Below are 101,869 nucleotides of genomic sequence, written 5' to 3' on the forward strand. Positions count from 1 at the left end.
ATCAGCTCGGTCAAGTGATTCGTCATGACGATCCCGGTGGCAGTGTTCTGTTCTCGCAGTTTGCGATCACCGGGCAGTGCAGTGAAAACATCCGTCACTTCACGCTTGAGCCGGTTGCCGCGGATTGGCCAGAGGCTCTCGCCGATCGACAGAAGTTGCTCGAACCTCAAGGGGCAACCACACAATGGCGCTATGCCCCGCTGGGACCTGTGCTCGAACAGTTCGATGCCGGTGGCAATCGGCAGGCCTTCGCACTGACTCTCCACGGCCAGTTACGCGCAGTTGAAATACGGCTCAAACTTCAGACTCAGAACCATTCGGTCGTCAGTGATATTCGCTACGACGCTTACGGACAAGTCACTCATGAACTGGCAGGCAACGGCGTGCTGACTACGCTGAGCTACCGTCCCGAAGACGGCCGCCTGCTCACGCGCCATGCTCAGGACAATCTAGGCAATGTGCTGCAGCATCTGATCTACGCCTACGACCCGATGGGCAATGTAACGAGTATCGAAGACCAGGCATTGCCCGTGCGCTGGTTCGCCAACCAGCGCATCGAGCCGGTCAGTCGTTACCGCTATGACAGTCTTTATCAGTTGTCCCATGCCACTGGCTGGGAGGCCGGCGTTGGCGGTGGCGGGCCGACCGCTGTCGCCAATTACAGCCAGCGCTATCATTACGACGCCGGCGGCAATTTGCGCGGGCTGACTCACGTCGGCCAACAGAGTCCAGGTCATCAACTGCAGGCCGCACGCTTTAGCAATCGGTGTTTGCCGTGGCACGACGGTAAGCCGCCCTCTGAAGCAGAGATCGCTGCAGCTTTCGATTCGCGGGGTAATTTGTTGTTGCTGGATCAGGGGCGCCGGTTGCAGTGGAATCTGCGTTGCCAGCTGGACTCGGTCGTGGTCGTCTCACGCCGATCAGATGCCGATGATCGTGAAAGCTATCTCTATGACGGCGCCGGTCAGCGGGTATGCAAGACGCGTTCGTCACGGGCCTCTGCACGCAGTCTTCTTGCACAGGTGCGTTATCTGCCAGCGCTGGAATTACGCACCGATACCGGCACCGGTGAGAGCCTGCAGGTGATCATCGTGCGGACCGGACTCAATATCGTACGCGTCCTGCATTGGCAGAGCCCGTCGCCGACCGGCGTCAATTATCTCTACCGATACAGTTTCAATGATCATCTGGGCTCAATCAGTCTTGAGCTGGACGCGGATGCGCAGTTGATCAGCCGCGAGCATTTTTATCCATTCGGTGCAACGGCGTGGGCCGAAGAACCCGACGTCAGCTACAAGACCGCGCGGTATTCGGCAAAAGAACGTGACGCCACGGGACTTTACTATTACGGGTTTCGCTATTACGTGCCGTGGCTGCAACGCTGGCTGAACAGCGATCCTGGTGGAGCGATCGACGGCCATAATCGCTATCGCGCGCTGCGCAACAACCCAATGACTTACAGGGACAGCGACGGGCGCAAGCCCGACAAGCCCGACAAGCGTGCTGGCGACCGGGTGTATCACGATCTTGCCGACAAGAAACTGGTCAATCCCACGCAAGCCGCCGGCATGCAGCCCGTGCGCCGTTACTTCGAGAATGACCCAAATCCCGACGTCCAGGCCTACCGCCGCGAAATACCGGTAGCGCTGGCAGAGCTGGGAGCCCGGGACAACTCCGTGCTCAACACACATCAGGCGCACGTTATCGCTGCCGCCCGGACGAACACGGCGTCGCCCTCCGGTGCTGTTCTTTATCACTCCGGCGAGCTGGTTTCATCAGCGATGAACAGAGTTGTGGGAGAGGAGGCTACCAGTCGGGTAATGGGTCCTTTGTCTGTCGCGTTCAACAGCCCCGTCGAAGATCCCAACGTATTGGCTGCAAGACGGGGAGCTGTAGCCACGGGCTTCAAGATCGGTGGGAAATTATTGATGCACGCCTCCAGTCCTGCCGTACAGCTGGTTGGAGCAGCGAGTATTGCCCTGGGCAACGTGATGGATATTTCAGAAGCGCAAACGCGTATTCAACACAGAGTTTTGACTACCCCCGTCCATGCGCCGTTGTCACCGCCTTCGAGTACACCCACATTAGGCTTTCAGTCGTTGAACCCAGCATCGTCTGCACGGCATCAAGCACGGCTTGCAGAACACGGTGAAACACCGAGCCCATGGGCGCAACAACTGCTGGTTGCCGGTTTTACAGCGCCGTTGCAGGGTGTTCATGCGATTGATGGCGCAACCGCCGAAGACAAGTGGATGAACAGACCTCGCCGAAACTCTGGCTTCGGCTAAACGAAAAAAGCCCCCGCCCAGCCCGCTGCGGATAGGGAACGCAACGGGCTGGACGAGGGCTTCTTGTTTCCGCAGGCGATTACTGCGCGATGGTTTTCACCGACACGCCGCGTTCGATCGGGGTGGAGCGGCCGTAGATATCTTCGAAACGCTCGATATCGTCTTCACCCAGGTACGAACCCGACTGCACTTCGATGATTTCCAGCGGGATCTTGCCCGGGTTGCGCAGGCGGTGCACCGAGGCGATCGGGATGTAGGTCGACTGGTTTTCGGTGAGCAGGAACACGTTCTCGTCGCAGGTCACTTCGGCGGTGCCGCTGACCACGATCCAGTGTTCGGCGCGGTGGTGGTGCATCTGCAGCGACAGGCACGCGCCCGGCTTGACCGAGATGTGCTTGACCTGGAAACGCCCGCCCATGTCCACCGAGTCGTACGAGCCCCACGGACGATAAACCTCGCAGTGGTTCTGGGTTTCGCTGCGGCCCTGGGCGTTGAGGGTGTTGACCATCTGCTTGACGCCCTGGACCTTGTCCTTGTGGGCAATCATCATCGCGTCCTTGGTTTCGACCACGACGATGTTTTCCAGACCGATCACCGAGACCAGTTTGCCGTTGCCGTGGATCATGCAGTTCTTGCTGTCCTGGATGACCACATCGCCTTTGCTGACGTTGCCGTTGGCGTCTTTCTCGTTGACTTCCCACAGCGACGACCAGCAGCCGACATCGCTCCAGCCAGCGGTCAGCGGCACCACGCAGGCGCGCTGGGTTTTTTCCATCACCGAGTAGTCGATGGAGTTGTCCGGGCAGCAGGCGAAGGTGGCTTCGTCGAAAGTGATGGTGTCGGCGTCCTGCTGGCTGCGCTCAAGGGTCAGCAGGCAGGTGTCGTAGATGTCCGGATCGTGCTTTTTCAGTTCTTCGAGGAAGCGGCTGGCGCGGAACAGGAACATGCCGCTGTTCCAGTAGTAACCGCCGGATTCGACGTACTCGGTGGCGCGCTTCACATCCGGTTTTTCGACGAAGTGCGAGACGCGGCTGACGCCTTCGGGCAGCAGCGAATCAGCAGTGGATTTGATGTAGCCGTAGCCGGTTTCCGGTTTGGTCGCCGGTACGCCGAACAGGACCATCTCGCCGTTCTCGGCAGCGACAGTCGCCAGGGCCAGCGCACGTTGCAGGGCTTTCTGGTCTTCCAGCACGTGGTCGGCCGGCAGCACCAGCATCAGTTCGTCACGACCTTCATTGACCAGCATCATCGCGGTCAATGCTACGGCCGGCGAAGTGTTGCGGCCGAACGGTTCCATCAGGATGCGCTGGCATTCCAGATTGCGCGCGGCCAGTTGCTCGTTGACGATGAAACGGTGCTCTTTGTTGCAGACCACGATTGGCGTGTCCATGCCTTCGAACACCAGACGCTCGAGGGTTTGCTGGAACAGCGTGTGTTCGCCGGTCAGGGCGAGGAATTGCTTGGGGAATTGCTTGCGCGAAAGAGGCCACAGACGCGAACCGCTACCACCTGACAAGATCACCGGAATCATAGTGTTTACTCCATAAAATCAATTTGGTTAGAGCCCTGTGGGAGCGAGCCTGCTCGCGATGGCGATGGCTCGGTCGACATTGATGTTGCATGTCAGACCGTATTCGCGAGCAGGCTCGCTCCCACAAGGGGTACTGCGTCAGTTCACAAAAGGATTAGCGAGTCGACACCGGGCGTTTCACCCAGACTGGCGACAGGTTGCTGCCGTTGCCGGTGACGTACAGCACGGCTGCCTCACCACGCTCCAGGGCGACCGGTTTCACGTCGCCGACTTTCTTGTCGCCTTCGTACAGTGCCAGGCTGACTTTCACCGGGTTGATTTCACGTTCGCCACGGCCCTTGGCTGCCACGTTCGGCACCACTTCGGTCTTGCCGTCGGCGGTTTTCAGGGTCAGCGATTTGTCGCTGAGGTTCTGTACACGCACCAGGGATTTCTGCTTGTTCTTGAATGGCGGCTCTTCGATCAGTTGTGGCGCGCCGGAAGCGTTGTTGACCAGGGTGTAGTAGTGGTCACCAGCGAGTTTGACCGGCAGGGTCTGGCTGCCAACCTTGGCGCTGTAATCGCCGCCCGGCATGAAGCTGAAGTCGCTGCTGGCCAGTGGCGCGATGTCGCTCAGGTTGGTGCTGCCGACAGTCGCGCTGACTTCAGCGTTGCTGGCGTTGTAGACACGCACGAAGGTCGAGCCTTTCGGAGCGGTCGGGCCGTACAGCGCGGCGTCGCCGCCGGCGAAGGCTGGGACGGAAAGTACGCTGAGGCCAGCAACCAGTGCGAAGCTTTTAGCGAGACGACGAGGAGTAGTAGTGAAAGTCATGGTGTACCTCTCTTTCAGTTTTGCGCCCGATCGGGCGTCTCGGATTTAGTGTTGATGGCTACGTTTTGTTGGCGGGCGCCGGCTTGTTTGAGCTCTGCGACCCACTGCGGGTCGGCGTCGCCGATTTCGTTGTTCACAGGCAGATATCGTTCAGGAAACTCCCAGATCAGCACTTGTGGCGGGCTGTTCTTGAAGTCATCGCTTTTCAGGTAGCTGAGCATCGGCAGAATCGGGCCATGGCCGTCTTCGGCGTAGTTGACGACGTCGCTGTGCAGCGCTTGTTTGAGCGCACCGACGAAGTTCCAGTTGGGGTTGGCGCTGTAGCTGGTGCCGATCAGCGCGACCGGTACTTCGCTGTTGGCGAACAGGGCGTCGTCACCGGCAGGCTGTTCGGCGGCAACGGTGTTGCGTTTGAGCAGTGGCTCAGGCGCCGGCATCATGTTTTCGAACAGCGGATCGAGCGGCAGGAACAGACGCAGATCGCCCTTGTGTGTGACCTTCTCTGCTGGCGTGGTAACGAAACGCTGTGGCTCGCCGCTCAGCGGGAATTTCTCGGCAATGGTTTTCGCCAGCGTATTGGCTGCGATCTCGGCGCCTTCCGGCGTCCAGTGGGTGTCGGTGCGCAGGAACACTTGCTCACCGTTCTGCTTGGCCTGTTGCAGCGGGCCGAGCAGGTCAGGGGCGAGGATCTTGTCGGCCGCGACACGGGCGTGGAAATCCTGGTACAGATTCTGGTGAATGCTCGAAGGCTTCACTTCACCCAGATGCTCCGGGTACAGACGCACCTTGGCTGGAACGATCGCCATCACCAGTTTCACGCCTTTCTCTTTCAGGGTCTGGCGCACGCCTTCGACCAGCGCGTAGTTGCCTTGCAGGTTCTGCTGTTCGTTGACGATCGGGTTGAATTCCTCATCGCTGTACAACCACTGGTCGCGGCCGAGCACGACGCCCGGACGACCTTCGTTGAACAGTTTGAAATCCAGCGCGGCCCAGAGGTTGGTGCCCAGACGCTTGATCGGGAATTCATCGTCGTAGTGGGTTTCCACCGCCTTGGTCCAGCGGCCATTGAGCACCGTCGCGTCGGCGTTGGTACTGAAGCCGAAGAAGCTGCGAATCGACCACAGACCGAGGACCAACAGCGTCACCAGGAACAGGGCGATGTAGAAGATGCGTAATGAGCGGGTCATGTCAGATCCCTCAGAACTGGAAGTAAAGGAACGGCGAGAAGCTTTGCGCCGAGAGTTTGAGAATCGAGGCGATGAACAGCAGCAGGATCAGTCCGCGCATCACATAGCGCGACCAGTCGGCGGTCCAGTAGGCCGGTTGCACCTGGGCTTCGACGCCAACGGTGTAGCCAGGTTCGTGGATGCTCGCCGGATTTTCCCAGGCGCTGCCTTGATCATTCCCGGCGTCGCCGTGGCAGGGCCATCGGCCTCGACGTTGACTTCAGGTTTGGTCTTGGCTGGCGGCTGATTGGTGTACAGATCACGCAGGCCGAAGAACGCCAGGGTCACGTAAGCCACCACCAGGGTTGCCACTTGCAGACCGGTGAGGCTGGCCTGATTGAGTTCCGACAGCGACCAGTCGCCGAAGCTGAACATTGCTCCGTACATGCGCCCGGCAACGTGCAGGTTCTCGGCACGGAAGATCACCCAGCCCATTACTACCAGCAGGAAAGTCAGTGCCCAGCGGATCGGGTTGAGGCTGCGCGGCGAAGTATTGAGGCCGAGCATTTTTTCGATCGCCAGCCACATGCCGTGCCAGGCGCCCCAGATGATGTAAGTGATGTTCGCACCGTGCCACAGACCACCCAGAAGCATGGTCAGGAACAGGTTGCGATAGGTCATCAGCGTGCCTTTACGGTTACCGCCGAGGGTGATGTACAGGTAGTCACGCAGCCAGGTCGACAGGCTGATGTGCCAGCGGCGCCAGAACTCGGTGATCGACTGGCTGATGTACGGCTGCTTGAAGTTTTCCATGAAGCGGAAACCCATCATCAAGCCCAGACCGATGGCCATGTCGCTGTAACCGGAGAAGTCGAAGTACAGCTGCGCGGTGTACGCCAGCGCACCGAGCCAGGCATCACCCGTGGTCGGGTTCTGCAGGGCGAAGCAATGGTCGGCGACCACGGCGAGGGTGTCGGCAATAAAGACTTTCTTGATGAAACCCTGCATGAACCGCGTGCAGCCCTCGGAGAATTTGTCGAGGGTGTGCGTGCGGTTGTTGAACTGGTCGGCGAGGTCGCGGAAACGCAGAACCGGGCCGGCAATCAGGTGCGGGAAGATCGCCACGAATGCTGCGAAGTCGATCAGGTTGCGCGTCGCCGGAGTGTCGCCACGGTACACGTCGATGATGTAGCTGATCGATTCGAAGATGTAGAACGAAATACCGATCGGCAGCAGCACGTGGGTCAGGATGAACGGTTCGAGACCGAACGAAGTCATGATTTCGTTGATGCTGTCGACCCCGAAGTTGGCGTACTTGAAGTAGCCAAGGATGCACAGGTCGACGGCCACACCGAGCAGCAGCCAGCGCTGCGCCGGTTTGGTTCTGACGCCGGCGGCACCGACCTTGAGGCCGATCCAGTAGTTCCACAGCGTGACCGCTGCGAACAGCGCGAGGAAGTCCACCCGCCACCAGGCGTAGAACACATAGCTGGCGATCAGCAGCAGCAGGTTGCGATAGCGTTGCCCGCTCAGGTAGTACAAGCCGAGAAAGATCGGCAAGAACAGAAACAGGAACACGTTGGATGAAAATACCATCCCGATCTCTCCATGTTTGAACCAACAGTCAAGGGCCAAAGCCCCCCCAAACCCCCCGTGGTAGTGGAGGGGTGACACAGTGTTTGCTTGAGGTCTGGGCTGGCCGTCAAACCGCGCCCCCTCACCCCCCGCCCTCTCCCGGAGGGAGAGGGAGCCTGATCTCCATGGTTTTCAAAAATGGAGATCGACTCGGTATTTCATTTCGGCGTAACTCGCACAGCCACCTCGGTCAGTCCCCTCTCCCTCCGGGAGAGGGTTAGGGTGAGGGGCTTTTAGCCCTTTTCATGCGACGGGTCGTAGACCTTGGTCAGGTCGCCGCCAAGACGGAAAGTCTTGAACGGTTGCATGTCGCGCTTCTTCTCGATCACATCCGGCGCGCAGGTGTAGAGCGTGCAGAACGGTTCGAGCCAGGCGAATTTCATGTCCTCTTTCAGGTCGGTCATGTCCTGCTTTTTGCCGTTCTTTTCTTCGAACTCGTCAGGGTCCTTCACGCCGGCCAACACGCGGTCACCCAGACGCTTCAGTGCGCCGTTGTTCTCCTGACGCAGATCGACACCGTTGACCTGGGCGAAACTGGCGATCATCGCCAACGGTGGCAGGGCGTAGTTGTGATAGGCGAGGGCGCGTTGCTGGCGCTTGAGTTCGTTAGGCAGGAAGCCATCGGCATCGACTTGATTGACGCCAACCTTGTATTCCTTCACCGCCCAGTCGAACAGGTCGCGGCGGTTGGTGGCGACGGCGGTGGCCATCACCGACCAGGCGGCCCAGTACGAGTGGTTGTTGGTTTTTTCCAGCGGCAGGTTGTCCCAGTCGCTGACCACCTGATCGGCCATTTTGCTGAACCAGGCTTCGATCAACTGCGCTTCCTGCTGATGCTGAGCCAGTGGGTGCGAGTCGGAGAACTTCAGGCGAATGTACGACGAGGCCATGCTGCCCAGCGCCCATTTGCGCATCGACTTGCCGGTGTGGTTGAAGTCTTTGGACATCAACGCATCGGCCTTGGCCCACGCGGTGAGCCAGTTGAGCGTGCATTCGAGCTGCTCCGGGCGACCGTCGCGCATGAACTGCATGACGCGCTTGGCGGTGCCGCGCTCCAGCGTAGTGATGTCTTTGGTGGTGTCGCGAAAGGCTTTTTCCGACTGCACGTTCAGCGTCGCGCGGGCCTTGTCCGAACCTTCGTATTTGCTGCGAAATTGCAGCGGACCGGTGTATGGCGCCGGCATCGCGTCGCAGCCGTCGCTCTTGTCGCCGGTCTTGAATTTATCCACCGGGGCGAAGTAGCCCTGCGGTGGACGCAATGGCGCGGCGGCCTGAGTTGCCCCGGCGAACATCGCCAGGCTCAGGAGTGTCGGTGCCAACAGATTTTTCAGTTTCGGATTTCGCATAGCAGACCTCATTGCCCGAGCTGCGCGGTCTGTTGACCGACGCCCGGGAATACGTTGCGTTTGCAGATTTTCGCTTCGACTTTTTGTGGCGCGGCGCCAGGTCCGGCTTCAGGACCCTGGACTTCGACTGCCAGCAGGTTTTGCGAGGCCCAGTCTTCGTCCGTGCGCAGCTCAAAGGCGAAACGACCGTCGGTGTCGGAGGTTTCCGGTTTCTCGATCTTGATGTCCTCGTGGCGACCGTTCATGTACCAGAGGGTGGCTTGCAGGGTTTTCACCGAGGTGTCGGCGAAGCGGATATCAACCTGATGGTTGGAGTTCTGCAGGTTCAGGTTCTTGCTGTTGACCAGCAGTTCTTGCTTGCTGCCCGGCTTCAGCGTGGCGCTGGCGGACATCTGCGCGTCCTTGCCTTCGCAACCGTTGTCGAGCAGCGCCATCATCTGGCGATAGATGGTTTCCTGGTCGAGGCGATACAGCGGCGAGAATTCCCAGATGAGAATCTTCGGCGGGGTCTTCTGGAATTCTTCGCTGCCCAGGTATTGCAGCATCGAACCTTCGAAACCGCCGCCGGGGAAGGCCACGTTGAGGATGTCGGCGCCGATGGCTTCTTCGAGGAAACCGGCGAAGTTGTAGTTCTTGCCGCTGTGCGATGTACCGACCAGAGTGATCTGCGGATTGCCGGAATCGCCGAACAGATCGCCGTCACCGGCCTCGCCTTTCGGCTCGGTGGTGAACTGGTCCATGTACTGGATCGCGTAGCTGGTGCCGCACAGTTGCCCGGCCATGTTGTGCAGGGTGCCGGTCTTGCCCATGCGCCCGGAGCGCTTGGTCTCGAATTCACGCTTGGGAATGTCGGCGAAGGCCGGGATCTGCTTGACCTTTTCGGCGACGATTTTTGCCGTGCGCTGGGCACCGTAAGGTGTCCAGTGCTGGTCGCCACGGAAGTAGAAATCGTGGGCGGGCAGGGTGTCCGGCAGCGATTCGTTGGTCAGTGGCGACAGGTCAGGCACCACGTAGCCCATCTTGGCGAAACGGCCGAGCATGGTCTTGTAGTTGCCCAGCGCTTTCTCGTAATCGAACGCGGCTTTTTCCTGCGGGTTGAGCTTGTTGCGGTTCACCAGACCACGGGTCGGCTGGTAAACGATCACCAACTCGACGCCTTTACTCTTGAACGCATCGTGCAACTGTTGCAGGCGCTTGTAGCCGGCCGGCGTGGTGTTGAACTCGGTACGCAGGTCTTCCTGGGTACGGAACAGCCAGTCGCCCTGGGCCTGTACCAGGGTGGTGAAGTTCTGCTGATAACGCGTGGTGTAGTTCTTCGCGTCATGGGCCGCCGGGCACAGGTTGCAGCACGGTTCGGCGGTGAACTTCGGTGGCGTGACGCTTGCGCCGTCAGCGTCGGCGCGGGCGTTGCCGGCAGCGAGAATGCCGAGGGTCAGGGCCGAGAGGCTGAGCAGTTTGATCATGTGTGGGTGCATAAAAATTATCCTCAGTCCTGCAATTCGGTCTGGCGTTCGACAGGGTCGATCAGCACGGCTTTCTGCTGGCGCACCAACAGATCGAGAATTTCATCCTGGCGCTCGCCGAGAATGCCGTTGAAGCTGATGCCGCTGGACTTGGTCGGCGCCAGCATCGACACGCGATACAGCTCGACACTCAGCGGCGAGTCGATCGACAGCGGGCCGCTGCCATTGGCCGCCAGCTCGCCGCCGACGACGATCAGCGAGACCTGCGCGTCGAACGGGTCGAGCTTGATGTCACGGTCGGTGTCGGTCAGGTCCTTGATGTGGCCGTAGATACCGGTCAGGCCGTTGGTCATGGCGACGTTTTCGTAGAGGCGGATGTTCACGCTGTTACGAATACGAATGCCGTGACGGGTATTGCTGATGACCTTGTTGCCCCACAGCAGGTTGTCGGCGGACTCGTAGAGCGTGATGCCGTCGGTGTGGTTCTTGTAGATCTCGTTGTAGGCAATGATGTTGTTGACGCTGTTACGGTCGATCACCAGGCCCGACAATTTGTTGTCGAAACTCTTGTTGTTGAAGATGAAGCTGTCGTTGACCTCACGGGAAATGATGATCCCGTGCTTCTTCTTCGTGCCGTGAACGGTGTTCTCGGCAATGATCAGACGGTGCGAGCGGTCATGCGGGTCGATGCCGTAGACGATGTTGTCTTTGTAGGTGTTGCCCTTGACCACAAAGTCGCTGGTTTCGTAGCAGTAGAAGCCGTACCACATGTCCGAGAACTCGGAGCCGACGATCCAGCCGGTCGGTTCCGGGCGCTTGAGGACCTTGGCCATGTTCGGCGTGTACTGGGAAATACTCACCCCGTACGACTTACTGTTGGCGTAACCGAAACTGGCCATCTTGCTGTTGACGATGTAGGTCTCGGTGCCGCCCCAGGCGAGCAGGAACGGACGGAATTCCTTCGGCGAACGGAAGGTTGCCGGGCCGTTGTCCTTCTCGCGCCAGCCGGTGACTTTGGTGTCACGCACGAACAGTTTGCCGTCATTGACCAGGAACGAACCGGCCTCTTGGGACAGGCGCAGTTCCTGGGTCTGACCATCGATTTCGAGGATGCCTTTCTCGCCGACCACGATCGGCAATTTGGCCAGGTACACGCCCGGGGACGTCTCGCTGAAATACTGCTTGGGCAGTTTTTTCGCCAGATCCTTGAGGTTCATGTAGCCGTCGTCGATGAAGATCGCCTGCGGAATGCCGTGCTGACGCACGACCCATTCGGCCATCTTGTTATCGCCGCCGATGAAGTCCTTCAGGGCGTTTTCCTGCATCATCCGGCGCACACTGATCTTGCCCGGTTTGCTGCGCACGATCTTCGCGGCAGCGGCTTCGGCGGTGAAGCCGGACAGGTCGGGCAGTGTCGGCTTGGCCAGTTTCAGTGCGTCGGTCGGCGCGCTGCTGACGGTGTAGGTCTTGGCCTGTTGCAGTTCCTTGGCCACGGTCGCAGGTTTCGCCGGTTCAACATTGGCGAAGGCGCCGGCGCTGGCCAGCAGCATCGCGCCGGCCAGCAGGCTGAGTGAGCCTGTTCTGGTGCTGATCATGTCGGGCACTCCCTTGGCGGTTTGCATCAGAAGCGCCAGATCACGTCAATGAATGCGCGGTGCATGTAGGAATCAACCTGGCTGCCGTAGGCATCGCCCGGTTTGAACACACCGCCACGGAAACGCACCAGTGCCGAAGGCTCGTCGATCGACTGGCTCAACGCCGCCGGCAACAGGCCTTGCTTGAAGTACTTGGTGACGACCAGGTCCATTTCCTGACCCAGGTCCTTGTTGCCATCTTCAAGCGGCAGCGAGGTACTGGAGAGGATCGCGCCGGTGACGTCGTCGGTGTTGTTTTCCACCGCATTGATGCCGTTGCTGCCGACCGGCTTGTTGCCGTCGACACGCCAGAACTTGTGGTAGATCAGGCTGGCGTCGTACTCGTCGTTGACCATCCACGAGCCGAACAGGGTGGCGGTCTGCATGTTGTTCATTTCGCCACGGAAGGCTTCGCCGAAACGGTGCACGCGCGAGCGGGTACCGGTGTAGTTGGAGCGGTTGCTCTCCAGACCGTTCTGTTCGTAATCGGCACTGGCGCGGGCGTAGGCACCGCCGACTTGCCACTGCGGATCGAGGCGCAGACGCACGCCGACGTCGGCTGCCCAGCCGCTGATGTCATCGCTGCGCTTGGCTTGTGTCGGGCGCGTGCCGTCGGCGTTCAGCGCGTTGACCGTGTCGCGGTCGCCGCTCATGCCGGTGATGCTGCCCCAGTAGTTGACGGTGTTGGTGTTGCGCCAGTTGTAGGCGTCGCTGTCAGCGGTCAGGCCGATCCAGCTGATGTCGCCGTTCTCGGTCTTGTCCAGCGAGTCGCGCGGGACGCCCGGCTCGGCGTAATCGAGTTTGCCGTCATCGTGAGTGTGGTGGCCGCGAATGCCGACCCACTGGCCCGGTGTCCACTGGTAAGCAGCGTCGGCGTAGGCGTGCAGGCGATCCTTGTCTTTCGGCGCCAGCTCTTTCAAGTCGGTGCGGTATTCGCTGAAACGCTCGGCAACACCGGCATTGGCCCGCAGCAGGGTGGTGTCGAAGGTCCAGTTCAGCGCTTCGATGTTGGTGTCACGCCATTGGCCGTCGTCATTGCGCAGACGCTGACGACCGAACTTGAGCATCTCGCCCGGGTACGGGGTGAGGCCGCTGTAGCCGACCCAGAACTCGCGCATCGCCAGGTAGTTCTTCTTGGTTTTGCGATCACTGTTGTCGGTGGCTTGTTCACCGTCCGATTGTTGCAGGGTGTCGGTCTCGATGATGTCGGTCGAGGTCACTGCCTGACCCATCGCGTAGGCGCTCCACGCGCCGCTTTCGCCGTAGATCCAGGGACGCAGGTCGAGGCCCACGCCATTGACGTCACCGCCGCCGGCAGTGCCGAGGTCACGGTCGTCTTCGGACTGGCCGGTGAGTTTCACTTCCAGACCGAAATTCTTGGTTTCAGTCATCGCAGCCAGTGTCGGGCAAGACCAGAGCAGCGCGAAGGTGAGGCCAATACCGGCCTTCACGAATGGGTTCAGCTTCATAGTTTTTCCTCGCCGTCTTCTTCTTGCAGGGCGTGCAGTTGCAGCGTGTTCGAGTTCAGGGCGCCACGGCTGGCCTGTTCCTGTTGCAACAGGCGGCGGGCTTCGGGCAGGCGCTCGGGCGGCAATTGCGCCTCGAGTGTCGCTGCCAGTTCATCGGCTTGCGGGGTGTTCTGCGCCTTGGCCAGTTGGCTGAATACGTAGGCGTTCAGCGGGTCGGGCTTGGTACCCTTGCCTTGGGAAAACAACTGGGCGATGGCGAAGTCGGCACTGTTCTGGCCGTTGCGCGCAGCGGTCAGCAGGTGGTCCAGAGCCTTCTGCGGATAGACCTTGCCCAGGTAGCCACGACGGTAGATCTGGCCGAGGTAGTAGTCGGCGGCGACTTCGCGGCCAACGGCTTTCTGGAAGTGTTCCTCGGCGACTTTCGCATCGGCCGGGACCATTTTGCCTTCGTAGTAGACCTTGCCCAGCAGCAGTTCGGCGCGCGGCTGGTCGGCGGCGCGACCGTTGTCCAGGTACTTCATCATCTGGTCGACGTCGCCCAGTTCGGGGAAGTCGTAAAGCAGTTGGGCGAGGGTGACCCACGATGCCGGGTAGCCCGGAGCGATCGGCTCGAGCAGCGCCTGCGCGGTTTTTTCGTCAGTCTTGCCCAGGGTCGAATCGGCCAGCACGCGGGCTACGGAGTCGACACGCTGCGCGGTGACGGTGCCACGGCTGTAACCGGCCTGCATCTGCTTGATCAGCTCGGCCTGTTGGTCCGCCTGGCCACGTTTCTGGTAAACGGTGGCCAGTTCGACGTAGCAGATGTCAGTGGTGTTGAGCGCGGCCTTGCAGATCTTTTCCACGTCATCCAGATGCTGGTCGTAAGTGCCCTGGGTGCGATACAGCAGCACCTGCGCCAGGCCCGCTTCCGGGTAGCCCGACTTGCGCCACTGATCGATCTGCTGCTGCGCGTTGATGTTGGGGAAGCTGTGCGGGTATTGCAGGTACAGCATCGCCAGCGGGATCAACGTGTTGCCTTCGCCATTGGCGGCGGCTTTTTTCAGCAGGGTTTCGGCTTCGTGGTGCTCGGCTTCGGTGGAGCCCGGCTTGGCCACCAGCAAACGACCGAGACGTGCCTGGGCACGCGGCGACACGCTGGCCGCTGCGCGGTAAGTCGCCTCGGCCTGTTTCATCTGCGCCGGGTCACGGCTGTCGACCTGGATATCGGCCAGGCCGACTTGCGCCTCGCTATAACCCAGATCGGCCAGTTGCTGGTAATTCTGCGCAGCGGTGGCGGTGTCGCCACGCTTGAGCGCTTCGTTGGCCAGACGCTGATCGGGCAGCCCGGCGCAACCGGCCATAGAAACTGCCAGTGCCAGCGAGCACACCATCAATCCCATGTGGGAGCGAGCCTGCTCGCGAAGCAGTCGACTCGGTACTTCAGACAAACCGCGCTGGCCCTTTCGCGAGCAGGCTCGCTCCCACAGGGTCGGCGGTGTGTTCAAGTTATGCGTAGTCACAGGCATGTCCTCGACTTAAAGACCGGCAGCCATGGCTTTGTCGATCAGCCAGTTCAGGTTCGGGCCACGGTCGCTGTTCACTTCCACCGGGCGGCCGGCGAGGCTGCTGTCGAGCGGCTCGTCAGGCTGGATCTGCACGCGGATGTCGGAGGACAGGTCGGCGCTCTTCAGGCTCGTGCTGCTGACGATCTTGCCGGTGCGGGTCTTGTCTTCGCCGGCGATCTGGAAGCTCACCGGGGTGCCCGGGCGCACGTCGCCGAACTGGCGATAGGAGAAGCGTGCTTCAACATTGGCCTGGGTGTTGCGCGGCACCAACTGGAAGATCACGTCGCCCTTGCTCGCGTACTGACCGTCAGCCACCAGTTGCTGGGCCACGGTGCAGTCGCACGGCGAAGTCAGGGTGCCGGTCATTTGCTTGCCGAACAGTTCTTCAACCTTGGCCGGGGCCAGTTGGTCTTCGGCCAGATGGCCCTTGAGCACGTCGAGCATGCTGGTGCTGAAGGTCGCCAGCGGTGCGCCTTTGGCGGCAACGCCGTCGGACTTGACCAGACTCTGCACGGTGCCGTCACGCGGCATGGTGATGTTCATCCCCGGCACGCTGACCAGACCGGCCTGGGCGTGGCTGACGAAGTACATGCCGTACACCGACTTGAAGATGAAACCGGCAGCGACCAGACCAACAGCGAAAATACCGGCGCTGAAGGTCACGGCTTTCAGGCGGCCGAACGGGGTCATGCCGGTGTCGTTGGTCTTGTTCTTGCGCGCCTTGGTGAAGTTGTCGCGCTGCAGGGTCGCCAGCACTTCGCCGATGCTGACGATGTCGCCGGCCAGGTGCGAAGTGATCAGGTGGCGCAGGGTGGAAATGTCCTGCGGCTCGAGGTTCTGGAACTGGCAGCCGGCGCGGCCGGTGGCGCGGTCAAAGGAACGCACCTGCAGTTCAACGTCCATGGCCAGGCCGAGGTTGTCGATGACAAATTGCAGACGCGCCTTGTACACCTCGCCGATGGTCAGCGGCATCTGCCCGGCGTTGAACGCCAGACCGCCAGCCGACAGATCGAGGACCCGCGCTTCGAGCGGAGTCCGGTCAGGGCCGAAGAAACGCAGCTTGGCCGGGATTTTCACGCGAGCGTGCTGGCGCTGGGCTTCGGATTCATGCACTACGTTGACGTTGACGGCGGTATTCATAGGGGCGATTTCCTTGTTAATTCAATAGGAGCGGGTCAGACCATCATCAGCAGCACGGCGACAAAAATGCTGCCGGCGGAGAAGGTCATGGTCCGAGACGACCAGGTGTTGAACCAACGTTGAAAGCTGGCGAGATCACGGGTCAGGGATGTGGGCTGGCGAGTCCAGGATTGTTGGTCGAGGCGGAAGAACACGTAGATCTTCACCAGGGCGCCAACGATCTGGTTGTAATACAGAATCGCCGGGTAAGCAGGGCCGATGCGGTGACCGGAACACGACAGCAACAGCGTCAGGATCAGGCGGGTGATACCGATCCACAGCAGGTACACGAGGATGAACGCGGTGCCGTACTTGAAGCTGGCGATCAGTGCGACGGTCAGGCCGAGCAGCGAAGTCCACATCGACACGCGCTGGTCGAACAGCACCACCGAGGTGAACGCGCCGAGGCGGCGGATACCCAGACCCAGTGCACGCGAGTTCTGGCGCAGGTTGTTGCCGTACCAGCGGAACATCAGCTTGCGGCTGGCCTTGATGAAGCTCTTTTCCGGCGGATGTTCAACGGTGTTGATCGCGGCGTCCGGCACGTAGAAGGTGTCGTAACCCAGGCGCATCAGGCTGAACCAGCTCGACTTGTCGTCACCGGTCAGGAACTTGAAGCGGCCCAGACGCCAGTGTTGCAGCGAGTCGCTTTCAACGTCGGCGATGAATTCCGGATTGGTCACCACGGAGGCTTTGAATACCGACATCCGACCGGTCATGGTCAGTACGCGCTTGGACAGGGCCATCGAGCACATGTTGATGTGGCGCTGGGCGAAACGCAGCTTGTGCCATTCGCTCATGATGTAACCGCCGCGCACTTCGCAGAACTCGTTGGTGGTCAGGCCGCCGACATTGCCGAACAGCTGGAACCACGGCACGGTCTTGCGCACGACGCCTTCGCCGAGCACGGTGTCGCCGTCGATCACGGCCACCACGGCACGGTCGTCCGGCAGGTGACGGGAGATCGCACGGAAACCGAAGGCCAGACCATCGCGCTTGCCGGTGCCGGGAATGCGCACGAAGTCGAGCTTGACCCGCTCCGGCGGATTCATCCGTGCCCACAGCGCCTTGACCAGCAGCTCGTCGGACATTTCCACGATCGAGCAGACAATGGTGGTCGGCAGTTCGCAGTCGATGGCTTCGCGGATCACCGAGCTGTAGACCTGCGCGGTTGTCAGCGCGTCAATACGAAAGCTGGTGACCATCAGAAACACATGCGACGGATCGGCCGCTTTACCCAGCTTGCGTACTTTGCGACGCAGGTGCGGGTAAACGATGTAGAGAAAAATCATGCCGCGCACAAAGTGCGTTGCACCCATCGAGTAGCGCCAGATACCCACGGCGCCAATCAGGAAAATGAAGTCCTTCGACTCGGAGTCGAATGTGGACGTGGGCAGCATCAAGGCCAGGCCCATCAGCAGACTGAGATAAAAAAGCCAGCCGGCTGATTGCAGAAAAAAATGTTTGAGCTTGGTCATAACCGTCATCCGAAGGTGATGGAGGCTTCAAGCCGCAAGCGTGTTGCTTTTGCTTGCGGCTTGAAGCTTGAGGCTTGCCTTACCAGCAAATGCCTTCGGTGCGGCTACCGGCGCTGGTGGCCTTGGACATGAAGCCCACCAGGTCGATGACTTGCTTGCCCTGCGGCGCTTCCTGGGCCAGCGAACGGAATTTCTCGTCGCGGTTGCCGAGGATGATCACGTCGGAGTTGTCGATCACCGAGTCGAAGTCGGAGTTGAGCAGGGACGATACGTGCGGAATCTTCGATTCGATGTAGTCCTTGTTCGCACCGTGGACACGGGCGTATTCGACGTTGCTGTCGTAGATGCTCAGGTCGTAACCCTTGCCGATCAGCATTTCCGCCAGTTCGACCAGCGGGCTTTCGCGCAGGTCGTCGGTGCCGGCCTTGAAGCTCAGACCGAGCAGGGCGACTTTGCGTTTTTCATGGCTTTCAACGATGTCGAAAGCGTTCTGCACTTGCGATTCGTTACTGCGCATCAGCGAGTTGAGCAGCGGTGCTTCGACGTCCAGGGAACCGGCGCGGTAGGTCAGCGCACGTACGTCTTTGGGCAGGCACGAGCCGCCGAAGGCGAAGCCCGGACGCATGTAGTACTGGGACAGGTTCAGAGTCTTGTCCTGGCAGACCACTTCCATCACTTCACGACCATCGACGCCGACGGCTTTGGCGATGTTACCGATCTCGTTGGCGAAGGTCACTTTGGTCGCGTGCCAGACGTTGCAGGTGTACTTGATCATCTCGGCAACGGCGATGTCCTTGCGGATGATCGGTGCGTCGAGTTCTTCGTACAGCGATTGCAGAACGTCGCCCGAGGCGGTATCGAACTCGCCGATAACGGTCATCGGTGGCTGATCGTAGTCAGCGATGGCGGTGGATTCGCGGAGGAATTCCGGGTTGACCGCAACGCCGAAATCGACGCCGGCTTTCTTGCCCGAGCAGTCTTCCAGAATCGGGATGACCACGTTGGCCACGGTGCCTGGCAGCACGGTGCTGCGCACGACGATGGTGTGGCGGGTGGTTTTTTCACGCAGGACAAAACCGATCTCGCGGCACACGGCCTCGATGTAGTTCAGTTCCAGGTCGCCGTTCTTTTTGCTTGGCGTGCCGACGCAGATCATCGACAGGTCGGTATCACGAATCGCCTCGGCGAAGTTGGTCGTGCCGCGCAGACGACCGGTCTGGATACCCTGTTGCAACAGTTCACCCAGGCCCGGTTCAACGATCGGCGATTTGCCGGCGTTAATCATGTCGATCTTGTCTTTGGCAACATCGACGCCAACTACGTCATGGCCCCGTGCAGACAGGCAACCGGCACATACTGCGCCAACGTAACCCAAACCAAATATGCTGATGCGCATCGCAATTACCTCTGTATATATCAGGCCTTAGAAGGCCGGAGTTAATGGTGTTCAGCGGTCACTAGTGCACTCGGAAGTGCGGCTTACAGGCGCCACAATGCCGTGTGCAGGCATACAAAGTTCCGAGTGTCTAATAAGTGCACTCAAGATGTGCGCAACTAGGCCTTGTTGTTATGACTTGCCCTGTTATGCAGCCGATCTTCCGTGCGGGAAGACTCTAGTGCAGTCGTGTAGCCTGCTCGACGTCCGGTAGGGGGCCGGTAAATCAAGCAGTTAGGTGCTCAGGCGAGCACGTTTATAGGGGCGCGGCCTTGGCCTTTGTAGGGGATATTAATGGTGCGTATCTCCTGTCCTTCGATTGTTTTGAGACTAGTTAGTCACTCAGGCAAGTTGCTGTGACAACTTGGTTACATGGCTATCAGCTCTGCGTAAGTTATCTCGTACAAACTCGGCGAGAATCGTTACCGGTGGTATGAGCAACGCATTTGGACATAGTTCCAGCCCGCTCATCGTGCTAGCCGAAATTTTTTGAAATATTGATGAAGATGGCACTGGGTGCAAACTGATAGCACTAACGATTTCGCCCTTTAGTTATCGGGGCGAAACCGGGGTCGATATTTTTGTGCCACTACGGGTAAAAAATTTAAGTGCCACTACTGAAAAAAAACTTCAGTGTCGAGTGAAACTAAAATTAGAAAAGAGTGTGTGGTTTTATTGGCGCCATGAATTTGGCGATATGCAGCGGGGGAATTTTGACTTCGGGCGGACTGCACGACTCTGGAGGAAAAGAGTCGTGCAAAGGGCATGCTTTATTCCGGGGCGTGGTCGCGCAAAAACACCAGATTGTCAGGTTTCGATTGTTCGGCGCTGTAGCGATAACCCTGTACATCGAATTGCTTGAGCTGAGCCGGGTCGTTGATGCGTTCCTGGATCACAAAACGGCTCATCAGGCCGCGCGCTTTCTTCGCGTAGAAACTGATGATCTTGTACTGGCCGTTCTTCTGATCCTTGAACTCGGTGTTGATGATCCGCGCATTCAGGGCGCTGCGCTTGACCGCAGAAAAGTATTCGTTGGATGCAAGATTGAGCAGTACGTCATCGCCCTGATCGGCCAGCGCTTCATTCAGCCACTCGCTGATGCGCGTACCCCAGAACGCATACAGATCCTTGCCACGGCCGTTGGCCAGTTTGGTGCCCATTTCCAGGCGATAGGGTTGCATCAGGTCCAGCGGCCGCAGCAGGCCATAAAGGCCGGAGAGCATGCGCAAGTGCTTTTGCGCGTAGTCGAATTGCGCCTCGCTGAAGGACTGCGCATCCAGACCGGTGTACACATCACCCTTGAAGGCGAGCAGGGCCTGCTTGGCGTTTTCCGGGGTGAAGTTGGGGGTCCAACTGCCGAAACGCGCGGCGTTGAGGCCACCGATTTTGTCGGACACGTGCATCAACTCGCTGATCTGCGCCGGACTCAGCTCGCGCAACTGCTGGATCAATTCCTGGGAATGGTCGAGGTACTGCGGCTGGGTAAAGCGCTGGGTCGCCGGCGGTGTTTCGTAGTCGAGGGTCTTGGCGGGGGAAATCACCATCAGCATGAAGTCGTCTCCTTTAATCGTGGGGGCGATTCTAGGGGGTTGTCCTTGTTGACTCCAGCTATGGGGGTTATAGGTCGGTGCAAGTGCCGGGATTTGCGACGGTTGGTGGATTTTACCCTCACCCCAGCCCTCTCCCAGTGTATGTACCGGACACATGGTGGACAGGTGTTCGGAGACATGGTGGACACTTTTTAATAGGCACATTGCTCATCATCAAGGAAATGACCTGTGTCCTGGCAAGAGGCATCCACCATGCAACTTCGTACAGAGTTTGTGCATTTGGCTCGGCAAGAAGGGGTGAATATTCGGCAGCTTTGCCGTCGATTCAATATCAGCCCAAGTACTGCCTACAAATGGCTCAACAGGTTTGAAACCTCGGGTGCAGAGGGCTTGCACGATCAGTCCCGGCGACCAAAAACATCCCCCAAACGTTGTGCTGATGAGGTTGAGCAGCAAATTTTGACCATGAGTCAGCAATACGAGGCTTGGGGCGCCCGCAAGCTCAAGCGCGTGCTGGAAGATGAAGGCGCTGTGATGCCCTCCGTCAGCACGGTGCATGCGGTTTTGCAGCGTCATTCGCGTGTTGATCCAAAGGCTGCCGAGATCAAACCATTTATCCGCTTTGAGCACGAGGCGCCTAACGATCTATGGCAGATCGACTTCAAGGGACATTTCAGTCTGAGCCACGGACGTTGTCATCCATTCACAGCCCTGGATGATCACTCACGCTTTTCGCTGTGCATTGCCGCATGTGCCAATGAACAGCGCCAAACGGTACAGGACCATCTAATCCGGTCGTTTCGACGCTACGGCCTGCCGTTGCGCATGACGATGGACAACGGCTCGCCATGGGGCGATCAGACAGGCGTTTACACCGCGCTGGAAGTCTGGCTGATGAGCCAGGGCATCAAGGTCGGCCACTCCCGGCCTTATCACCCGCAGACTCAGGGAAAACTGGAGCGCTTCCACCGCAGCCTGAAAAATGAAGTCCTGCAAGGCCGGTTTTTCACCGATCTCGACGACGCACAACGGGCGTTTGATACCTGGCGCGACATCTACAACCAGAAACGCCCTCATCAGGCGCTGGGCATGGCGGTGCCGGCGACTCGTTACAGTGGCAGCCCACGGGAATATCAGGAGCAACCGGCGGAGCCGGAGTACAACGACGCAGATGTGGTCAGGAAGGTACAGGTGGGAGGCGAAATCTTCTGGAGGAATCGGGAATACAAGATCGGAAAGGCTTTTTATGGCAGGTGCATAGCGATCAGGGAGACGACGGAGGACGGCATCCACGATGTCTACTGGAGTAGACATCGTGTCGCTCGAATCGACTTGAACTTGCAGATCGTGACGGCAGGTAAGAAGATCTAAAACCGTCCACCATGTCTCCGAACATGTGTCCACCATGTCCCCGGTACATACACTCTGGGAGAGGGCTGGGGTGAGGGTGACGACCTTGAGTCTTGCACATCAGCTATAGTGCCGCGCGGGTTTTGTTATGGAGACATCCCTTTGCGCATTGTTCTTTTATTCACCGCGTGGCTGCTGAGCTTCGGCGCCATGGCGGCGCCCGGCGATGCGGCAACGCTGGATCGCACGACCTGGCCGGAGCAGCTCAGCAACCCGACCCTGTTCGACGTCGCGTCGCGGGCGGAAATCCTCATGTTCGCTCGCGGCCTGCTCGGCACCGAGTCCATCGACGAGGCGGCACTGGCCCAGCGCCTGGGCCTGCGCACGGTCAATATCGATGCGGTCAATCAGCTGCGCCAGCGCCTCTGGCAGCGCTTGCTCGCCAACTACAACCACGCCCAGCAAAGCTGCGATCAGGACGCCTCGTTCTGCTTCCTCGTCGATGACCTGCCGACCCTGCGCGAGCAGGCGGCCAAGTTCGTCGTCAGCGACGACAGCTATTACACCAAGTGGGCCGAGCCGAGCCGGATCTTCCATTTGCAGTACCTCGACGAGCTGATGCGCAAGGCCGCGCTGTCACCGCAAACCAGTAACGAATTCGATCGTTTCGGCGACTACGAGCGCAACGGCGACGACATGCACGACCGGCTGTTTCTGCTGACGTTCGACAGCGCCGCCAACGTGCAACCGGACAACACCGACTGGCTGACCGAGTACCTGCGAAAATCGAATCTGAGCGGGACATTCTTTGTACTGGGCAAGGATATTCAGGCGCGACTCGCAGGGCGTTCGGTCAGCAGTCTGCAGGCGAGTTTTTCCCGGCAGTGCGTTGGCGTGCAGGGCTGGGAGTTCCGCTCTCACAGCCATTGGCAGGACTGGCAGGATTCGGTGCGGCGCAGCGCCGATCTGGTGAAGAACAAACTGCCGGAAAACTACGTGCCGCTGTTCCGTCCGCCGGATGGTCAGCGCCGCAGTGACGCACAAGGTTTCTTCAACAGCCAGGGCCTGCAAGTGGCGCTGTGGGACATCGATGCCCAGGACGGTGCCGGCAAACTCAAAGGCCCGGCGAGCGCGCAGCGGGTGCTGACCCTGATGCTGCTGTGGCGGCACGGGGTGATCAATTTCAACATGAAACAGGATGCGGTGAAGACGTCCCTGCCGTGGCTGATCACCCAGACTGCGCAGAGCGGCATCGGCTGGGAAGACTGTCAGGACGCGTTTCGTTGAGAAATGAGAAAAAGCCCGTAAACATTGGACTTGGGGTGATTTTCAGGAGGAATTCGATGCAGGCGGACTTCCGACTTTAGCGGGGTACGGGGAGTCCGCCAAGGGCTTTTCGTCACTCTGCAAAATAAACTTAAAAAAACCGTCAAAGTGCTTTTTTATGTCATCGGTTTTGGAGTATTACGAAGACAGACCGCCGAAACCTGCGACACAGGTGGCGTCTTCCCAGACTCCTATTGTGTGCAGTTCATCCAGGCCCTCGTGGATGAATTCGGCAGTCACCTCGAGGCGCAGCACTGTCACGGTATTGCGTCGAATGGCTCCCACAAAGGTGACCGAGTATGGATGATCACGGACGCAGCCCTTCCTCCAACCAGCCAATCCTGTATGTACTCGATACCAACGTATTGATTCACGATCCAAATGCCCTGCTGAATTTCGAAGAACACCACGTCGCCATCCCGATGACCGTGCTGGAAGAGCTGGACAAGCTCAAGAGCGGCCATCACAGCGTGGCCGCTGAATGCCGTCAGGCGATCCGCCTGATCGACAAGACCCTGGGCGATGCGTCCCCCGAGGACGTCGAACTGGGCGTGCCGATCCAGCGCGGCAAGGGCGGGCCAAAGGGCTTGCTGTCAATTCTGATGAGCAAGCAGGCCGAGTCGAACCTGATTCTGCCCGAGCACCTGAACGACAACAAAATCATCAACCAACTGATTGATCTGCATACCCGCGATCCGCAGAAACCGGTGGTGCTGGTCACCAAAGACATCAACATGCGCCTGAAGGCGCGCGCCTGTGGCATCGACGCCGAGGACTACAGCACCGACCAATTGGTCGATGACGTGTCCCTGCTGCCCAACGGCTACCACAACATGACCGGCTCCTTCTGGGACCGCGTGAGCAAGGTCGAAACCCGTCAGGACCACGGCCGCACCTGGCATCAGGTACAACTGATCGACAACCTGCCGGCCGTGCACATCAACGAGTTCATCATCGACGAACAGGGCTTTGTCGGCTGGATCAAGGAAATCCAGGAAGACCGCCTGCTGATCCTCGACCTGCACCAGGAACCGCTGTTGCATCAGGAGGCGTGGGGCCTGAAGCCGCGCGACATCTATCAGAGTCTGGCGCTGTACGCGTTGCTTGACCCGGACATTCATCTGGTCAACCTGTCCGGCGCCGCCGGTTCCGGTAAAACCATTCTGGCGCTGGCCGCTGCGATCGAGCAGACCATGGTCAGCAAACGTTATCGCCGCATCATCGCCACCCGCAGCGTGCAGGGTCTGGACCAGGAAATCGGCTTCCTGCCCGGCACCGAAGCGGAAAAAATGGAGCCTTGGCTGGGCGCCATCACCGACAACCTCGAAGCCTTGCACATGGATGACGAAAACACCCATGGCAGCGTCGACTACATCCTCAGCAAAGTGCCGTTGCAGTTCAAATCGCTCAACTATATTCGTGGTCGCAGCTTCCAGCAGAGCCTGATCCTGATCGACGAATGCCAGAACCTCACGCCGCACCAGATGAAAACCATCATCACCCGTGCCGGCGCCGGTTCCAAAGTGGTGTGCCTGGGCAACCTGGCGCAGATCGACACCCCATACCTGTCCGCGACCAGCTCCGGGCTGACCTACCTGACCGAACGCTTCAAGGATTTCCCCAACGGTGTGCACATCACCCTGCAAGGGGTGCCTCGCTCGATCCTGGCCGAATACGCCGAATCGCATTTGTAACCCTTCACCCAGAACCGGGTGGCCCTTAAAGCCGCCCGGTTTTTTTATGGATAAATGCATATCTCCTGTGGGAGCGAGCCTGCTCGCGAATGCGGTGTATCAGTCGACATCTATAGTGAATCTGAATCCGCTTTCGCGAGCAGGCTCGCTCCCACAGGGGGCAACGGTGATTTCATAATCAGTGATGCGGATATCTGACCCACAGGTTTACAATCCACGCTCCTGATCAGGAGTAATCCCGTGCTGACTCATCTCGATTCCCAAGGTCGCGCCAACATGGTCGACGTCACTGAAAAAGACGTGACGTTCCGTGAAGCGACCGCTCAAGCGCTGGTGCGCATGCTCCCCGCAACCTTGCAGATGATCGTCAGCGGCGGTCATCCCAAGGGTGATGTGTTCGCCGTGGCGCGCATTGCCGGAATTCAGGCGGCGAAGAAGACCAGCGATCTGATTCCCCTGTGCCACCCGCTGATGCTCACCGGCGTCAAAGTCGAACTCAGCGCCGAAGGCGATGACAGCGTGCGTATCGTCGCCCGCTGCAAGCTGTCCGGGCAGACCGGCGTCGAGATGGAAGCGCTGACCGCCGCCAGCGTCGCCGCCCTGACCATTTACGACATGTGCAAAGCCGTCGACCGGGGCATGACCATCGAAAGCGTGCGTCTGCTGGAGAAAGTCGGCGGCAAGAGCGGCCACTTCCAGGCGGAGCAGCCATGAAACTGACCGTGAAATTTTTTGCCCGCTACCGTGAAGCGCTGGGCGTGGATTCGGTTGCGGTTGAAGGCGATTTCGCCACCGTCGATGACGTTCGCGCACTGTTGGCGCAACGTGATGGCGCCGAAGTGCTGAGCGAGCAGAACCTGATGTGCGCACGCAACGAAGACCTCTGCCAGCTCGACGAGCCAGTAGTTGATGGCGACGAAGTGGCGTTTTTTCCCACCGTCACCGGAGGCTGAACATGACGATTCGCGTGCAGGCCAAGCCGTTTGATCCGGGCGCTGAAGTCAATGCGATGCACGCGGCCAATGTCGGCGTTGGCGCAGTGGTGAGTTTTGTCGGTTATGTGCGCGACTTCAACGACGGGCTCGACGTGGCCGGGATGTTCCTCGAACACTATCCGGGCATGACCGAAAAGGCTCTGGGCAAGATCACTGTCGAAGCCGAGCAGCGCTGGCCGCTGTTGAAACTGGAAGTGCTGCACCGCATCGGCGCGCTGGAGCCGGGCGAACCGATCGTCTTCGTCGGCGCCGCCAGCGCCCACCGCCAGGCCGCGTTCGATGCCTGCGCCTTCGTCATGGACTACCTGAAAACCCGCGCGCCGTTCTGGAAAAAAGAAAACACCAGTGACGGCCCGCGTTGGGTCGAAGGGCGTGACAGTGATCATGCGGCTGCGGATCGCTGGAAGAAGTAGTTTCTGTAGCGCCCTCCGGTCAGTCTTCGCGAGCAGGCTCGCTCCCACAATTGGAAAGCGTTCCCCTGTGGGAGCGAGCCTGCTCGCGAAGGCGTCATCTGTGACACCGAAAATCCTTCCCTCTCTACCCGATTGACGATTTGTACCTGAGAGTCCAGTATGGATTTCCAAGTACAAAAAAGCTTCTGTCTTGCAGCTATCAGCTTGCCGCTTGTAGCTGCTCTTCTTCGCCAAACCAACAACAACCCGCGAGAGAACGAACATGAAGAAACTTCCCCTCATCACCGGTCTGGCTCTCAGTCTGCTGGCTTGCTCCAGCGTCTTCGCCGCCGAGAAAACCCTGCGTATAGGCATCGAAGCGGCCTATCCGCCATTCGCGTCGAAAACCGACAAAGGTGAAATCGTCGGCTTCGACTACGACATCGGCAATGCCCTGTGTGCGCAGATGAAGGTCAAGTGCGTGTGGGTTGAAGGTGAGTTCGACGGGCTGATTCCTTCGCTGAAAGTGAAGAAGATCGACATGGCGCTGTCGTCGATGACCATCAACGAAGATCGCAAGAAGTCGGTGGATTTCAGCCACAAGTACTATTTCACTTCTTCGCGTCTGGTCATGAAGGAAGGCGCTACGGTCGATGATCAGTACGCCAGCCTCAAAGGCAAGAACGTCGGCGTGCAGCGCGCGACCACCACTGATCGTTACGCCACCGAGGTGTTCGAACCCAAGGGCATCAACGTCAAGCGCTACAGCAACAACGAAGAAATCTACATGGACCTGGCGGCGGGGCGCCTCGATGCGATTTTCGCCGACACCATCCCGCTCAATGACTTTCTGTCGATGCCGCGTGGCAAGGGTTATGAGTTTGTCGGGCCGGAGCTGAAGGATCCGAAGTACGTCGGCGAGGGTGCCGGGATTGCCGTGCGCAAGGGCAACGGTGAACTGGTCAGCCAGTTGAACAGCGCCATCGACGGGATTCGCGCGAATGGCGAGTATCAGAAGATTTCCGAGAAGTATTTCAAGTCCGATATCTACGGCGATTGATCAAGCGCTTTCGCGAGCAGGCTCGCTCCCACAGGGGTAACGCATTCCAAATGTGGGAGCGAGCCTGCTCGCGAAGAGGCCAGCGCTAGCGATGCAAATCTTCAGCCCTTCAATTCCTTCAAATGTTTGTACACCGTCGCCCGCCCCATGTTCAGCACATTGGCCACGTAGTTCGAGGCGCTCTTGCCCTTGAACGCGCCCTCGGCGTGCAGCGCCAGCACCAGTTCGCGTTTGTGATCGCGGGTCAGCAGGTTCAGGCTCAACTGCCGCTCGCGCAACCAGGCGTGGAGGAAGGTGTTGATGCGTTCCTGCCAGTCATCACGGAACAGCGAGTCCGGCTGCGGAATCAGCTTGCTCGGCGAGAGAAACAGGTCCAGCGCCGCTTTGGCGTTCTCGAACAGGGAAATATTCAGATTGATGCACAGCACCGCCAGCGGCCGACTTTCGCTGTCACGCAGCACGGTGCTCAGGCTGCGAATTTTCTGACCGTCCCAGTTGAGCTTTTCGTACGGGCCGATGTTCCTGTCGCTGACATCCTCGCTGAGCATGTCTTCCAGTGACGAGTCGTCGCCGATCTCGCGCTTGGACAGGTTGTTGGCGATGTAGTCGACCTTCTGCGTGCGCAGGTCGTGCAGCACCACCTCGGCGTGGGGGAAGAACAGCGTGGCAATGGCGTCGGCGATGGCGCGGAAGTTATCCAGCGCCGGGTCGAATTCGGGGGCAGTCATGACAGTGGAGCTCCAGGCAGCGTCAGCGCCCCTTGTGCCGGGGCGCTGCGAGTGTGCCGCAATCTTTTCGACGAGTCGATGCGATCAAACCAGTCGGGCCGGGGAGAGCATGGCGCTGTCCAGACCGAATTGATGCAGGTGCTCGGGGAATGGCTCGCCGCGCACCAGCGCCGCACTGGCCTGGCCCATCGCCGGCGACGTCTGAATGCCGTAGCCGCCCTGCGCGGCGACCCAGAACAGCCCTGGCACCTGCGGATCAAAGCCGCTGAGCAAATCACCGTCGGCAACGAAACTGCGCAGACCGGCCCAGGTGCGGGTCGGACGGCGGATGGTCAGCGTGGTGGCCTCTTCGATCTGATAAATGCCCATGGCGATGTCGAGTTCTTCCGGCTGCACATCGTGCGGTTCGACCGGATCGGCGTTGGCCGGCGAGCCGAGGAACATGCCGGCGTCGGGCTTCATGTAGAAGGATTCGTCGAGGCTGACCAGCATTGGCCAATGATGAGTGTCAACGCCTTCCGGGCCGGCAAAGATAAATGCGGCGCGGCGTTTCGCTTGCAGACCCAGCGGCTGCGCACCGGCCAGGGCAGCGATCTTGTCGGCCCAGGCACCGGCGGCATTGATAAGCACCGGTGCGGTGAATGTCTCGCCGTTGGTCTGCACGATCCACAGGCCATCGGCATCGCGGCTCAAGCCGAGCACTTCGCAATCGGTGCGCACTTCGCCGTGGTTGCGCCGGATGCCGCGCAGGTAGCCTTGATGCAGCGCGTCGGTGTCGATGTCGCAGGCCGATGGATCGTAGATCGCGCCGTGGACTTTTTCCCGGCGCAGGATCGGCAGACGCGCGCAGGCTTCGTCGGCGCTGAGCAGTTGCATCTGCGGCACGGTGGCTTTGGCGCTGAGGTATTGGTTGTTCAGTTCGGCGGGATCACCGATGAAGTCGACGGTCATTTCGCCGCGCGGGGTCAGCAGCGGGTGCTCGCAAAAGCCGCTCGGAGGACTGTCGAAAAACGCGCGGCTCGCCTGAGTCAGTGCGCGGACCTGTGCGGTGCCGTAGGCGGCGGTGTACAGCGCGGCGGAGCGACCGGTGGAGTGATAGCCGGGATGGGTTTCACGCTCAAGCACGATCACTTTGCCGTGCGGCGCCAGCCAGAACCCGGTGGAAGCGCCGGCAATCCCGCCGCCGATGATGATGAAATCTGCGTGGTTCATGTAGGTCTCCAGTGGGTACGCAATATCAAGGCGTTCGCTAGTCCCTTGTGGGAGCGAGCCTGCTCGCGAAAGCGGTGTATTGTCGACATCTTCGCTGAATGTCAGACCGCATTCGCGAGCAGGCTCGCTCCCACAGGGGATTTTTGGCGTTAGTGGGTTAAGTGATAAACCGCATTGGCGAGGGCAATGTCTTCCAGGCCCAAGCCGATTGAACGGAAGAACACGTGACGGTCGTAACCCGGGCGCTGCACTTTTTCGCTGAGCAAGTCGGCGAGGTCGCCGACAATCGAATCCTTGCTCCAGCCATGCTGTTCGGCGGCAATCAGCATCTCACCTGCCGAACCCGGCGTGGTCAGACGATAGTCGCAGAACACCTGCATGTCGTTGAGGCTTTGCGGCGGTACTTCATGGGCGCGCGGGGCGTTGGTGCTGATCGAGGTGATCAGCGCCGGTTTGCTTAACGTTGCAGGATCAATCACCGGCCCGGCCGACGAGGTGCAGAGCATGATCACATCCGCATCGGCGGTGACGGTCTCAAGGCTGTCGGCAATCTTCACTGACGGCACAATGCACTTCAACTCGGCCTGTGTTTGCGCATCTTCCAGCAGCGATGGCGAATACAGGCTGATGCTCTGCCAGTCGCGCAGCGCTTTGGCGTAGTGCAGATGCGCTTGAGCAACCTTCCCGCTGCCGATGATCGCCAGTCGCTGGGCATTCAAAGGGGCGAGGGCGTCGACCGCCACGGCCGTGGTCGCGGCGGTGCGCGCGATGGTCAGTTCGCCGGCATCGCAGAGCAGCAGCGGCTGACCGGTCTTCGTCGACATCAGCAGGGTCCACGCCGTCACCAGCGCACCCTGCTCACGGACGATGTACGGCGAAGTCTTCACTCCGTACACGCCGTCCTCGGCCAGTACACCCAAGTAGTTGATGAAGTCGCCGGCACCCTGCGGAAACTCGACCCATTGCTGCGCCGGCTGCACGGCGTTCCCGGCCGCCAGATCGCGGAACAGCTTGTGCAGGATCTGCGGCACATCGATACGCGCCAATAGCTCATGGGCCTGGGCTTGATCGATCACATAGGGCGTACTGGACATTTCGCGCTCCGAAACTAAACTTATTTTTCCATTATGGACTTTTAGTTCTGGCGAGCAACCATCGGGCATAAAAAAAGCGCAGTCCGTTTCTGGCTGCGCTTTTTCATATGGCGGGGCTTACTGTGGACGCTTGCGCTCAACCGCACGCAGTAGATGCGTCGGCGGGGTTTCACAGCTGATCTTGCGACCAAGCTTTTCTTCGATCGACGGCAACTGGTAGGAGTCGTCCTCGCCGGCAAAGCTGATCGACACGCCATCGGCGCCGGCACGACCGGTACGGCCAATGCGGTGCACGTAGTCGTCCGGGACTTCCGGCAGCGTGAAGTTGATCACGTGGCTGATGCCGTCGATGTGGATGCCGCGACCGGCGACATCGGTGGCCACCAGCACGCGGATCTTGCCTTCGCGAAAACCTTCCAGAGTCTTGATGCGCTTGTGCTGCGGCACATCACCGGAGAGTTGCGCGGCGTTGATGCCGTCACGCACCAGACGCTCTTCGATGCGGCGTACTTCGTCCTTGCGGTTGGCAAACACGATGACTCGCTCCCAACCGTTATCGTTGACCAGGTTGTAGAGCAGCTTGTATTTGTCGGCAGCGGCCACGGCGTAGATGTGCTGCTCGACGTTCTCGTTGGCGACGTTGGTGATTTCGATTTCGACAATCGCCGGGTCGGTGGTCCATTGCTTGGCCAGATTCATCACGTCTTCGGTGAAGGTCGCGGAGAACAGCAGGGTCTGGCGCTCGGACTTCGGCGGGGTCTGGCGAATGATCTGCCGTACCTGCGGGATGAAACCCATGTCGAGCATGCGGTCAGCTTCGTCCAGGACCATCACTTCGACCATGTCCAGGTGCACATCGCCGCGCTGGTTGAAGTCGAGCAAGCGGCCCGGCGTGGCGACGAGGATGTCGCAATGCCGCGCTTCGAGGTGCTTGAGCTGTTTGTCGAAGTCCATGCCGCCGACGAACGTCATGACGTTGAGGCCGGTGTACTTGGTCAGGTCAGCGGCGTCCTTGGCGATCTGCACCACCAGTTCGCGGGTCGGCGCGATGATCAGCGCACGCGGCTCGCCCATATAGCGCTCTTTCGGCGGCGGCGTCTGCAGCAACTGGGTGATGATCGAGATCAGGAACGCGGCGGTCTTGCCGGTGCCGGTCTGCGCGCGGCCAATGGCGTCTTTGCCGGCGAGGGTGAAGCCCAGCACCTGCGCCTGGATCGGCGTGCAGTACGGAAAGCCCAGGTCCTGGATGGCGTGCATCAGTTCCGGGGCAAGCTTGAAATCGTGAAAGCGGGTTTTGCCTTCCTGTGGCTCGACGACGAAGTCTTCGAGTTTCCATGGAATGACCGGTGCCTTGGGCTTCGGTTCGCGACGCGGTCTGGCCGGTTTCGGCGCTTCGCCGGGTGCAGGCTCTACGGCCATTGGCGCGGCCGCAGCGGGTTTTTCTTCGGGCTTCGGTGCGGCTGCGGGAGCGGGGCGGTCGGCCTGCGGGGCATCGGCGCGATGACCGGGGGCGTGCGACGGCGCACTGGGAACTGGCGCGAGCTGCTCAGCCTCGCTTTTACCGAACATTTTCTTGAGTGCTTTGAGCACGGTCATCTCATCAATTGGTTAAGGAATGTACGCCGGCCAGTGTAATGCAAGAATCGGGCGCGGCGTAGTAGGAGGGATCAATGGGCAGGGATTGGTCGACAATCAGCGCAGTCGTTCGCTCAACCAGACACCAATGTCGCGAATCTCTTCAGGTAACACTTCGTGCTCCATTGGGTATTCCTGCCATGTCACGGTGACACCATGCTTCTTCAAATGCTCGTAAGCACTGCGGCCCATCGAGTTCTGCACCACGTTATCGAACTGGCCGTGCAGCGAGAGCACCGAAATGCGCTGCTGGCTGGCGGATAACTCCATTTCGTCGCTGAATGTCGGTGCGTAAGTCGACAACGCCAGCACGCCACCCAACGGCCCCTGCCATTTCAGAAATGCGGTGTGCAGCACCACTGCGCCGCCCTGGGAAAAACCGGCGAGAAAAATCCGCGAGGCGTCTATTCCGCTGGCGCGCTCGTTTTCGATCAGTTCGATGATCCGCTCTGCCGAGGCTTCCAGCTGGTCACGGTCGATCGCTCTGGCCGGGCTCATGGCCTTGATGTCGTACCAGCTGGGCATGGCATATCCGCCATTTATCGTCACTGGACACGTCGGCGCCTGCGGCAGCACAAAGCGCGTGCTCAGCAGGCTTTCCTGCAACGCCTCGGCCACCGGCAGGAAGTCGTAACGGTCGGCGCCGAGGCCGTGCAGCCAGATCACGCAGGCGTCTGCGGGCTTAACAGGCTGAAGAATCAAGGGCTCGGTCATGTCTGCTCCAAAAATGTGCGGGCGCTCTCATTGAGTGCGTCATTGAAGTGCGCGCCCGGTTGATCCGTTAACAAGATGTCGCAAGGTTACAAGTTTAGCTATTGACGTGTCGCGCAATCACTTTCGCAAGCGGTGTGGTACGGCGTTTGCTATGGAGGTTTGCGTACGAAGCGTCCTACGCGTGGCGGTAACACTATCAGTGTCAGTCGCGTGATGGGATAGCAACGAATCCGGTGATGGATGTTCGCCAATGGCCGCTACGGGCTTAGCGAACGTGAAAGGGCTACAGCCCGTTCGGCCGATTGGTGAGAAGTGAGTGATCCATGATGTGGATTTTCTCCTACTAGACTCATAGCGAAGGTCTTACGTCGGTTGACCCCAAAAAAAGCCAACACGGGTCAACAACGCCTCAAAAGGGTGCGACTGGACTCAAGCTCCGACACAACAAGAGCAAAACTGGAGGTTTGAATGAAGATGTTGAAATCCACTCTGGCGGTCGTGACTGCTGCAGCAGTACTCGGCGTCAGCGGGTTCGCTCAGGCGGGTGCAACCCTGGATGCGGTACAGAAAAAAGGTTTCGTGCAGTGTGGCGTGAGCGACGGTCTGCCGGGCTTCTCGGTACCGGATGCGACCGGCAAGATTCTCGGCATCGACGCCGACGTCTGCCGCGCTGTGGCCGCAGCCGTTTTCGGCGACGCCAACAAGGTCAAGTTCAGCCAGTTGAACGCCAAGGAGCGCTTCACCGCGCTGCAGTCCGGCGAGATCGACATCCTGTCGCGCAACACCACCATGACCAGCTCCCGTGACGCGGGCATGGGCCTGAAATTCCCGGGCTTCATCACCTACTACGACGGCATCGGCTTCCTGGTAAACAACAAGCTGGGCGTGAAAAGTGCCAAAGAGCTCGACGGCGCTACCATCTGCATCCAGGCCGGTACCACCACCGAGCTGAACGTTTCCGACTACTTCCGTGGCAACGGTCTGAAATACACCCCGATCACCTTCGACACCTCCGATGAAAGCGCCAAGTCGCTGGAATCCGGTCGTTGCGACGTGCTGACCTCCGACAAGTCCCAGCTGTTCGCCCAGCGCAGCAAGCTGGCCTCGCCGAAGGACTACGTGGTTCTGCCGGAAACCATTTCCAAAGAACCACTGGGTCCGGTCGTACGTAACGGCGACGACGAGTGGCTGGCCATCGTGCGTTGGGTCGGCTACGCGCTGCTCAATGCCGAAGAAGCCGGCATCACTTCGAAGAACGTCGAAGCTGAAGCCAAGTCCACCAAGAACCCGGACGTGGCCCGTATGCTCGGTGCTGACGGCGAATACGGCAAAGACCTGAAACTGCCGAAAGACTGGGTTGTGCAGATCGTCAAGCAGGTCGGCAACTACGGCGAAATCTTCGAGAAAAACCTCGGCAAGAGCACTCCGCTGGAAATCGACCGTGGCCTGAACGCCCTGTGGAACAACGGCGGCATTCAGTACGCACCACCAGTGCGCTAATGGTTCTATCGCCCGGCGGGCCAACCGCCGGGTGATGTTCTTGTTCCATTTCTTCCGGGGCACTTCATGCAAAATTCTATCGGCGCACCAAAGCAGAGGCTCAGCCTCAGCGATCCACGAGTGCGTGCGTGGCTATTCCAGATCATCACCGTTGTGGCGGTGATCTCGCTTGGCTGGTACCTGTTCGACAACACGCAAACAAACCTTCAGCACCGGGGTATCACTTCCGGTTTCAGCTTTCTGGAGCGCAGTGCCGGGTTCGGCATCGCTCAAACCCTGATCGACTACACCGAAGCGGACAGTTATGCGCGGGTGTTTGTCATCGGCCTGCTCAACACCCTGTTGGTGACATTTATCGGCGTGATCCTGGCGACGATCCTCGGTTTCATCGTCGGCGTGGCGCGGCTGTCGCAGAACTGGATCATCGCCAAACTGGCGACGGTGTATGTGGAAGTGTTCCGCAACATTCCGCCACTGCTGCAGATCCTGTTCTGGTACTTCGCGGTGTTCCTGACCATGCCGGGGCCGCGCAACAGCCACAACTTCGGCGACACTTTCTTCGTCAGCAGCCGTGGCCTGAACATGCCGGCCGCACTCGCCGCTGACGGCTTCTGGGCGTTCGTGATCAGCATCGTGCTGGCCATCGTCGGCATCGTGCTGATGTGCCGCTGGGCCAACAAGCGTTTCGAAGAAACCGGCGTACCGTTCCACAAGTTCTGGACCGGCCTGGCGATTGCGCTGGTGATCCCGACCTTGTGCGCGTTGATCTTCGGCGCTCCGCTGCACTGGGAAATGCCCGAGCTCAAGGGCTTCAACTTTGTCGGTGGCTGGGTGCTGATCCCGGAACTGCTGGCGTTGACCCTCGCACTCACCGTGTACACCGCAGCGTTCATCGCCGAGATCGTGCGTTCCGGGATCAAGTCGGTCAGCCACGGTCAGACCGAAGCGGCGCGTTCCCTCGGCCTGCGCAACGGCCCGACCCTGCGCAAGGTGATCATCCCGCAAGCCCTGCGCGTGATCATTCCGCCGCTGACCAGCCAATACCTGAACCTTGCGAAGAACTCCTCGCTGGCAGCCGGTATCGGTTACCCGGAAATGGTTTCGCTGTTCGCGGGCACGGTGCTCAATCAGACCGGGCAGGCCATCGAAGTGATTGCCATCACCATGAGCGTGTACCTGGCGATCAGTATCAGCATTTCCCTGCTGATGAACTGGTACAACAAGCGCATTGCGCTGATCGAGCGGTAAGGAAAAGCGCATGAGTACTCATACTTTCAAACCCGACATGCCTCCACCGAACAGCAGCATCGGCGTGGTGGCGTGGATGCGCGCGAACATGTTCTCCAGCTGGCTCAACACCCTGCTGACGCTGTTTGCGTTCTACCTGATCTACCTGGTCGTGCCACCGATTCTCAGCTGGGCGATCGTCGACGCCAACTGGGTCGGCACCACGCGCGCCGACTGCACCAAGGAAGGCGCCTGCTGGGTGTTCATTCAGCAGCGTTTCGGCCAGTTCATGTACGGCTACTACCCGACCGAGCTGCGCTGGCGCGTTGATCTGACCGTGTGGCTGGCGGTCATTGGCGCAGCACCGCTGTTCATCTCGCGCGTGCCGCGTAAAGCGGTGTACGGCCTGAGCTTCCTGGTGCTGTACCCGATCATTGCCTTCACTTTGCTGCATGGCGGTTTCGGAATGACCACCGTGCCGACCAGCCAGTGGGGCGGCCTGATGCTGACCCTGGTGATCGCCACCGTCGGCATCGCCGGGGCGTTGCCGCTGGGTATCGTGCTGGCGCTGGGACGACGTTCCAACATGCCGGCGATTCGTGTGGTCTGCGTGACCTTCATCGAGTTCTGGCGCGGCGTGCCGTTGATCACGGTGCTGTTCATGTCCTCGGTAATGCTGCCGCTGTTCCTGCCTGAAGGCATGAACTTCGACAAGCTGCTGCGGGCGCTGATCGGCGTGATCCTGTTTCAGTCGGCGTACGTCGCCGAGGTGGTGCGTGGCGGTCTGCAAGCGATTCCCAAAGGTCAGTACGAAGCGGCTGCGGCGATGGGCCTCGGTTACTGGCGTTCGATGGGCCTGGTGATTCTGCCGCAAGCCCTGAAGCTGGTGATCCCGGGCATCGTCAACACGTTCATTGCGCTGTTCAAGGACACCAGCCTGGTGATCATCATCGGTCTGTTTGACCTGCTCAACAGCGTCAAGCAAGCCGCCGCCGACCCGAAATGGCTGGGCATGGCCACCGAAGGCTACGTGTTCGCCGCCCTGGTGTTCTGGATTTTCTGTTTTGGTATGTCGCGCTATTCCATGCATCTGGAACGCAAGCTCGACACTGGCCACAAGCGTTAGGAGTTCTCTGTAAATGAGCGAAGCAATCAAAAAGCCTGTGGGTCCGGAAGGCATCATCCAGATGCAGGGCGTGAACAAGTGGTACGGCCAGTTTCACGTGCTGAAAGACATCAACCTCAATGTCAAACAAGGCGAGCGTATCGTCCTGTGCGGCCCGTCGGGTTCCGGCAAATCGACGACGATTCGTTGCCTCAATCGTCTGGAAGAACACCAGCAGGGCCGCATCGTCGTCGACGGCGTGGAACTGACCAACGACCTCAAGCAGATCGAAGCGATCCGCCGCGAAGTCGGCATGGTGTTCCAGCACTTCAACCTGTTCCCGCACCTGACCATTTTGCAGAACTGCACCCTGGCGCCGATGTGGGTGCGCAAGATGCCCAAGCGCAAGGCCGAAGAAATCGCCATGCATTACCTGGAGCGCGTACGCATTCCGGAGCAGGCGCACAAATATCCGGGGCAGCTTTCCGGCGGTCAGCAACAGCGTGTGGCGATCGCCCGCGCCTTGTGCATGAAGCCGAAAATCATGCTGTTCGACGAGCCGACTTCAGCGCTTGACCCGGAGATGGTGAAAGAGGTTCTGGACACCATGATCGGTCTGGCCGAAGACGGCATGACCATGCTCTGCGTGACCCACGAAATGGGCTTCGCCCGCACCGTGGCCAACCGCGTGATCTTCATGGACAAGGGCGAAATCGTTGAGCAGGCCGCGCCGAACGACTTCTTCGACAATCCGCAGAATGATCGGACCAAGTTGTTCTTGAGTCAGATTTTGCATTGATGTCCGTCAGGCACTGAAACAAACCCGGACTCAGTTCCGGGTTTGTTTTATCTGGGCTCATCTGGCCAGAACAGGTTCCCGCTCCGGGTAACGAGTTTCCAGAAGTTGTTTGAGACCGTCGTCTGCGTGAAGTGCCTGAATTTCCTCTAGCAGATCGGGATGACGATCCAGAAGCCGCATCAGTGTGAACAACGGCTGCGGCGGAGCCAGTTCGCCGCGTTCATATCGTGAAAACGCATTATGCCCACCTCCTGACAGCCACTTCACCGCACTTCTTTGAGTGAGATGGAGCTTTCGGCGAATACGCTTCATTTCGGTACCGATCAGCCGAAGTACGTCTTCGAGTAATTGATCGCCGGCATCTACGTAGCGCTCGGCACTGTCGGTACCACTGTCAAAAATGATTTCGCCACAGACCCTGCACTCCCAGCCGGCGAGAAGGTGTACGGGCCGCGAAAACTGTTTGTAATTGACGTCGAGACTGCGATCTTGAAAGTGGTGCATTGCGTGTTCGGTGCCGCAACTCAGGCATTGCCTCTTGCTCATGTGTTTTTCTCCTTGAAGGAGATCACCGGAGAACCACCGCTCGTGCAGTAGGTCACTTTGATGTAGATCTCCCGATTTCGAAACGATACGTGATAGACGTCGTGCCAGTTACGATGGTTGGAATAAGAGGTCATGGATTTGTAGAGCATCCGCCGCTCAAGCGTTGCCACAACCTGCATCATCACTTTCCATGACATGCCCATGTCCCGGCCTGTCTCAAGTGCATAACGTGTAAAGGCTTCTTTGCCTCGTCTAATTACTTCGGCCTTCACGACTGCCAAGTCGTAATGGGGTGTGTTCTTTTCCATAAGAAGCCAAAACCCTGTCCCTGAAATTACCCTTAAAGGGTAATTTTGACCAATTGAAAATGCCGCTCCATGTGTCTCCGATTGACCCTAGGTGGTTGCCGTCCTACATGGGTCTGACTAACATGTCGGAAAATTCATCCTATGATTGGATGAAAAGGCGAGGCACATGTCAGATATTTCCCCTTTGATCAAGCGATCCCTGGTCGATCAGGCTTTGGATCAACTGCGTCAGCGCATCAACAACGGTGCGTGGCAAGTCGGCGAGCGTCTGCCGACCGAGCCTGAGCTGTGCGCCGAGCTGGGCATCAGCCGCAACACCGTGCGCGAAGCCATGCGTGTTCTGGCATTTTCCGGTCTGATCGAAATTCGCCAAGGCGACGGCAGTTATTTGCGCGCCGTGGTCGATCCGCTGGATACGCTGAAGGCGTTGTCCCGCTGTTCCCTGGAGCAGGCTCGGGAGACCCGACACATCCTTGAAGTCGAGGCCATCGGCCTGGCGGCGTTGCGTCGTACCGATGACGATCTGGCGGCCCTGCGCGAAGCGCTCGGCACCAGCGGCAGCCACTACCATGGTGATCTCGACACTTACATCGCCTGCGATCTGGTGTTCCATCGCCGACTGGTCGACGCCGCGCACAACCCGACCCTCAGCGAGCTGTATCGATATTTCTCCAGCATCGTCGGCGCGCAATTGCGCCAGACCTTGAATATCTCCCCGCGCCGTCAGGAAGTGTTCGATCTGCACATCGACTTGCTCGATGCGGTCGAGCAACGCGACCCGGAACGGGCCAAAGCCTTGTCGAGGCAGTTGATCAATGAACCTTGAAACCGAGAAATCCATGCCCCGCAGTGAGTTATCCACAGCGTCGAAACGCACCCCCGAACTTGAAGAGCTGCTGATCGATGCCGAGGCTGATGACGAGCAGGTCCAGCAAAGCCACCCATTGGTAAAACGCCCGTGGCTGTTGCTGCTCGGCTTGATTCTGGTGGCGCTGAACCTGCGCCCGGCGTTGTCGAGCATGGCGCCGTTGCTCAGCGAGGTCTCCAGCAGTCTCGGACTGTCTGCGGCGCAGGCGGGATTGCTGACCACGTTGCCGGTGCTGTGCCTTGGCCTGTTTGCGCCGCTGGCGCCGATTCTGGCGCGGCGTTTCGGTGCCGAGCGCGTGGTGCTGGGAATTCTGCTGACGCTGGCCGGCGGGATTATCCTGCGCAGTAATTTCGGCGAGATCGGCCTGTTCGCCGGCAGCGTGCTTGGCGGCGCCAGCATCGGCATTGTCGGCGTGCTGTTACCGGGCATTGTCAAACGCGATTTCGCCAAACATGCCGGGACCATGACCGGCGTCTACACCATGGCGCTGTGCCTGGGCGCAGCGATGGCGGCGGGTTCGACCGTGCCGCTGAGTGAACACTTCGGCAACAGCTGGGCGATGGGCCTGGGGTTCTGGGTGATTCCGGCATTGGTGGCCGCGGTATTCTGGCTGCCACAAGTCGGCTCCAAACATGGCGCACACAACGTCGCCTATCGCGTGCGCGGGTTGCTGCGTGATCCGCTGGCCTGGCAGGTGACCTTGTACATGGGCCTGCAATCGTCGCTGGCCTACATCGTATTTGGCTGGTTGCCGTCAATCCTCATCGGGCGCGGGCTGACACCGACTCAGGCCGGATTGGTGCTGTCCGGTTCGGTGATCATTCAACTGGCCAGTTCGCTGGCCGCGCCGTGGCTGGCGACCCGGGGCAAGGATCAGCGCCTGGCGATTGTCGTGGTCATGGCGCTGACCCTGGCCGGCCTGTTCGGCTGCCTGTACGCACCGATCGAAGGTCTGTGGGGCTGGGCGATTCTGCTCGGACTGGGGCAGGGCGGCACGTTCAGTCTGGCCCTGACCCTGATCGTGCTGCGCTCGCGTGATTCCCATGTCGCGGCGAACCTGTCGAGCATGTCCCAGGGGTTTGGCTACACGCTGGCGTCCATGGGGCCGTTTGCCGTGGGCGTGGTGCATGACTGGACCGGCGGCTGGAATGCCCTGGGCTGGATCTTCGGCGTTATCGGCGCTGGTGCGATCCTGGCCGGGCTGGGTGCCGGGCGGGCGTTGTATGTGCAGGTGCAAAGCGAAAAGATCTGAATGCACTGGTTGCAAATGTGGGAGCGAGCCTGCTCGCGAAAGCGGTGTTTCGGTCAACATGGATGTTGAATGTTGAATTGCCTTCGCAAGCAGGGTCGCTCCCACAAAGGTTTTGCGTATTGCCGATAGTGTTTCTGCGCGCGGCAGATTATGGTGCTGGCAATCTGTACCTATTTCTTTGGAGATTGCCTTGAGCGAAGCCCATAGCGCCCTGATCACCCGCTTCTACCAAGCCTTTCAGCGCCTTGACGCAGAAGCCATGGCCGCCTGCTACACCGATGATGTGGTCTTCAGCGATCCGGCCTTCGGCGAGTTGCGCGGGCGCGATGCCGGCGACATGTGGCGCATGCTGACTACCCGCGCCAGGGATTTTTCCCTGACTTTTGACAATGTCCGCGCCGACGAGCGCACCGGCGGCGCGCATTGGGTGGCGACTTACCTGTTCAGTCAGACCGGCAACGTCGTGGTCAACGACATCCAGGCGCGCTTCGTCTTCCGGGACGGCAAGATCTGTGAGCACCACGACCACTTCGATCTGTGGCGCTGGTCGCGGCAGGCGTTGGGTTTCAAAGGCCTGCTGCTGGGCTGGACGCCGCTGGTGCGCAACGCGGTACGTGCCCAGGCGCGCAAGGGACTGAAGGCATTTCAGGCCGGGCGCTGATAAGATCGCCGCCTGTTTTCCTACACGTTCAGATCCCGAAGTGACCAGCCTTAGCGAAAAATCCGTCGATGCTGCCGAACCAGTGAGTAAATCCTGGTTCGTCTACCTCGTGCGTGCCGCCAATGGCTCGTTGTATTGCGGAATCAGCGACGACCCCGTACGCCGTTTCGCCAAGCACCAGAGCGGCAAGGGAGCGCGGTTCTTTCTTTCCAGCCCGGCGATGGCGTTGGTCTACACCGAACTGTGCCGTGACAAAAGCGATGCCCTGCGACAGGAACGGCTGATCAAGAAACTCAAGAAGAGCGCCAAGGAATGCCTGGTCGCGTCTTATCAATCTGACTGATTGGTTCCCATCAGGCAGATCGGTAGGCCTGTCAGGCAATGCGCGCTAAGCTGCGGATTCACTTTTCCAGCGGCGGAGCCGAGCATGTCCGAGTTGATTCTGCACCATTACCCGACCTCTCCATTTGCCGAGAAGGCGCGCCTGCTGCTGGGCTTCAAAGGCCTGTCCTGGCGTTCGGTGCATATTTCCCCGGTGATGCCCAAGCCGGATCTGACGGCGTTGACCGGTGGCTACCGCAAGACCCCAGTGTTGCAGATCGGTGCTGACATTTATTGCGACACCGCACTGATCGCTCGACGCCTGGAACAGGAAAAAGCCCTGCCGGCGTTCTTTCCCGAAGGCCAGGAAATGACCAGCGCCAGTTTCGCGGCGTGGGCCGATTCGGTGGTGTTCCAGCACGCGGTGAGCCTGGTGTTCCAGCCAGAATCGGTAGCCGTGCGTTTCGGCAAATTGCCGCCGGAAGCGATCAAGGCCTTCCTGGCCGACCGCGCCGGGTTGTTCAGCGGTGGCAGCGCCACGCGTCTGTCCGCCGAGCAGGCCAAACATCAGTGGCCGACGATTATGGCGCGGCTGGAGCAACAGTTGCAGCGCGAGCAGGGCGACTTCCTCTTCGGCGAGCCATCGATTGCCGACTTCGCCCTGGCGCATCCGCTGTGGTTCCTCAAGGCGACCCACGTCACGGCGCCGCTGGTGGATGAATATCCGGCGGTTGCGGCGTGGCTGGGTCGGGTGCTGGGGTTCGGCCATGGCGCAGCGAGCGAGATGTCCTCTGCCGAGGCATTGGAGGTCGCGCGTAACGCGACGCCAGCGGCATTGCCGGATGAGCGGTTCGTTGATCCGAACGGCTTCAAGACGGGACAGCAAGTGGCAATTGCCGCTGTCGATTACGGCGTTGATCCGGTGGCAGGCGAGTTGTTGTTTGCTGGCAGTGAAGAGCTGATCATTCGCCGTGAAGACGAACGTGGCGGCGTGGTGCATGTGCACTTTCCGCGTTTTGGTTTCCGTATCGAAGCGCGCTGATTTATCAAGCAGCTGCAAAACCTGTGGGAGCGAGCCTGCTCGCGAAGACGATGGATCATTCAACATGGTTGTTGGCTGATGCAGCGCTTTCGCGAGCAGGCTCGCTCCCACATTGGTTATTTCAGGGCTGCAAGGATTTCGTCCGGATCGAACCCGCGAATCAACGTGCCGTTCACATCGATCAGCGGAATCCCGCGTCCACCCAATGCTTCATACGCCTTGCGCGCATCAGCATCTTTCTCGATATCGAACTCCTTGAACGGTATGCCCTTGCTGTCGAGAAAGCGTTTGGTCTGTTTGCAGTAGCCGCACCAGTCGGTGGCATAAAGCACGACATTGGCTTGCGCCCGGGTTTGCTGCGAGACCATCTGCGAGGGATTGAACACTCGCTCGATCTTGCCCCAGTTCTGATAAACCACGACCACCAGCAGCACCAGGGCGACTTTTTTCAGCACATTGCCGAGCATCAGTTACGCCGCTTCAGCTGGTCGGTCAGCGAAGTCGGCAGGCCTTTGATGATCAGGGTGCCGTTCTCTTCGTCGTACTCGATCTTCGACCCCAGCAGATGCGCTTCGAAGCTGATCGACAGGCCTTCGGCACGGCCGGTGAAGCGGCGGAATTGGTTGAGGGTACGTTTGTCCGCCGGGATCTCCGGCGACAGGCCGTAGTCCTTGTTGCGAATGTGATCGTAGAAGGCCTTCGGGCGTTCTTCGTCGATCAGTTCCGACAGCTCCTCAAGTCCCATCGGTTCGCCGAGCTTGGCCTGGCTGCTGGCGTAGTCGACCAGAGTCTTGGTTTTCTCGCGGGCCGAGTCTTCCGGCAGGTCTTCGCTCTCGACAAAGTCACTGAAGGCTTTGAGCAGGGTGCGGGTCTCGCCGGGGCCGTCGACGCCTTCCTGGCAGCCGATGAAGTCGCGGAAATATTCCGAGACCTTCTTGCCATTCTTGCCCTTGATGAACGAAATGTACTGTTTGGACTGCTTGTTGTTCTGCCACTCGGAAACGTTGATCCGCGCTGCCAGATGCAACTGGCCAAGGTCGAGATGGCGCGAAGGCGTTACGTCGAGCTCGTCGGTCACCGCCACGCCTTCGCTGTGGTGCAGCAGGGCGATCGCCAGGTAGTCAGTCATGCCTTGCTGATAGTGGGCGAACAGCACGTGGCCGCCCACCGACAGGTTGGATTCTTCCATCAGCTTCTGCAGATGCTCGACCGCCACTTTACTGAACGCGGTGAAGTCAAGGCCGCCGTCCATGTACTCCTTCAACCAGCCGCTGAACGGGAATGCGCCGGATTCCGGATGGAACAGGCCCCAGGCTTTGCCCTGTTTGGCGTTGTAGCTTTCGTTGAGGTCGGCGAGCATGTTTTCGATGGCGGCGGACTCGGCCAGTTCAGAGTCACGGGCGTGCAGAACTGCGGGCGTGCCGTCGGGTTTTTTGTCGATCAGGTGGACGATGCAATGACGGATCGGCATGGGCTTCTCGGCTGTTGGAAGGGAGGAGGGCAGGCTCCCCCGAAAAAGCGCTCAGTGTACCGCAACCACTGGTTTTGGCGCGGGTTGCAGGGCAAAACCGGGGCGCGCACCCGGCCTTAAGCGGTTTTTTACCGATTTAGCGCAATAAAGCTGACCAAATGGGTAGCTAGAGGCGGATATTTCCTTGTCGCTGTGCTAGTTTTGCCCGGTCTTACGCGAAGTCACTGCGTTAAGCGTGCATTCAGCATTTGTCAGGTCGAACCAAACCCTGATTTCGGCATCTATAACCCGACTCGTCGTGGTTATCGCCGAGGGTGCCAGATCCAGAAGATCGGGCTCGATGGCTGACACTGCACTCTGCAATCCATATGAATTTGATAGGGAAGGAACACTACATGGCTCTTACTAAAGACCAACTGATCGCCGACATCGCTGAAGCTATCGACGCGCCGAAAACCACCGCGCGTAACGCTCTGGACCAACTGGGCCAAATCGTTGCCGATCAGCTGGAAAACGGCGGCGAAATCACCTTGCCAGGCATCGGCAAGCTGAAAGTGACCGAGCGTCCTGCCCGCACCGGCCGTAACCCTTCGACTGGCGCTGCCATCGAAATCCCTGCAAAGAAAGTGATCAAGCTGGTTGTGGCCAAAGGCCTGACCGACGCTGTGAACAAGTAAGACGCAGCGATAAAAAAACCGTGCTTCGGAGTGATCCGGGGCACGGTTTTTTTGTGTCTGTGATTTAGCGACTGAATCGCAGTGCCAATGTGGGAGCGAGCCTGCTCGCGAAAGCGGTAGGTCAGTCGATATTGAAGCTGACTGACACGCCGCCTTCGCGAGCAGGCTCGCTCCCACAGGGGATCTGCTGTGTGTTAGCGAACCCAGCGCTCGCGTCGCCAGATCTGCTGCTCGGACTTGGTCTGGAAGGTCCAGGCAACAAAGCGGCTCTGCTTCTGGCCCTGCGACATCTCCACGACCTGGCTCTCCAGCACGCCAGCCTTCTTCAGTGCGGTCTCGATGGCCGGCAGGTTCGAGGCCTTCGATACCAGGGTGCTGAACCACAACACTTTGTGCTGGAAGTTCGCACTTTCGGCAATCAACTGCGTCACGAAGCGCGCTTCACCGCCTTCACACCACAGCTCCGCCGATTGCCCGCCGAAGTTCAGCACCGGCAGCTTGCGTTTCGGGTCGGCCTTGCCCAAGGCGCGCCACTTGCGCTCGCTGCCCTTGGTCGCTTCTTCCATCGAAGCGTGGAACGGCGGGTTGCACATGGTCAGGTCGAAACGCTCGCCCGGCTCCAGCAAGCCAATGAGGATGTGCTTGCGGTTTTCCTGCTGGCGCAGCTGGATCACTTTGCTCAGATCATTGGACTGCACGATGGCTCGCGCCGCCGCCACGGCTGTCGGGTCGATCTCCGAGCCGAGGAAGTGCCAGCGATATTCGCTGTTGCCGATCAGCGGATACACGCAGTTGGCGCCCATGCCGATATCCAGCACATTGACGATCGCGCCGCGCGGGACCTTGCCGTCGTTCATGCTCGCCAGCAGGTCGGCGAGAAAGTGCACATAGTCGGCACGCCCCGGAACCGGAGGGCAAAGATAGTCCGCCGGGATGTCCCAATGCTGGATGCCGTAGAACGCCTTGAGCAGCGCCCGATTGAACACACGTACCGCGTCGGGGCTGGCGAAGTCGATGCTTTCCTTGCCGTACGGGTTGGTGATCACGTACTTGGCCAGTTCCGGCGTGGTCTTGATCAGTGCCGGAAAGTCGTAACGACCCTGATGGCGATTGCGCGGATGCAGGCTGGCCTTCTCGCGCGGCTCGACGGCTTTGCTCGGGGACGCGGCGTCAGGCTTCTTGCGCGCAGGTTTGGGTGTGCGGGGGGCAGTCATGGGCGTGGTCGATTCGGGTATGGCTGAAAGTGGCGGGCATTGTCCCACATCTGAAGGCAACACCGTTCAAACTGTGGGAGCGAGCCTGCTCGCGAAGGCGGTTTCACATCCGGCAGATTTGTCGGCTGACACAGCGCTTTCGCGAGCAGGCTCGCTCCCACAGGGGACTCAAGGTTTTTCAGGAATAAAAAAGGGAGGCCACTTGGGCCTCCCTTTTTCAGTGCGATTTGCCGTTACAGGCTGGCAATCCGCGCATGCTGCTCGGCCAGCTTGCCCAGGGCTTGTTCGGCCTCGGCCAGTTTGGCGCGTTCCTTCTCGATGACTTCGGCCGGGGCCTTGTCGACGAATCCTGCGTTGGAAAGCTTGCCGCCAACCCGCTGGACTTCGCCCTGCAGACGCAGGATTTCCTTGTCCAGACGCGCCAGTTCGGCGCCCTTGTCGATCAGACCGGCCATCGGCACCAGCACTTCCATTTCGCCGACCAGTGCGGTGGCGGACAGCGGTGCTTCTTCGCCAGCGGCGAGTACGGTGATCGATTCCAGGCGCGCCAGCTTCTTCAGCAGCGCTTCGTTCTCGGTCAGGCGGCGCTGGTCTTCAGCGCTGACGTTCTTCAGGTAGATCGGCAGTGGCTTGCCCGGGCCGATGTTCATCTCGCCACGAATGTTGCGCGTGCCGAGCATCAGTTCCTTGAGCCATTCGATGTCGTTTTCCGCCGCCGGATCGATGCGCTCCTCGTTGGCCACCGGCCAAGGCTGCAGCATGATCGTTTTGCCCTGAATACCGGCCAGCGGCGCGATACGCTGCCAGATTTCTTCAGTGATAAACGGCATGAACGGATGCGCCAGACGCAGCGCCACTTCCAGCACGCGCACCAGCGTACGGCGAGTGCCGCGCTGACGTTCGACCGGCGCGTTCTCGTCCCACAGCACAGGCTTGGACAGTTCCAGATACCAGTCGCAGTACTGGTTCCAGATGAACTCGTACAGCGCTTGCGCGGCGAGGTCGAAACGGAACTGATCCAGTTGGCGGGTCACTTCGGCTTCGGTGCGTTGCAGCTGCGAGATGATCCAGCGATCAGCCAGCGACAGCTCGTAGGCTTCGCCGTTCTGGCCGCAGTCTTCGCCCTTGTCCAGAACGTAACGCGCGGCGTTCCAGATCTTGTTGCAGAAGTTGCGATAGCCTTCGACGCGACCCATGTCGAACTTGATGTCGCGACCGGTCGAGGCCAGCGAGCAGAACGTGAAGCGCAGGGCGTCGGTGCCGTAGCTTTCGATGCCGTTGGCGAACTCTTCGCGGGTGGCTTTCTCGATCTTCTTCGCCAGTTTCGGTTGCATCAGGCCCGAGGTGCGCTTCTGCACCAGGGTTTCCAGGTCGATGCCGTCGATGATGTCCAGCGGGTCAAGGACGTTGCCCTTGGACTTGGACATCTTCTGGCCTTGGCCGTCGCGCACCAGACCGTGTACGTAAACGGTCTTGAACGGAACCTGCGGCGTGCCGTCTTCGTTCTTCATCAGGTGCATGGTCATCATGATCATCCGGGCAACCCAGAAGAAGATGATGTCGAAACCGGTGACCAGCACGTCGGTGGAGTGGAATTTCTTCAGGAACTCGGTCTGCTCAGGCCAGCCCAGGGTCGAGAAGGTCCACAGGCCGGAACTGAACCAGGTGTCGAGTACGTCGTTGTCCTGTTGCAGCGCAACGTCCGGGCCGAGGTTGTGCTTGGCACGGACTTCGGCTTCGTCGCGACCGACGTAGACCTTGCCCGACTCGTCGTACCAGGCCGGAATCCGGTGGCCCCACCACAGCTGACGGCTGATGCACCAGTCCTGGATGTCGCGCATCCACGAGAAGTACATGTTTTCGTACTGCTTGGGCACGAACTGGATGCGACCGTCTTCAACGGCAGCAATCGCCGGCTCGGCCAGCGGCTTGGTCGATACGTACCACTGGTCGGTCAGCCACGGCTCGATGACCGTGCCGGAGCGATCGCCTTTCGGCGTTTTCAGATTGTGATCGTTGACACTCACCAGCAGGCCGGCGGCGTCGAACGCGGCAACGATCTGCTTGCGCGCTTCGAAACGTTCCAGGCCAGCGAACTCGGCCGGAATCTTGCCGTCGATGCTCTCGTTCAGCGTGCCGTCGAGGTTGAACACCTGAGCGGCAGGCAGCACGTTGGCGTTCTTGTCGAAGATGTTCAGCAGCGGCAGGTTGTGGCGCTTGCCGACTTCGTAGTCGTTGAAATCGTGGGCCGGGGTGATTTTCACGCAGCCGGTGCCGAATTCAGGGTCGCAATAATCGTCGGCGATGATCGGGATGCGGCGGCCAACCAGTGGCAGCTCGACGAATTTGCCGATCAGCGCTTTGTAGCGTTCGTCGTTCGGGTTAACCGCGACGGCGGAGTCACCGAGCATGGTTTCCGGACGGGTGGTGGCGACGATCAGGAAGTCATCGCCCTCGGCGGTTTTTACACCATCGGCCAATGGGTATTTCAGGTTCCACAGGAAGCCTTTCTCTTCGTGGTTTTCCACTTCGAGGTCGGAAATCGCCGTGTGCAGTTTGGTGTCCCAGTTGACCAGACGCTTGCCGCGGTAGATCAGGCCGTCTTCATGCAGGCGCACGAAAGCTTCCTTGACCGCTTCCGAGAGGCCGTCGTCCATGGTGAAGCGCTCGCGGCTCCAGTCGACGGACGAGCCGAGGCGACGGATCTGCCGGCTGATGTTGCCGCCGGACTGATCTTTCCATTCCCAGACTTTTTCGAGAAATTTTTCCCGGCCCAGATCGTGACGATTCTGGCCCTGGGCTTCGAGCTGACGCTCCACCAGCATCTGCGTGGCGATACCGGCATGGTCGGTGCCCGGTTGCCACAGGGTGTCGCGACCCTGCATGCGGCGGAAACGGATCAAGGCGTCCATGATCGCGTTGTTGAAACCGTGACCCATGTGCAGGCTGCCGGTGACGTTCGGCGGCGGGATCATGATGGTGTAGGACTCGCCCGCGCCTTGCGGGGCGAAGTAGTTCTCGGACTCCCAGGTCTTGTACCAGGAAGTTTCAATGGCGTGCGGCTGGTAGGTCTTATCCATGCGCGGCGGGACCCTATTGGCATTTATTCAGGAAAAGCCGGGAAGTATAGCGGGGCGTGGTGCCGAGGGCGAGCGGGGGAGGTCGGGCGGAGATCTAAATGTAGATACTCTGTTCACGGTCAAGCTTTTTGGGTGTGTTTATCGCTAAAAAGCTTGGCTGTACTGAAGTCTTCGCCTGCCCGCATGCAGGCCCATAGTCCGGTCAGGTATTTGCGCATGACTGCGACGATAGCCTGCATCTTCCTCTTTCCTCGAGCCACCAAGGCTTCGTAAAACGCTTTCACATTTGGGTCGCAACGTATGGCAGTCAGCGCAGGCATGTACATCGCTGATCGCAAATAGGCATTGCCGCCCTTACTTATCCGGCCGGGTTTATCAATGCTGGTGCCTGATTGCGTGAGTCGGACATCGAGTCCGGCATGGCGGCTGACCTGCGCTGACTTGAGCGTTACCGGTAAGGTCGTCAGTTCAGCCAGCGCCGCAAATACTGAGATCTCACCCATGCCAGGGGCGGCGATCATGTGGGCGAACTGGGCGCTCAACGTTGGGCAGTTGTCGATCAATGCACGACCCGCTAGTCGGAAACGCTCGATTCGTTTGTCAAAGGCGTTGATGGCTTCTTCTTCGTCCTCAATCAGCATCAGAAGAGTTGTTTGAGTGGCTTTTAGTGCATGCAGCTCGTTTTTGGCGCGGGTGCGATGACCCGTCAAACGATTGATGTGGCGACCGATAGCGCGCAGCTCAAGCTGTATTGAAGTGGGCGGCGTCCACAACCTTGGGCTCATGCGTTCGCCGTACTCAGCTAATAACTGGGCATCGATTGCGTCCGTTTTGCTGTTTTTCAGCATCAGCTTTGCAAAGTTGTGAAAACTCTTCGGATTGATAACCGAGACTGGCAAACCCGCCGCAGCTAGCTCCATGGCCAAGTCCAGATAGTAGATTCCTGTGGCTTCCATCACCACAGACATAGGCTTGAGCTCAAGTAACTTGCCGACAGCAGCTTTGCGACCCGCCGGTGTCTGGTCGATATTGCACTGACCTGCAAAGCGACCGCCATTGCGCCAGCCCATCGCTGTAGTACGAGACCCCACATCCAAACCGACGTGCATGTTCATGCTTTCAACTCCAAGAGAACTGAGTTAAAAATGCTTCCTGGTTCCCCTGACCTCGAACTTCATGCCACTGCAACCTTGTAATGCGAAGTCCGACTCGTCGGCTTCTCGATACTCTTCGTGGTGGGCAATGAGGCGGGGGGACCTCTCTACATGCAAGGTCAGGAGCAAGTCCTGCCTTAAGGAGCGATCGGTCTCCCCCAGAAACACATCTTCGTATGTCGCACCAGCGAGCTTAGATCTCATTCATGCTGGTGTGTGGGGAACATACAAGGAGCTGCCGAAGGCTGCGATCTTTTGATCTTGTTTTTTGTGAAAGCAAAGTCAAAAGATCGCAGCCTTCGGTAGCTCCTACACCAGCGGCTTATTCGTACTGGCTGAGCAGCCGCTCCATCCGCGCATCGAGGCGACGTTTGATTTCGGTTTCGATGTGCGGGGCGAAGTCGTCGATCACGTCTTGCATGATCAATTGCGCGGCGGCGCGCAGTTCGCTGTCCAGGTGCAGCAAGGCATCCGGGCCTTTATCGACCGGTGCGGCAGCCGGGGCAGCCGGCGGCGCTGGTGGCGGCTCGACGGCCGCCGGCTGATTGCCGACGGAATCGAACAGCATCGGAATCTGTTCCTGTTCGCCGTCATCGACCGTATCGGTCAACAGCGGCGGTTGCAGGTTGTCATCGCCGAGCAACTGGCGGATCGATTCGAGATCGTCCAGCAGGTGTGCGGATTTCTGTTGCGGTTTCGGAGTGTCCATTGGAATGCTCAGAGTCGCTGTAAACGGTGGTCTTGCAGAGAATAGCCCTGTTCGCGGTAGAAACGGAAACTCTCCCGCGCCGCTGCGCGGATGGTCGGATCTTCCACCACCACTTCCGCCACGCGGGCGAATTTGCTGGCGAAGGCCGGGACTTTCAGATCGAGATTGACCAGCAGATCCTGGTGCTCACCGCAGTCTGCCCCGTGTCCCAGCACGATCAAACCGTCGGGCTCACTGTCGGCAGGGCCGTGAGGCACGAAACTTTCGCCCTTGAATGCCCACAGACGCGCATCGATATCGTCACGTTGGGCCGCATCGCTGCAATGCAGGTAGATGCGATGGCCCATGCGCCAGGCTTTCTCGGTGAGCTTGCAGGCGAAATCCAGACGCGCTGAAGGATCGGCGCTGGGCAGGATATAGAAGTCGACTTTGGTCATTGCGGTTCCAGAGCGGCAAGCGGCGTCACCCGAAAGTGGCGCCGCCGCCCATCAGCGGTGTCAGGCTTTGGCGCGATCGAGCAGGTACTGGGTCAGCAGCGGAACCGGACGGCCAGTGGCGCCCTTGTCCTTGCCGCCGCTGGTCCATGCCGTGCCGGCGATGTCCAGGTGCGCCCAGTTGAGGTTCTTGGTGAAGCGCGACAGGAAGCAGGCGGCAGTGATGGTGCCGGCCTTCGGCCCGCCAATGTTGGCGATGTCGGCGAACGGGCTGTCCAGCTGCTCTTGATACTCGTCGAACAGCGGCAGTTGCCAGGCGCGGTCGTCGGCAGCCTTGCCGGCGCTGAGCAGTTGGTCGATCAGTTCGTCGTTGTTGCCCAGCAGGCCGGACGTGTGTGCGCCCAGGGCCACCACGCAAGCACCGGTCAGGGTGGCGATGTCGATCACCGCTTGTGGCTTGAAGCGCTCGGCGTAGGTCAGCGCATCGCACAGCACCAGACGGCCTTCGGCGTCGGTGTTGAGGATTTCCACGGTCTGGCCGCTCATGGTGGTGACGATGTCGCCCGGACGGGTCGCATTGCCGCTCGGCATGTTTTCGGCGCAGGCGAGGATGCACACCAGATTGATCGGCAGTTTCAGCTCAAGCACGGCGCGCAATGTGCCGAACACGGAGGCAGCGCCGCCCATGTCGTACTTCATCTCGTCCATGCCGGCGCCCGGCTTCAGGCTGATGCCGCCGGTGTCGAAGGTGATGCCCTTGCCGACCAGCGCGTATGGCTTCTCGGATTTCTTGCCACCGTTGTATTGCATGACGATCAGGCGCGGCGGCTGGGCGCTGCCCTGGCCCACTGCGTAGAACGAGCCCATGCCGAGGGATTTGATCTTCTTCTCGTCGAGGACTTCGACTTTCAGATCCTTGAACTCTTTGCCCAGATTCTTGGCCTGTTCGCCCATGAACGTCGGGTGGCAGATGTTCGGCGGCAGGTTGCCCAGATCGCGGGTGAAGGCCATGCCGTTGGCGATGGCGGTGGCGTGGTTCACGGCGCGCTGCACTTCGGCTTGCGCAGCCTTGATGGTCAGCAGGGTGATTTTCTTCAGCGCGCGCGGTTCGGCTTTCTGGCTCTTGAACTGGTCGAAGGTGTAGCCGCCGTCGACCAGGGTTTCCGCCAGCAGGCGGGTCTTGCCGTAGCTGTCGCGACCTTTGACGATGACTTCATCCAGCGCCAGCACGGCATCACCGCCGCCCAGGCCTTTGAGGGTGTTGAGGATGCCGGCAACGATTTTGCGGAACGGACGGTCGCCCAGTTCCTCGTCCTTGCCCACGCCGACCAGCAACACGCGCTCGGCTTTCAGGTTCGGCAGGCTGTGCAGCAGCAGGCTTTGACCGACCTTGCCGGCCAGGTCGCCACGCTTGAGCACGGCGCTGATCGCGCCGCCGCTCGACTCGTCGACCAGTCTGGCGGCGACACCGAGTTTGCGGCCTTCGCCGACGGCAACCACCAGGGTGGCGGTTTTCAACGTTTCTGGGCTAACGCTTTTTACAACCAGTTCCATGTCCGGATCCCTGAATGAATGGTCAACACGCAGGCGTTCGACGCTGTTCGCAGTCGCCTGCTTATAGATAGAAGAGGCGCAGGCCAAAGCCTGCGACAAGGGCCGCAGTTTGAACCTCGCTCCCCGCGCCTGACAACCCTCAGCAAAGGATTACAGCGATGGATGAGTGTGCGCAGTGACAGGCGCACCCAATCACAGGATAATGCCGCATCTTTTTTCGACCGCTCTGCATGGCGGGCCGGTCGATGTGTTTGCTTGTTTGGCCGCCTTAGCCTGACAACCCTGGAGTGTCTGGTTTGATCGTCTTCCGTTATCTGTCCCGCGAAGTCCTGTTGACCCTCAGCGCCGTAAGTGCCGTGCTGCTGGTCATCATCATGAGCGGTCGCTTCATCAAATACCTGGCGCAGGCTGCGGCCGGTCAGCTCGATCCGGGCTCGCTGTTCCTGATCATGGGCTTTCGTCTGCCGGGTTTCCTGCAACTGATTCTGCCGCTGGGCCTGTTCCTCGGGATCCTGCTGGCCTACGGTCGCCTGTACCTTGAAAGCGAAATGACCGTGCTCTCGGCCACTGGCATGAGCCAGCAGAAGCTGTTTCGCATGACCCTGTTTCCGGCGACGCTGGTGGCACTGGTGGTCGCGTGGCTGAGCCTCGGCCTGGCTCCGCAGGGCGCCAACCAGTTTCAGCTGCTGCTGAACAAGCAGGACGCACTGACCGAGTTCGATACCCTCGAGCCGGGCCGCTTCCAGGCCCTGCGTGATGGCACTCGGGTGACCTACACCGAAACCCTGAGCGACGATCGCGTCAATCTCGGCAGCGTGTTCATCTCGCAGAAGAACCTCGGTGCCGATAAGAAGGACCGCGGGATTTCCGTACTGGTGGCCGAGTCGGGCCGTCAGGAAATCCGCCCCGATGGCAATCGCTACCTGATTCTCGACAACGGCTATCGTTATGACGGCAGCCCCGGGCAGGCCGATTACCGCGCCATTCATTACGAAACCTACGGCGTGCTGCTGCCCAAGCCGGACGTCAGCGAAGAAGTCACCGACCGTGACGCGATGCCGACCTCGTCCCTGTGGGGCAGCGACGACATTCGTTCGAAAACCGAACTGCAATGGCGCATGTCGCTGCCGTTGCTGGTGTTCATCGTGACCCTGATGGCGGTGCCGCTGTCGCGGGTGAATCCGCGTCAGGGGCGTTTCCTCAAGCTGCTGCCGGCGATTCTTCTTTATATGGCTTACCTGACCATCCTGATTGCCGCTCGCGGCGCCCTTGAAAAAGGCAAGATCCCGCCGGCCCTCGGCCTGTGGTGGGTGCACGCGATCTTCCTGGTGATCGGCCTCGGCCTGCTGTATTGGGAGCCGCTGCGCCTGAAACTGGCCAGCCGTCGCAGCGCTGCGCTGGAGGTGGCCCGTGGTTAAACTCGACCGCTACATCGGCAGCAGCGTGTTCATGGCGATCATCGCCGTGCTGGCGATCATCCTCGGCCTGGCGACGCTGTTTGCCTTCATCGATGAAATGGGCGACGTCAGCGACACCTACACCCTGGTCGACGTGCTCGGTTTTGTATTGCTGACCGCACCGCGCCGGCTGTATGAAATGTTGCCGATGGCCGCATTGATCGGCTGCCTGATCGGTCTCGGCAGTCTGGCCAGCAGCAGTGAGCTGACGGTCATGCGCGCTGCTGGCGTGTCGATCGGCCGTATCGTCTGGGCTGTGATGAAGCCGATGCTGGTGCTGATGCTCGCCGGCGTGCTGATCGGCGAATACGTCGCCCCGGCCACCGAAAGCATGGCCCAGGCCAATCGCTCGCTGGCCCAGGGCAGCGGCGATGCGCAAAGCGCCAAGCACGGTATGTGGCACCGTCAGGGTGAAGAATTCATCCACATCAACGCGGTTCAGCCGAACGGTCTGTTGTACGGCGTGACGCGCTATCACTTCGACAAGGAGCGCCATCTGCTCAGCTCCAGCTTCGCCAAGAAGGCCGAGTTCGACGGCAGCAAGTGGCAGCTCACCGACGTTGCCACCACGCTGTTCCATGAGCGCAGTACTGAAGTGGTCAACAGTCCGAGCGAGGAGTGGGACGTGGCGTTGAGCCCGCAGCTGCTCAGCACCGTGGTGATGGCGCCGGAATCGCTGTCGATCAGCGGTCTGTGGGGCTACATCCACTATCTGGCCGAGCAGGGCCTGAGCAACGGCCGTTACTGGCTGGCATTTTGGGTCAAGGTGTTGCAGCCGCTGGTGACTGCCGCGCTGGTGCTGATGGCGATCTCGTTCATCTTCGGTCCACTGCGTTCGGTGACCCTCGGTCAGCGGGTTTTCACCGGCGTGCTGGTGGGCTTCACCTTCCGCATCGTCCAGGATCTGCTGGGGCCATCGAGTCTGGTATTCGGTTTCTCGCCGCTGTTTGCGGTGTTGGTGCCGGCCGGCGTGTGTGCGCTGGCGGGCGTCTGGCTGCTCAGGCGAGCGGGCTGATGAACAAGCTTTCATTCAGCGCTTGAGCCCTGAAAACGCCTCGGTCGCCAGACCGGGGCGTTTTTGCATGCGATCCGGGTGACAGGCGAACGTGACGCTTGCGCCGTGTATCAGGTACAATTCCCGGCTATTTTTCGGCGGGCCAAGCCTGCAGCCTTTTTGAGTGTTGATCCGTGAGTGATTTGAGTCATATCCGCAATTTCTCCATCATCGCCCACATTGACCATGGCAAGTCGACGCTGGCTGACCGTTTCATCCAGATGTGCGGCGGCCTGGCCGAGCGTGAAATGGAAGCCCAGGTACTGGATTCCATGGATCTTGAGCGTGAACGCGGGATCACCATCAAGGCCCATAGCGTCACCCTCTATTACAAAGCCAAAGACGGCATCACCTACCAGCTGAACTTCATTGACACCCCGGGCCACGTCGACTTCACCTACGAAGTCAGCCGTTCCCTGGCGGCGTGCGAAGGTGCCTTGCTGGTGGTCGACGCGGGGCAGGGCGTAGAAGCCCAGTCCGTGGCCAACTGCTACACCGCCATCGAGCAGGGCCTGGAGGTCATGCCGGTACTGAACAAGATCGACCTGCCACAGGCCGAGCCGGATCGCGTCAAGGACGAGATCGAGAAGATCATCGGCATCGACGCAACCGACGCCGTTACTTGCAGCGCCAAGACCGGCCTGGGTGTCGACGAAGTGCTCGAGCGTCTGGTGCACACCATTCCTGCGCCGACCGGCAACATCGAAGATCCGCTGCAAGCGTTGATCATCGACTCCTGGTTCGACAACTACCTGGGCGTTGTTTCCCTGGTACGCGTGCGCCACGGCCGTGTGAAGAAGGGCGACAAGATTCTGGTCAAGTCCACCGGCAAGGTGCACCTGGTCGACAGCGTCGGCGTGTTCAACCCGAAACACACCGCCACCGTTGATCTGAAGGCCGGCGAAGTGGGCTTCATCATCGCCAGCATCAAGGACATTCACGGTGCACCGGTCGGTGACACCCTGACCCTGAGCTCCACCCCTGATGTGCCGGTGCTGCCGGGCTTCAAACGCATTCAGCCACAGGTTTACGCCGGTCTGTTCCCGGTCAGTTCCGACGACTTCGAGGATTTCCGCGAAGCGCTGCAGAAGCTGACCCTGAACGACTCGTCGCTGCAGTACACCCCGGAAAGCTCCGACGCCCTGGGCTTTGGCTTCCGTTGCGGCTTCCTCGGCATGCTGCACATGGAAATCATCCAGGAGCGCCTCGAGCGCGAATACGACCTGGACCTGATCACCACCGCGCCGACAGTAATTTTCGAACTGGTGTTGAAAACCGGTGAAACGATTTACGTCGACAACCCGTCGAAGCTTCCGGATGTGTCGGCGATCGAGGACATGCGCGAGCCAATCGTGCGCGCCAATATCCTCGTGCCGCAGGAACACCTGGGCAACGTCATCACCCTGTGCATCGAGAAACGCGGCGTTCAGGTCGACATGCTGTTCCTCGGCAATCAGGTGCAAGTCACCTACGACCTGCCGATGAACGAAGTGGTCCTGGACTTCTTCGACCGTCTCAAATCCACCAGCCGCGGCTATGCTTCGCTGGACTACCATTTCGATCGTTACCAATCGGCTAATCTGGTGAAACTGGACGTGCTGATCAACGGCGACAAGGTCGATGCCCTGGCATTGATCGTGCACCGTGACAATTCGCACTTCAAGGGTCGCCAGTTGACCGAGAAGATGAAAGAACTGATTCCTCGTCAGATGTTCGACGTGGCGATTCAGGCCGCCATCGGTGGTCAGATCGTGGCCCGGACAACCGTCAAGGCGCTCAGAAAGAACGTATTGGCCAAATGCTACGGCGGTGACGTCAGTCGTAAGAAGAAGCTGCTCGAGAAGCAGAAGGCCGGTAAGAAACGCATGAAACAGGTCGGCAACGTGGAAATTCCACAGGAAGCCTTCCTCGCCGTGCTCAGGTTGGAATAATCAGGTCCTATGTCGCTAAATTTCCCGCTGTTGCTGGTCATCGCCGTGTTCGTCTGCGGCCTGTTGGCGTTGATTGATCTGCTGTTCCTGGCACCGCGTCGGCGGGCTGCCATTGCCTCTTATCAAGGCAGTGTCAGCCAACCCGAGCCTGTGGTGGTCGAGAAGCTGAACAAAGAGCCGCTGCTGGTTGAATACGGCAAGTCGTTCTTTCCGGTGCTGTTCATCGTGCTGGTGCTGCGTTCGTTCCTGGTGGAGCCGTTCCAGATTCCGTCCGGCTCGATGAAACCGACGCTGGACGTCGGCGACTTCATTCTGGTGAACAAGTTTTCCTACGGCATCCGTCTGCCGGTGATCGACAAGAAGATCATCGAAGTCGGTGACCCGCAGCGCGGCGATGTGATGGTGTTCCGCTACCCGAGCGACCCGAACGTCAACTACATCAAGCGTGTGGTCGGCCTGCCGGGTGACACGGTGCGTTACACCGCCGACAAGCGTCTGTTCGTCAACGGTGAGTCGATCGCCGAGAAGATGGCCGGCGCCGAAGCAGGTTCGCTGGGCAGCGCGGAGCTCTATCAGGAAAAACTCGGCGCAGCCGAGCACCTGATCCGCAAGGAAATGAGCCGTTACCGCGCCACTCCGGATCGTTCGTGGACGGTGCCTGCCGGGCACTACTTCATGATGGGCGACAACCGCGACAATTCGAACGACAGCCGCTACTGGGATGATCCGAACATTCCCAAGGATCTGCTGGGCATGGTTCCCGACAAGAATATTGTCGGCAAGGCCTTCGCGGTCTGGATGAGCTGGCCAGAGCCGAAACTCAGCCACCTGCCGAATTTCTCGCGGGTCGGCCTGATCAAGTAATCAAACACGGCGCTGTTGACCACAGCGCCGAATGCATTTCTGGAGCCGGCACAATCGGCTTCGCAATCGCCAGGATCTATTTTTTGAACACAGCGTTAATTGTCCCAGGCCTGCGCCGTACCCCGGCGATGGCAGTGGAAACCAGCCACGAACTCAGCGTGGGTAAACCGTGAGCGTTTCTCTAAGCCGTCTCGAGCGCCAGCTCGGCTACACCTTCAAGGACCAGGAGCTGATGCTGCTGGCCCTCACGCACCGCAGTTTTGCCGGGCGCAACAACGAGCGTCTGGAATTCCTCGGTGATGCCATCCTCAACTTCGTCGCTGGCGAGGCGCTGTTCGATCGCTTCCCGCTGGCCCGCGAAGGTCAGTTGTCGCGTTTGCGCGCACGGCTGGTAAAAGGTGAGACGCTGGCCGTACTGGCTCGCGGTTTCGACCTCGGTGATTATCTGCGCCTGGGTTCAGGTGAACTGAAGAGCGGTGGTTTCCGCCGTGAATCGATTCTCGCCGATGCCCTCGAAGCTCTGATCGGTGCGATCTACCTCGATGCCGGCATGGACGTCGCCCGCGAGCGCGTACTGGCGTGGCTGGCCGGCGAATTCGAAGGCCTGACGCTGGTCGACACCAACAAGGATCCGAAAACCCGCTTGCAGGAACACCTGCAATCGCGCGGTTGCGAACTGCCACGCTACGAAGTGGTGGATATTCAGGGCGAACCGCACTGCCGTACCTTCTTCGTCGAGTGCGAAGTGGTCTTACTGAATGAAAAAAGCCGAGGTCAGGGTGTGAGCCGTCGTATTGCCGAACAGGTAGCGGCCGCCGCAGCACTGATTGCCCTGGGCGTGGAGAATGGCAATGACTGATACAAACGCAACTCGCTGTGGCTACGTTGCCATCGTCGGCCGTCCCAACGTCGGCAAGTCGACGCTGCTCAACCACATCCTCGGGCAGAAGCTCGCGATCACCTCGCGCAAGCCGCAGACTACCCGCCACAACATGCTCGGGATCAAGACCGAGGGCGACGTCCAAGCGATCTACGTCGACACTCCGGGCATGCACAAGGGTGGCGAAAAGGCCCTGAACCGTTACATGAACAAAACCGCTTCGGCGGCGTTGAAAGACGTCGACGTGGTGATCTTCGTCGTCGACCGCACCAAGTGGACCGACGAAGATCAGATGGTGCTCGAGCGTGTGCAATACGTGACCGGCCCGCTGATCGTCGCGCTGAACAAGACCGATCGCATCGAAGACAAAGCCGAGCTGATGCCGCACCTGAGCTGGTTGCAGGAACAGCTGCCAAATGCGCAGATCATTCCGATTTCCGCGCAGCACGGGCACAACCTCGAAGCGCTGGAAAAGGTCATCGCCGATCACCTGCCGGAGAATGATCACTTCTTCCCGGAAGACCAGATCACCGACCGCAGCAGCCGTTTCCTTGCCGCCGAACTGGTGCGCGAGAAAATCATGCGCCAGATGGGTGCCGAGCTGCCGTACCAGATCACCGTCGAAATCGAAGAATTCAAGCAGCAGGGCAAGACCCTGCACATCCACGCGCTGATTCTCGTCGAGCGTGACGGCCAGAAGAAAATCATCATTGGCGACAAGGGCGAGCGCATCAAGCGCATCGGCACCGAAGCGCGCAAGGACATGGAGCTGCTGTTCGACTCCAAGATCATGCTCAACCTGTGGGTCAAGGTGAAGGGCGGCTGGTCCGATGACGAGCGCGCGCTGCGTTCGCTGGGTTATGGCGATCTGTAAGTAGCGATCTCGAAAACACCGCTACTCACTGTGGGAGCGAGCCTGCTCGCGAAGAGGATGTAACATTCAGCATTGATGTTGACTGTCACTCCGCTTTCGCGAGCAGGCTCGCTCCCACAGTGGTTTTGGGTTGTATGTAAAACCGCGTTTCTTCATCGAGAACTCAATGTCGCAAAACCCGCCTCCCGCCCAACCCGCCTATGTCCTGCATTCGCGCGCCTATCGCGAAACCAGCGCACTGGTCGATTTCCTCACGCCGCAAGGTCGGCTGCGGGCGGTGTTGCGCAGCGCGCGGGGCAAGGCCGGGACGCTGGCGCGGCCGTTCGTGGCGCTGGAGGTCGAGTTCCGTGGCAAGGGCGAGCTGAAGAATGTCGGGCGCATGGAGAGCTCCGGCACCTCCGCCTGGCTCAATGGCGAGGCGCTGTTCAGCGGCCTCTATCTCAACGAGCTGTTGATTCGGCTGTTGCCTGCCGAGGATCCGCATCCTGCAGTATTTGATCATTACGCCGCGACCTTGCTGGCGCTGGCCGAAGGTCGACCGCTGGAGCCATTGTTGCGCTCCTTTGAATGGCGTCTGCTGGATGATCTCGGCTACGGCTTCTCCATGAACACCGATATGCACGGCGAGCCTGTCGCGCCTGACGGTCTCTATCGCCTGCAAGTCGATGCCGGTCTCGAAAGGGTGTATCTGCTGCAGCCAGGCCTGTTCAACGGTACCGAGCTGCTGGCCATGGCCGAAGCCGACTGGTCGGCGCCCGGTGCGCTGTCGGCGGCCAAGCGTCTGATGCGCCAGGCGCTGGCGGTGCATTTGGGCGGGCGTCCGCTTGTCAGTCGCGAGCTGTTTCGCAAGCCCTGATATGCTGTGCGCCGAATCTCTCAATTCAGGAGCGCATCCGTGACCAGCAGCAATCGCATTCTTCTCGGCGTGAACATCGACCACGTCGCCACCCTGCGGCAGGCCCGTGGCACGCGCTACCCGGATCCGGTCAAAGCGGCGCTGGATGCAGAAGAGGCGGGCGCCGATGGCATCACCGTGCACCTGCGCGAAGACCGCCGTCACATCCAGGAGCGCGACGTGTTGCTGCTCAAGGATGTGCTGCAAACCCGCATGAACTTCGAAATGGGCGTCACCGAAGAAATGATGGCGTTCGCCGAGCGCATTCGCCCGGCGCATATCTGCCTGGTCCCGGAAACCCGTCAGGAACTGACTACCGAAGGTGGTCTGGATGTAGCGGGGCAGGAGGAGCGCATCAGGGCTGCGGTCGAGCGTTTGTCGAAGATCGGCAGCGAAGTGTCGCTGTTCATCGACGCCGACGAGCGCCAGATCGCCGCCTCCAAGCGCATCGGTGCACCGGCCATCGAGCTGCACACCGGGCGCTACGCCGATGCCGAAACTCCCACCGAAGTGGCTGAAGAGCTCAAACGCGTCGCTGATGGCGTGGCGTTTGGACTGGCGCAGGGCCTGATCGTCAATGCCGGGCACGGCCTGCATTACCACAACGTCGAGGCCGTGGCGGCGATCAAAGGCATCAACGAACTGAACATCGGCCACGCGCTGGTGGCGCATGCGTTGTTCGTGGGCTTCAAATCTGCTGTGTCGGAAATGAAAGCGCTGATCCTGGCTGCTGCTCTAAAGGGCTAAGATCAAAAGATCGCAGCCTTCGGCAGCTCCTACAGGTGTACACATAACCCTGTAGGAGCTGCCGAAGGCTGCGATCTTTTGCTTTAAAGAGGGGCGGGCTCTTGCGCCGGTTTCGACTTGTCGATCGCCGGCACATGCAGGTTGCCCTCGGCCACCTGATCGCCCTCAAGCTGCGGCTGGGTCACCCAAGTCAGGATGTCGTAGTAGCGACGGATGTTCGCCACGAAGTGCACCGGTTCGCCACCGCGGGCGTAACCGTAGCGGGTCTTGCTGTACCACTGCTTCTGCGAGAGGCGCGGCAGGATCTTTTTCACGTCCAGCCACTTGTCCGGATTCAAGCCTTCCTTCGCCGCCAGTTTGCGCGCGTCATCCAGGTGGCCGCTGCCGACGTTGTACGCCGCCAGGGCGAACCAGGTGCGATCCGGTTCCTGGATCGAATCGTCGAGCTGATCTTTCATATAAGCCAGGTACTTGGCACCGCCCATAATGCTCTGCTTGGGATCGAGGCGGTTCGACACGCCCATCGCCTGCGCGGTGTTCTGGGTCAGCATCATCAGACCGCGCACGCCGGTTTTCGAGGTCACCGTCGGCTGCCACAGGGATTCCTGATAACCGATGGCGGCCAGCAGGCGCCAGTCGACTTTCTCTTTCTTCGCGTAGTTCTTGAAGTGCTGTTCGTATTTCGGCAGGCGCTGCTGCAAGTGCTGGGCGAAGGTGGTGGCGCCCATGTAGCCAAGCACATCAACGTGGCCGTAGTAGCGGTCCTTCAGGCGTTGCAGGGTGCCGTTTTTCTGCACCTTGTCCAGATAGGCGTTGATTTCATTGAGCAGGCTGTTGTCTTCGCCCGGGCCCACCGCCCAGCTCTGGCTGCGCGCGTCGCCGAGGTCGAAGGCCACGCGGATGTTGGTGAAGTACACCTGATTCATCGCCACTTCGTTGGAGTCGACCAGGGTCAGGTCAATCTGGCCTTCATCGACCATGCGCAGCAGATCGACCACTTCAACCGCGTCGGATTCTTCGTATTCGATGCCGGGATATTTCTGTTTCAGCGCGGCCAGTTGTTCGGCGTGGGTGCTGCCCTTGAGCACGGTGATCTTCTTGCCGACCAGATCCGCCGGATCGGTGGGGCGCGACTGACCGTTGCGGTAGATGATCTGCGGGGTGACTTCGAGGTAGGAGTGGGAGAACCGCACCTGCTTCTTGCGCTCGTCGCTGCTGACCAGACCGGCGGCCGCGAGTACCGGGCCGTTCGGCTTGCCGACCTGGTTGAACAGGTCATCGAGATTGTCGGCCGTCTCGATCTTCAGCTCGACGCCCAAATCGTCGGCGAAGCGCTTCACCAGCTCGTATTCGAAGCCGGTTTCACCGCTGCGATCCTGAAAGTAGGTGGCGGGGCTGTTGCGGGTAACCACGCGCAGCACACCATCCTCCTTTACGCGCTCGAGTGTGTTGGGTTTATCAACACAGCCACCGAGCATCAGGAAGAGTCCGGTTGCGATCAGCCATTTGGCGTATCGCGGACGCAAAGCCGTTGGGAAAAACATCTGCGCAGTATACGCAAACGGCCACGAGCGCCATATCTCGACAGCGTAGGACTAGTCTGCTAGCGATCACAAATCCGAGCGAAATCCCTTGAATACGGGCCTTCAGGGCATTTTGTTACAGTAAAAATAAGCCATGCTGAAACGCTCGATTTACCTGACCCCGAAGGCAGAAACACAGATTGCTACCCGAGTGCAACCGTGCGTAGCGTTTCGGGTGATGTTGAGGTCGGTTTAGGCTAGAATGCACGGCCTCAAAGCACACCCCTTCCCGAGGCTGTCCCGAAGATGTTGATCCTGCGCGGCGCTCCTGCCCTTTCTGCCTTTCGCCACAGCAAACTCCTTGAGCAACTGAGCCAGAAGGTTCCAGCTGTCAGTGGCCTGTATGCTGAATTCGCTCACTTCGCCGAAGTCACCGGCGTCCTGACCGGCGACGAACAGCAGGTGCTAGCGCGCCTTCTGAAGTACGGCCCAAGTGTTCCGGTTCAAGAGCCGACCGGTCGTCTGTTTCTGGTGTTGCCGCGTTTCGGCACCATCTCGCCGTGGTCGAGCAAGGCCAGCGACATCGCCCGCAACTGCGGCCTGAGCAAGATCCAGCGCCTGGAACGCGGTATCGCCTTCTATGTTGCAGGGCAGTTCAGCGAAGCCGAAGCCCAGCTGATTTCGGACGCGCTGCATGACCGCATGACCCAGATCGTGCTGGCCAACCTCGAGCAGGCCGCCGGACTGTTCAGCCACGCCGAGCCGAAGCCGCTGACCGCCATCGACATCCTCGGTGGCGGCCGCGCCGCGCTGGAAAAGGCCAACACCGAGCTGGGCCTGGCCCTGGCCGAAGACGAGATCGACTATCTGGTCAACGCCTTCAACGGTCTGAGGCGCAACCCGCACGACATCGAACTGATGATGTTCGCCCAGGCCAACTCCGAGCACTGCCGCCACAAGATCTTCAACGCCAGTTGGGACATTGACGGCCAGAGCCAGGAAAAAAGCCTGTTCGGCATGATCAAGAACACCTATCAGATGCACAGCGAAGGCGTGCTGTCCGCTTACAAGGACAACGCTTCGGTGATTGTCGGCAACGTTGCCGGCCGCTTCTTCCCGAACCCTGAAACCCGCCAGTACGGCGCGGTGCAGGAGCCGGTGCACATCCTGATGAAGGTTGAAACCCATAACCACCCGACCGCGATTGCCCCTTTCCCGGGCGCATCCACCGGCTCCGGTGGCGAGATCCGTGACGAAGGTGCAACCGGTCGTGGCGCCAAGCCCAAGGCCGGCCTCACCGGTTTTACCGTCTCCAACCTGCAGATCCCAGGCTTCGAACAGCCGTGGGAAGTGCCGTACGGCAAGCCTGAGCGCATCGTCACCGCGCTGGACATCATGATCGAAGGCCCGCTCGGCGGCGCTGCGTTCAACAACGAATTCGGCCGTCCGGCCCTGACCGGCTACTTCCGTACCTTCGAGCAGTCGATCACCACCCCGCACGGCGACGAAGTGCGCGGTTACCACAAGCCGATCATGCTGGCTGGCGGCATGGGCAACATCCGTGAAGAGCACGTCAAGAAAGGCGAGATCGTGGTCGGCTCCAAGCTGATCGTGCTCGGCGGCCCGGCAATGCTGATCGGCCTGGGCGGCGGCGCGGCTTCCTCCATGGCCACCGGCACCAGCTCGGCAGACCTGGATTTCGCTTCGGTACAGCGTGAAAACCCTGAAATGGAGCGTCGTTGCCAGGAAGTCATCGACCGTTGCTGGCAGTTGGGCGACAAGAACCCGATCAGCTTCATTCACGACGTTGGCGCGGGCGGTCTGTCCAACGCCTTCCCGGAACTGGTCAACGACGGCGATCGCGGTGGCCGTTTCGAACTGCGCAACATTCCAAACGACGAGCCGGGTATGGCCCCGCACGAAATCTGGTCCAACGAATCCCAGGAACGTTACGTGCTGGCAGTCGGCCCGGAAGACTTCGAGCGCTTCCAGGCGATCTGCGAACGCGAGCGTTGCCCGTTTGCCGTGGTCGGGGAAGCCACTGCCGAACCGCAATTGACCGTCACCGACAGCCACTTCGGCAACAACCCGGTGGACATGCCGCTGGAAGTGTTGCTGGGCAAGGCGCCGCGCATGCACCGTTCGGTGGTTCGCGAAGCCGAGCTGGGCGATGACTTCGATCCGTCGAACCTCGACATCAGCGAGTCCATCGAACGCGTTCTGCATCATCCGGCCGTGGCCAGCAAAAGCTTCCTGATCACCATCGGCGACCGCACCATCACCGGTCTCGTCGCCCGTGACCAGATGGTCGGCCCATGGCAAGTGCCGGTGGCCGACGTTGCCGTCACCGCCACCAGTTTCGACGTCTACACCGGTGAAGCCATGGCGATGGGCGAGCGTACTCCGCTGGCTCTGCTGGACGCGCCGGCATCGGGCCGCATGGCCATCGGCGAAACCATCACCAACATTGCTGCCTCGCGGATCAACAAGCTCTCCGACATCAAACTGTCGGCGAACTGGATGTCGGCGGCCGGTCACCCGGGCGAAGACGCGCGTTTGTATGACACCGTGAAAGCGGTCGGCATGGAGCTGTGCCCTGAGCTGGGCATCACCATTCCGGTGGGCAAGGACTCGATGTCCATGGCCACGCGCTGGAATGACAACGGCGAAGACAAGACCGTCACCTCGCCGATGTCGCTGATCGTGACCGGTTTCGCGCCAGTGGCTGACATCCGTCAGACCCTGACCCCGGAACTGCGCATGGACAAGGGCACCACCGACCTGATCCTGATCGACCTCGGTCGCGGCCAGAACCGCATGGGTGCATCGATCCTCGCGCAGGTCCACGGCAAACTCGGCAAGCATGCGCCGGACGTCGATGACGCTGAAGACCTGAAAGCCTTCTTCGCGGTGATCCAGGGCCTCAATGCCGACGGTCACCTGCTGGCCTACCACGACCGTTCCGACGGTGGTCTGCTGACCTCCGTGGTGGAAATGGCCTTCGCCGGCCACTGCGGTCTGAGCCTGAACCTGGACAGCGTTGCCGAATCCGCTTCGGAAATCGCCGCGATCCTGTTCAACGAAGAACTCGGCGCAGTGATCCAGGTTCGCCAAGACGCCACCCCGGACATCCTCGCGCAGTTCAGCGCCGCCGGTCTGGGCGACTGCGTGTCGGTGATCGGTCAGCCGATCAACAATGGCCAGATCAACATCACCTTCAACGGTGACACCGTGTTCGAAGGCCAGCGTCGTCTACTGCAACGTCAGTGGGCCGAAACCAGCTACCAGATCCAGCGTCTGCGCGACAACGCCGACTGCGCCGAGCAGGAATTCGACGCGCTGCTGGAAGAAGACAACCCGGGCCTGAGCGTCAAGCTCAGCTACGACGTCAATCAGGACATCGCCGCGCCTTACATCAAGAAAGGCATCCGCCCACAGGTTGCCGTGCTGCGTGAGCAGGGCGTCAACGGTCAGGTGGAAATGGCTGCCGCGTTCGATCGCGCCGGTTTCAGCGCGATCGACGTGCACATGAGCGATATCCTCGCCGGTCGTGTCGACCTCAACGAGTTCAAAGGCCTGGTGGCCTGCGGCGGTTTCTCCTACGGCGACGTGCTCGGCGCCGGTGAAGGCTGGGCCAAGTCGGCGCTGTTCAACAGCCGCGCCCGCGATGCGTTCCAGGGCTTCTTCGAACGTAACGACAGCTTCACGCTGGGCGTGTGCAACGGTTGCCAGATGATGTCCAACCTGCACGAGCTGATCCCGGGCAGCGAGTTCTGGCCGCACTTCGTGCGCAACCGCTCCGAGCAGTTCGAAGCGCGGGTAGCGATGGTGCAGATCCAGGAATCGAACTCGATCTTCCTGCAGGGCATGGCCGGTTCGCGCATGCCGATCGCCATCGCCCACGGTGAAGGGCATGCCGAGTTCGCCAGCGAAGAAGCACTGCTGGAAGCCGATCTGTCCGGTTGCGTGGCGATGCGTTTTGTCGACAACCACGGCAAGGTCACCGAAGCCTACCCGGCCAACCCGAACGGCTCGCCGCGCGGGATCACCGGTCTGACCAGCCGTGACGGTCGCGTGACGATCATGATGCCGCACCCGGAGCGTGTGTTCCGTGCGGTGCAGAACTCGTGGCGTTCGGAAGACTGGACCGAGGATGCTCCTTGGATGCGCATGTTCCGTAATGCGCGCGTCTGGGTGAACTAAGGCCTGTGTACAAGCTGGCGTTTTTTGTTCCTGACAGTCATGTCGAGGTGGTCAAAGGGGCTGTGTTCGCTGCCGGTGGTGGGCGGATCGGTGACTATGACCACTGTGCGTGGCAGGTGCTTGGCTCTGGTCAGTTTCGACCGTTGGACGGCAGTCAGCCGTTTGTCGGTCAGGCGGGGCAGGTTGAGCGGGTTGAGGAATGGAAGGTTGAGCTTGTCGTTGCGGATGAGTTGATTGTGGCTGTTGTGGCGGCGTTGAAACTCAGTCATCCGTATGAGACGCCGGCTTATGAGGTGTGGCGGCTGGAGGATTTCTGATCTTCTTTGCTGCTGGAACGGGAAACCCGCAGATGAGGGATTGTCTGCGGGTTTTTTGTTGCCGCTGATTTTTGTGCGGGCGCATTTTCACTGTGGGAGCGAGCCTGCTCGCGAAGGCGCCCTTACAGGCGAGCATGCTGGCTGATTGGGTGAATATCCGTTGCTTCGGGTGTGGCGGCTGGCGGTTTCGCCCTTACGGCGAGTCACCTTTTTCAAACGCCAAAAAGGTAACCCAAAAGGCTTGCTCCTGCGTTCGGCCCTCGCAGGCTCGGGTTCCTTCGCTCCGGGACTGATCCGGGCGCAGCGGCTCCGGTTTGCTTCGCTGCACCTCCTTCCGCTGTGTCTGGCTGCGCCAGACGGTCGCTACGCTCCCACGCCCGGATCAATCCCTCCACTCAGCCTTCCGACGTCGCCGGTGGATCAAGATCAAGAGCAGGCGAGCTGACACTCGGCCTATTGAGTGGTGAAAAGCGTGTGTGTCCGGCTTTTGATTTGTGTTGTTGCTGCCCCTCACCCCAGCCCTCTCCCGAGGGAGAGGGGGCCGATTTTGTGTGGTTTGCAAATCCTGAGTTCAACTCGGACTTTCACGTCGGCGTACCTCGCCTGAACAACTCGGTCAGTCCCCTCTCCCTCTGGGAGAGGGCTAGGGTGAGGGTGGCGATCTGGAGTGTGTTTAAAGCGGTATCTGAGTTCGCAGAACCTTCCCACAAGGTTTTCAGGTTGTCCGTCGGACGCGCGATCTCTAGTCTTTTGGTGTCGCCGAAACTTCGGCGATCGGGTGTGAGAACCCTTAGGAACTGTTAATCCACAATCAGTACCACCATAATCGCCGCCGGCATTCCTGCTGTCTGCATTGTTATGGCGGCTGTGTGCGGGCGGACTTCGGTCCGGCCGGGCTTGTTCCTACCGGTTTCTCACCCCGCACACTGCTGCCACCACTCCGCCGCGTGAGAAACGGCAAGTGATTGGCTATTGATTAGGAACGTATCAATGTCAAAACCTGTGCCTGATCCACCATACGAACCCACCCCCCTCGAACAAACCATCCGCGCCGACGACCTCGCGAAAAACCGCGAAGCGATCAAGCGGGCTCTGGATTTTTACCTGTGCCCGCAACCTGACAAGGCGCACCCGCCCAGCACCATGTTCCTCATCCAGCCGGAAATCGATACCGAAACCCTGCTCGCCCATGCCTGTGAATCCCTCGCTTCAGCCAACACCCTGGCCAGTGATTTCGCTGATCAGTTGGGGCGACCGCAGCGCAATACGGCGCTGGCGATTCAGCAGATCATCATGCTCGCTGAGCTGGCGGTGAACCGTGCGCTGGATCGGGTGGATCCTCAGGCATGAAAAAACCACTGGGCCGTCAAGCCCAGTGGTTTTCCACAACGTGCAATCGCCCGGGCGTCACGTCACCTGTTTCAGCTTCACGTCTGTGACGAGCATGTCGATCAACGTTCGCAGGTAGGTGAAGGTCTGATCTTTTTTCTCCCAGCGATCAACGAAGAACAGACCCTTGTCATTGATCTGAATCGGGGTCTCAACGATCTCGCCGGACCTGGATTTATGCACCACGCTGGCGTTGCGGGTGTCTGCATTTTCTATAAGGAAGTTTCCGGGTTCGGTCAGTTTGTTGCGACTGACAGAAGGCGTCGCCGCAGGGTTTTTCGTTCCGGGGACGGCCACCTCCATCACAAAATCGCTGCTCAAAGCCCTGACGTTGGCCTCGTGCTTGCCGCTGACAAATTCCCACGACCCACGGTGAATATCCCGGGCCAGTTCAGGGGCTGTGTCGCGCACGTGCAGGCTGACGGCGGACAGTGTATCGGCCAGACCTGGCACACCGAGGTTGTAATTGGTATGCGCACTGCCGATGAAGGCCACCCATTTATGCGGCCCGTTGGCCAATTGATCAGCCTCGATCACTTGGGTTGCAAAATAGCTGAACATCTCGTTTCGCGAGACGTGTTCGTCATACACGCCCTTGAGGTGATAGGACGCCGTGCAATCGAGGGCTCTGATGCGAATGTTGTATTTGGCCGCCGCCTGACAGACCGCCGTGTACGTATCGTTCCCTGTGTAATTCGGCATCTGCCCTTGATCCTGACGATGCAGATAAGCCTTGAGCCTGTCGGGCATGCGCTGGGTACGCAGAAAAATGTCGAGATCGGCCTGGTGCAGGTCGGTGAGCAGGTGCTCGACGTACAACGTGTCATAACCGGCTTGCTTAAGGGCTTTCATGTGCTTTTTCAGCAGCGCTTTGCTCGCTACATCGACGTGGGCTTCGCCGATCAGCAGATTCAGACGTCCGTCGGTCAATTGCCGTAAAAAAGCTTCGAATGTGCAGTCGGAGGCGAGCACCGGCAGGATCGGCGCATCGGGTGGGACGTAGTCGGTAAAAGCGTCCCTGGCGGTTTTTTCCAGACGGTTGCGCTGGGCAATGAAAGCCTCGTAGGCCGTTCTTTCACGGGGTATTGTCGGGGTGTAACTCGAGTGCATGGAGTTGGGATGATGCAACATTTCAGCAATATCGTCGCGCAGTGGCGAAGCAATATCGAACTCGCTGAAATGTTCAACGGCGCTAGCTGCGGCGGGCGGCTTGGAGACAGGTAGAGGTGCCTTGTAGGCACTCGGCATCTGTACGAGGTAATCACCTTGCGCTGTCGCGTCTCCCGCGATGGCACCGGGCGCGTCCCTGCTTATGCGTGCGGGTTGGTACAAGTCGATGTCTTCAATACGCACGGCAACGGCCTCGTGGAGGTCGGCCAGGCCCGGGGTGCTGTCGAACGTGGTCATGCGCGACTGCTCGGTCAGGGCAATCCAGCGCTCTTCGCCGATCTCGGCCATATCGATGGCAAGCGCCTTGTGCGAATAAAAGTTTCTGATGCGGTTGTTTCGCGGGGTCAAAGGCGAGAGCCTGGACATCACCATGATCCCTTCGAGTTGATAACTGGTCGAGCCGTCCAGCGCATGAATGCTCATGCCTTTTTCCCGTGCCTTGCGCACCAGCGCCAGGTAAGAGAAAGGCGCGTCTGGCTCATGGCCCATGGCTTTATCGAGCGCTTTCAGATGTTTCTTGATATGGCGCCAGGATTCTCCCCTGTTGAATTTTTCCAGTTTGAGATGAAATACGTCTCCCGGCAGGTATTCGAGGAAGAGGTGCTTGTAGCCGTTCTCCAAAAGCACGTCGAGATTTTCGATCAGTGCCTGTTTGCTGGCGATAGAGCCCGGCTGTGCACCGATGACCAGATTCTTTGCGGCGAATGCATCGCTGGCAATCAACTGCGCGAATGAGGTGTTGGCGGCAACCGCCGGCACTTCGGCGCGAGCGGGCAGCGGTGCGAGTTGGGCAAAATGGCGCGTGGCGTCCGTGGTGAGTTTTTCCACCTGTTGCAGATAGGCTTGGCGCATGCTGGCCATTTTGTCGACCACGTTGACCAGGATGACCTGGGGTGAGAAGCCCATGTAATGCTCGCCCTCCTGGAGCATTCGTCGTCGCGATTGCGGGTCCAGCAACTCTTCAACGAGATCCCGGTACTTGATCGCGACTCCATAGTCCTTATGCGGGCCGGGTGTCTCGGGCACGGCTTCGTATTTTGGTGCACCGCCGGACAGGCCGCTGCGCACCATCACTCCGTCGGAGTTGCGCACGGTCAGAATGCCGGTCGAAAGCAGTCCGGAGCCATTCGGATCCGGGCGGTAGAGCAAATAACGGCCGAGTGCGTCCGGAGTCGTGCTGGCGTAATACGACTGCCCTCTGAAAACGACGGCATGCATATCGTCCCGGACCGGTTCGGTCGCCATTTGATCGATCAATGGCAGAAGATCCTCTTGCTCGTCGCCAACGGTGGTGACAGCCCGACGCAACGGGCGCCGGACGGGCTTGAGTGAACGCAGCGCCGGACGCAGATCCGTCAGCACCGCGCCAGCACTGTTGAACAGATAACCGAGCAAGTGCCGGAACGCTTCGTTGTTATTTCCCTGACGATAGGCATGCAGGGCGAGCATCGCGTCCTTGAAGGCCAGCAACAGGCCGGTGCTCAGGCTCAACAGCGGGAACGGCGCGGTGGCGATGGCAGCGACCCATTCGACGCTCGTCCAGATCAGGCCGGCGATCATTTCGGCGCGACTGGTGGTCGTGGCATGGACGTTGTCGATCCGCCGTTGCAACTTCATGTCGTAGAGCGCGGTACGCAGGTCGCTGACGGCGTCGGCCGGGCGCATCGAGTCATAACGGGCGGGGCTGGGGCTGGTTCTGTTGAGGTCTTTGGGCAGTTTCTTGCGGATGTTTTCCAGGTACGCGCGCACCCGGGTCTGGGCACTGACTCCCACCCGCTGGGTCAGGTACTCGATCATGCCGGACTGCAGCAGCAGGTAATTGAACAGGCGCGCTTCGCGAAAACGCACGCCGTCCGGTGCGTCCGGCGTATACAGCAGGACCGGATCGCCGCCATGGCTGAACAACCAGGCATCGATCACCCATTCGCCGTCGATCATCAACCGGTGGATCGGGTATTTCGTCCGGGTCTGCCCCGACGTTTGATCCATGCTGCTGATGCTTTGCTGCAGCCATTGCAGGTCGCTGCTGGCGATATGTCCTTGCAGCTGGCATTCCAGCGCGGCGCTCTGCATCTGGCGCTGAGTGATGGCCAGCGTCGCGTTGCGTCGGAACGCGTAGCCTTCGCTTTTCGAATCCTGCAGCTCGTTTTTGACTTTGTCGGTATAGCGTTTGCCGATCCAGACCCCCGTGACCGAGCGGGCTACATTCTGCGCGGTCAGGCTACTGATATCGACGCCTGTCGGACCTTTGAAGCGCGCCGAGCGTGAGAATTTCTGGTCGAGAAAACCGACGCCGTCGGCATAGCCGTCGCGATACAGCCGGGTATAGGTCAGCGGTTTCGGCGTCCATGAGGGCACGATCGACTTTGGCGAATAGGCCCAGACGGTGTCCGGATCGACGTCATTGGCAGGGCGTTTGAGCAAGCGGTTCAGGCTGATCTTCGCTTGCGCATGCACGAAATCGTCAAACGCCTGAAAACGTCCGCCCGACAGCGGATGCTGATTGAACGCGCGCAAAGCGCCCTCAGCGTCGTCGCTCAGGGTCGAGAGTTTTCGGCGATTGGCCGCAGTGGTCGAGCGATACCACACCGGGGTGCTGAAATCGTAGTCGTCGATGCGTGTGGCGAGCATGTGTTCAGCCATCGCTTTGAGGCAATCGAGATGGTTGCCCAGGTGGTCGAAGGCGACTTTCTGGTGCTCTGCTGCTTCCGGCTTCAGGCTCAGCCCCGACAACACCTTGCGCAGGGTCGAACGAAAGCGCATCGGCGCGCGGCTGATCAGATAGCCGGCCATGCTTTCGGCGGCGTCATTCTGCTTGGCCCAACCCAAGAGATGGGTCTGCAATTGGCGCTCGCTGTCGAACGCCTCGAACTGGCGTTCACGGGGCGCCTGCGGTGTGCAGAGCAGCAGGCGGCGGACCGCGCCGGATTCGTCGGTCTGACGCAGCACCCAAAGATCCTGCAGCTGGGCGCCGTGCAAAGACAGGGTGGCGGCGCGCAGCTGTGGATCGCTGCCGTTACGCAGGCGCTGGAGCATTTGCAGATCGCCGTCGAGCAGGTGCCCTTGCAGCGCTGCGGCATGGGCGAGCGCGACGATGCGCTGATCGAGCATCTGCTCGATCGCAGGTTTGATCGCGGATCTCGCCTGCATCTGCGTTTGCAAGCGTGCGAAGTCGACGCGCGGTTCCAGCTCCAGTGCCTGCTTGATCACCCAGGCGGGCGTTACGTCCGCGTACTCGTCGGATAACGGCAGGTCGTTGTAAGTCAGCCGGGTGTGGCTGAGAAACGCCGAGCCTGGTAACTCATCGCCGGTGTGCGGGCCGCGCAAGGTCAGCTCGAGCAAATTGCTCTTGTGCACATAAGCGCCGAACCCGGGGACCTGCCGATCCGTAATGATCTGCAGCTTGTCCGGTTCCAGGTCGTCGATTTGCAGATCATCACTCAGCCGTTCCAGCCATTGGTGGCGGGCCACGGCCATCAGGCTGACCGCCGGACCCATCAGGTCAAGCAGGTTTTGCCGGGCCTGATTGTAGTTGCCCAGGTGCAACGCCAGCTCGGCCCGCTTGGCGGCGACGGCGCTGCGGTACCAGTCCGGGGCGCTGTTGCGCAAATGCCGCTCGAACAGGGTTTGTGCCTGAAGTGCCAGGCGCGGGGTGAGATCCGGCAGCGCAGCGTCGATGGCGCGCCCCAGCTCGGCGATCAGTACAGCGCCATCCTGCTGCGGATTGGCGGCGAAACTCAATGCATGTTCGATATCCAGGGTGCGCTTTTCGATCAAGGCATCGTAGATGTGTTCGAACAGCGGTTTGCTGTCGATGGGCGCCAGCTGCAATGGCCAGATTCCCGCTGTACCGACATCGTGGTAGCGGCTGGGCAGCAGCTGCATCAATTCGCCACGGCTGATGCTGTGCTGCATGGTCTTGAGCAGATGGGCATCGAGATCAGCCAGGGAACTGAACAGCTCCAGGCCCCTGGCCGGTGTGAACAACACGACGAAGCCCGCGCTCTGGTCGGTCAACAGATCGCTGACTTTCGGGGTGTCTTTTTGCGTCACAACAAAGGCCCCGGCCAGCTCGACAGTGGTTTGCTGATAAGTGAACTGCAACGCATACATCGCCGGACGCAACAGCGGGCCGAGGTCCAGTTTCTGCATCAGCTCGCCGGCCTGTGGGTGCAGCAGGCGATCGGTGACGGCCTGTTTCGCCTCGTACTCAAGCGCAGTGAAACCGGCGTCGTATTTGAGGAAGGTTTTTGCCGATTTGCCGTCGATCTGATCACGCAGATCCATGTTGATCAGTTGCGTGTTGAGGCGCACCTTCAGCGTGGCGATCAGTTGCTTGCCTGCCTCGCTCTGCAGGTCGGTGGTTGCCAGCGCCTGATAGAGCGCGCGGCTGCGTTGCAGATAGCCGTCGCGATAGGTTTTCAGCTGCTCTTCGAAGCGTTTGAGATGAGCCTGCTCGGTGCTCGGTTTGTGCTCGGGCAACAGCGGGGTTTCGGTGTTGAAGAGAAGACGACCGATCTGGTTGAGATCGTTTTTGAGCTCATCGGGTGTGGGTGCGTTGGGGGTGCTCATGGGCACGATTTCCATGCTGGGGATGAAGGGCCAGCATGGCGAGCAGGGCGTGGAGGAGGGTGGTATTCATGTATCGTGCGCGTGCCGTATTTTCGGCGCCCGCTCCAGCCCTCCCGCCACCCGCGCAGATCAAACCTGCGCGCGGATCTCCCCGCGACTCAGCAACGCCTCGATCGCGCCACTCAAACTCGCGGCCTTGTCCCCCACCAGCAAATGCCAGACGCCACCGTCCAACCGGCTGACACCCAGGCAGCCGAGCGCTTTGAGCTGCGCCTCGGACGGCGCCTTGGCATCGGCCAGTTGCAGGCGAATACGGGTCATGGCGATGCAATCGAGTTGCAGCACATTGTCGCGACCGCCCAGCGCATTCAGCCATTGCTGCGCCTCGTTGCGGGTAAGCGCGACAGTCGTCGGCTCATCGGCAACTACTACGGTTTCTGCCAAAGTTGTACGGCCCAGGGCAGGCATGGCCAAGCGAATCTCATCGGCAATGCTGTCAGCCAACGGCCCGACCACGACCTGCAAACTGCCGCCCTTGCCCGGGCGCACCACCGCCATCGCGCCCAGCGCTTTCAGCTCGGCATCCGAGGCCTTGTTGCGATCGACCATCTCAAGGCGCAGTCGGGTCGTGCAGGCGCCGACGGTGAGCAGATTCTCGGCGCCGCCCAAGGCTTTGATATACGCACTGGCGCGTTCGGTTTCCGAGAGCACGGCTTTTTCGGCGCTGGCGACGTCTTCGCGCCCCGGCGTCTTCAGGTTGAAACGACGGATACAGAAGTCGAAAACCAGGTAATAAATAACCGCGTAAGCCAGCCCGACCGGCACCACCAGCCAACCATTGGTCGACTTGCCCCAGCCGAGAATCATGTCGATGAAACCACCGGAAAAGGTGAAGCCCAGATGAATGTTCAGGGCGTTGGTGATCGCCATCGACAGCCCGGTCAGCAGCGCGTGCAGAAGGAACAGCAACGGCGCGAGAAACATGAAGGCGAATTCGATCGGCTCGGTCACACCGGTCAGAAACGAGGTCAGCGCCATCGACAGGAAGATCCCGCCCATCACCTTGCGCCGCTCTGGCAAAGCGTTGCGGTACATCGCCAGGCACGCGGCGGGCAGGCCGAAGATCATCATCGGGAACATGCCGGTCATGAACTGGCCGCCCTTCGGATCGCCGGCAAAATACCGCGACAGATCGCCGGTCACCAAGGCGCCCGTGGTCGGGTCGGTGAAGTTGCCGAAGACGAACCACGCCATGTTGTTGAGGATGTGGTGCAGGCCAGTGACGATCAGCAGGCGGTTGAACACGCCGAAGACGAAGGCGCCGATGCTGCCGCTTTCCATCATCAGCGCGCCGAACGCGTTGATGCCCTGCTGGATCGGCGGCCAGATATAGCCGAACAGCACGCCCAGCCCCACCGCTGCAAAACCGGTGACGATCGGCACAAAACGGCGGCCACCGAAGAACGCCAGGTACTCCGGCAGCTTGATGTCCTTGAAGCGGTTGTACAGCGCACCGGCCATCAGGCCGCTGACGATCCCGGCGAGCATGCCCATGTTGATGCTCGCATCGAGCACCTTGAGCGTGGAGATCATCACCAGATAACCGATCACTCCGGCCAGGCCGGCGGTGCCGTTGTTGTCTTTGGCGAAACCGACGGCGATGCCGATGGCAAAGATCATCGCCAGGTTGGCGAAGATCACTTGCCCGGCATCGTGAATGATCGCGATGTTCAACAGGTCCGTGTCGCCCAGGCGCAGCAGCAGGCCGGCAATCGGCAGGATCGCGATCGGCAGCATCAGCGCGCGGCCCAGGCGTTGCAGGCCTTCGATGAAGAGTTGGTACATGGCGTTTGTCCTTTTTGTTTTTGTTAGCGCAGAGGCCAATGTTGATGACAGGCGTGGCGAACGGCAGCGGCGCTGGCCAGCTTGAGCAGGTCGCGGCTCAGGCGCTGACATTCGGCTTCATGCAGCTGACGCACGCGGTCCTTGATTTCACCGATCTGCACCGGGCTCACCGACAGTTCGGTGACGCCCAGGCCGATCAGCACCGGCGTCGCCAACGGGTCGGAGGCGAGGGCGCCGCAGACGCCGACCCAGCGCTTGTGTACCGCCGCACCCTCGCAGGTCATGGCGATCAGGCGCAGCAACGCCGGGTGCAGGGCATCGACCCGCGCCGCCAGCCCGGCGTGATCGCGGTCCATGGCCAGGGTGTATTGCGACAGATCGTTGGTGCCGATCGAGAGGAAGTCGGCGTGTTCGGCCAGTTGCTCGGCTTGCAGCGCGGCGGCGGGGACTTCGATCATCACGCCGATTTCCGGGCGCTCGGTAATCCCCAGCTCCAGACACAAGGCATCGACGCGCTGGCGGATGTGCAGCAGCTCGTCGACCTCGGTGACCATCGGCAACAGAATCCGGCAACGCGGCAACGGCTTGACCTGCAACAGCGCGCGCAGTTGCTGATCGAGAATTTCCGGGCGCGCCTGCGCCAGACGAATGCCGCGCAATCCGAGCACCGGGTTGGCCTCGGCGGGCAGTGGCAGGTAGTCGAGTTGCTTGTCGCCACCGACGTCGATGGTGCGGATGATCACCGACTTGTCGCCCATGGCATCGATCACCGCTTGATAGGCGCTGCGCTGTTCTTCGACGTCGGGTGCCGTCTGGCGATCGACGAAGAGAAACTCGGTGCGCAACAGGCCTACACCATCAGCACCGTTGGCAAATGCGTCTGCCGCTTCGCTGCTTGAGGCGACGTTGGCGACCACTTCGATGTGCACGCCATTGCGCGTTTCAGCGGGTAAATGGGCTTTGGCCTGTTGGCTTTCGCGACGCTGCCGGCGCTCGATCTGCGCCTGTTGAACTTCGCTCAGGCGCTCGGCGTTTGGCGTCAATTCGAGGCGCCCGTCGTCAGCGTCGAGCACCACGGCTTGATCTTGCGGCTGCTCAAGCAATTGCGCGCCCAAAGCGACGATGCACGGCAGACCTTTGCCGCGCGCCAGAATCGCTACGTGGGAAGTCGCGCCGCCCTCGGCCATGCACAACCCGGCGACGCCTTGCGCGCTGAGTTGCAGCAGATCCGACGGCGTCAGTTCATGGGCGGCAACGATGGCGCCGGCCGGAACCTGGTATCCCCAGGCCTCGCCAAGCAGAGCGCGCAGGACGCGTTGCTTGAGGTCGCGCAAATCGTTGGCACGTTCGGCCAGCAGCGGACTGCCGGTGCCTTGCAGCATGTCGCACTGCGTGTCGATCGACTGACTCCAGGCGTGCGTCGCTGCGGTGCCTTGCGCGATGAATTGCTGCGCGGCGTCGAGCAGGGCCGGGTCTTCAAGCAGCGCCATGTGTGCGGCGAAGATCGCTTCTTCGTCGGCGTTCCTGTGCTTTTTCGCTTGGGCGAGGGTGGCAGCGATTTCGCTGCGCACCGCGTTCAATGCCGCTTCAAGAATCGGCTGCTGTTGCACCGGATCGTGGTTGCCCGCATCCGCCGGCAAGGTGATCGCGTTCAAGCGAAACAGCGGCCCGGCGACCAGCCCCGGCGCCGCGCAGACACCGTGCAACACGCCAGCCTCGGCCGGGCGTTTCAGCGCGGCTGTGGTGGTCGGCGCTTGCGCGTGATGATCGTCCGGCAGCGCCGTGGCCAATGCGCTGAGCAGAGCTTGCAATGCGGCATCGGCGTCCGGCCCCTGACAACTGACGTGCACCTCATCCTGCTCGCCAATGGCCAGACCCATCAAACCGATCAGGCTGTTGCACGGCGCCGATTTACCGTTGAAGTGCAGCTGTGAATGGCTGCTGAAACCCTGGGCGGTCTGGCGGATCAGTGCAGCCGGGCGCGCATGCAAGCCGCCGCGATGAGCGACCTGCACTTGACCACGAACCTCTGGCCCAGCGCTTATATCGGTATTCGCCGCGACAACATTGCGCGCGATGATGTGCAGCAGCGGCTCGCCGACTTTCACTGTTTTGAGGGTGATCGGCCGTACCTGAAAATCCGCGCTGTTGGTCAGGATCAACAGGCTGACCAGGCTTTTGCAGTGCTGGCCGACCTTGTCCAGGTCATAGCGCAGCAGCGGCTGACCGAGGCTGACGCGATCGCTTTCCTTGACCAGCATGGCGAAACCTTCACCGTTCAATTCAACGGTGTCGAGACCCAGATGCAGGAGGATTTCCGCACCGTTGTCGGCGCGCACGGTCACCGCATGGCTGCTGCGCGCGACGTGGATGACCACGCCGGCGCAGGGCGAATACAGCGTGTCGTTGAGCGGGTCGATGGCGATGCCGTCGCCCATCGCGCCACTGGCGAACACCGCGTCCGGGACGTTGGCGAGCGTCAGCACCGGGCCGCTGAGCGGGGCGCTGAGGGTCAGCTCTTTATTGTTGTCGGGCATGGCTGGGTCTCATCAGATGTGCAGTCAGTCGGACTTAATGCGTGCGGGTCACTTTGCTCAAATGGCGCGGCTGATCCGGGTCCATGCCCCGCGCCACGGCCAGGCCTGCGGCCATCACGTAGAAACTCTGGATCGCCAGAATCGGGTCGAGGGCCGGGTGTTCGGCGCGGCTCAGGGTCAGGTCGCGTTCGCTGACGTCATCCGGCGCGGCGAGCAAGACCCGGGCGCCGCGCTGGCGCATTTCCGCCGCCAGACTCAGCAGGCCGGCCTGCTCGGCGCCGCGTGGGGCGAACACCAGCAGCGGATAGTGTTCGTCGATCAGTGCCATCGGGCCGTGACGGACTTCGGCGCTGCTGAAGGCTTCGGCCTGAATCGCCGAGGTTTCCTTGAATTTCAGCGCCGCTTCCTGGGCAATCGCGAAACCGGCGCCACGGCCGATCACCATCAGGCGCTCGCAATCGCGCAGGGCTTCGATGGCCACGCTCCAGTCCTGTTTCGCCGCTTCGCGCAGGCCTTCTGGCAGCGCATCGTGGGCTTGCAGCAATTCGCTGTCCTCTTTCCAGTGCGCGATCAAGCGCGCGCTGGCGCTGAGGGTGGCGATAAAGCTCTTGGTCGCGGCGACGCTGCTTTCCGTGCCGGCGAGCAGCGGCAGGCTGAATTCACAGGCCGCTTCGAGTGGCGAATCGGCAGCGTTAACCATCGACACGCTCAGCGCGCCACGCTTGCGCAACAGGCGCAGGCTGTTGACCAGATCCGGGCTCTGCCCCGACTGCGAAAACGCAAAGGCGGCCTGACCGCTGACTTTCAGCGGCGCCTGCTGCATGGTCACCACCGACATCGGCAACGAGGCCACCGGCACGCCCAGTTGCTGCATGGTCAGGTAGGCGAAGTAGCTCGCCGCGTGGTCGGAGCTGCCACGGGCGACGGTCATCGCCACTTGCGGTGGCTGCCGGCGCAGGCGCCCGGCGATCTCGATCATCGGCGCGTCGAGCTGTTGCAGTTGGGCTTGCACGGCCTCGAACGAGGACAGCGCCTCTTCAAGCATTTTTGAAGTCAATGTCTTCTCCTTCGACCATGACGGCGGTCAGTGTGAGTGAGCGATCGAGCCGCACGCAGTCGGCCCAGGCGCCGGGGGCAAGGCGCCCGCGTTCGGTGATGCCGAGATAGTCGGCGGGAAATTGCGACAGACGCTGCGAGGCTTCGCTGATCGGCAGGCCGATCTTCACCAGATTGCGCAGGGCCTGATCCATGGTCAGCGTGCTGCCGGCCAGCGTGCCGTCGGGCAGACGCACGCCGCCCAGGCATTTGGTCACGGTGTGGCTGCCAAGCTTGTATTCACCGTCGGGCATGCCGGCGGCGGCGGTCGAATCGGTGACGCAATACAGGCACGGGATCGAACGCAGGGCCACGCGAATGGCGCCGGGGTGTACGTGCAGCAGATCGGGAATCAGCTCGGCGTATTTGGCGTGGGCCAGTGCTGCGCCGACGATGCCCGGCTCGCGGTGATGCAGCGGGCTCATGGCGTTGTAGAGGTGGGTGAAACTGCTGGCACCGGCAGCCAGCGCGGCGACGCCTTCCTCGTAGCTGCCGAGGGTGTGGCCGATCTGCATGCGGATGCCACGGCTGCTCAGCTCGCGAATCAATGCATCGTGACCGGCGATTTCCGGGGCAATGGTGATGACGCGGATCGGTGCCAGCGCCAGATACTCTTTGACTTCTGCCATCAACGCGGTGTGGGCGAAGTTCGGTTGAGCGCCGAGTTTTCCCGGGTTGATGTACGGGCCTTCAAGGTGCACTCCGAGAACACGCGCGGCGCCTTTCGGACGCTGTTCACAGAATTGTCCTACCTCTTTCAGGACATTTGAGATCTCCGCGCTCGGCGCAGTCATGGTCGTGGCCAACAGCGAGGTGGTGCCAAAGCGCACGTGGGTTTTGCTGATGGTTTCGAAGGCTTCTGCGCCTTCCATGATGTCTTTGCCGCCGCCGCCATGCACATGCAGGTCGATGAAACCCGGCAGCAGATAGGGCAGATCGTTAGCCGCCGGATCGCAGGGCACGCCTTCGATCGACACGATCTTGCCGTGTTCGTGAATCAGCCGGCCGCGAACCCAGCCGCTGGCGGTGAGGATGTTGTCTTCGGACATTTTCGTTCTCGCTTGGGGCCGCGCTCAGCGGCGCGGCTCTTTATCTACGAAGCTCTGCAACAAAGTCGTAGTAGTCGTTGCGGCAATAGGTGTCGGTGACTTCGATCGGTGTGTTGTCTTCCAGATAGCCGACCCGGGTCATCAGCAGCATGGCGGTGCCGGGGGCGATACCGACCAGTGCGGCGAATTCGTCCGAGGCGTTGATTGCCTGGATGTGCTGAAGGGCGCGGACGATCGGTTTGCCGATGCCGTCGAGGTATTCGTACAGCGAATCGCCCACCGCTTGCGGCCTGGGCATGATCGACGCGGGCAGGGTGCTCATCTCGATCGCCATGACCGTGTCATCGGCTTTGCGCAGGCGCTTCATGCGCGCCACCTTGTCGGTCGGCGACAGGCCGAGGCGGATCAGTTCTTCGTGGGTTGGGAGGGTGATCTCCCGCTCCAGCCATTTCGAACTCGGCACGAAACCTTTCAGGCGCAGCATCTCGCTGAAGCCGGAAAGACGCGACAGTGGTTGTTCCAGGCGTGGGGTGATGAACGTGCCCGAGCCTTGCAGGCGGCGGATCAGGCCTTGCTCGAGCAAGACTTCCAGCGCCTTGCGTGCGGTGACCCGGGAGATGCCGAGCTGGTCGCTGAGATTGCGCTCGGACGGCATCGCCTGTTCGGCCTTCCACTGCCCGGCATGAATCGCCGCTTCCAGATTGCGCGCCAGTTGCAAGTACAGCGGCGTCGGCTGGGAATCGTCGGGACGTAGGGGCTGGAGGTCGTTCATGTAGGTCGTTTCCGTCGCGAGTATAGGATTGTTGTGGCTCGCTTGTGCAATGGAAGCTAATACCACTTGAATACCATGTCAACGCGATGAACCGGCGTATGACCCAATGGATTGGCGGTTTTCAGGGGGCAGTGTTTAAAGTGGTATTAGTGATGGCCTATAAAAAGCAAAAGATCGCAGCCTGCGACAGCTTCTACAGTTGAGAGTGGTATCACCCCTGTAGGCGCCGTCGCAGGCTGCGATCTTTTGATTTATTTTTTTTGCGGTGACCAGCGGTCGAGGTTACGGACGAATCTCGATCATCGTGCCGTCCGGTACCAGATTCCAAACTTCACGCATGTCGACGTTGCGCATGGCGATGCAGCCGTCGGTCCAGTCGAGGGTATGGAACAGCTGTTCCGGATTGTCTGCCGAGTCCGGGGTGCCGTGGATCATGATCATCCCGCCAGGCTCAACGCCTTCACGACGCGCGCGGGCGGCATCGCTGATGTTCGGGTAGGAGATGTGCATCGACAGGTTGAATTTGTCGCTGGTCTTGCGCCAGTCGATCCAATAGAAACCTTCGGGTGTGCGTTTGTCACCCTCGATCAGTTTCGGGCCTTTCTTCGCGCCCTTGCCCAAGGAAATGCGATAGGTCTTCAGCGGCTTGCCGTCGGCAATCAGCTGCAGTTGATGGGCTGATTTGAGTACCAGGACTTTTTCGATCAGTGGAGTGTTCGAGGGCGTCACGGTGGTCACGAATGACGCTTGTGAAACGCTGACGAACGACAGGCACAGCAGGGCAAGCAACCAGCGCATTGAAACGATTCCCCAGGGAGTGACGCAATCAGGTTTTAGGTAGGAGCTGCCGAAGGCTGCGATCTTTTGATCTTCTAGCCAACAATCACCGGCTGAACCAATGGCGGAATCGATTCCGAACGAACCGGATACTTCTCGACGCGCCGATCAGCGAAGAAGCATTCTAAGGTACGCCCGACCGTGCGGAAAGCCAGCTCGTCCCAGGGAATGTCGGCTTCTTCGAACAGCTGCACTTCAAGGCTTTCCGGCCCGGCCGCATACTGCAGATCAGCCAGTTCGGCGCGAAAGAACACATGTACCTGGCTGATGTGCGGCACATCGATCAGCGTGTAAATGCTCAGGTTGCGCACCCGGGCGCAGGCTTCTTCGGCGGTTTCGCGGATGGCGGCCTGCTCGATGGTCTCGCCGTTTTCCATGAAACCGGCAGGCAGCGTCCAGTAACCGAGACGCGGCTCGATGGCGCGGCGGCAGAGCAGCACTTTCGTCCCCCACGTCGGCACGCACCCGGCGACGATATTGGGGTTCTGGTAGTGAATGGTCTGACAGCTGTCGCAGACAAATCGCAGCCGCGAGTCGCCTTCGGGAATGCGCTGGGTGACCGGGTTACCGCAGTGGCTGCAAAATTTCATGCTCGGGTTCCTGAATGCTGCGCCTATCTTGGCGTGCAGCGGGGCCGGTCGGCAAGTTGTCGTTTCGCGACACGACGGGTTTCGGGGGCTTGGGCGCTCGCTTTGATTGGTGCATGATGCGGAGCAAGGCACCGATCGAGAACACTCATGCTGGACGAGCTACTGCATAGGGTAAGCAACCACACACCGCGCACGCTGGAGACCGACGCACGTTTTCCCGAAGCCGCCGTGCTGGTGCCGATCACCCGCAGTGACGAACCGGAACTGGTCCTGACCCTGCGCGCCAGCGGGCTTTCGACCCACGGCGGCGAGGTCGCCTTCCCCGGAGGGCGCCGCGACCCGGAAGACCCCGACCTCATATTCACCGCCCTGCGTGAAGCCGAAGAAGAAATCGGCCTGCCGCCGGGTCTGGTCGAAGTCATCGGCCCGCTGAGTCCGCTGATTTCCCTGCACGGCATCAAGGTAACGCCGTATGTCGGGGTGATTCCCGACTTTGTCGAATACCAGCCCAACGATGCCGAGATCGCCGCCGTCTTCAGCGTACCGCTGGAATTCTTCCGCAAGGACCCGCGCGAGCATACCCATCGCATCGACTATCAGGGCCGCAGCTGGTACGTGCCGAGCTATCGCTTCGGCGAGTACAAGATCTGGGGCCTGACGGCGATCATGATCGTCGAGTTGATCAACCTGCTCTATGACGCCAAAATCAGCCTGCACCGACCGCCGAAAAGTTTTATCGATACCTGAGCCGTCGTTCGAACGGCCGTGAGCCCGAGGAAAACGAAATGAAATACCGCCTGGGCGACGCCCGTGTCGAAACCCATCCACAGAGCTGGGTCGCGCCCAATGCCGTGCTGGTGGGCAAGGTTCGTCTGGAAGAGGGCGCCAACGTCTGGTTCAACGCCGTATTGCGCGGCGACAACGAACTGATCCTCATCGGCAAGAACAGCAACGTGCAGGACGGCACGGTAATGCACACCGACATGGGCTACCCACTGACCATCGGTACCGGCGTGACCATCGGCCACAACGCGATGCTCCACGGCTGCACGGTCGGCGATTACAGTCTGATCGGCATCAACGCGGTGATTCTCAATGGCGCGAAGATCGGCAAGAACTGCATCATCGGCGCCAATTCCCTGATCGGCGAAGGCAAGGAAATTCCCGACGGTTCGCTGGTGATGGGCTCGCCGGGCAAGGTCGTGCGTGAACTGACCGAGGCGCAAAAGAAGATGCTCGAAGCCAGCGCCGCGCACTATGTGCATAACTCGCAGCGTTACGCCCGCGATCTGGTCGAGCAGGAACAATGACGACTGTTGAACGACCAGTCGCGTCTCCGTGTGTGAATATCTGCGCGCTGGATGAAGATGACGTTTGTACCGGGTGCCAGCGCACGGTCGCGGAGATCACCCGCTGGGGCCGCATGAACAATGACGAGCGCCGCGTGGTGCTGGGGTTGTGTCATGAACGGGCGAAAGCGAGTGGATTGGTCTGGATGATTCCCGCGAAGTCAGGCGTCTGAACCACCGCTTTCGCGAGCAGGCTCGCTCCCACTTTGAAATGCATTCAAATGTGGGAGCGAGCCTGCTCGCGAAGACGTCGGTCCTGTCACCGCACCTATTGGCGCAATACCAGCGCTCAAGTAACCTGTGCGCCAAATCGACAGGCCGCCCCCATGATCTTTCTCATCGCCTACATCAGCAGCGTCGTGCTGATCAACTTCGCCTTTTCCACCGCACCGCACCTGGACATCATCTGGTCGGCCTGGGGCGGGCTGGTGTTCGTGCTGCGCGACATGGTGCAAACGCGCTTCGGTCACGGCGCGATCGTGGCGATGCTGGCGGCGCTGGTGCTTTCCTACATCACTTCCGACCCTTCCATCGCGCTGGCCAGCGCCACGGCGTTCGCGGTCTCCGAGTGCATCGACTGGCTGGTGTTCAGCATCACCAAGCGGCCATTGCGTGATCGTCTGTGGATCAGTTCGGCGCTGAGTATTCCACTGGATACCTTCATCTTCTTCGGCATGATCGACGCCTTGACGCCGCCGGTGATCATCACCGCGCTGGCCTCGAAGTTCGCCGGCGTCACCGCCGTCTGGCTGATCATGGCCTGGCGTGATCGCAAACAGGCTGTCGCCAGCTGAAGCCAAACCCTCGGGTTCATGTAAAATGCCGCGCTTTCTCCCCATGGAAAGCGCACCTGCGTGGCTTTCCTCGATGATCCGCTTCCTTTGAGGACCTGAGATGACCCGTATCGGAACTCCATTGTCGCCAACCGCGACCCGCGTATTGCTGTGTGGCTGTGGTGAGTTGGGCAAGGAAGTGGTAATCGAACTGCAGCGCCTGGGCGTTGAAGTGGTTGCCGTCGACCGCTACGCCAACGCGCCGGCCATGCAAGTCGCCCATCGCAGCCACGTGATCAACATGCTCGACGGCGCCGCCCTGCGTGCAGTCATCGAAGCCGAGAAGCCGCACTTCATCGTGCCGGAAATCGAAGCCATCGCCACCGCCACGCTGGTCGAGCTGGAAGCCGAAGGCTTCACCGTGATTCCGACCGCGCGTGCGGCGCAACTGACCATGAACCGCGAAGGTATTCGTCGTCTGGCTGCCGAAGAGTTGGATCTGCCGACTTCGCCGTACCACTTTGCCGACACCTTCGAGGACTACAGCAAAGCCGTTCAGGACCTGGGTTTCCCCTGCGTGGTCAAGCCGGTAATGAGTTCGTCGGGCAAGGGTCAGAGCCTGCTGCGCAGCGCCGATGATGTGCAAAAAGCCTGGGATTACGCGCAAGAGGGCGGTCGCGCCGGCAAAGGTCGGGTGATCATCGAAGGTTTCATCGATTTCGATTACGAAATCACCCTGCTGACCGTGCGCCACATTGGCGGCACCACGTTCTGCGCACCGGTCGGTCACCGTCAGGAGAAGGGTGACTATCAGGAATCCTGGCAGCCGCAGGCCATGAGCCCGATTGCTCTGGCTGAATCCGAGCGTGTTGCCAAAGCTGTGACGGAAGCGCTGGGTGGCCGTGGTCTGTTCGGCGTCGAGCTGTTCATCAAGGGCGACCAGGTGTGGTTCAGCGAAGTCTCGCCACGGCCGCATGACACCGGGCTGGTGACGCTGATTTCTCAGGACCTGTCGCAGTTCGCCCTGCATGCCCGCGCCATTCTCGGCCTGCCGGTACCGCTGATCCGTCAGTTCGGCCCGTCGGCGTCGGCAGTGATTCTGGTTGAAGGCCAGTCGACCCAGACCGCATTCGCCAATCTGGGCGCTGCGTTGAGCGAGCCGGATACCGCGCTGCGTCTGTTCGGCAAGCCGGAAGTGAACGGTCAGCGCCGCATGGGCGTGGCGCTGGCGCGGGATGAGTCGATCGAGGCTGCTCGCGCCAAGGCGACCCGTGCGTCGCAGGCGGTTGTTGTCGAGCTGTAAACCGGGTCGCGGCATCCATTCGCGAGCAGGCTCGCTCCCACATTTGGAATGCATTTCCCTGTGGGAGCGAGCCTGCTCGCGAAGCTCTTGATCTTCTGTCAGGCAACCTGATTCAGATCGTTATTGCGCGTCTCCTTCAAACACAACACCGCGATCAGGCTCAACACCGCTGCCGCCGACACATACCCGCCGACATAGCTCAACCCGCCCATCGCCACCAGTTTCTGCGCAAAGAACGGCGCCGCCGAGGCCCCGACGATGCCGCCCAGGTTGTACGCCGCTGAAGCGCCGGTATAACGCACGTGGGTCGGAAACAGCTCAGGCAACAGCGCGCCCATCGGTGCGAATGTCACGCCCATCAAAAACAACTCGATGCACAGAAACAGCGCCACGCCCCAGGTCGAGCCCTGCGTCAGCAACGGTTCCATCAGGAATCCGGACAGAATCGCCAGCACACCACCGATGATCAGCACCGGTTTGCGCCCGTAACGATCGCTGGCCCAAGCGGATAATGGCGTCGCTGCGGCCATGAACAACACGGCAAAGCACAGCAGGCCCAAGAACGTTTCGCGGCTATAACCCAGCGTGGCCACGCCGTAGCTCAGGGAAAATACCGTCGAAATGTAGAACAGCGCATAGCACACCACCATCGCCGCCGCACCGAGCAAGGTCGGCGCCCAGTATTGGCTGAACAACTCGACCAGCGGCACTTTCACTCGCTCCTGACGGGCGATCGCATTGGCGAACACTGGCGTTTCATGCAATTTGAGGCGCACATACAGGCCGACCATCACCAGCGCCGCGCTGAGCAGAAACGGAATGCGCCAGCCCCAGCTGCGGAACTGTTCATCATCCAGCGTCATCGCCAGGGTCAGGAACAGGCCGTTGGCTGCAAGAAAACCAATCGATGGCCCGAGCTGCGGGAACATGCCGAACCACGCGCGTTTGCCCTTCGGCGCGTTCTCCGTAGCCAGTAGCGCCGCACCGCCCCATTCGCCGCCAAGGCCCAGGCCCTGACCGAAACGCAGCACGCACAGCAGAATCGGCGCCCAGGCACCAATGCTGTCGTAGCCCGGTAGCACGCCAATCAAGGTGGTGCACACGCCCATCAACAGCAGCGAGGCGACCAGCGTCGATTTACGGCCGATACGGTCGCCGAAGTGGCCAAACAGTGCCGAACCCAGTGGTCGGGCGAGGAAGGCAATGCCGAAAGTGAGAAACGCCGAAAGCATCTGCGCCGTGCCGGAGGTCTGCGGAAAGAACACCGGCCCGATCACCAGCGCCGCAGCAGTGGCGTAAACGTAGAAGTCGTAGAACTCGATAGCAGTGCCGATAAAGCTTGCCGTGGCCACGCGGGTGGCGGAATTGGTCGGCTGGGCAGGCGCGGTTTCGCTGTAAGCGGTATGGGTCGTCATGCGGTGATCCCTGACAGTCATGAGCTCCAGTGGAGCGAATTATTATGGTGGAACACCCAGGGATGTGGGGTAGGGCGCGAGCGCTGTTTCGAGTAGGAACAGTCGTCGGTTTGCAGCGGAAACAGTCAGGATCCGGGCAGTGCCGGGTAAGCACAGGGATCGACGGCGCTTGGGTAAGCGCCTCGATTATAGGAAGGGGGCTAACGATCAAACAAGCGCAAAAGATCGCAGGGTAGGAGCTGCCGAAGGCTGCGATCTTTTGATCTTCTATCGAGCAGGCACCAGAGCAGGCACCGATGAGGTCAGCCAGATCAGCACCTTGCTCACCCGGTTCTCTTCGGTCTCGAGGATTTCCAGTCGATAACGCCCGATCTTCAGGCACACCGCGCTTTCCGGAATGGTTTCCAGCGCTTCGGTGACCAGGCCGTTCAGGGTCTTCGGCCCGTCGCTCGGCAGGTGCCAGCCCAGGCACTTGTTCAGGTCGCGGATCGACGCGGCGCCATCGATCACCATTCGACCGTCGGCCTGGGGATGAATGTGCGGATTGTCGAGGCTGTGCTCGCTTTCGAATTCGCCGACGATTTCTTCGAGAATGTCTTCAAGGGTGACGATGCCCAGCACTTCACCGTACTCGTCCACGACCATGCCGAGACGGCGTTGCTGTTTGTGGAAGTTCAGCAGTTGCAATTGCAGCGGCGTGCTTTCCGGGACGAAGTAGGGCTCGTAGCTGGCGGCCAGCAGCGCCTCGCGGGTCAATCCGCCGTTGCTCAGCAAATGGCCGATCTGGCGAGTGTTGAGCACCGCTTCGACCTGATTGATGTCACTGTGAAACACCGGCAGACGCGTGCGCTTGTTCTCGCGCAGTTGCTCGATGATCTCTTCGATCGGATCGTCGAGGTTGATGCCGTCGACGTCACTGCGCGGCACCAGAATGTCGTTGACCGTGATGTTGTCCAGCGCATGAATGCCCGACACCGGGTGGGCGCGGACCGGATGTTCGGGATCATCATCGTGATCGGCCGGCAACTCGTCCTCGCTCTGTTGCACCACCTGAGCCTTGCGCGTGAACGGGGTCAGCAGCAAAGCGCTGACCCGGCTGAACAGCCACGCGAACGGGTAGACGATTTTCATCGGTACGGCCAGCAGGGCATTGCCGAACGCCAGCACGGCGTCGGGATAGCGCCGGGCCAAAGTGCGCGGGAAATAATCGGCGAACACCAGCAGGATGGCACCGGCGCCAAGGCAGGCCGCCCACGGGCCATTTTCTTCGCAGAGAAAAATCGCCAGCAGCGTCGCGAGGATCACGGCGAGGGCGCGGCACAGGGTGTTGCAGAGGATAAGGCTGTCGAGCGGGAAGCTCAGCTTCGCCAGCGGCTTGTCGCTGGCGCGCGAGGCGATACGTTGCGCGAGCAGGTGCTGCTGCGCGATTTCGACGGCGGTAAACAGCCCTGACCATAAGATCAGCAGGACAAATACCGCGAGCATCGGCCCTATGGGCAAACCGTCCATTTATGCCGCCCGTCAGATGTGCAGTATGTATTCACGAACCAGTTTGCTGCCGAAGTACGCCAGCATCAGCAGGCAGAAACCGGCGAGGGTCCAGCGAATCGCTTTGTGGCCGCGCCAGCCCAGACGGTTGCGACCCCACAACAGCACGCTGAAGACGATCCATGCCAGACAGGCCAGCAGGGTCTTGTGCACCAGATGCTGGGCGAACAGATTCTCAACGAACAGCCAACCGGAAATCAGCGACAGCGACAGCAGCGTCCAGCCGGCCCAGAGAAAGCCGAACAGCAGGCTTTCCATGGTTTGCAGGGGCGGAAAGTTCTTGATCAGTCCGGACGGGTGCTTGTGCTTGAGCTGATGGTCCTGAACCAGCAGCAGCAACGCCTGGAACACGGCGATGGTGAACATGCCGTAGGCGAGGATCGACAATAGAATGTGCGCGAGAATGCCCGGCTCTTCGTCGATGATCTGCACTGTGCCGGTCGGCGCGAACTGCGCCAGCAATACCGTGATCGCACCGAGCGGGAACAGCAGCACCAGCAGGTTTTCCACCGGGATCCGCGAACAGGCCAGCAGAGTCAGGGCAATCACCGCAGCGGCAATCAGGCTGGACGCGCTGAAGAAGTCCAGGCCGAGGCCGATCGGGGTCAATAGATGAGTAAGCAGGCTGGCGCCGTGGGCGAGCACGGCAAATACGCCGAGGCTGACCAGCAGGCGCTTGTTCGCCTTGGCGCCGGTGGCCAGGCGGGTACTTTGATAGACGGTCGCAGCGGCATAGAGCAGGGCGGCGGCGAGGGTGGTCAGCAAACTGGGTGACAAGGGGAGCATAAATCCTGTTAGGCGAGCCCGAAAGGCGCTGAGTTTGGCATAGAACCGGCACGGCACGAAAGACTCCGCAAGCTGACAGCGAGGTGTCCGCCGGCCGCAGTCTTCGCTATAATCCGCGACCTGCCCACGCCGCAGGCTCGCCGAGCACATGTTGATTCCGGTCTGGGCCGCCATTATCCCGGTTCGTACAGGGCCTGAAAGGATCGCGCAATGTTTGAAAACTTAACCGACCGTCTCTCGCAGACGCTGCGCCATGTCACCGGCAAGGCCAAGCTGACCGAGGACAATATCAAAGACACCCTGCGTGAAGTGCGCATGGCGTTGCTCGAAGCTGACGTCGCACTGCCGGTGGTCAAGGACTTCGTCAATTCGGTCAAGGAGCGCGCTGTTGGCACCGAGGTGTCGCGCAGCCTGACGCCGGGCCAGGCGTTCGTGAAGATCGTCCAGGCCGAACTCGAAAGCCTGATGGGCGCGGCCAACGAAGACCTCAACCTGAGTGCCGTTCCGCCAGCCGTGATTCTGATGGCCGGTCTGCAGGGCGCGGGTAAAACCACCACTGCCGGTAAGCTGGCGCGCTTCCTTAAAGAGCGCAAGAAGAAGTCGGTCATGGTCGTGTCTGCGGACATTTACCGTCCGGCCGCGATCAAGCAACTGGAAACCCTGGCCAACGACATTGGCGTGACATTCTTCCCGTCCGATCTGAGCCAGAAGCCGGTCGACATCGCCAATGCGGCTATTAAAGAAGCCAAACTGAAATTCATCGACGTGGTCATCGTCGACACCGCCGGCCGTCTGCACATCGACGAAGAGATGATGGGTGAGATCAAGGCGCTGCACGCCGCGATCAACCCGGTCGAAACCCTGTTCGTGGTCGATGCCATGACCGGTCAGGACGCCGCCAACACCGCCAAGGCGTTCGGCGATGCGCTGCCGCTGACCGGCGTAATCCTGACCAAGGTCGACGGCGACGCCCGTGGCGGTGCCGCGCTGTCGGTGCGCGCCATCACCGGCAAGCCGATCAAGTTCATCGGTATGGGCGAGAAGAGCGAAGCCCTCGATCCGTTCCACCCTGAGCGTATCGCCTCGCGGATCCTTGGCATGGGCGACGTGCTCAGCCTGATCGAGCAGGCTGAAGCGACGCTGGACAAGGACAAGGCCGACAAGCTGGCCAAGAAGCTGAAAAAGGGCAAGGGCTTCGACCTCGAAGACTTCCGCGATCAGCTGCAACAGATGAAGAACATGGGCGGCCTCGGCGGCCTCATGGACAAACTGCCGAGCATCGGCGGCGTCAACCTGTCGCAGATGGGCAACGCCCAGAATGCCGCAGAGAAACAATTCAAACAGATGGAAGCCATCATCAATTCCATGACCCCGGCCGAGCGCCGCGACCCTGAGCTGATCAGCGGTTCGCGCAAGCGTCGGATCGCCATGGGTTCCGGCACGCAGGTGCAGGACATCGGCCGCTTGATCAAGCAACACAAGCAGATGCAGAAGATGATGAAGAAATTCACCGCCAAGGGCGGTATGGCAAAAATGATGCGCGGCATGGGCGGTATGTTGCCCGGCGGCGGCATGCCGAAAATGTAAAGACTTCGCCGGTCGTCGCACCGGCGCAGACCCTGCAAGGACGCAGGATCAACAGCAAACCCGCACTCGGCGGGAGCTGACTGGCCGTTTTTATCGACGGCTCTCTATGCAAATCTGCACGGCATGCCATGGGCGCCGGAAAAAGTCATTTGCAAAAGTCCGGATATTCCTTAGAATATGCGGCCTTTCGGGCACCCATGCCCGCTGTGCATTTAGATTTGCAGCACCGACTACAGGAACGATGTTCACATGCTAACAATCCGTCTTGCCCTTGGCGGCTCCAAAAAGCGCCCGTTTTACCACCTGACCGTAACCGACTCGCGTAACCCGCGTGACGGCTCCCACAAAGAACAGGTTGGTTTCTTCAACCCTGTTGCCCGTGGTCAGGAAATCCGTCTGTCCGTGAACCAAGAGCGCGTTGCCTACTGGCTGAGCGTTGGTGCACAACCTTCTGAGCGCGTTGCTCAGTTGTTGAAGGAATCTGCCAAGGCTGCGGCCTGAGCAATATGAACGCGACGCCAGCCCCTGCCGATGATTTGATCGTTATTGGCAAAATTTATTCTGTTCATGGCGTTCGCGGCGAAGTGAAGGTTTATTCCTTTACTGATCCGACTGAAAACCTGTTGCAGTACAAAACCTGGACGCTCAAGCGCGAAGGCAATGTCAAACAGGTCGAGCTGGTCAGTGGACGCGGGAGCGACAAGTTCCTGGTCGCCAAGCTCAAGGGTCTCGATGATCGTGAAGAAGCTCGTCTTCTGGCCGGTTATGAGATCTGCGTGCCGCGCAACCTGTTCGCTGAATTGACCGAAGGCGAGTACTACTGGTACCAGCTGGAAGGTCTGAAGGTCATCGACACCCTTGGGCAACTGCTCGGGAAAATCGATCATCTTCTGGAAACCGGCGCCAATGATGTAATGGTCGTCAAGCCTTGCGCTGGCAGCCTGGATGATCGCGAACGCCTGTTGCCCTATACGGAGCAATGCGTGTTGGCTGTCGACCTGGAAGCGGGCGAGATGAAGGTGGATTGGGACGCGGACTTCTGAACGTGGCTAACTTGCGCGTAGAAGTGATCAGTTTGTTTCCCGAGATGTTTTCCGCCATTGGCGATTACGGCATCACCAGTCGTGCGGTCAAACAGGGGCTCTTGCAGCTGACCTGTTGGAATCCGCGAGATTACACGACGGATCGGCATCACACTGTGGACGATCGCCCGTTTGGCGGTGGTCCGGGCATGGTGATGAAGATCAAGCCCCTGGAAGATGCGCTGGCTCAGGCCAAGGCAGCAGCCGGGGAGGCGGCGAAGGTGATTTACCTGTCCCCCCAAGGCCGTCAACTGACTCAGTCGGCGGTACGCGAGCTGGCACAATCGGATGCATTGATCCTGATTGCCGGCCGTTACGAAGGCATTGACGAGCGCTTTATTGAGGCTCATGTCGATGAAGAGTGGTCGATTGGCGACTATGTACTGTCTGGCGGCGAGCTGCCGGCCATGGTCCTGATCGATGCGGTTACACGACTGCTGCCTGGAGCTTTAGGGCATGCGGATTCCGCTGAGGAAGATTCCTTTACGGATGGTCTGCTGGATTGCCCGCACTACACCCGACCGGAGGTGTATGCGGATCAGCGTGTTCCCGACGTGTTGCTGAGTGGCAATCACGCGCATATCCGGCGTTGGCGTTTACAGCAGTCCCTTGGTCGGACCTATGAACGACGCGCCGATCTTCTGGAAAGCCGCTCGCTTTCTGGAGAAGAGAAGAAGCTGCTCGAGGAATACATCCGCGAGCGGGACGATAGTTAACAACGTATCGATGGTAGATCGAACGATTTACCTTAGGAGCACAGCATGACCAACAAAATCATCCTTGCACTCGAAGCAGAGCAGATGAGCAAAGAAATCCCTACCTTCGCCCCAGGCGACACTATTGTCGTTCAGGTGAAAGTGAAGGAAGGCGATCGTTCCCGTCTGCAAGCGTTCGAAGGCGTTGTAATCGCCAAGCGTAACCGCGGCGTGAACAGTGCGTTCACCGTTCGTAAAATCTCCAACGGTGTTGGCGTAGAACGTACTTTCCAGACCTACTCCCCGCAGATCGACAGCATGGCTGTTAAACGTCGCGGTGACGTACGTAAAGCCAAGCTGTACTACCTGCGCGACCTGTCGGGTAAAGCAGCCCGCATCAAGGAAAAACTGGCTTAAGCCCAGCTTCCGATGCAGAAAAAAGCAGCCTACGGGCTGCTTTTTTGTTGCCTGCGATTTACCGGATCAATCTGACACGCCTCATTCAATGAAGCTGCCTGTTTCTTGATCTGGCCGGCTATGAAAGACTAGCGCGCCTTTATTCTCTATTTGCACGCAGCTTGAAAAAGCCCTGCCCTGAGCACCCATGCCTGCCATCGACCATCCGCTGATTGATCAATTCCTCGACGCTTTATGGCTGGAGAAAGGCCTGTCCGACAACACCCGCGACGCCTATCGCAGCGACCTCGCGCTGTTCAACGGCTGGTTGCAGGAGAAAAATCTCGAACTGATCAATGCCGGCCGCGAGTTGATCCTCGATCACTTGGCGTGGCGGCTGGAGCAAAACTACAAGCCGCGCTCCACCGCGAGATTTCTCTCCGGGGTGCGTGGTTTTTATCGCTATCTGCTGCGGGAAAAACTGATCAGCGTCGACCCGACGTTGCGCGTCGACATGCCGCAATTGGGCCGGCCGTTGCCCAAATCGCTATCGGAAGCCGATGTCGAAGCGCTGCTCAAGGCACCGGACCTGAGTGAAGCCATCGGTCAGCGCGACCGCGCGATGCTTGAAGTGCTGTATGCCTGTGGCCTGCGCGTGACCGAACTGATCAGCCTGACACTGGAGCAGGTCAATCTGCGCCAAGGCGTATTGCGGGTGATGGGCAAGGGCAGCAAGGAGCGTCTGGTGCCGATGGGCGAGGAGGCGATTGTCTGGGTCGAGCGCTATATGCGTGATGGCCGTCAAGAATTACTCGGTGGCCGCCCCAGCGATGTGCTGTTCCCCAGCCAGCGCGGCGAGCAGATGACCCGGCAGACGTTCTGGCATCGGATCAAGCATCAGGCCAAGGTCGCCGGGATCAGCAAATCGCTGTCGCCGCACACATTGCGTCACGCGTTCGCCACGCACCTGCTCAACCACGGCGCGGACTTGCGCGTGGTGCAGATGCTGCTCGGGCACAGCGACCTCTCTACGACGCAGATCTATACCCATGTCGCCCGCGCCCGCTTGCAGGATCTGCACGCGAAACACCACCCTCGCGGCTAAGGCAGGCTTCCATGTTGAGAGAATTACCTGTGGTGAGGGGATTTATCCCCGTTCGGCTGCGCAGCAGTCGCAAACCCGGCTGGCTCGATTTTGACTGAAAGATCGCGGTGGATGGTTTAGGGCTGCTTCGCAACCCGGCGGGGATAAATCCCCTCGCCACAATAATGTGTGTCAGCCACATGTGGTTGTGGGTCAACTGTACAAGCATGAAGATGTGTCAGTTGCACATGAGTGTGTGGCGACAGGCGCATTCGGCCCTCGTGACCTTATGTGTTAGGCTTTGCCGGTTTGCACGATGGACGGTTATGACCCGGTGTTTCGCACGGGCGTTCTGATCGTTTCATTGGCCCGCCCTCAGGAGTACTCATGCGTCTGACCCAGATTTTCGCCGCCGCCGCTATTGCGCTGGTGAGCACCTTTGCCGTCGCCGACGACGCGGCTGACAAAGCCATTCGTCAAAGCCTGGAAAAACTCGAACTCGAGGTTCCGGTCGAAAGCATCAGTGCCAGCCCGTTGCCTGGCATGTACGAAGTCAAACTCAAAGGCAGCCGCGTGCTGTACGCCAGTGCCGATGGCCAGTACATCGTGCAGGGCAACCTGTACCAGCTCGCGAATGGCAAACCGGTCAACCTGACCGAGAAGACCGAACGCCTGGGCATTTCCAAACTGATCAATGCCATCCCGGTGGCCGAAACCCTGGTCTACCCGGCCGTGGGCGAGACCAAATCGCACATCACCGTGTTCACCGACACCACCTGTCCGTACTGCCACAAACTGCATGCCGAAGTGCCCGAGCTGAACAAGCGCGGCATCGAAGTGCGCTACGTGGCGTTCCCGCGCCAGGGCCTGAATTCGCCTGGCGACGAACAGCTGCAAGCGGTTTGGTGCTCGAAAGACAAGAAAGCCGCCATGGACAAAATGGTCGATGGCAAGGAAATCAAAGCCGCCAAGTGCGATAACCCGGTTTCCAAACAGTTCGCGCTCGGTCAGTCGATCGGCGTGAACGGTACACCGGCCATCGTTTTGGCCGACGGCCAGGTCATTCCGGGCTACCAGCCGGCGCCACAAGTCGCCAAACTGGCGCTGGGCGCGAAGTAATTCGCATCGTCACGGGTAACCGTTGACGATCGTGGTCCGGCAGCAGCAGCGCCGGGCCATCAACAGAGAGCCGCGAGCACGCGGTTGTTTTCCGGCCGACCCTGTGTCGGCCGTTTCATGGGGAGTTCACAGTGAATCCGGTCAAAGTAGGCATCTGTGGGTTAGGGACCGTCGGTGGCGGTACCTTCAACGTACTTCAGCGCAACGCCGAGGAAATTGCTCGTCGTGCCGGGCGTGGAATCGAAGTGGCGCAAATTGCCACGCGCACGCCAAAGCCTCAGTTCCAGACGACCGGTATTGCGATTACCAACGATGTCTTCGAAGTGGCCACGAACCCTGAGATCGACATCGTCATAGAGCTGATGGGCGGCTACACCGTTGCCCGCGAGCTGGTACTCAAGGCCATCGAGAATGGCAAGCATGTGGTCACCGCGAACAAGGCGCTGATAGCCGTTCACGGTAATGAAATTTTCGCCAAGGCACGCGAGAAAGGCGTGATCGTGGCATTCGAAGCGGCCGTGGCCGGTGGCATTCCGGTGATCAAGGCGATCCGCGAAGGCCTGTCCGCCAACCGCATCAACTGGGTTGCCGGGATCATCAACGGCACCGGCAACTTCATCCTCACCGAAATGCGCGAAAAAGGTCGTACGTTCGAAGACGTGCTCGCCGAAGCGCAAGCGCTGGGTTACGCCGAAGCCGATCCGACCTTCGACGTCGAAGGCATCGATGCCGCGCACAAGCTGACCATTCTGGCGTCTATCGCCTTCGGTATTCCGCTGCAATTCGACAAGGCGTACACCGAAGGCATCACCAAACTGACCACTGCCGACGTCAACTACGCTGAAGCGCTGGGCTATCGCATCAAGCACTTGGGTGTGGCGCGCAGCACTGACGCCGGCATCGAATTGCGCGTGCACCCGACGCTGATTCCGGCCGATCGCCTGATCGCCAACGTCAACGGCGTGATGAACGCCGTCATGGTCAACGGTGATGCGGCCGGTTCGACGCTGTTCTATGGCGCCGGCGCTGGCATGGAGCCGACCGCTTCGTCGGTGATCGCCGATCTGGTCGACGTGGTTCGCGCGATGACTTCCGACCCGGAAAACCGTGTGCCGCACCTGGCCTTCCAGCCGGACTCGCTGTCGGCGCATCCGATCCTGCCGATCGAAGCCTGCGAAAGCGCTTACTACCTGCGCATTCACGCCAAGGATCATCCGGGCGTACTGGCGCAGGTGGCGAGCATCCTGTCGGAGCGCGGCATCAATATCGAATCGATCATGCAGAAGGAAGTCGAAGAGCATGACGGCCTGGTGCCGATGATCCTGCTGACCCACCGCGTGGTCGAGCAACGCATCAATGATGCGATCACCGCGCTGGAAGCACTGGCTGGCGTCGACGGCCCGGTTGTACGGATCCGTGTCGAACATTTGAACTAAAAGCAGCGGCAAGCTTCGAGCTGCAAGCGGCAAGAGAGAAGCAGTCTGGCTTTTACTTGCGACTTGCAGCTTGCAGCTTGCAGCTCAAACCGAAGGTTTGAAAAAAATGCGATATATCAGTACTCGCGGCCAGGCCCCGGCCCTGAATTTCGAAGAGGTCCTGCTTGCCGGTCTGGCGACCGATGGCGGTCTGTACGTCCCGGAAAACCTGCCACGTTTCACTCAGGAAGAGATCGCTTCCTGGGCTGGCCTGCCATACCACGAACTGGCCTTCCGGGTGATGCGCCCGTTTGTCACCGGCAGCATCCCGGATGCCGATTTCAAAAAGATTCTCGAAGAAACCTACGGTGTGTTCGCCCACAGCGCCGTGGCGCCATTGCGTCAGTTGAACGGTAATGAATGGGTGCTGGAGCTGTTCCATGGCCCGACCCTGGCGTTCAAGGACTTCGCTCTGCAACTGCTCGGTCGTCTGCTTGATTACGTGCTGGAAAAGCGCGGTGAGCGCGTGGTGATTGTCGGTGCCACCTCTGGTGATACCGGTTCTGCGGCCATCGAAGGCTGCAAGCACTGCGAAAACGTCGACATCTTCATCCTGCACCCGCATCAGCGTGTATCGGAAGTGCAGCGTCGGCAGATGACGACGATCTTCGGCGAGAACATCCACAACATCGCCATCGAAGGCAACTTCGATGACTGCCAGGAAATGGTCAAGAACAGCTTCGCCGACCAGAGCTTCCTAAAAGGCACGCGTCTGGTGGCGGTGAACTCGATCAACTGGGCGCGGATCATGGCCCAGATCGTTTACTACTTCCATGCGTCCCTGCAGTTGGGCGGTCCGGCGCGTTCGGTGTCGTTCTCGGTACCGACCGGCAACTTCGGCGACATCTTCGCCGGCTACCTGGCGCGCAACATGGGCCTGCCGATCAATCAGTTGATCGTGGCGACCAACCGCAACGACATCCTGCACCGCTTCATGAGCGGCAACCAGTACGTCAAGGAAACCCTGCACGCAACGCTGTCGCCGTCGATGGACATCATGGTTTCGTCGAACTTCGAGCGCCTGCTGTTCGACCTGCACGGTCGAAACGGTGCGGCGATTGCCGGCCTGATGGACTCGTTCAAAAAGGACGGCAGTTTCAGCGTCGAACAAGAACGCTGGACCGAAGCACGCAAGCTGTTCGATTCGCTGGCGGTGGACGATGCGCAGACCTGCGAAACCATCGCCGACGTCTACGAGCAAACCGGTGAAGTCCTCGACCCGCACACTGCCATCGGTGTGAAAGCTGCGCGCGAATGCCGTCGCAGTCTGGATATCCCGATGGTGATTCTGGGCACTGCCCATCCGGTCAAGTTTCCTGAGGCAGTGGAGAAAGCGGGTGTAGGAAAAGCGCTCGAACTACCTGCACATCTTTCTGATTTGTTTGAGCGAAACGAGCGTTGCACGGTTCTGCCAAACGACCTGAAAGCCGTGCAAGCCTTTGTCAGCCAGCATGGCAACCGCGGCAAGCCACTCTAAGCCAGTAAAAGCTGTCACATTTTGAAGCCCGTCTCCTGACGGGCTTTTTTGTTTCTGCTGCCACACTGCTCGGGTTTTCACCCACGAAGGACGGGTGAGTCGATCACGAAGGAAATGGCAATGCTGTTTTACAGAGGTTTGAAACCGGCACTGGGCTGGTTGTTTTTGTTGGCGGTGCTGGGATGGATGCACAGCGGCGTGGCAGCGCAGATGGCACTCGATCAGGCCAATGCGTCGGGCAATGTGCCGGCTGTCGAGCTGGATGCGCACGAGCGGCAATGGATCCGTGACAACCCCAGAGTAACGGTGGCATCGGTGCAATATCCGCTGTACCTGTTTCAGGACGAACACGGCCAGTGGAGCGGTCTGAACAACGATGTGCTCAAGCGGGTCAGCGCAATGACCGGACTGCAATTCGAGCACCAGGAATCGTTCTCTACCGACCATATGCTCGATCGCCTGCAAAGCGGGGTCGCGGACATCAGTACGACGTTGGCCATGAGCGATGAACGCAAGGCCTTTCTCGATTTCAGTCATGCTTTCGGAGGGGCTGGCTGGGTGTTTGTCGGACATGCCAATGCCCCGAGGGTGGAGTCTTTCGAGCAACTGGCGAAGCGCGTTCTGGTGCTGCCCGCCCGTCATGCCCTGGAGGATGCGATTCGGCGCGATTATCCGTCGATTGAAATACGCTCGGTGAAAACCTACGCCGAAGCGCGGGCGCTGGTCGAGAGTGGGGAAGCCTACGCAACCATCGAAAACGAAATCGGCGCGCAGCTCTATCCGTTGGGCATGCTCAAGGTCGGTGCTCTGGTAGAGGGCAAGTGGGAAGCCGATCATCTGGCTGTACGAAAAGGCATGCCGCAACTACTGAGTATTCTTAACAAGGCGCTGGAAGCTTTCCCTGCTGCGGAGTTGCGGGCGATTCGTCTCAAGTGGCTGGCAGGCGTTTCGCCGCCGCCCGTGCCCTCCGTGTGGAAGCGCCTGGTCGAGTGGGCATGCTGGGCGATGGGGGGAATCGGCGTTTTCGGAATGCTGTCGCTGGTGTGGAACCGGCGCCTGGCGGCCGTGATCAAGCTGCGCTGCGCGGCGGAAAAGGAGTTGGGCGATCAACTGGCCTTTCAGCATGCCCTGATCGATTCGATGCCGGATCCGGTGTTTGTCCGTGATCTGCACGGGCGTTTGATCATCTGCAATCGCAGTTACGAGGAAGCGCTGTCGGTGCGCCAGGACCAGATGCAGGGACGCTTGCTGATCGAAGTCGATGCGTTTCCGGAAACCACCGCGCGGATGCTCCACGACGAATTCATCGCCCAGTTGCAAACCCGCAAGTCGCGCTTCAGCAAACGTCAACTGCTGTTCAAGGGCGGGCCTCGCGAGGTTTATCAGTGGACCGTGCCGTTTTACAGCGGCGACGGCAAATTGCGCGGCTTGTTGGGCGGCTGGACCGACATCACCCAGCGTCGGACCGAGAGCGGGTGTCGCTGTCTGCAGTAAAGAAGGGAAATGTCCTGCAAGACGCGGCTACTTTTCTGATGGGAGGCTTAAGACGCCTGCCCTAGAGTGAACGACACCTGCGGTGAGAGTCCGCGATGATCGCTCCAGAGGTCGCCCATGCGCTCGCTTAAAGTCCTGATTCTTGAACCCAACCCGTTCCAGCTGATGGCATTGCATCAAATGCTCAATGCCATCGGCATCTACGACGTATTGACCGCGCCTTCGCTGGCGTCAGCCTTGTCTTCACTGGGGCATCGCGGTGCGGTCGATATCGCCATTTGCGATCCGCAGCTCAAAGGTGGCGATGGGTTGGCATTGATTCATCACCTGGCGGCGCACCATGAGGCGCGTGCCCTGATTCTGCTGGGCTCGGTCGCGCAGAGTTTGTTGAGTGACCTGGAGCCGGTGCTTCGTCAACAACGCCTGCGCCTGCTGGGGCGTCTGCAGACACCGGTTTCGGCGGTGTTGATGCGAGGTCTGCTGGACAGTTATCTGATCACTGCGCAGGCACTCATCGAGGCCTGATACCGGCGAATATTTTTCTGTCATCTTCGCCATGCATGCTCTGTCAGACACGGTCCTGCAAGGTCGGAACGTGACAGGCAGAACTTTCTTCTCGGGCCGGTGGTCATTTAATGTGAACACGCCCCAGGCACTGTGTTTTCGGACTATTGAGTGGAGATCGAGATGGAAAGTATCAGTCTATTGCTCGGTGAGGCTCTGAGCCCGTATCAGGTGACGCTGACCCCTCGCGGCAGCCATGGTGAATGTCTGGTGACGCTGAAGAACAGCAGCGGCGCCATTGTGGTGGAACGAGAATTCAATCAGGCCCAGTTGAGCGACAAGCGCTTGCTGACCGACGTGGTGGACGGCCTGCACCGTGACGTGATGATCGCCGAAGGGCGGCTGGAACCCTGCGTCATTGCGGCGTTGCGCAATGCAGCTCTGGACAAGCGTCCGGCCCTGTAAAGATGAAATATTTTTTGTGGGAACCTTCCTGCATCCCTGTCAGTCAGACCCCGTAACAGCAGGAT

At 60.1% G+C, this 101,869-nt stretch carries 85 protein-coding genes and 1 pseudogene (1 of these 86 only partly in view); 46 read left to right on the forward strand and 40 right to left on the reverse strand.

The genetic code is table 11. The features are described from left to right. A protein-coding gene (locus AB4N73_RS26350; RefSeq protein ID WP_460142750.1) for an RHS repeat domain-containing protein crosses the window boundary here: on the forward strand, positions 1-2,288 show its 3' portion. It extends 460 nt beyond the left edge of the window; the window shows 2,288 of its 2,748 coding nt (coding positions 461-2,748); its start codon lies off the left edge, out of view; it ends in the stop codon at positions 2,286-2,288. A gap of 79 nt (positions 2,289-2,367) precedes the next feature. Here AB4N73_RS26350 and AB4N73_RS26355 read toward each other — a convergent pair whose 3' ends face one another. From AB4N73_RS26355 to yaaA, 13 genes and pseudogenes are all read right to left on the reverse strand, one after another. Next, positions 2,368-3,819: a mannose-1-phosphate guanylyltransferase/mannose-6-phosphate isomerase gene (locus AB4N73_RS26355; protein ID WP_024011673.1), complete on the reverse strand. Its 1,452-nt coding sequence runs from the start codon at positions 3,817-3,819 to the stop codon at positions 2,368-2,370. 154 nt (positions 3,820-3,973) lie between these two features. Then, positions 3,974-4,630, reverse strand: a complete 657-nt coding sequence (locus AB4N73_RS26360; protein WP_095180418.1) for an alginate O-acetyltransferase AlgF — start codon at positions 4,628-4,630, stop codon at positions 3,974-3,976. A 14-nt stretch (positions 4,631-4,644) separates the two neighbouring features. Further along, positions 4,645-5,817, reverse strand: coding sequence for an alginate O-acetyltransferase (locus AB4N73_RS26365; protein WP_460142751.1), 1,173 nt, complete (start codon positions 5,815-5,817; stop codon positions 4,645-4,647). Positions 5,818-5,827: 10 nt separating this feature from the next. Beyond that, positions 5,828-7,392 (reverse strand): annotated as a pseudogene (locus tag AB4N73_RS26370) (MBOAT family O-acyltransferase). A 272-nt stretch (positions 7,393-7,664) separates the two neighbouring features. Further along, positions 7,665-8,777: a mannuronate-specific alginate lyase gene (locus AB4N73_RS26375; protein ID WP_056783046.1), complete on the reverse strand. Its 1,113-nt coding sequence runs from the start codon at positions 8,775-8,777 to the stop codon at positions 7,665-7,667. Positions 8,778-8,785: 8 nt separating this feature from the next. Beyond that, positions 8,786-10,252 carry an alginate O-acetyltransferase gene (locus AB4N73_RS26380; RefSeq protein ID WP_252877484.1) on the reverse strand — a complete coding sequence of 489 codons (1,467 nt, stop codon included), beginning with the start codon at positions 10,250-10,252 and terminating at the stop codon, positions 8,786-8,788. Between the two features lie 11 nt (positions 10,253-10,263). After that, a complete protein-coding gene (gene algG, locus AB4N73_RS26385) occupies positions 10,264-11,835 on the reverse strand; it encodes a mannuronan 5-epimerase AlgG (RefSeq protein WP_051600606.1) in 1,572 nt (523 codons plus the stop codon). Between the two features lie 26 nt (positions 11,836-11,861). Further along, positions 11,862-13,343, reverse strand: coding sequence for an alginate export family protein (locus tag AB4N73_RS26390; protein ID WP_056783051.1), 1,482 nt, complete (start codon positions 13,341-13,343; stop codon positions 11,862-11,864). Then, complete coding sequence (algK, locus tag AB4N73_RS26395) at positions 13,340-14,848, reverse strand: alginate biosynthesis TPR repeat lipoprotein AlgK (RefSeq protein ID WP_207808461.1); 1,509 nt, start codon at positions 14,846-14,848, stop codon at positions 13,340-13,342. The genes AB4N73_RS26390 and algK overlap by 4 nt, the downstream gene beginning before the upstream one ends. 9 nt (positions 14,849-14,857) lie before the next feature. Continuing rightward, entirely contained in the window at positions 14,858-16,027 is a 1,170-nt protein-coding gene (locus AB4N73_RS26400; RefSeq protein ID WP_024011680.1) for an alginate biosynthesis protein Alg44, read from the reverse strand. A gap of 35 nt (positions 16,028-16,062) precedes the next feature. Next, a complete protein-coding gene (gene alg8, locus AB4N73_RS26405; protein WP_162098720.1) occupies positions 16,063-17,544 on the reverse strand; it encodes a mannuronan synthase in 1,482 nt (493 codons plus the stop codon). Positions 17,545-17,623: 79 nt separating this feature from the next. Further along, complete coding sequence (locus AB4N73_RS26410) at positions 17,624-18,940, reverse strand: nucleotide sugar dehydrogenase (RefSeq protein ID WP_016771595.1); 1,317 nt, start codon at positions 18,938-18,940, stop codon at positions 17,624-17,626. Positions 18,941-19,749: 809 nt separating this feature from the next. Further along, positions 19,750-20,529: a peroxide stress protein YaaA gene (gene yaaA / locus AB4N73_RS26415; RefSeq protein WP_236168109.1), complete on the reverse strand. Its 780-nt coding sequence runs from the start codon at positions 20,527-20,529 to the stop codon at positions 19,750-19,752. 228 nt (positions 20,530-20,757) lie between these two features. Between yaaA and AB4N73_RS26420 the strand changes: the two genes are divergently transcribed. From AB4N73_RS26420 to AB4N73_RS26450, 7 genes are all read left to right on the forward strand, one after another. After that, positions 20,758-21,900: an IS481 family transposase gene (locus AB4N73_RS26420; RefSeq protein ID WP_122740574.1), complete on the forward strand. Its 1,143-nt coding sequence runs from the start codon at positions 20,758-20,760 to the stop codon at positions 21,898-21,900. A 189-nt stretch (positions 21,901-22,089) separates the two neighbouring features. Further along, on the forward strand, positions 22,090-23,166 hold the full coding sequence (locus tag AB4N73_RS26425; protein ID WP_460143614.1) for a polysaccharide deacetylase family protein: 1,077 nt from the start codon (positions 22,090-22,092) through the stop codon (positions 23,164-23,166). Between the two features lie 338 nt (positions 23,167-23,504). Next, the gene (locus AB4N73_RS26430; protein ID WP_024011685.1) at positions 23,505-24,899 is read left to right on the forward strand and encodes a PhoH family protein; all 1,395 of its coding nucleotides are present in this window, start codon (positions 23,505-23,507) and stop codon (positions 24,897-24,899) included. A 240-nt stretch (positions 24,900-25,139) separates the two neighbouring features. Next, complete coding sequence (gene moaC, locus AB4N73_RS26435) at positions 25,140-25,613, forward strand: cyclic pyranopterin monophosphate synthase MoaC (protein WP_256809508.1); 474 nt, start codon at positions 25,140-25,142, stop codon at positions 25,611-25,613. After that, positions 25,610-25,852, forward strand: coding sequence for a MoaD/ThiS family protein (locus AB4N73_RS26440; protein WP_016771591.1), 243 nt, complete (start codon positions 25,610-25,612; stop codon positions 25,850-25,852). Before moaC ends, AB4N73_RS26440 begins: the two co-directional genes overlap by 4 nt. A gap of 2 nt (positions 25,853-25,854) precedes the next feature. Further along, the gene (gene moaE, locus AB4N73_RS26445) at positions 25,855-26,307 is read left to right on the forward strand and encodes a molybdopterin synthase catalytic subunit MoaE (RefSeq protein WP_095180425.1); all 453 of its coding nucleotides are present in this window, start codon (positions 25,855-25,857) and stop codon (positions 26,305-26,307) included. Positions 26,308-26,569: 262 nt separating this feature from the next. Further along, positions 26,570-27,346, forward strand: coding sequence for an ABC transporter substrate-binding protein (locus tag AB4N73_RS26450; RefSeq protein ID WP_460142752.1), 777 nt, complete (start codon positions 26,570-26,572; stop codon positions 27,344-27,346). Positions 27,347-27,447: 101 nt separating this feature from the next. On the opposite strand, the gene AB4N73_RS26455 is transcribed toward AB4N73_RS26450, so the two are convergent. From AB4N73_RS26455 to AB4N73_RS26475, 5 genes are all read right to left on the reverse strand, one after another. After that, positions 27,448-28,074 carry a helix-turn-helix transcriptional regulator gene (locus AB4N73_RS26455; protein ID WP_016771588.1) on the reverse strand — a complete coding sequence of 209 codons (627 nt, stop codon included), beginning with the start codon at positions 28,072-28,074 and terminating at the stop codon, positions 27,448-27,450. Between the two features lie 84 nt (positions 28,075-28,158). Next, positions 28,159-29,286 (reverse strand): NAD(P)/FAD-dependent oxidoreductase, encoded by a 1,128-nt coding sequence (locus AB4N73_RS26460; RefSeq protein WP_353188219.1) that lies wholly within the window; start codon positions 29,284-29,286, stop codon positions 28,159-28,161. Between the two features lie 149 nt (positions 29,287-29,435). Continuing rightward, a complete protein-coding gene (locus AB4N73_RS26465; protein ID WP_460142753.1) occupies positions 29,436-30,380 on the reverse strand; it encodes an ornithine cyclodeaminase family protein in 945 nt (314 codons plus the stop codon). Positions 30,381-30,497: 117 nt separating this feature from the next. Further along, positions 30,498-31,976, reverse strand: coding sequence for an ATP-dependent RNA helicase RhlB (rhlB, locus tag AB4N73_RS26470; protein ID WP_056783067.1), 1,479 nt, complete (start codon positions 31,974-31,976; stop codon positions 30,498-30,500). A 96-nt stretch (positions 31,977-32,072) separates the two neighbouring features. Continuing rightward, positions 32,073-32,729, reverse strand: coding sequence for an alpha/beta hydrolase (locus tag AB4N73_RS26475; protein WP_460142754.1), 657 nt, complete (start codon positions 32,727-32,729; stop codon positions 32,073-32,075). Between the two features lie 468 nt (positions 32,730-33,197). On the opposite strand from AB4N73_RS26475, the gene AB4N73_RS26480 reads away from it, so the two are divergent. The 4 genes from AB4N73_RS26480 to AB4N73_RS26495 all read left to right on the forward strand — a co-directional run bounded on the left by AB4N73_RS26480 (position 33,198) and on the right by AB4N73_RS26495 (position 37,360). Further along, positions 33,198-34,229: an amino acid ABC transporter substrate-binding protein gene (locus AB4N73_RS26480; protein ID WP_016771583.1), complete on the forward strand. Its 1,032-nt coding sequence runs from the start codon at positions 33,198-33,200 to the stop codon at positions 34,227-34,229. A 66-nt stretch (positions 34,230-34,295) separates the two neighbouring features. Next, a complete protein-coding gene (locus tag AB4N73_RS26485) occupies positions 34,296-35,477 on the forward strand; it encodes an amino acid ABC transporter permease (protein WP_041479500.1) in 1,182 nt (393 codons plus the stop codon). 10 nt (positions 35,478-35,487) lie between these two features. Beyond that, positions 35,488-36,582: an amino acid ABC transporter permease gene (locus AB4N73_RS26490; RefSeq protein WP_016771582.1), complete on the forward strand. Its 1,095-nt coding sequence runs from the start codon at positions 35,488-35,490 to the stop codon at positions 36,580-36,582. 13 nt (positions 36,583-36,595) lie between these two features. Beyond that, complete coding sequence (locus AB4N73_RS26495) at positions 36,596-37,360, forward strand: amino acid ABC transporter ATP-binding protein (RefSeq protein WP_016771581.1); 765 nt, start codon at positions 36,596-36,598, stop codon at positions 37,358-37,360. Between the two features lie 57 nt (positions 37,361-37,417). On the opposite strand, the gene AB4N73_RS26500 is transcribed toward AB4N73_RS26495, so the two are convergent. Further along, positions 37,418-37,906, reverse strand: coding sequence for a type II toxin-antitoxin system MqsA family antitoxin (locus tag AB4N73_RS26500; protein WP_150636205.1), 489 nt, complete (start codon positions 37,904-37,906; stop codon positions 37,418-37,420). Continuing rightward, positions 37,903-38,214, reverse strand: a complete 312-nt coding sequence (locus tag AB4N73_RS26505) for a type II toxin-antitoxin system MqsR family toxin (protein WP_071174464.1) — start codon at positions 38,212-38,214, stop codon at positions 37,903-37,905. The genes AB4N73_RS26500 and AB4N73_RS26505 overlap by 4 nt, the downstream gene beginning before the upstream one ends. Before the next feature lie 166 nt (positions 38,215-38,380). Between AB4N73_RS26505 and AB4N73_RS26510 the strand changes: the two genes are divergently transcribed. From AB4N73_RS26510 to AB4N73_RS26530, 5 genes are all read left to right on the forward strand, one after another. Next, positions 38,381-39,040 carry a FadR/GntR family transcriptional regulator gene (locus AB4N73_RS26510; RefSeq protein ID WP_460142755.1) on the forward strand — a complete coding sequence of 220 codons (660 nt, stop codon included), beginning with the start codon at positions 38,381-38,383 and terminating at the stop codon, positions 39,038-39,040. Further along, a complete protein-coding gene (locus AB4N73_RS26515; RefSeq protein WP_041479504.1) occupies positions 39,030-40,334 on the forward strand; it encodes a CynX/NimT family MFS transporter in 1,305 nt (434 codons plus the stop codon). Before AB4N73_RS26510 ends, AB4N73_RS26515 begins: the two co-directional genes overlap by 11 nt. A gap of 190 nt (positions 40,335-40,524) precedes the next feature. Further along, positions 40,525-40,995: a nuclear transport factor 2 family protein gene (locus AB4N73_RS26520; protein ID WP_095180432.1), complete on the forward strand. Its 471-nt coding sequence runs from the start codon at positions 40,525-40,527 to the stop codon at positions 40,993-40,995. Positions 40,996-41,035: 40 nt separating this feature from the next. Then, a complete protein-coding gene (locus tag AB4N73_RS26525; protein ID WP_095180433.1) occupies positions 41,036-41,338 on the forward strand; it encodes a GIY-YIG nuclease family protein in 303 nt (100 codons plus the stop codon). Positions 41,339-41,422: 84 nt separating this feature from the next. Further along, positions 41,423-42,358, forward strand: coding sequence for a glutathione S-transferase family protein (locus AB4N73_RS26530; protein WP_305382267.1), 936 nt, complete (start codon positions 41,423-41,425; stop codon positions 42,356-42,358). Between the two features lie 116 nt (positions 42,359-42,474). On the opposite strand, the gene AB4N73_RS26535 is transcribed toward AB4N73_RS26530, so the two are convergent. Next, positions 42,475-42,825, reverse strand: coding sequence for a glutaredoxin family protein (locus tag AB4N73_RS26535; protein ID WP_122707164.1), 351 nt, complete (start codon positions 42,823-42,825; stop codon positions 42,475-42,477). Then, entirely contained in the window at positions 42,825-43,829 is a 1,005-nt protein-coding gene (gene yejK / locus AB4N73_RS26540) for a nucleoid-associated protein YejK (protein ID WP_460142757.1), read from the reverse strand. The genes AB4N73_RS26535 and yejK overlap by 1 nt, the downstream gene beginning before the upstream one ends. A gap of 395 nt (positions 43,830-44,224) precedes the next feature. Between yejK and AB4N73_RS26545 the strand changes: the two genes are divergently transcribed. Continuing rightward, on the forward strand, positions 44,225-44,506 hold the full coding sequence (locus AB4N73_RS26545) for an HU family DNA-binding protein (RefSeq protein WP_003221909.1): 282 nt from the start codon (positions 44,225-44,227) through the stop codon (positions 44,504-44,506). A 194-nt stretch (positions 44,507-44,700) separates the two neighbouring features. On the opposite strand, the gene rlmF is transcribed toward AB4N73_RS26545, so the two are convergent. The 6 genes from rlmF to AB4N73_RS26575 all read right to left on the reverse strand — a co-directional run bounded on the left by rlmF (position 44,701) and on the right by AB4N73_RS26575 (position 52,651). Next, positions 44,701-45,720, reverse strand: a complete 1,020-nt coding sequence (gene rlmF / locus AB4N73_RS26550; protein ID WP_016771571.1) for a 23S rRNA (adenine(1618)-N(6))-methyltransferase RlmF — start codon at positions 45,718-45,720, stop codon at positions 44,701-44,703. Between the two features lie 233 nt (positions 45,721-45,953). Next, positions 45,954-48,800 carry a valine--tRNA ligase gene (locus tag AB4N73_RS26555; protein ID WP_252887367.1) on the reverse strand — a complete coding sequence of 949 codons (2,847 nt, stop codon included), beginning with the start codon at positions 48,798-48,800 and terminating at the stop codon, positions 45,954-45,956. Positions 48,801-48,919: 119 nt separating this feature from the next. After that, a complete protein-coding gene (locus tag AB4N73_RS26560; protein WP_460066159.1) occupies positions 48,920-49,915 on the reverse strand; it encodes an IS110 family RNA-guided transposase in 996 nt (331 codons plus the stop codon). 361 nt (positions 49,916-50,276) lie between these two features. Beyond that, positions 50,277-50,663, reverse strand: coding sequence for a hypothetical protein (locus AB4N73_RS26565; protein WP_056783087.1), 387 nt, complete (start codon positions 50,661-50,663; stop codon positions 50,277-50,279). Positions 50,664-50,671: 8 nt separating this feature from the next. Next, positions 50,672-51,100 carry a DNA polymerase III subunit chi gene (locus AB4N73_RS26570; RefSeq protein WP_252887368.1) on the reverse strand — a complete coding sequence of 143 codons (429 nt, stop codon included), beginning with the start codon at positions 51,098-51,100 and terminating at the stop codon, positions 50,672-50,674. A 60-nt stretch (positions 51,101-51,160) separates the two neighbouring features. Then, on the reverse strand, positions 51,161-52,651 hold the full coding sequence (locus tag AB4N73_RS26575) for a leucyl aminopeptidase (RefSeq protein WP_150636214.1): 1,491 nt from the start codon (positions 52,649-52,651) through the stop codon (positions 51,161-51,163). Between the two features lie 296 nt (positions 52,652-52,947). Between AB4N73_RS26575 and lptF the strand changes: the two genes are divergently transcribed. The 8 genes from lptF to pdxJ all read left to right on the forward strand — a co-directional run bounded on the left by lptF (position 52,948) and on the right by pdxJ (position 61,353). Continuing rightward, positions 52,948-54,069 carry an LPS export ABC transporter permease LptF gene (lptF, locus tag AB4N73_RS26580; RefSeq protein WP_016771566.1) on the forward strand — a complete coding sequence of 374 codons (1,122 nt, stop codon included), beginning with the start codon at positions 52,948-52,950 and terminating at the stop codon, positions 54,067-54,069. Then, positions 54,062-55,123, forward strand: coding sequence for an LPS export ABC transporter permease LptG (gene lptG / locus AB4N73_RS26585; protein WP_150636216.1), 1,062 nt, complete (start codon positions 54,062-54,064; stop codon positions 55,121-55,123). Before lptF ends, lptG begins: the two co-directional genes overlap by 8 nt. Before the next feature lie 173 nt (positions 55,124-55,296). Then, positions 55,297-57,093, forward strand: coding sequence for a translation elongation factor 4 (gene lepA, locus AB4N73_RS26590; protein WP_016771564.1), 1,797 nt, complete (start codon positions 55,297-55,299; stop codon positions 57,091-57,093). A gap of 9 nt (positions 57,094-57,102) precedes the next feature. Further along, a complete protein-coding gene (gene lepB / locus AB4N73_RS26595; RefSeq protein WP_056783094.1) occupies positions 57,103-57,957 on the forward strand; it encodes a signal peptidase I in 855 nt (284 codons plus the stop codon). 169 nt (positions 57,958-58,126) lie between these two features. Then, positions 58,127-58,816 carry a ribonuclease III gene (gene rnc / locus AB4N73_RS26600; protein WP_024011703.1) on the forward strand — a complete coding sequence of 230 codons (690 nt, stop codon included), beginning with the start codon at positions 58,127-58,129 and terminating at the stop codon, positions 58,814-58,816. Continuing rightward, positions 58,809-59,711: a GTPase Era gene (era, locus tag AB4N73_RS26605; RefSeq protein ID WP_016771562.1), complete on the forward strand. Its 903-nt coding sequence runs from the start codon at positions 58,809-58,811 to the stop codon at positions 59,709-59,711. The genes rnc and era overlap by 8 nt, the downstream gene beginning before the upstream one ends. Before the next feature lie 166 nt (positions 59,712-59,877). Next, entirely contained in the window at positions 59,878-60,567 is a 690-nt protein-coding gene (gene recO / locus AB4N73_RS26610; RefSeq protein ID WP_016771561.1) for a DNA repair protein RecO, read from the forward strand. A 39-nt stretch (positions 60,568-60,606) separates the two neighbouring features. Continuing rightward, positions 60,607-61,353 (forward strand): pyridoxine 5'-phosphate synthase, encoded by a 747-nt coding sequence (gene pdxJ / locus AB4N73_RS26615; RefSeq protein ID WP_095180437.1) that lies wholly within the window; start codon positions 60,607-60,609, stop codon positions 61,351-61,353. Between the two features lie 83 nt (positions 61,354-61,436). Here the strand turns inward: pdxJ and mltF are convergent, their stop codons facing one another. Beyond that, on the reverse strand, positions 61,437-62,897 hold the full coding sequence (gene mltF, locus AB4N73_RS26620; protein ID WP_081932530.1) for a membrane-bound lytic murein transglycosylase MltF: 1,461 nt from the start codon (positions 62,895-62,897) through the stop codon (positions 61,437-61,439). 285 nt (positions 62,898-63,182) lie between these two features. On the opposite strand from mltF, the gene purL reads away from it, so the two are divergent. From purL to AB4N73_RS26635, 3 genes are all read left to right on the forward strand, one after another. After that, entirely contained in the window at positions 63,183-67,079 is a 3,897-nt protein-coding gene (gene purL / locus AB4N73_RS26625) for a phosphoribosylformylglycinamidine synthase (RefSeq protein WP_056783101.1), read from the forward strand. Positions 67,080-67,084: 5 nt separating this feature from the next. Next, positions 67,085-67,396, forward strand: coding sequence for a YqfO family protein (locus AB4N73_RS26630; RefSeq protein WP_041479517.1), 312 nt, complete (start codon positions 67,085-67,087; stop codon positions 67,394-67,396). Positions 67,397-68,386: 990 nt separating this feature from the next. After that, positions 68,387-68,746: a DUF6124 family protein gene (locus tag AB4N73_RS26635; RefSeq protein ID WP_460142758.1), complete on the forward strand. Its 360-nt coding sequence runs from the start codon at positions 68,387-68,389 to the stop codon at positions 68,744-68,746. 57 nt (positions 68,747-68,803) lie between these two features. Here the strand turns inward: AB4N73_RS26635 and AB4N73_RS26640 are convergent, their stop codons facing one another. The 8 genes from AB4N73_RS26640 to AB4N73_RS26675 all read right to left on the reverse strand — a co-directional run bounded on the left by AB4N73_RS26640 (position 68,804) and on the right by AB4N73_RS26675 (position 83,252). Next, the gene (locus AB4N73_RS26640; protein WP_460142759.1) at positions 68,804-74,527 is read right to left on the reverse strand and encodes a membrane-targeted effector domain-containing toxin; all 5,724 of its coding nucleotides are present in this window, start codon (positions 74,525-74,527) and stop codon (positions 68,804-68,806) included. A 129-nt stretch (positions 74,528-74,656) separates the two neighbouring features. Continuing rightward, positions 74,657-76,372, reverse strand: coding sequence for an N-acetylglucosamine-specific PTS transporter subunit IIBC (gene nagE / locus AB4N73_RS26645; protein ID WP_457264275.1), 1,716 nt, complete (start codon positions 76,370-76,372; stop codon positions 74,657-74,659). A gap of 23 nt (positions 76,373-76,395) precedes the next feature. Next, positions 76,396-78,909, reverse strand: a complete 2,514-nt coding sequence (ptsP, locus tag AB4N73_RS26650) for a phosphoenolpyruvate--protein phosphotransferase (RefSeq protein ID WP_460142760.1) — start codon at positions 78,907-78,909, stop codon at positions 76,396-76,398. A gap of 34 nt (positions 78,910-78,943) precedes the next feature. Next, positions 78,944-79,966: an SIS domain-containing protein gene (locus tag AB4N73_RS26655; RefSeq protein ID WP_460142761.1), complete on the reverse strand. Its 1,023-nt coding sequence runs from the start codon at positions 79,964-79,966 to the stop codon at positions 78,944-78,946. Further along, positions 79,947-81,053, reverse strand: a complete 1,107-nt coding sequence (gene nagA, locus AB4N73_RS26660) for an N-acetylglucosamine-6-phosphate deacetylase (RefSeq protein WP_460142762.1) — start codon at positions 81,051-81,053, stop codon at positions 79,947-79,949. The genes AB4N73_RS26655 and nagA overlap by 20 nt, the downstream gene beginning before the upstream one ends. A gap of 40 nt (positions 81,054-81,093) precedes the next feature. Further along, positions 81,094-81,825 (reverse strand): GntR family transcriptional regulator, encoded by a 732-nt coding sequence (locus AB4N73_RS26665; protein ID WP_460142763.1) that lies wholly within the window; start codon positions 81,823-81,825, stop codon positions 81,094-81,096. 282 nt (positions 81,826-82,107) lie between these two features. After that, positions 82,108-82,623 carry a L,D-transpeptidase family protein gene (locus AB4N73_RS26670; RefSeq protein ID WP_024011712.1) on the reverse strand — a complete coding sequence of 172 codons (516 nt, stop codon included), beginning with the start codon at positions 82,621-82,623 and terminating at the stop codon, positions 82,108-82,110. 74 nt (positions 82,624-82,697) lie between these two features. After that, positions 82,698-83,252 carry an NUDIX hydrolase gene (locus AB4N73_RS26675; RefSeq protein ID WP_056783116.1) on the reverse strand — a complete coding sequence of 185 codons (555 nt, stop codon included), beginning with the start codon at positions 83,250-83,252 and terminating at the stop codon, positions 82,698-82,700. Positions 83,253-83,399: 147 nt separating this feature from the next. Here AB4N73_RS26675 and AB4N73_RS26680 point away from each other — a divergent pair, with 147 nt between their 5' ends. The 5 genes from AB4N73_RS26680 to purT all read left to right on the forward strand — a co-directional run bounded on the left by AB4N73_RS26680 (position 83,400) and on the right by purT (position 86,677). Next, positions 83,400-83,999, forward strand: coding sequence for a CoA pyrophosphatase (locus AB4N73_RS26680; protein WP_016771547.1), 600 nt, complete (start codon positions 83,400-83,402; stop codon positions 83,997-83,999). Between the two features lie 38 nt (positions 84,000-84,037). Next, the gene (locus tag AB4N73_RS26685) at positions 84,038-84,562 is read left to right on the forward strand and encodes a gamma carbonic anhydrase family protein (protein WP_016771546.1); all 525 of its coding nucleotides are present in this window, start codon (positions 84,038-84,040) and stop codon (positions 84,560-84,562) included. After that, complete coding sequence (locus AB4N73_RS26690; protein ID WP_039759143.1) at positions 84,559-84,774, forward strand: DUF1289 domain-containing protein; 216 nt, start codon at positions 84,559-84,561, stop codon at positions 84,772-84,774. Before AB4N73_RS26685 ends, AB4N73_RS26690 begins: the two co-directional genes overlap by 4 nt. Positions 84,775-84,927: 153 nt before the next feature. Continuing rightward, positions 84,928-85,395, forward strand: coding sequence for a VUT family protein (locus AB4N73_RS26695; protein ID WP_016771544.1), 468 nt, complete (start codon positions 84,928-84,930; stop codon positions 85,393-85,395). A 100-nt stretch (positions 85,396-85,495) separates the two neighbouring features. Next, positions 85,496-86,677, forward strand: coding sequence for a formate-dependent phosphoribosylglycinamide formyltransferase (gene purT, locus AB4N73_RS26700; protein WP_150742857.1), 1,182 nt, complete (start codon positions 85,496-85,498; stop codon positions 86,675-86,677). A 98-nt stretch (positions 86,678-86,775) separates the two neighbouring features. On the opposite strand, the gene AB4N73_RS26705 is transcribed toward purT, so the two are convergent. The 3 genes from AB4N73_RS26705 to AB4N73_RS26715 all read right to left on the reverse strand — a co-directional run bounded on the left by AB4N73_RS26705 (position 86,776) and on the right by AB4N73_RS26715 (position 90,426). Beyond that, complete coding sequence (locus AB4N73_RS26705; protein WP_041478199.1) at positions 86,776-88,092, reverse strand: MFS transporter; 1,317 nt, start codon at positions 88,090-88,092, stop codon at positions 86,776-86,778. Between the two features lie 267 nt (positions 88,093-88,359). Continuing rightward, positions 88,360-89,601 carry a CNNM domain-containing protein gene (locus AB4N73_RS26710; RefSeq protein ID WP_310214366.1) on the reverse strand — a complete coding sequence of 414 codons (1,242 nt, stop codon included), beginning with the start codon at positions 89,599-89,601 and terminating at the stop codon, positions 88,360-88,362. A gap of 12 nt (positions 89,602-89,613) precedes the next feature. Next, positions 89,614-90,426: a cytochrome C assembly family protein gene (locus AB4N73_RS26715; RefSeq protein WP_016771539.1), complete on the reverse strand. Its 813-nt coding sequence runs from the start codon at positions 90,424-90,426 to the stop codon at positions 89,614-89,616. A gap of 210 nt (positions 90,427-90,636) precedes the next feature. On the opposite strand from AB4N73_RS26715, the gene ffh reads away from it, so the two are divergent. The 12 genes from ffh (at position 90,637) to AB4N73_RS26775 (ending at position 101,804) form a co-directional block, all read left to right on the forward strand. Then, entirely contained in the window at positions 90,637-92,013 is a 1,377-nt protein-coding gene (gene ffh / locus AB4N73_RS26720; protein ID WP_007967791.1) for a signal recognition particle protein, read from the forward strand. Positions 92,014-92,262: 249 nt separating this feature from the next. Beyond that, positions 92,263-92,514 carry a 30S ribosomal protein S16 gene (gene rpsP, locus AB4N73_RS26725; RefSeq protein ID WP_003185073.1) on the forward strand — a complete coding sequence of 84 codons (252 nt, stop codon included), beginning with the start codon at positions 92,263-92,265 and terminating at the stop codon, positions 92,512-92,514. Positions 92,515-92,519: 5 nt separating this feature from the next. Continuing rightward, positions 92,520-93,056: a ribosome maturation factor RimM gene (gene rimM / locus AB4N73_RS26730; RefSeq protein WP_016771538.1), complete on the forward strand. Its 537-nt coding sequence runs from the start codon at positions 92,520-92,522 to the stop codon at positions 93,054-93,056. A 2-nt stretch (positions 93,057-93,058) separates the two neighbouring features. Continuing rightward, positions 93,059-93,811, forward strand: coding sequence for a tRNA (guanosine(37)-N1)-methyltransferase TrmD (gene trmD / locus AB4N73_RS26735; RefSeq protein WP_038860625.1), 753 nt, complete (start codon positions 93,059-93,061; stop codon positions 93,809-93,811). A gap of 45 nt (positions 93,812-93,856) precedes the next feature. Continuing rightward, positions 93,857-94,207: a 50S ribosomal protein L19 gene (rplS, locus tag AB4N73_RS26740; RefSeq protein WP_041478196.1), complete on the forward strand. Its 351-nt coding sequence runs from the start codon at positions 93,857-93,859 to the stop codon at positions 94,205-94,207. A 187-nt stretch (positions 94,208-94,394) separates the two neighbouring features. Continuing rightward, on the forward strand, positions 94,395-95,291 hold the full coding sequence (xerD, locus tag AB4N73_RS26745; protein WP_406228343.1) for a site-specific tyrosine recombinase XerD: 897 nt from the start codon (positions 94,395-94,397) through the stop codon (positions 95,289-95,291). A gap of 366 nt (positions 95,292-95,657) precedes the next feature. Next, a complete protein-coding gene (dsbC, locus tag AB4N73_RS26750) occupies positions 95,658-96,389 on the forward strand; it encodes a bifunctional protein-disulfide isomerase/oxidoreductase DsbC (RefSeq protein WP_460142764.1) in 732 nt (243 codons plus the stop codon). Between the two features lie 131 nt (positions 96,390-96,520). Beyond that, complete coding sequence (locus tag AB4N73_RS26755) at positions 96,521-97,825, forward strand: homoserine dehydrogenase (protein WP_024011722.1); 1,305 nt, start codon at positions 96,521-96,523, stop codon at positions 97,823-97,825. Positions 97,826-97,931: 106 nt separating this feature from the next. Further along, positions 97,932-99,341: a threonine synthase gene (gene thrC, locus AB4N73_RS26760; RefSeq protein WP_024011723.1), complete on the forward strand. Its 1,410-nt coding sequence runs from the start codon at positions 97,932-97,934 to the stop codon at positions 99,339-99,341. A 120-nt stretch (positions 99,342-99,461) separates the two neighbouring features. Beyond that, entirely contained in the window at positions 99,462-100,835 is a 1,374-nt protein-coding gene (locus tag AB4N73_RS26765) for a transporter substrate-binding domain-containing protein (RefSeq protein ID WP_095180449.1), read from the forward strand. A gap of 117 nt (positions 100,836-100,952) precedes the next feature. Next, a complete protein-coding gene (locus AB4N73_RS26770) occupies positions 100,953-101,360 on the forward strand; it encodes a response regulator (RefSeq protein ID WP_041478191.1) in 408 nt (135 codons plus the stop codon). A gap of 162 nt (positions 101,361-101,522) precedes the next feature. After that, positions 101,523-101,804 carry a DUF3509 domain-containing protein gene (locus AB4N73_RS26775; RefSeq protein ID WP_016771530.1) on the forward strand — a complete coding sequence of 94 codons (282 nt, stop codon included), beginning with the start codon at positions 101,523-101,525 and terminating at the stop codon, positions 101,802-101,804. Positions 101,805-101,869: the final 65 nt, after the last annotated feature.

The organism is Pseudomonas sp. S3_B08, assembly GCF_054667725.1.

Coding starts and splice junctions, on each gene's coding strand:
- AB4N73_RS26355 (WP_024011673.1), bottom strand. CDS start 3,819: ATGATTCCGGTGATCTTGTCAGGTGGTAGCGGTTCGCGTCTGTGGCCT.
- AB4N73_RS26360 (WP_095180418.1), bottom strand. CDS start 4,630: ATGACTTTCACTACTACTCCTCGTCGTCTCGCTAAAAGCTTCGCACTG.
- AB4N73_RS26365 (WP_460142751.1), bottom strand. CDS start 5,817: ATGACCCGCTCATTACGCATCTTCTACATCGCCCTGTTCCTGGTGACG.
- AB4N73_RS26375 (WP_056783046.1), bottom strand. CDS start 8,777: ATGCGAAATCCGAAACTGAAAAATCTGTTGGCACCGACACTCCTGAGC.
- AB4N73_RS26380 (WP_252877484.1), bottom strand. CDS start 10,252: ATGCACCCACACATGATCAAACTGCTCAGCCTCTCGGCCCTGACCCTC.
- algG (WP_051600606.1), bottom strand. CDS start 11,835: ATGATCAGCACCAGAACAGGCTCACTCAGCCTGCTGGCCGGCGCGATG.
- AB4N73_RS26390 (WP_056783051.1), bottom strand. CDS start 13,343: ATGAAGCTGAACCCATTCGTGAAGGCCGGTATTGGCCTCACCTTCGCG.
- algK (WP_207808461.1), bottom strand. CDS start 14,848: ATGCCTGTGACTACGCATAACTTGAACACACCGCCGACCCTGTGGGAG.
- AB4N73_RS26400 (WP_024011680.1), bottom strand. CDS start 16,027: ATGAATACCGCCGTCAACGTCAACGTAGTGCATGAATCCGAAGCCCAG.
- alg8 (WP_162098720.1), bottom strand. CDS start 17,544: ATGACCAAGCTCAAACATTTTTTTCTGCAATCAGCCGGCTGGCTTTTT.
- AB4N73_RS26410 (WP_016771595.1), bottom strand. CDS start 18,940: ATGCGCATCAGCATATTTGGTTTGGGTTACGTTGGCGCAGTATGTGCC.
- yaaA (WP_236168109.1), bottom strand. CDS start 20,529: ATGCTGATGGTGATTTCCCCCGCCAAGACCCTCGACTACGAAACACCG.
- AB4N73_RS26425 (WP_460143614.1), top strand. CDS start 22,090: ATGGCGGCGCCCGGCGATGCGGCAACGCTGGATCGCACGACCTGGCCG.
- AB4N73_RS26430 (WP_024011685.1), top strand. CDS start 23,505: ATGGATGATCACGGACGCAGCCCTTCCTCCAACCAGCCAATCCTGTAT.
- AB4N73_RS26440 (WP_016771591.1), top strand. CDS start 25,610: ATGAAACTGACCGTGAAATTTTTTGCCCGCTACCGTGAAGCGCTGGGC.
- moaE (WP_095180425.1), top strand. CDS start 25,855: ATGACGATTCGCGTGCAGGCCAAGCCGTTTGATCCGGGCGCTGAAGTC.
- AB4N73_RS26450 (WP_460142752.1), top strand. CDS start 26,570: ATGAAGAAACTTCCCCTCATCACCGGTCTGGCTCTCAGTCTGCTGGCT.
- AB4N73_RS26455 (WP_016771588.1), bottom strand. CDS start 28,074: ATGACTGCCCCCGAATTCGACCCGGCGCTGGATAACTTCCGCGCCATC.
- AB4N73_RS26460 (WP_353188219.1), bottom strand. CDS start 29,286: ATGAACCACGCAGATTTCATCATCATCGGCGGCGGGATTGCCGGCGCT.
- AB4N73_RS26465 (WP_460142753.1), bottom strand. CDS start 30,380: ATGTCCAGTACGCCCTATGTGATCGATCAAGCCCAGGCCCATGAGCTA.
- rhlB (WP_056783067.1), bottom strand. CDS start 31,976: ATGACCGTGCTCAAAGCACTCAAGAAAATGTTCGGTAAAAGCGAGGCT.
- AB4N73_RS26475 (WP_460142754.1), bottom strand. CDS start 32,729: ATGACCGAGCCCTTGATTCTTCAGCCTGTTAAGCCCGCAGACGCCTGC.
- AB4N73_RS26480 (WP_016771583.1), top strand. CDS start 33,198: ATGAAGATGTTGAAATCCACTCTGGCGGTCGTGACTGCTGCAGCAGTA.
- AB4N73_RS26485 (WP_041479500.1), top strand. CDS start 34,296: ATGCAAAATTCTATCGGCGCACCAAAGCAGAGGCTCAGCCTCAGCGAT.
- AB4N73_RS26490 (WP_016771582.1), top strand. CDS start 35,488: ATGAGTACTCATACTTTCAAACCCGACATGCCTCCACCGAACAGCAGC.
- AB4N73_RS26495 (WP_016771581.1), top strand. CDS start 36,596: ATGAGCGAAGCAATCAAAAAGCCTGTGGGTCCGGAAGGCATCATCCAG.
- AB4N73_RS26500 (WP_150636205.1), bottom strand. CDS start 37,906: ATGAGCAAGAGGCAATGCCTGAGTTGCGGCACCGAACACGCAATGCAC.
- AB4N73_RS26505 (WP_071174464.1), bottom strand. CDS start 38,214: ATGGAAAAGAACACACCCCATTACGACTTGGCAGTCGTGAAGGCCGAA.
- AB4N73_RS26510 (WP_460142755.1), top strand. CDS start 38,381: ATGTCAGATATTTCCCCTTTGATCAAGCGATCCCTGGTCGATCAGGCT.
- AB4N73_RS26515 (WP_041479504.1), top strand. CDS start 39,030: ATGAACCTTGAAACCGAGAAATCCATGCCCCGCAGTGAGTTATCCACA.
- AB4N73_RS26530 (WP_305382267.1), top strand. CDS start 41,423: ATGTCCGAGTTGATTCTGCACCATTACCCGACCTCTCCATTTGCCGAG.
- AB4N73_RS26535 (WP_122707164.1), bottom strand. CDS start 42,825: ATGCTCGGCAATGTGCTGAAAAAAGTCGCCCTGGTGCTGCTGGTGGTC.
- yejK (WP_460142757.1), bottom strand. CDS start 43,829: ATGCCGATCCGTCATTGCATCGTCCACCTGATCGACAAAAAACCCGAC.
- AB4N73_RS26545 (WP_003221909.1), top strand. CDS start 44,225: ATGGCTCTTACTAAAGACCAACTGATCGCCGACATCGCTGAAGCTATC.
- rlmF (WP_016771571.1), bottom strand. CDS start 45,720: ATGACTGCCCCCCGCACACCCAAACCTGCGCGCAAGAAGCCTGACGCC.
- AB4N73_RS26555 (WP_252887367.1), bottom strand. CDS start 48,800: ATGGATAAGACCTACCAGCCGCACGCCATTGAAACTTCCTGGTACAAG.
- AB4N73_RS26560 (WP_460066159.1), bottom strand. CDS start 49,915: ATGAACATGCACGTCGGTTTGGATGTGGGGTCTCGTACTACAGCGATG.
- AB4N73_RS26565 (WP_056783087.1), bottom strand. CDS start 50,663: ATGGACACTCCGAAACCGCAACAGAAATCCGCACACCTGCTGGACGAT.
- AB4N73_RS26570 (WP_252887368.1), bottom strand. CDS start 51,100: ATGACCAAAGTCGACTTCTATATCCTGCCCAGCGCCGATCCTTCAGCG.
- AB4N73_RS26575 (WP_150636214.1), bottom strand. CDS start 52,651: ATGGAACTGGTTGTAAAAAGCGTTAGCCCAGAAACGTTGAAAACCGCC.
- lepB (WP_056783094.1), top strand. CDS start 57,103: ATGTCGCTAAATTTCCCGCTGTTGCTGGTCATCGCCGTGTTCGTCTGC.
- era (WP_016771562.1), top strand. CDS start 58,809: ATGACTGATACAAACGCAACTCGCTGTGGCTACGTTGCCATCGTCGGC.
- recO (WP_016771561.1), top strand. CDS start 59,878: ATGTCGCAAAACCCGCCTCCCGCCCAACCCGCCTATGTCCTGCATTCG.
- mltF (WP_081932530.1), bottom strand. CDS start 62,897: ATGTTTTTCCCAACGGCTTTGCGTCCGCGATACGCCAAATGGCTGATC.
- purL (WP_056783101.1), top strand. CDS start 63,183: ATGTTGATCCTGCGCGGCGCTCCTGCCCTTTCTGCCTTTCGCCACAGC.
- AB4N73_RS26635 (WP_460142758.1), top strand. CDS start 68,387: ATGTCAAAACCTGTGCCTGATCCACCATACGAACCCACCCCCCTCGAA.
- AB4N73_RS26640 (WP_460142759.1), bottom strand. CDS start 74,527: ATGAGCACCCCCAACGCACCCACACCCGATGAGCTCAAAAACGATCTC.
- nagE (WP_457264275.1), bottom strand. CDS start 76,372: ATGTACCAACTCTTCATCGAAGGCCTGCAACGCCTGGGCCGCGCGCTG.
- ptsP (WP_460142760.1), bottom strand. CDS start 78,909: ATGCCCGACAACAATAAAGAGCTGACCCTCAGCGCCCCGCTCAGCGGC.
- nagA (WP_460142762.1), bottom strand. CDS start 81,053: ATGTCCGAAGACAACATCCTCACCGCCAGCGGCTGGGTTCGCGGCCGG.
- AB4N73_RS26665 (WP_460142763.1), bottom strand. CDS start 81,825: ATGAACGACCTCCAGCCCCTACGTCCCGACGATTCCCAGCCGACGCCG.
- AB4N73_RS26670 (WP_024011712.1), bottom strand. CDS start 82,623: ATGCGCTGGTTGCTTGCCCTGCTGTGCCTGTCGTTCGTCAGCGTTTCA.
- AB4N73_RS26675 (WP_056783116.1), bottom strand. CDS start 83,252: ATGAAATTTTGCAGCCACTGCGGTAACCCGGTCACCCAGCGCATTCCC.
- AB4N73_RS26680 (WP_016771547.1), top strand. CDS start 83,400: ATGCTGGACGAGCTACTGCATAGGGTAAGCAACCACACACCGCGCACG.
- AB4N73_RS26685 (WP_016771546.1), top strand. CDS start 84,038: ATGAAATACCGCCTGGGCGACGCCCGTGTCGAAACCCATCCACAGAGC.
- AB4N73_RS26690 (WP_039759143.1), top strand. CDS start 84,559: ATGACGACTGTTGAACGACCAGTCGCGTCTCCGTGTGTGAATATCTGC.
- AB4N73_RS26695 (WP_016771544.1), top strand. CDS start 84,928: ATGATCTTTCTCATCGCCTACATCAGCAGCGTCGTGCTGATCAACTTC.
- purT (WP_150742857.1), top strand. CDS start 85,496: ATGACCCGTATCGGAACTCCATTGTCGCCAACCGCGACCCGCGTATTG.
- AB4N73_RS26705 (WP_041478199.1), bottom strand. CDS start 88,092: ATGACGACCCATACCGCTTACAGCGAAACCGCGCCTGCCCAGCCGACC.
- AB4N73_RS26710 (WP_310214366.1), bottom strand. CDS start 89,601: ATGGACGGTTTGCCCATAGGGCCGATGCTCGCGGTATTTGTCCTGCTG.
- AB4N73_RS26715 (WP_016771539.1), bottom strand. CDS start 90,426: ATGCTCCCCTTGTCACCCAGTTTGCTGACCACCCTCGCCGCCGCCCTG.
- ffh (WP_007967791.1), top strand. CDS start 90,637: ATGTTTGAAAACTTAACCGACCGTCTCTCGCAGACGCTGCGCCATGTC.
- rpsP (WP_003185073.1), top strand. CDS start 92,263: ATGCTAACAATCCGTCTTGCCCTTGGCGGCTCCAAAAAGCGCCCGTTT.
- rimM (WP_016771538.1), top strand. CDS start 92,520: ATGAACGCGACGCCAGCCCCTGCCGATGATTTGATCGTTATTGGCAAA.
- rplS (WP_041478196.1), top strand. CDS start 93,857: ATGACCAACAAAATCATCCTTGCACTCGAAGCAGAGCAGATGAGCAAA.
- xerD (WP_406228343.1), top strand. CDS start 94,395: ATGCCTGCCATCGACCATCCGCTGATTGATCAATTCCTCGACGCTTTA.
- dsbC (WP_460142764.1), top strand. CDS start 95,658: ATGCGTCTGACCCAGATTTTCGCCGCCGCCGCTATTGCGCTGGTGAGC.
- thrC (WP_024011723.1), top strand. CDS start 97,932: ATGCGATATATCAGTACTCGCGGCCAGGCCCCGGCCCTGAATTTCGAA.
- AB4N73_RS26765 (WP_095180449.1), top strand. CDS start 99,462: ATGCTGTTTTACAGAGGTTTGAAACCGGCACTGGGCTGGTTGTTTTTG.
- AB4N73_RS26770 (WP_041478191.1), top strand. CDS start 100,953: ATGCGCTCGCTTAAAGTCCTGATTCTTGAACCCAACCCGTTCCAGCTG.
- AB4N73_RS26775 (WP_016771530.1), top strand. CDS start 101,523: ATGGAAAGTATCAGTCTATTGCTCGGTGAGGCTCTGAGCCCGTATCAG.